Raw genomic sequence first — 115343 nt, 5'->3', positions numbered from 1 at the left:
GCCCCGGTCACCGGTGGCGTGGAGCTGTTCGAATGACCCTGACCGGCAACGCCCCCTGCCGGGTCCTGATCGTCGACGACTCCGCCGTGGTGCGGCAGATGCTCACCGAGATCCTGTCCAGCGATCCGTCCATCGATGTGGTCGGCACTGCCGCCGACCCGTTGCTGGCGCGCGAGAAGATCAAGCGCCTGGCCCCGGACGTGATCACCCTGGATGTGGAAATGCCGCGCATGGATGGCCTGGCCTTCCTGGAAAACCTGATGCGCCTGCATCCGTTGCCGGTGGTGATGATCTCCTCGCTCACCGAGCGCGGCGCCGACACCACCCTGCAGGCGCTGGCGCTGGGTGCGGTGGATTTCGTCTCCAAGCCCAAGCTGGACGTTGCGCGCGGCCTGCAGGGCTATGCCGACGAAATCATCGCCAAGGTCAAGATGGCGGCACGCTCGCGGGTGCGGCCACTGGTACGTGCCACCACGCCGAAGCTGACCCTGGACGCGGTACCGGCCACGCGCCCGGCTTCGCCGCAGTTCCGCACCACCGACCGCCTGATCGCGATCGGCTCATCGGCCGGTGGCACCGAAGCCCTGCGCGTGGTGCTGGAAGGCATGCCCGCCGATGCGCCCGCCGTGGTGATGACCCAGCATCTGCCGGCCAGCTTCAGCAGCGCGTTCGCCGAACGCCTGGACCGCCACTCGGCGATGGCCGTGCGCGAGGCCAGCGACGGTGAAGCCGTGCTGCCCGGCCACGCCTACCTGCCCCCGGGCGGCAAGCACCTGCGCATCATCCGTGATGGTGCGCGCTGGCGCTGCCGGGTCGATGACGGCCCGGCGGTGAACCGCCACAAGCCGGCGGTGGACGTGCTGTTCCGCTCGGTCGCGCAAAGCGCCGGCAGCAACGCCATCGGCGCCATCCTCACCGGCATGGGTGACGACGGTGCGCGGGGCCTGCTGGAAATGCGCCAGGCCGGTGCCCCCACGCTGGTCCAGGACGAAGCATCCAGCGTGGTCTGGGGCATGCCCGGCGCCGCCTTCAAGCTCGGCGCCGCCGAGGAACAAGTGCCCCTGGAGCGGATCGCCGAACGCCTGTTGGCCTTGTCCCGCGGCTGACCGCCCCCCCTCTTCCACCCCTCAACGTGGTTTTCCCCGCAGGCCGCGGCTCCCGAACGGGCGTCGCGGCCTGCACTGTTCCACCCCAACGCACCATCCACCCCAGGAGCTTCACCGTGGCAGTACGCCAGTCCCTTGTTCCCGCCGTCCTTCTTGCCAGCCTGCTGCTGGCCTCCCCTGCCGGCGCCGAAACGCCGCCGGTAGCGCGCCCGTCCAGCGACGCCTCGGCCACCGTTCCGGCACCTGCGGCGGCCGAACCGCCGGCCGAGGCCCCTGCCAGCGCAACGTCGGCAAACACCGCCAGCGACCCCGCTGCCAGCAACGCGACGGTGGCCGAGGCAGCACCCGACGACAGCACCGTGGCCGACCCGGCCACGCAGGTCGCGGCCGAAGACGGCAGCGACACCACGCTGGCCGAAGACGATGAGGACCTGGCACAGGACGTACCGGTCAGCAGCAAACGCATCAAGATCCAGCCGACCTTCGACCAGGACAAGAACGGCCAGCCGCATGGCGACCGCGAACTGCGCCTGGTGACCCGCGAACACACCGGCCAGGCCGCGGCCGGGCGCATCGGCATGGTGGCGGTCTCGCTGCTGGCACGCGGCTCGTTCTCCGGCGACGCCAATGGCTTCAGCAAGCGTGGCCTGGAAGGCGATCGCATCGTCACCCTGCCCAGCCCGTCCTTCAGCATCATGCCGGCGCTGATCCGCAAGGAACTGGACAGCTACTTCGCCGCGCATCCCGAAGCGCTGCCGGAAGGCGTGACCGTGCTGCAGGTCGCTGCCGGCGAATGGTCGCTGATCTACCAGAAGCTCAGCGATTCGCAGACCCAGTACGAGCTGCGCCATGAAGCCAGCATCCGCTTCCCGATCGTGCGCAAGTTCCTGCGCAGCACCGGCGGCGAAGGCGTGCATTGCGTAACCGCACCGGTGGCCGCGCCGCTGGCGAACTGGCAGGAAGACCGCTATGCCCTGGTCAAGGCCACCGCTCGCCAGTACGCACAGCAGTGCGTGGCGCAGTTTGCGGCGCAGCTGCCGAAGCTGTTCCCCGGCACCGCAGCCGACCCCAAGGCCGCGGCCCCGGCCGCACAGCCCTGACGCTGCGGAACTGGAGAGCCGACGGCAACGGCAGGAGCCGTTGCCGTCGGCGCTACGGAAGTACCGATCCCGTGCTCGCCTTGTCGGAATCGGCCCACTTCACATCGGCGGCACTAACGATTACCGCGTCACCATCGATCATCTGAAGTCACGATTTGTCGCCAACAACCCGGACTTGTCGTCGCATCCACGCCAACGGCCATTCCGGCATTGGACATGCCGCAGCGTGAGTCTCCCTTCCACGGAGACTCCCCTTGCCCCTTCTTACCCATCACGATATCGGCAGCGGCTTTCCCGTCGTCCTTGGCGGCAGCTATCTCTGGGGCTGCGACATGTGGGCGCCACAGATCCAGCAACTGTCGCGGCGCTACCGCCTGATCCTTCCCGAACTGCCCGGACACGACAACGATCGTCCGTTGTCACCCACCTGCACCACGCCCGCCGACCTTGCACGCGACGTGGGCCGCCTCCTCGATAGTCTGGAAATCCACCAGTACGCCATCGTCGGCCTGTCGGTCAGCGGCATGTGGGCGGCAGAGCTGGCGTTGCAGCGTCCTGAGCAGGTCAGCTCATTGATCCTGATGGACACCTATCTCGGCGCAGAACCGCAGGCGTCGCAGCGGCGGTACTTCGCCATGCTGGATACGATTGAAGGGCTGGGTCATATCCCCGAAACCCTGGCCGAACAGATCGTTCCCCTGTTCTTCCGCCCCCGAATCCGCGTCGACGATCCGATCCGGCTGCAGTTCCTGCACCGTCTGCTTTCCTGGCCACGCCAGCGGCTGCTGGACGCCGTGGTGCCGCTGGGCCGGCTGATCTTCGGTCGCCCGGACCGCTTGTCTGCACTGAGCAAGCTCGATCCCACCACCACGCTGATCCTCAGCGGCGATCAGGATGTGCCGCGTCCGTTCACCGAGTCGTTGCAGATGGCCGAACAGATTGGCTGCCGCGCGCAATCGATACCGGGCGCGGGCCATATCTCCTCGCTGGAGAATCCGGACGTTGTGAGCGCGCAGCTGGACGCATGGATCCGGTTGTCCCGCAACGCCACGGTCTGATTCCAGCAGGGCTGTAGCCGAGTGCAGGCTCGGCTGCAGCGGCGTATAGACGCGGCCTGTTCTCGTCGTGGCCGGCGGGGCCACCGGCCGGCGTGACCCTGCCGCTTGAGCAGCACCTGTTTCAAGCAAATTCAATGGCACCGGCGCTGCCTTGCGCCCACCCTGTGGACCTCCCCTCCAAGGAATGCCCCGCCATGCCGCTTTCTCCCGTCGCCGCCCCCTGCACTTCGCCCGTGCGCCAGGTTCGCTTCAGCGATCAGCTGGTTGCCCATGAGAGTCCGGTCGCCATGTCCGTGCAGGACATCGCCAATCGCGCCCAACCCGATCTGAAACTGCTGCGCGCGGTGCTTGGCCAGCTCAGGCAGGGTGCCGCCATTGATGCAGGATCCGCGCACAGCGCGCTGCTCGGGGTGTTCAATCGCAACGATGACCATCACTTCCTCGCACCGGAGCAGGCTGCACAGGTCGAGCAGTACATCATTGGCCCGCGGCGCTCGCTGTCGGGCCCATTTGACCGCCGCCACCGCTTTCTGCGCAGCGTGCTCACCCAGGCCAGCGCGACCTTCGACAGGCAGCGGGCCGCCATATCCGTTGCCGAGTTCAACGAGGCATTGATCGAAGGTCGCAACGTGGGGAGTGCCGACGCCGGAGACGTGTTGCTGGCCATTCTGGTCATGAATGAGCACCTCGACTTTCTTTCAGGGCCGGAGCTCGACGAGGTGGAACGCAGCCTGGCACGCGCTTGCGCCCGCCGCCGCGTCGATGAGGACGACAGACTGCTCCTGTTCGAGATGACACAGCGGGCACTGATCGGCCGTCGCGTCGAGCACTGGCCGACGTGAGGCCCCGCGTATACGGCCGAACCGAGGCTCGGCTTGCTCTGTTTCACCCTGAAAAAAAGCAGCCGAGCGTGGGCTCGGCTCTACCGGGAACGCGGGTGTTGGTTGTAGAGCCGAAGGCAACGGCAGGAGCCGTTGCCAACGTCGCGTGCGACGGCCCGAAGGGTGCCGGTCAGGACGACCGGCATAGCCATGCTCGGCTCCACATCAACCCTGGCGTTACCAGCGGTAGCTCAGGCCCACCTGGGCGCTGGTCTGGTGGTAGCCCGAGGCCTTCTGCAGCGACAGGCCGCCCCAGGCGCCAAAGCCATTACCGAAGTTCAACGACGCACCGGCACTGAACTCACCGCGGTTCTGCGGAATGCGCGCATCCACAATCTCGTCGTCCATGCGGATCTGCGAACCGGCACGGGTGTGCAGCCAATGCGCGGCCACATACGGCTGCACTTCCACGCCACCGTTCACTGCACGGGTCACGCCGGACAGGCGCACGCCGGCACGGCCGAACAGACCGTTGGCATCCTCGGTCTGCACCACGGTGCCATTGGCTTCGGTGTGCTGCCCCTGGTCCCAACGGGTGTAGCCGACCTGCAGCTGCGGTTCCAGATAGATGCCACCATTGCTGGCACCACCGACACGGAAGGCGTAACCCGCTTCCACCGCACCCTGCCAGGCGCGGCTCGTGTAGCGTTCGGTCTCCAGACCGACGCCTTCAACGCGGTTGCGGAACTGCGCACGCTGCACGCTGCCATCCACGTAGAAGCCGGCGTACGGGTCCGCCGCATTGCCACCACGCCAGGTGCCGTAAATGCCCAGCGCCTCGCCCTTGACCTTGCCGCGGGCGTAGTAGCCGGTCAGCTCATTGGTGGAGGTGCTGGTGGCGTTGCCACTGGACAGCATCACACCCGCACTGCTGCCGCTCTCGTGCTGCCACACGTTGGCACCGACGCTGAGCGCCTGGCTGTTGCCACGCACGTCCAGCTGGCGGCTGACCGCATCGAAGCCGTTGCGCGAGCCATCGACCTTGGCCCAGGCACGCCCCGTGTTCTGGCCCGGCTGGCGATCACGATAGCCAATGCGGAACATCTGCTGTGCCGACTGCAGGTTGGCCAGGTAAGCGCCGCCTTCCGGGCGCAGGATCGGATCGGGAATGCCGGGGTCGGGGTTGCCCGGGTCAGGGTTGCCCGGCTCTGGATCCGCGGGCTTCTCCACCCCCGGCATCGGATACGGCCGATCCGGGCCCGGCAGTGGCTCCGGCCGGTCCGGACCGGGCAGCGGTTCGGGACGATCCGGGCCGGGCAACGGCTCAGGACGATCGGGGCCCGGCAACAGGCCCGCGGTCGGCAATTCCGAGCGCAGGTACCAGTTGCCGTCGGCACCGCTGCCCTTGTGCAGGAAATAGTCGTACGACCCCGCCACCGCACGCCCTTCCAGCGCGAACACCGCGTTGGACGCACCGCCCACGCGGATCAGTTCGATGCCGTTGACGGTCTGCGCGCCGCCACCGCCCAGATTGTTGACGCGCACGTTGGCGGTGCCGGAGGAATCACCGGTGATCACCAGCTTGTCGCTGGCGGACGCATCGTCGGCCAGCACGCTGTTGAACACCACGGTGCCGCCCGCGCCGTTGAAGTCGCCGACGGTCAGGGTCTTGTAGGCACCCGCCAGCGGTGCGTCGAACGCCACCACACCGCCGGCGCCGAGCTGAAGCGCGTCCACGCTGGAATCACCGCTGACGGTCCAGCGCGCATTCTCGACCGAGACCGAGGTGACATCGGTCATCGTCGATTTCAGCCCTGCATTGCCGCGCAGAACGACGTTGGCCGTGGCACCGTTGAGCTTGTCATTGAGAATGTCGCCACTGATCTGGCTGTTGTCGATGGTCAGGTTGGCGGTCACCGGCTCGGGACCCGTGGCAATACGCTTGGTCTGCAGCAGCACACCGTTGCCGGCCTTGACGGTGCTGCCGTTGTTGAGCTCAATGTTGGCCTCCACCGTGACACCACCCGACAATGCGCCCACATAGAGTGCCGCGCCGCTGGCGCTTTCCAGGTGCGACCCGTCAACCACAAGCGTATGCCTACCGGGTCCAATGAGTTCGTTGCTGAACACCGCCGCATGCTCTGTGCCGGTTGCACGGCTGCCCTTGGCCAGGGTCAGATGGCTCGCTCGGCCGCCTCCCCACATGCCAAACAACAACGCCGTGCTGTTCTGACTGGAGAAACCCCGATCGGTGTTGATGATTGTGCTGCGCTCGATCAGGGCCACGCCGCCGCCGCTGATGTGAATCCCTGCGGCCTGGGCTGTAACCGTTGAATCCATGAGCGACAAGTTTGCGGTCGTCCCGCTTATCGTTGACACAAGCGAGATGCCTGCCCCTGCCGAAGCAATGCTCGCATTGCTTACCGTGGCCTGGCTGCCGTCACCCAGCCACAGTGCCATGTATAGCGGGCCTGCGATCGAAGGACCGCTCAACGATGCACCGTCGATCGTGACCGTTGAACCATTATCCGCCGACACCATCCCCGCGACAGCCCCCGGATTCAGGGTCAGCGTGGCGCCGTCCAGGATCCAGTCCTCGCGCAGGTCACCAGGATTGACGATCGCCGATTCGCCGGGTGCCAGTTCGCCCGCATGGGCGGGGGCGGCGACGCACAGGGCGGCGACCAGGGCGAGGGCCAGGGGTGTGGGAGCAGGATGCTTCATGTTCACATTCCTCGTTGGGGGTAGCGCGGGGCAGTGGTGACCGGGACAGGCTCAACACAGCGCCAACGCCACAATGGAATCAGGCAGCGGCTGATGCGGTGCCAAGGCTTGGAACTTTGCCGGGTAGCCGCTGCGCGCTCCATGCAACTTGTTGCATTACGATGAACCGAGGCTTCAGGTAAAGCACACTTAACCCCAGCAAACACAAGGGTCTGCCGCGCCTGGCAGCCCATTTCGGCCACCGGGCGTGACGTGTTTTGCTCATGGCGGCATGGCAGCGGCGAAAGAACGCACCGCATCTTTGAAACGGATTGGATGGCGCCAGTGCAGCCGGGCGCACACGATGCGGCCATCTCTTCCAAGGATTGTCGATCCCATGCCTGTCTCCCCCGCTGCAGCCCCCAGTACCCCGCCGGCGCGCCGCGTCAGCTTCCACCCCGACCTGATTGCCCATGAGAGCCCCATCGGCATGTCGTTGCAGCACGTCGCCAATCGCGCACGGCCCAACATGAAGTTTGTGCGCCTGGTGCTCGGCCAGGCGCAGCGCAATATTCCCCTGGACACCGCAACCGCACAGAGTGCGCTGCTGGCCGTCTACAACTTCAACCAGGATGCGCCGTTTCTTGCACCGGAGGATGCCGAACGGGTCGAACAGCACATTGCTGAAGCGAGACGCCCGCCGTTGGCTCCTTATGAAACGCGCTATCACTTCCTACGCGAAGTGCTGGCGCAGGCATGGGCTGCCATTGACGCGCCACGGCAGTGCCTGGCCCTGTTCGAGGTCATCAAGGCGGGCGAGCAAGGGCGCAGGATCCCAAACGCCGACGCGGCGGACGCACTGCTGGCGATTCTGCTGATGGATGATCGCCTCGGCCTTCTGACCGACAACGAGGCCTGTCATGTAGAGGAAAGCCTGCAACGCGCGTATTACCGCCAGCGCAGCAGCCCGGAGGAACAGCAGTTCCTGTGTGAGACGGCGAAATTGGCGCTTAACGGACGGCGCGGCGCGTGATCGCAGAGGTGACGCCATGCAGGGAGCATCGCCCCACGCTTTTCTGTGAAGCCGAGCCTGTGCTCGGCTGCGGGTTCCCTGCAAAAAAGCAGCCGAGCGTAGGCTCGGCTCTACCGCAGGCATCGGCGCCATTTCGCCTGCATCACGGATCCATCGCGGTAATGCGTGCGGGCAACAAAAAACCCCCGGCTTGCGCCGGGGGTTCTTTATTTCAACGGGCTGCCGGCCAGCGGCCGGCACTACCCTCAGGCGGCGACCGTCTTGGCCACGTCCTGGTATTCCTCGATCTGGTCGAAGTTCATGTAGCGGTAGATCTCCGCACCATTGGCGTTGATCACGCCGATGTCCGCCATGTACTCCTCCTTGGTCGGGATGCGGCCCAGGCGCGAGCAGATCGCCGCCAGTTCCGCCGAACCCAGGTACACGTTGGTGTTGCGGCCCAGGCGGTTCGGGAAGTTGCGGGTCGAGGTCGACATCGCGGTGGAGCCTTCGCGGATCTGCGCCTGGTTGCCCATGCACAGCGAGCAGCCCGGCATTTCCATGCGCGCGCCGGTGGCGCCGAAGGTGCCGTACACGCCTTCCTTGGTCAGCTCGGAGGCATCCATCTTGGTCGGCGGGGCCACCCACAGGCGGGTCGGCAGGTCACGCTTGCCTTCCAGCAGCTTCGCAGCGGCGCGGAAGTGACCGATGTTGGTCATGCACGAACCGATGAAGACTTCATCGATCTTGGCACCGGCCACTTCGGACAGGGTCTTCACGTCGTCCGGATCGTTCGGGCAGGCCACGATCGGCTCGTGGATGTCGGCCAGGTCGATCTCGATGACGGCGGCGTACTCGGCGTCGGCATCCGGCTCCAGCAGCTCCGGGTTGGCCAGCCACGCTTCCATCTTCTCGATGCGACGCTGCAGCGAACGCGGATCCTGGTAACCCTCGGCGATCATCCACTTCAGCAGCGTGATGTTGCTGTTGAGGTACTCGATGATCGGTTCCTTGTTCAGGCGCACCGAGCAACCGGCCGCCGAACGCTCGGCCGAGGCGTCGGACAGTTCGAACGCCTGCTCGACCTTCAGCTCCGGCAGGCCTTCGATTTCCAGGATGCGGCCGGAGAAGATGTTCTTCTTGCCAGCCTTGGCCACGGTCAGCAGGCCCGACTTGATCGCGTACAGCGGGATCGCGTTGACCAGGTCACGCAGGGTCACGCCCGGCTGCATCTTGCCCTTGAAGCGCACCAGCACCGATTCCGGCATGTCCAGCGGCATCACGCCGGTGGCTGCGGCGAAGGCGACCAGGCCCGAACCGGCCGGGAACGAAATGCCGACCGGGAAACGGGTGTGCGAGTCACCGCCGGTGCCGACGGTGTCCGGCAGCAGCATGCGGTTGAGCCAGCTATGGATCACGCCGTCGCCCGGGCGCAGCGAGACGCCGCCACGGGTGGAGATGAACTCCGGCAGGGTGTGGTGGGTCTTGACGTCCACCGGCTTCGGGTAGGCGGCGGTGTGGCAGAACGACTGCATCACCAGGTCGGCCGAGAAGCCCAGGCAGGCCAGGTCCTTCAGCTCGTCACGGGTCATCGGGCCGGTGGTGTCCTGCGAGCCGACCGAGGTCATCTTCGGTTCGCAGTAGGTGCCCGGGCGCATGCCCTGGCCTTCCGGCAGGCCACAGGCGCGGCCGACCATCTTCTGCGCCAGCGAGAAGCCCTTGCCGGTATCGGCCGGCTGCACCGGCAGGCGGAACAGGTCGGTCGGGGCCAGGCCCAGCGCTTCACGCGCCTTGCCGGTCAGGCCACGGCCGATGATCAGCGGAATGCGGCCACCGGCACGCACTTCGTCGAACAGCACATCGGACTTCACCTGGAACTCGGCGATCACTTCGCCGTTCTTCAGCGCCTTGCCTTCGTACGGGCGCAGCTCGACCACGTCGCCGTGCTCCATCTGCGACACGTCCAGCTCGATCGGCAGTGCGCCGGCATCTTCCATGGTGTTGTAGAAGATCGGGGCGATCTTGCCGCCCAGGCAGACGCCACCGGCGCGCTTGTTCGGGATGAACGGAATGTCATCGCCGGTCCACCACAGCACGCTGTTGGTGGCCGACTTGCGCGACGAACCGGTGCCGACCACGTCGCCGACGTAGGCCACCAGGTGGCCCTTGTCCTTCAGCGAGAGGATCTGCTGGATCGGACCGCGCTTGCCGTCTTCTTCCGGGGTGAACGCGGCATCGTCACGCTTGTTCTTCAGCATCGCCAGGGCGTGCATCGGAATGTCCGGGCGGGTGGTCGCGTCCGGCGCCGGCGACAGGTCGTCGGTGTTGGTTTCGCCCGGCACCTTGAACACGGTGACGGTCAGGCTCTGCGGCACTTCCGGGTTGCTGGTGAACCACTCGGCATCGGCCCAGCTCTGCAGCACGGCCTGGGCGTTGGCATTGCCGGCCTTGGCCTTTTCCTGCACGTCGTGGAAGGCATCGAACACCAGCAGGGTCTTCTTCAGGCCGTTGGCGGCGACGGTGCCGACGCTGGCGTCGTCCAGCAGCTGGATCAGCGGCGCGACGTTGTAGCCGCCGAGCATGGTGCCCAGCAGTTCGGTGGCGCGCTCACGGCTGATCAGCGGGTTCTGCTCGCTGCCCAGGGCGATCGCCGCCAGGTACGAGGCCTTGACCTTGGCCGCGTCATCGACGCCGGCCGGCACGCGGTGGGTCAGCAGGTCGAGCAGGAACTCGGCCTCGCCCTGCGGCGGGTTCTTCAGCAGTTCGATGACATCGGCCGTCTGCTGCGCGCTCAGCGGCAGCGGCGGGATGCCAAGCGCAGCGCGCTCGGCGACGTGGTGGCGGTAGGCTTCCAACATGACAACTCCCGGGTAATGCGTAGGTTAAAGAACAAAGTGGGCTCAGGCGTGCGGCACGATCAGCTTCAGGCCCTTGAAGTAGTCGCGGTAAAACGTGTCGTTCCAGGTGATCAGGCCATCGCACTGCAGCAGTGCGTGGGCACCAACCATGAATTCATCCAGGCTGCGGCGGCTGCCGCTGCGCTGGCGGTGGCGGCGGTGCATCTCGCCGGCGCGCAGCGCCGACTTGGCTTCCATCGGGTTGAAGTGCACGCCCATTTCTTCCAGCGCTTCCAGCACCTCGGCGCCGCCCCGCAGCGATGCGCAGACCTCGGCCAGGGTCGCGCCGCAGACCACCACGCGGCCACCGACCAGGCTCTGCCGGAGGATGGCCTCCACCGCATCGGCCTGCGGCCCATTGCTGAGCAGTTCGACCAGCACCGGCGAATCGACGGCGATCATCACGGTTCAGTCCTCGTCGCGCACCGAGCGCACGGCGGCCTCGGACGATTCGAAGCCGTCCAGCGCGAACTTGCCGCGTGCCCGTGAAATGGCATCGTCAACACTCTTGCGCAGGATGATCCGGCTGCCGTCCAGCTCGACCTTCAGCAGCGTGCCCTTGGTCAGGCCGAGGGCATCACGCACCGCCTTGGGCAGGGTGATCTGTCCGCGTTCTGCAACAGTGGCTTCCATCGGTAGGCCCTCCAGAGTATGCACAAATTATACATACTTCCCCGGGCATACTTCCACCCTGAACAGGACCGGCAACCCGCCAGCCCTTGCCTCGCAAAGGATCGGCCACAAACGTGACATACGCCATACACCTTCCCCTGTAGTCTGGAACCGATGCCGCAGGCCGGTGCCCGGCCCGGATGAATCCATTCAGTATCGGGTTCATACTGGAACCACCGGGGCCGCCAGGCCCGCGGCGACCGCAAGCAGGCCCGTCCACGCACGGGCCACTGCAAGCCATCCGCAAGAAGGAGTTACCCCGCATGAGCGATTCGTTCTCCACCCGCAGCCAGCTGAATGTCGGCGGCAAGACCTACGACTACTTCAGCCTGCCCACGCTGGGCCAGCGCTTCGATATCTCCCACCTGCCCTACTCGATGAAGATCCTGCTGGAGAACCTGCTCCGGCACGAGGATGGCGGCGTCACCGTTGGCAAGGACCACATCGAAGCCGTGGCCCGCTGGAATCCGGCGGCCGAGCCGGACACCGAGATCGCCTTCATGCCGGCGCGCGTGGTCCTGCAGGACTTCACCGGCGTGCCCTGCGTGGTCGACCTGGCCGCGATGCGCGATGCGGTGGTCAAGCTCGGCGGCTCGCCGGAGCAGATCAACCCGCAGATTCCCTCCGAACTGGTCATCGACCACTCGGTGCAGGTGGATGTGTTCGGCAAGCCCGACGCACTGGACCTCAACGGCAAGATCGAATTCCAGCGCAACCAGGAACGCTACGGCTTCCTGCGCTGGGGCCAGAAGGCCTTCGACAACTTCAAGGTGGTGCCGCCGAACACCGGCATCGTCCACCAGGTGAACCTGGAAAACCTGGCCCGCGTGGTGATGACCGCGGACAAGGACGGCAAGGCGGTGGCCTACCCCGATACCGTGTTCGGCACCGACAGCCACACCACCATGATCAATGGCATCGGCGTGCTGGGTTGGGGCGTGGGCGGCATCGAGGCTGAAGCCGCCATGCTCGGCCAGCCGTCGTCGATGCTGATCCCGCAGGTGGTCGGCTTCAAGCTGACCGGCAAGCTGCCCGAGGGCGCCACCGCCACCGACCTGGTGCTGACCGTCACCCAGATGCTGCGCAAGCTGGGCGTGGTCGGCAAGTTCGTCGAGTTCTACGGCGATGGCCTGCAGCACCTGCCGCTGGCCGACCGCGCCACCATCGGCAACATGGCGCCGGAATACGGTGCCACCTGCGGCATCTTCCCGATCGACGCCGAATCGCTGAACTACCTGCGCCTGTCCGGCCGCAGCGAAGAACAGATCGACCTGGTCGAGGCCTACGCCAAGGCACAGGGCCTGTGGCACGAGCCGGGCAGCCCGCATGCGCAGTACAGCACCACGCTGGAACTGGACATGGGCACGGTGAAGCCGTCGCTGGCCGGCCCCAAGCGACCGCAGGACCGGGTACTGCTGGAAGACGTGCAGAAGAACTACCGTGAGGCCCTGGTCGGCCTGACCAGCAACCGCGACAAGCGCAGCGACGATGTGTCCTCGTTCGTCAACGAAGGCGGCGGCGCCGCGGTCGGCAACGAGCAGCTGGCCAAGGGCTTCGCCGACATCGAAGTGGAAGGCCGCAAGGTGCGGCTGAAGGACGGCGCGGTGGTCATCGCCGCCATCACCTCGTGCACCAACACCTCCAACCCGGCGGTGATGATCGGCGCCGGCCTGCTGGCCCGCAACGCCGCCGCCAAGGGCCTGAACCGCCAGCCGTGGGTGAAGACCTCGCTCGGGCCGGGTTCGCGCGTGGTCACCGATTACCTGGAAAAGGCCGGCGTGCTGAAGGAGCTGGAGAAGATCGGCTTCTATGTGGTCGGCTACGGCTGCACCACCTGCATCGGCAACTCCGGCCCGCTGCCGACCGAAGTCAGCGCCGGCATTGCCGCCGGCGATCTGGTGGTCACCTCGGTGCTGTCGGGCAACCGCAACTTCGAGGGCCGCGTGCACCCCGAAGTGAAGATGAACTACCTGGCCAGCCCGCCGTTGGTGGTGGCCTATGCCATTGCCGGCACCACCGACATCGACCTGACCACCCAGCCGCTGGGTACCGGCAGCGATGGCCAGCCGGTGTTCCTGCGTGACATCTGGCCGAGCAACAAGGAAATCGGCGACGTCATCGCCGCCACCATCGGCCCGGAGATGTTCAAGCAGAACTACGCCGACGTGTTCAAGGGCGATACCCGCTGGAACACCATCGCCTCGCCGGACGGCAACCTGTACGAGTGGAGCGACGCCTCCACCTACATCAAGAACCCGCCTTACTTCGATGGCATGACCATGCAGACCGGCAGCATCGATGATGTGCACGGTGCACGCGTGATGGGCCTGTTCGGTGATTCGATCACCACCGACCACATCTCCCCGGCCGGCAACATCAAGAAGGACTCGCCGGCGGGCCGCTTCCTGCAGGAGCGCGGCGTGCAGCCGGCCGACTTCAACAGCTACGGCAGCCGCCGCGGCAACGACGACGTCATGGTTCGCGGCACCTTTGCCAACATCCGCATCAAGAACCTGATGTTCGGTGGCGAAGAAGGTGGCAATACCCTGTACTACCCGGCCGCCGGCGGCCAGCCGGAGAAGCTGGCGATCTACGATGCGGCCATGAAGTACAAGGCCGACAAGGTGCCGCTGGTGGTGCTGGCCGGCAAGGAATACGGCACCGGCTCGTCGCGTGACTGGGCGGCCAAGGGCACCCTGCTGCTGGGGGTGAAGGCAGTCATCGCCGAGAGCTTCGAGCGCATCCACCGCTCCAACCTGGTCGGCATGGGCGTGCTGCCGCTGCAGTTCCGCAACGGCGAGAATGCACAGAGCCTGGGCCTGGATGGTTCCGAGACGATCGACATCACCGGCCTGCAGGATGGTGCCAGCAAGCGCGCCACGGTCACCGCTACCAAGGCCGATGGTACGAAGAAGACCTTCGAGGTCTCGGTGATGCTGCTGACCCCGAAGGAAGTGGAGTACTTCCGCCACGGTGGCCTGTTGCAGTACGTGCTGCGCCAGCTGGCAGGCAAGTAACGCCTGGCCTGCGCCCGATTGAGAAAAAGGCCGGATCCTTGCGGATCCGGCCCTTTTTGCTTGGGATACCCCCTGTAAAGCCGAGCAAGAGCTCGGCGCTACAGAGGCGCTCAGCGGCGCGGGGCGTCCGGGTCGGTGCGCAGGGCCTTCAACAGGCCCCACATGTAGAACGCCAGGGTGAACGAGAACGGCAGGCCGCACAGCACCACTGCGGTCTGCATCGCGCTGAAATTGCCGGCCAGCAGCAGGCCGACGCTGGCAACGGTGATGCCCGCGGCCCAGAACACGCGCAGCCAGATCGGCGCGTCATGGCCGTCCTCCACGCCGTCATCAACACGGCGGGTGCACAGGTTGGCGATCATCAGCGTGCCCGAATCGACGGGAGTCAGGAACAGCACGAAGCCGATCACCACCGCGGCGCCGGCCACGTACGGCGCGGCGGGCAGGTACTCCAGCAGTTTGAACAGGGTCATGGCCGCATCATGCTGGGCCACCTCGCCCAGTACCGCCTGGCCGTGGTTGAGCACCAGGTCGATGGCGGTGTTGCCGAAGATCGACAGCCAGGCCAGGGTGAAGCCAAGCGGGATCAGCAGCACGCCCATGATCACTTCACGGATGGTGCGGCCACGCGAGATGCGCGCCACGAACAGGCCGACGAACGGCGCCCAGGCAATCCACCAGGCCCAGTAGAACAGCGTCCACGAGCCCATCCACTCACGGCCCTTGGGGTCGTTGAGGTACATGTCGAAGCTCTTGCGCACGAACGCGCCCAGGTAATCGCCGGTGTTCTGGATCAGACCGTCGAACAGGTGCAGGGTCGGGCCGGTGACCAGCACGAACAGCAGCAGGCCGCACAGCAGGCGCACGTTGAGGTTGGAGAGCCAGGCAATGCCCTTCTCGACACCGGCCACCACGCCGATGGTGGCCACCACCATCATCACCAGCACGATCGCCACCAGCACCTGCGGCGTATCCGGAATGTGGAACAGGTAGACCAGGCCGGACTGCACCACCAGCGCACCGATGCCAAGATTGGTCACCATCGAGATCAGGGTGGCCAGGATGCCGAAGCCATCGACCATGTCGCCGATGCGGCCGTGGATGCGCTCGCCGAAGATCGGGTACAGCGCCGAACGCAGCGCCAGCGGCAGGTCGCGGCGATAGGCGAAATAGCCCAGTGCCACGCCGACCAGGGCGTACAGCGCCCAGCCGTGCAGGCCCCAGTGCAGGAAGGTCAGCACCATCGCCTCGCGGCCGGCGGCCACGGTACCGCCGGGCTGCCCGGGCGGATTGAGGAAATGGTCCAGCGGCTCGTAGGCACCGTAGTACAGCAGCGCAATGCCGATGCCGGCCGAGAACAGCATCGACACCCAGGCGACGTAGCCGAAGGCCGGTGATTCCTCGTTGTGGCCCAGGCGGATGCGGCCGTACGGCGAGAACGCCAGCCACAGCACGAAGCCCAGGCACAGCACGATCAGCAGCATGTACCACCAGCCGAACGCGGCCGACACCTCGGCCTGCGCCCACTGCAGCCAATGCTCGCTGCCTTCGGGATAGAGAACGGTGAGCAGCCCGAGGATGCCGATCGACACCGAGGAGCTGAAGAAGACAAAGCGGTTCAAGCGCAGGGGCGAACGCTTGGGATGAGCCAGGGAAGACATGGGGTCGTCTCATCAAGTCCGAGGGAGCACATGGGCGGGGCCGGACCGGTAAACCGGGCCCATGGCGTGGGGCGCGAGCGCATCCTAGGGTTTATTGATTGAACGTTCAATCAATAAAAAGCATAATGGCCGGCAGCCCGATCCTTCGGGTCGCAATCCGTGGAGAGACAATGCCGAAGAAAGGCGTGGAACCGGTCCGGCGCGAGCAGCTGATCCGGGCCACTTTCCAGACCATCGACGAGATCGGCATGGCCGATGCGACCGTCGCCACCATCGCGAAGAAGGCAGGGCTGTCCAGCGGCATCGTCGCCCACTACTTCGGCGACAAGGACGGCCTGCTCAATGCTGCAATGCGGCAGATCCTGCGCGAACTGAAGGAGGCGGTCGCCCGCTACCGCGCCGATGTCGGCGACGACCCGCGCGAGCAGCTGCGTGCCATCGTCGATGGCAACTTCGACGACAGCCAGATCAACGGCACTGCGATGCGCGTCTGGCTCACCTTCTGGGCCGCGAGCATGCACCAGCCGGAACTGGCCCGGCTGCAGCGCGCCAACGACCAGCGCCTGTTCTCCAACCTGTGCCACCAGTTCAACCGCCTGCTGCCCCACCCGCAGGCCCGCCTGGCCGCCCGCGGCCTGGCCGCGATGATCGACGGCCTGTGGCTGCGCGGCAGCCTGGTCGGCGGCCAGTTCAACGCCGAGAAATCCCGGCGCATCGCCTACGGCTACATCGACTTCCAGTTGCAGGCTGCCGCGCTATAAGCGTGTCAGCACCCGCCCCCTTCCAAGGAGTACGCCCCATGACCACCCTGCCCGTCCAACAGCTCTACATCCACGGCCAGCGGGTCGATGCCACCAGCGGCAAGACCTTCACGTCCGTCAATCCGGCCACCGGTGAAGTGATCGCTGAAGTGCAGGTCGCCAGCCAGGCCGACGTCGAGCGCGCCGTGCAGAGCGCGGCCGAAGGCCAGAAGGTCTGGGCGGCGATGACCGCGATGGAGCGTTCGCGCATCCTGCGCCGCGCCGTCGAGATCCTGCGCGAGCGCAATGACGAGCTGGCCCACCTGGAAACGCTGGACACCGGCAAGGCGCTGGCTGAAACCACCACCGTGGACATCGTCACCGGTGCCGACGTGGTCGAGTACTACGCCGGCCTGGCCACCGCCATCGAGGGCATCCAGCTGCCGCTGCGCGAGTCCAGCTTCTTCTACACCCGCCGCGAGCCGCTGGGCGTGGTCGCCGGCATCGGCGCCTGGAACTACCCGATCCAGATCGCCATGTGGAAGTCGGCCCCGGCGCTGGCGGCCGGCAACGCGATGGTGTTCAAGCCGTCCGAAGTGACCCCGCTGACCGCGATCCGGCTGGCCGAGATCTACACCGAAGCCGGCGTGCCGGCCGGCGTGTTCAACGTCGTGCAGGGCCCGGGCCGCGAGATCGGCCAGTGGCTGACCGAGCACCCGGTGATCGAGAAGATCTCCTTCACCGGCGGCGTCGCCACCGGCAAGAAGGTGATGGCCAGCGCCGCCTCCTCGTCGCTGAAGGAAGTGACCATGGAACTGGGCGGCAAGTCGCCGCTGGTGATCTGCGATGACGCCGACCTCGACCGCGCGGCCGACATCGCGGTGATGGCCAACTTCTTCAGCTCCGGCCAGGTCTGCACCAACGGCACCCGCGTGTTCGTGCCGCGCAGCATGCTGGCCGCCTTCGAGGCCGCCGTGGTCGAGCGCGTCAAGCGCATCCGCATCGGCGACCCGATGGCCGCCGAGACCAATTTCGGCCCGCTGACCAGCTTCCCGCACATGGAAAACGTGCTGCGCTACATCGAGAGCGGCAAGGCCGAGGGTGCCCGCCTGCTCACCGGTGGTGGCCGCGCCACCGAGGGAGCACTGGCCAACGGCGCCTACGTGCTGCCGACCGTGTTCTCCGACTGCCGCGATGACATGACCATCGTCAAGGAAGAGATCTTCGGGCCGGTGATGAGCATCCTCGCCTACGACGACGAAGAGGAAGTGGTGCGCCGTGCCAACGACACCACCTTCGGCCTCGCCGCCGGCGTGGTCAGCAAGGATGTCAGCCGCGCCCACCGCATCATCCACCGCCTGGAAGCCGGCATCTGCTGGATCAACACCTGGGGTGAATCGCCGGCGGAAATGCCGGTCGGTGGCTACAAGGAATCCGGCGTCGGCCGCGAGAACGGCATCTCGACCCTCGGCCACTACACCCGCATCAAGTCGGTGCAGGTAGAACTGGGCGACTACGCCAGCGTGTTCTGATCGGCGCGCCCTGAGCGCGCCCCTTCGTCCGGCCACCGTGCCGATCCGACATTCCGCCGGGACGCCTGCATGCAGTGCGCCCCGGCCTGCAGGAGACACCCATGAGCACCCATAACGAGTACGACTACATCATCATCGGCGCCGGTTCGGCCGGCAACGTGCTGGCCACCCGCCTCACTGAAGATGCCGATGTCAGCGTGCTGCTGCTGGAAGCCGGTGGCCCGGACTACCGGCTCGACTTCCGTACCCAGATGCCGGCCGCGCTGGCCTTCCCGTTGCAGGGCAAGCGCTACAACTGGGCGTACAAGACCGATCCCGAGCCCTTCATGAACAACCGCCGCATGGATTGCGGCCGCGGCAAGGGCCTGGGTGGCTCGTCGCTGATCAACGGCATGTGCTACATCCGCGGTAACGCGATGGACTACGACAACTGGGCCAGCATGCCGGGCCTGGAAGACTGGACCTACCTGGACTGCCTGCCCTACTTCCGCAAGGCGGAAACCCGCGACATCGGCGCCAATGACTACCACGGTGGCGACGGTCCGCTGCGCGTGACCACGCCCAAGGCCGGCAACAACGAACTGTTCGCCGCGATGGTCGAGGCCGGCGTGCAGGCCGGCTACCCGCGCACCGACGACCTCAACGGTTACCAGCAGGAAGGCTTCGGCCCGATGGACCGCACGGTGACCCCGAAGGGCCGCCGCTCCAGCACCGCCCGCGGCTACCTGGACCTGGCCAAGCCGCGCCCGAACCTGACCATCGTCACCCACGCGCTGACCGACCGCATCCTGTTCTCGGGCAAGCGTGCGGTGGGCGTGCAGTGGCTGCACAACGAGCAGCCGCAGCGTGCCACCGCACGCCGCGAAGTGCTGCTGTGCGGCGGCGCCATCGCCTCGCCGCAGATCCTGCAGCGCTCGGGCGTCGGCCCGGCCGATCTGCTGCGCAGCCTCGACATCGACCTGGTGCACCACCTGCCCGGCGTCGGCGCCAACCTGCAGGACCACCTCGAGATGTACCTGCAGTACGAGTGCAAGAAGCCGGTATCGCTGGCCCCGGCACTGAAGCTGTACAACCAGCCGGCGATCGGCGCCGAGTGGCTGTTCCTGGGTACCGGCATCGGCGCCAGCAACCAGTTCGAGGCCGGCGGCTTCATCCGCAGCGATGCCGAGTTCGACTGGCCGAACCTGCAGTACCACTTCCTGCCGGTGGCGATCAATTACAACGGCTCGAACCCGATCAAGGCGCACAGCTTCCAGATGCACGTCGGCTCGATGCGCTCGCCCAGCCGCGGCCGCATCCACGTGCGCTCGAAGGACCCGCGCGAACACCCGAGCATCCTGTTCAACTACATGTCGCACGACCAGGACTGGCGCGAGTTCCGTGCGGCCATCCGCATCACCCGCGAGATCTTCGCGCAGCCCGCGCTGGCCCCGTACAGCGGCCGCGAAATCTCGCCGGGCAGCGCGCTGCAGACCGATGCGCAGATCGATGCGTTCGTGCGCGAGCATGCCGAGACCGCCTACCACCCGTCGTGCTCGAACAAGATGGGTCACGCCGACGATCCGATGGCGGTGGTCGATGGCCAGGGCCGCGTGCACGGCCTGGAAGGCCTGCGCATCGTCGATGCCTCGATCATGCCGCAGGTGGTGACCGGCAACCTCAACGCGCCGACCATCATGATGGCCGAGAAGCTGGCCGATGTGATCCGCGGCCGCACGCCGCTGGCGCGCAGCACTGCGCCCTACTACAAGGCCAACGGCGCGCCGGTGCGCAAGCAGGGCTGACGCAGGCGGCCCGCCTGGGGCCAGGTCATGCCGGCCAGCGGCCGGCACTACCGGAAAGAGAGCAGATGCCGGCCAGCGGCCGGCATGACCAGAGCAAGAGGCCCTTCGGGGCCTCTTCGCGTTTTCCCTACGCCGGGGTATGCTGCAATGACCGGCCATTCTCGATACGCTCAGGGCCGGAACCTAAAACATCACGATTCCTGGAGGGGGAATATGAGTCTGGATCGTCCCTGGCTGCAGAGCTATCCGAAAGGCGTTCCCGCCGAAATCGACGTCAACGAGTTCCATTCGGTAGCTTCGGTCTTCGACGCTTCCGTCGCGAAATTCCGCGACCGCCCGGCCTACTCCAGCTTCGGCAAGGTCATCACCTATGGTGAGACCAACACCCTGGTCGAGCAGTTCGCCGCCTACCTGCTGGGCGAGCTCAAGCTCAAGAAGGGCGACCGCGTCGCCCTGATGATGCCCAACTGCCTGCAGTACCCGGTGGCCACCTTCGGCGTGCTGCGCGCCGGTCTGACCGTGGTCAACGTCAACCCGCTGTACACCGCACGCGAACTCAAGCACCAGCTGGTCGATGCAGGCGTCAGCGCACTGGTGGTGGTCGACAACTTCGGCGACACCGTCGAGCAGGTCATCGCCGATACGCCGGTCAAGCACGTGATCACCACCGGCCTGGGCGACCTGCTCGGCGCCAAGGGCGCGATCGTCAACTTCGTGCTGAAGTACGTCAAGAAGATGGTGCCCAACTACCACATCAAGGGCGCGGTCCGCTTCAAGCAGGCGCTCAAGCTGGGCAGCCGACACACGCTTCCGCCGGTCGAAATCGACCATGACGACATCGCCTTCCTGCAGTACACCGGTGGCACCACCGGCGTGGCCAAAGGCGCGATGCTGACCAACCGCAACCTGATTGCCAACATGCAGCAGGCATCGGCGTGGCTGTCGACCTCGGGCATCGAGCCGGGCAAGGAAGTGATCATCACCGCCCTGCCGCTGTACCACATCTTCGCGCTGACCGCGAACGGCCTGGTCTTCATGAAGTTCGGTGGCTGCAACCACCTGATCACCAACCCGCGTGACATGAAGGGCTTCGTCAAGGAGCTCAAGGGCACCCGCTTCACCGCCATCACCGGCGTCAACACGCTGTTCAACGGCCTGCTCAACACCCCCGGCTTCGACGAGATCGACTTCTCTTCGGTCAAGTTCACCCTGGGTGGCGGCATGGCGGTGCAGCGCGCGGTGGCCGAGCGCTGGAAGAAGACCACCGGCGTGACCCTGGTCGAGGCCTACGGCCTGACCGAGACCTCACCGGCGGCCTGCATCAATCCGCTCACCCTGCCCGAGTACAACGGCTCGATCGGCCTGCCGATCCCGTCCACCGATGCCTGCATCAAGGACGACAACGGCAACATCCTGGCACTGGGTGAAGTGGGCGAGCTGTGCATCAAGGGCCCGCAGGTGATGAAGGGCTACTGGCAGCGACCGGAGGAGACCGAGAAGGCGATCGACGCCGACGGCTGGCTGCACACCGGCGACATGGCGAAGATGGACGAGCACGGGTTCTTCTACATCGTCGACCGCAAGAAGGACATGATCCTGGTGTCCGGCTTCAACGTGTACCCGAACGAGGTCGAGGACGTCATCGCGATGATGCCGGGCGTGCTGGAAGTGGCCGCGGTCGGCGTACCGGACGAGAAGTCCGGCGAGGTGGTGAAGGTGGTGATCGTGAAGAAGGACCCGAACCTGACCGCCGAGATGGTCAAGGAACACGCGCGGGCAAACCTGACCGGTTACAAGCACCCCCGCATCGTGGAGTTCCGCAAGGAGCTGCCGAAGACCAACGTCGGCAAGATTCTCCGTCGCGAGCTGCGTGATACGCCCGCCCAGTAAGGGTTTCGGGACATCGTGAAGCCTCTGGGGCCCCACCGGCGACGGCGGGGCCCTTTTGTTGCCGGAACATGGCCGGCAGCACGCTTGCGGGCGGTTCACGAGGGGTGCATAGAATCAGTCGCCGCCGCACGTTCAGCTCGCCCCCTCACTCTTCTCCGTCCGCTCTGCGGTTGGCCGGACGGTCACTCGGAGAACTCCCATGTCTGCAGTACGCCCCATCATCACCCGCCCCTCGCAGCACCCCACCCTGCGCATCACCGAAGAGCCGGAGCGGGATGTCTACTGGATCCACATGCATGCCAACCTGGTCAACCAGCCGGGCCGGCCGTGCTTTGCCTCGCGCCTGGTCGATGACATCGTCGATTACCAGCGCGAGCTCGGCGATCGCCTCAGCGCCTCGCACGTGCTGTCGCCCCATGTCGTGCTGGCTTCGGACAGTGACGTGTTCAACCTGGGCGGCGACCTCGAACTGTTCTGCCGCCTGATCCGCGAAGGCGACCGTGCCCGCCTGCTCGACTATGCCCAGCGCTGCGTGCGCGGGGTGCACGCCTTCCACGCCGGTCTCGGCGCGCGTGCACACAGCATCGCCCTGGTGCAGGGCAATGCGCTGGGCGGCGGCTTCGAGGCGGCACTGAGCTGCCACACCATCGTCGCCGAGGAAGGCGTACTGATGGGCCTGCCGGAGGTGCTGTTCGACCTGTTCCCCGGCATGGGCGCCTACTCCTTCCTGTGCCAGCGGATCAGCCCGCGGCTGGCCGAGAAGATCATGCTGGAAGGCAATCTCTACACCGCCTACCAGCTGAAGGAGATGGGCCTGGTCGACATCGTGGTGCCGGTGGGCGAAGGCGTTGCCGCGGTGGAACAGGTGATCAAGGACAGCAAGCGCATTCCGCATGCCTGGGCGGCGATGCGCGAAGTCAACGAGATCGCCAGCATGGTCCCGCTGCACGAAATGATGCGCATCACCGAGATCTGGGTGGACACTGCCATGCAGCTCGGCGAGAAGTCCCTGCGCACGATGGATCGGCTGGTGCGGGCACAGGCCCGGCGCAATGGCGACCCGGCCTGACAGCCCGGCGGTTCAGGACGGGCTGCGCTCACTGTCGTCGCGGTGCGGTGCTCCCGCACTACGGGCGGCCAGCGCATTCCTGCCGTTGCGCAGGGCGGCCACCAGGTTGCCGAGGCGGGTGTTCCACTCGCCCTTCAGCTGCCAGTCCGCCATGCGCATGATCTCGCCACTGGAGGCGGCAACCTGGACAAGACCCAGGTTGCTCGCCACGCCGCGCAGTGCGTGGGCGTGCTCGCGGAAATCCTCCCAGGCCTGGCGCTCGCCGCAGGCCTGCAGCTGACCCATGCTCGCATCCACGTCGACCAGGCACTGGTCGATGAACTTGCGTTCAAAACCATCGCCCATGCCCAGGGAGGCCAGTTCGTCCAGTACCGCCGTATCCAGCACGCCGTCGCCGACCGGCAGCGCGGGCACCGACTGGATGCCGGTGTCGGCACGGGTGTTGGCCGCCACGTCGGCCAGCACTTCCAGCAGGCGGGTGGCCACCACCGGCTTGGCCAGGAAGGCGCGCGCGCCGGCCTGTTCACAGCGCAGGATCGACTCGGGGGTGACATCGGCGCTGAGCACCATCACCGGCACATAGGGCATGCCGCTGGCCTGCATCACCCGCAGCTGCTTGAGCAGGTCCAGGCCGCTCATGCCGGGCATGTGCAGGTCGACGATCGCTGCGTCATAGCTGGCCTGCTCGAGGGCATCAAGCACCTCGGCACCACCATTGACGCAGGTGACCTTGTGCCCGGCCTTCTCCAGCAGCCGTTGCAGCACCATGCGGTTGGCTTCGTGGTCGTCGGCCACCAGCACCCGCAGGCTGCGCACCCGTGCACGATGGCGCAGGAACGGATTGGAGAACGCGATGACATTGCCGGCTTCGGCCACTTCGGCGGGCGCTGCCGGCGCCGCGCTGACCTCGGCCACATCCAGCGTGATCTCGACCCAGAACACGCTGCCGCGCGGACTGTTCGGCGCATAGCCGACCTGGCCGCCCATCGACTCGACCAGGCCCTTGGCGATGGCGGTGCCCAGGCCGGTACCTTCGTGGCGGCGCGCCAGGCCGACATCGCCCTGCTCGAACGCGTTGAACAGGCGGCCACGCAGCGCCACCGGCACACCAATGCCGGTATCGATGATCTCGAAACGCAGGCGCACCCGCTCGCTGCCCAGCGCATCGGGGCTGGACACGCGCAGGTGCACATAGCCGCTGTCGGTGAACTTGACCGCGTTGCCCATCAGGTTCAGCAGGATCTGCTGCAGATGGCCGGCATCGCCGAGCAGGCGCGGCGGCACGTTGTCGTCCACCTGCACGCGGTAATCCAGCGACTTCGAACGGGTCTGCGGGGTCAGGATCAGGTTGATCGCCTGCAGCACGTCGGCCAGCGCGAACTCGTGCCATTCCACGCGCACCTTGCCGGCCTCGATCGCGGAGATGTCCAGCACCTCCTCCACCAGCGCCAGCAGGCTGCGGGTGGACGCCTGGATGGTGTTTAGGCATTCGCGCTGCTCGTCGTCCAGGCGGGTGGTGGCCAGCACCTCGGTCATGCCGGCCAGGCCGTTCAACGGCGTGCGGAACTCATGGCTCATGTTGGCCAGGAAGCGGCTCTTGGCCTCGTTGGCCTGGCGCGCCTCGGCCACCGCACGGGTGAGTGCATGCAGCAGCGAATCGAAGTACAGCGGGATCGCGCCCAGGCCCAGCAGCAGGCCCCAGCCCAGGTAGTCGTGGCTGCGCCAGTACGGCGACAACATCACCGTGCACAGGAAGGCCAGGCAGCCCATGGCCGTGGCCACGCGCAGATAGGTACTGCCGTAGCGCATGCCGTTGCCGATCGTCACCCACAGCATCACCGCATACAGCGGCGCGGCCGGCTCGCCCTGGATGGTCATGATCCAGGCCATGCAGGTGTAGTCGGTGAGCATGCCGATCACCCGGCGCACATGCGATACGCCGGGATGGATCAGGATCGCGGTCAGCAGGCCGGCGGAGATGGTCAGTTCGAACGCCAGGATCAACCAGGTCGTGGTCAGCGCTTCACCGCCACCGCTGAGCGAGCGCCAGCCCAGGTAGCTGATGAACAACGCGGTGATCACGATGCGGATCAGGTTCTGCGCGTGTTCGCTGTCCTCGCGGCCGGCCAGGCGCTGCTTGAAGCGGGCCAGCAGCGAGCGTGACGGGACGGCAGCAGGGGGGGTATCCATGGTCGGATGTCGCATCCTTCGGCGCAGCAGGGAGGAGCAGCACAACGGCACCGCCAGCAGTCCCAGCCACAGGGAAAGGGCCAGGCCGGGGTTGGCCTGCCAGTACGGAGTCAACAGCACGGTGGCGCCGAAACTGGCCATCGCCATCACGATGGCGGCGGCCAGGTAACGTGGCCCGAAGCGCAATCCGTTGCCGACCGTCACCCACATCACCACGGCATACACCCAGGCCAGTGGTTCGCCCATCTGGATCATGCCGACCGCGATCAGGCCATAGTCGGCCAGCATCCCGATCACCCGCCGCGGGTCGGAGCGCCCCGGCTGCCACAACAGCCAGGCAAACAGCAGCAGCGACAGTCCAAGCCCTACCAGGACCGTCGCCAGCACGCCCTGGTACTGCTCCAGCCGGTGCAGGCGGGCGCCCGACAGCAGCACGTAGACCAGGATCAGCGAGATCAGCACCACCCGCACGATCGCCTGGCCATGCTCCGAATCCGGACGCTGCGCCAGCCGGCGCTTCACGCGTGCGAACAGGTCCTGCATGTCACCCACCCGGTCGCGTCGATGCCGTCGAGTGCTGGGCGCAGATGTCCATCAGCTGCGAGTGGCCGCGCATCAGCGCATCCACGCAACGCGGATCGAACAGTCGGCCACGCTGGGCGTACAGATAAGCCAGTGTGGCTTCCATGGTCCATGCTTCCTTGTACGGACGGGGAGAAATCAATGCATCGAAGACGTCGGCCACGGCCACGATCCGCGCCTCCAGCGGGATCGCTTCGCCCACCAGGCCATCCGGGTAACCGCTGCCGTCGTAGCGCTCGTGGTGGCGCAGTGCGATCAGCGCGCCGACCTGGATGAAGCGGTTCTGGCTGCCGCTGAGCAGCTCATGGCCGATGCGCGGGTGCCGGCGCATGATCGCCAGCTCCTCGTCGTTGAGCTTGCCCTGCTTGAGCAGCACGGCATCGGGAATGGCGATCTTGCCCATGTCATGCAGCGGCGCCGCCATCTCGATCAGCTTGACGTCTTCCTCCGGCAGGCCCAGCTGCTCGGCGATCAGCCCGGCCACCCGCGCCATGCGCTCCAGGTAGGCACTGGTGCCGGCATCACGGAACTCGATCGCCCTGGCCAGGCGTGACAGGGTCTCGCGCTCGCGTTCCTCGACCTCGTGCATGCTGGCCAGCAGGCGCTGTTCCAGCGACAACGCGCGTTGCTTCACGTTCTCGGTCTGCTGGCGCAGCTGCAACAGGTTGTAGCAGCGCGCGCGCAGTTCGCGCGGGCGGATCGGCTTGACCAGGAAATCGATGACACCCGCTTCCAGCGCGGCCTGCCGGATCGGCTCGTCGCCCACCACGGTGATCAGGATCACGGGAATGTCGCGGTGCTTGGGCAGGCGACGGAAACGACGGGCGAACTCAAGCCCGTCCATCTCCGGCATGCGGTAATCGAGCAGCAGCAGGTCGACCGGATGCGCCTCGCACCAGGCCAATGCGGTCAGCGGGTCACCGAAGTCATACACGCTCAGTTCCGGCGCGATGTCCTCGATGACGTGACGCAGCATCGTCCGCGCGGACGTCTGGTCGTCAACAATGACGATGTTCAACGCGTACTCTGCCTGGTTTCTCGACCACGCTGGATCATCAGCAGGCGAGGATACTCTGCCGCTGCGAACGCTCGCACCCTGCATCGGCCTGACTCCCGTGTCATACGTCCCGGTTCATGATCGTCATCGCATTGTGAAGCGGACTCTCCACAATGCGTCATCCCCCTGGCGCCGATCAAGCCATAACAGGCGTCAAGGTAGTGCATTAACGATACGCCGAGTGCGGGACGCGTCAATCGCGCCGTCTCGTTTCGCGACGGCGCGCACAATCATGAGTCAGAAACTCGGCTTACTGCTCCGGACGCATGTACGGGAACAGCAGCACATCACGGATCGAGCTGCTGCCGGTCAGCAGCATCACCAGGCGATCGACGCCGATGCCGAGGCCGCCGGTCGGGGCCATGCCATACTCCAGCGCACGGATGTAGTCGGCGTCGTAGTGCATCGCCTCGTCGTCACCGCCTTCCTTCGCCGCCACCTGGGCCTGGAAGCGCTGCGCCTGGTCCTCCGGGTCGTTCAACTCGGAGAAGCCGTTGGCCAGTTCCTTGCCGTTGACGAACAGCTCGAAGCGGTCGGTGTAGCCCGGATCGTTGTCGTTGGCACGGGCCAGCGGCGAGACCTCCACCGGGTGGTCGGTGATGAAGGTCGGCTGGATCAGGGTGTGCTCGACGGTGGCTTCGAAGATCTCCAGCAGCAGCTTGCCCCAGCCGTAGGACGGCTTGACCTTGATCTTCAGGCGCTCGCAATGGCGCAGCAGCGCATCGCGGTCGGTGCAGTCGGCGGCGGAGATTTCCGGGTTGTGGTGACGCACCGCCTCGTCCATGCGCCAGCGGCGGAACGCCGGGCCCAGGTCGATCCTGGCGCCGTCCCACTCCACTTCGGTGGAGCCATCGTTGACGGTCTTGGCCACGTCACGGATCACGCCTTCGGTCAGGTCCATGATCTCGTTGTACGTGGCGTAGGCCTCGTACAGCTCCATCATGGTGAATTCCGGGTTGTGACGGGTGCTGACGCCTTCGTTGCGGAAATTGCGGTTGATCTCGTACACCCGCTCCAGGCCACCCACGGTCAGGCGCTTGAGGTACAGCTCCGGCGCCACGCGCAGGTACAGGTCCAGGTCCAGCGCGTTGTGGTGGGTGGTGAACGGCTTGGCCGCCGCGCCGCCGGGGATGTAGTGCATCATCGGCGTCTCGACTTCCAGGAAGTCGCGGTTGTCCAGCCAGGCACGCATGGCGCGGATGATCTTCGAGCGCTTGATGAACACCGCACGCGACTCCGGGGTCACGATCAGGTCGACATAGCGCTGGCGGTAGCGCTGCTCGACGTCGGCCAGGCCATGCCACTTGTCCGGCAGCGGGCGCAGCGACTTGGTCAGCAGGCGGATCGATTCGGCCTTGACCGACAGCTCGCCGGTCTTGGTGCGGGTCAGGCCGCCTTCGACGGCGATGATGTCGCCCACGTCCCAGCCCTTGAAGGCGGTGTAGGCATCGCCCAGCGCCGCGCCCTGCAGGAACAGCTGGATGCGACCGGACTCGTCCTGGATCTGCGCGAAGCTGGCCTTGCCCATGATGCGCTTGGCCATCAGGCGGCCGGCCATCTTCACCTGGCGGCCATTGCCTTCCAGCGCCTCGGCGGTCCACTGCGCAGCGTCAGCGAATTCTTCCTGCAGACGGCCAGCGAAGTCCTCGCGACGGAAGTCGTTCGGGTACGCGATGCCCTGCCCACGCAGCGCTTTGAGTTTCTCACGGCGCTCGGCGATCAACTTGTTTTCGTCGACGGGGGGGGTATCGGTAGCTTCGCTCATGGATCTGCGGGAATCGTGTAGTGAGGGGGGATCTTGCACCCGGCACAGCCGGTTCCACAGCATACCAAAACCACCCTGCCCCGGCCCTGCGGCTGACCCCCTCCCGGCTACCGGGCCGGACCCCGCCCTAGCGGGTTCCGGGGAACGCCTGGCGCAGCTCGTCCACCAGCACCCGCTCGTTCTCCGAGTAGTCGATCGGCACCGACACCAGGTGCACGCCGCCCTCGTTGAACGCCGCCTCCAGGGTCGGCACGAACTGGTCGATGGCCGTCACGTCGTGGCCCCGGCAGCCGTAGGCCTCGGCGTACTTGACGAAATCCGGGTTGCCGAAGGTCATTCCATAATCGGTGAAGCCGTCCACCGCCTGCTTCCAGCGGATCATCCCGTAGGCACCGTCGTTGAGGATCAGCACCACCAGGTTCAGGCCCAGCCGGCGCGCGGTCTCCAGCTCCTGGCTGTTCATCATGAAACCGCCGTCGCCGCACACCGCCAGCACCCGCCGCTGCGGATACAGGATCGAGGCCATGATCGCCGACGGCAGGCCCGCCCCCATCGTCGCCAGCGCATTGTCCAGCAGCAGCGTATTGGCCACCTGGGTACGGTAGTTGCGGGCAAACCAGATCTTGTACATGCCGTTGTCCAGCGCCACGATGCCGTCCGGCGGCATCACCTGGCGCACATCGTGGACCAGACGCTGCGGGGTGAATCCGTCTTCTTCGGCACGGTCGGCCAGATGCTCCAGGATGGTCGCGCGCAGCGGCAGCAGCGCGGCGGCGTTGGGCACCGCGCCTTCGATGCGCTCGGCCAGCTGGGTCAGCGAGCGGCCGATATCGCCGATCACCTCGACCTGCGGGAAGTACACCTGCTCCACCGCTGCCTGCGAATAGCCGATATGGATCACGGTCGGCCCGCCCGGACGCATCACGAACGGCGGCTTTTCGGTGACCTCATGGCCGATGGTGACGATCACGTCGGCCTGGTCGATCGCCATGTGCACGTAGTCGCGTTCGGTCAGCGCGGCGGTGCCCATGTACAGGCCCGAGCCTCCAGCCACCGCGCCCTTGCCCATCTGCGTGGTGAAGAACGGAATGCCCGCACGCAGCACGAACGCCGACAGCGCCTCACTGGACTGCGGCCGCGATGCCGCCGAGGCGATCATCAGCAGCGGGCGCTTGGCGGCGCGGATGATGTCCGCCGCGCGCTCGAGCGCCTCCGGGCTGGCCACCGGCCGGTCCACCACATGCGGCGGGATCAGCGCCACGCCCTCGACCTGGTCGGCGGCGATGTCCTCGGGCAGTTCCAGCAGCACCGGGCCCGGCCGCTCTTCCTGGGCAACCCGGAATGCTTCGCGGACGATGGTCGGGATGGTGCGCGCCGAGACGATCTGCCGCGCCTGCTTGGTCAGCGGCTTCATCGTGCTGACGATGTCGACGATCTGGAAGCGCGCCTGCTTGCTGGCGACGATCCCCTTCTGGCCGGTGATCAGGATCACCGGCCACGCACCCAGCAGCGCATACGCAGCGCCGGTGGTGAAGTTCAGTGCGCCCGGGCCGAGCGTGGCCAGGCACACGCCCGGCTTGCCGGTCAGGCGGCCATAGGTGGCCGCCATGAACACCGCGGCCTGCTCATGGCGGGTGATGACCAGTTCGATGCTGGAATGGCGGAGCGACTCGACCACGTCGAGGTTTTCCTCGCCGGGGATGCCGAAAATGCGCTCGACGCCTTCGTTTTCAAGCGCGGCGACGAGCAGGTCTGAACCCTTGGACATGGGAATGCGGTCCTTTTCGCTGGACTGGGGATGGATCGTTGCAGGAACGAGGGAAGCTGCGCGTCAACGCCGGTCGAACCACACCGTCTGCGCGTTGACGAACTCGCGGATGCCGAAGTGCGAGAGCTCGCGGCCGAAACCACTCTTCTTCACCCCGCCGATCGGCACCCGCGGGTCCGAGGCGGAGAAGCCATTGACGAATACGCCGCCGGTCTGCAGCCGGCGCGCCAGCTGCATCGCGCGTGCGCGGTCAGCCGTCCACAGGTTGCCGCTGAGGCCGAACTCGCTCTGGTTGGCCAGCTCCACCGCATGATCGGCGTCGCGCGCACGGCTGATCGACGCGACCGGGCCAAAGGTCTCGGTATCGAAGGCCTGCATGCCCGGCTCCACGCCGGCCAGCACGGTGGGTGCGTAGAACGCTCCCGGCCGGTCGAGCTGGTGGCCACCGACCAGCAGCTGCGCGCCGGCATCGACCGAGGCACGCACCTGCGCGTCAAGCTGTTCGAGCAGGTCCTGGCGCGCCATCGGGCCGATCCGGTTGCCGGCGTCGCGGCCATCGCCCACGGTCAGCGCCTGCACCTTCTGGCAGAACTGCGCCACGAACCGCTCGTAGACCGGCTCTTCGACGATGATGCGCTTGCCGGCGATGCAGACCTGCCCGGTGTTCTGGAAGCGAGAGGCCACCGCCGCATCGACCGCGGCATCAAGATCGGCATCGGCCAGCACGATGAACGGGTCCGAGCCACCGAGTTCCAGCACCACCTTCTTCAGTGCCTGCCCGGCCTGCGCGGCGATGCTGCGGCCAGCGGCCACGCTGCCGGTGAGGGTCACGGCCGCGATGCGGTCATCGGCGATCGCGCGGCTGGTACCTTCACGGCTGATGTTGGCGGCGATGAAGGCGCCATCCGGCAATCCGGCATCGCGCCAGGCGGCGTCGAGCAGCTGCGCGGTGCCGACGATGTTCTCGGCCGGCTTCAGCAGGAAGCCATTGCCCCCCATCAGGATCGGAACCGCCGCGCGCATCACCTGCCAGTACGGGAAGTTCCACGGCATGATGCCGAGCACCACGCCCAGCGGCAGGTAGGACACATAGGCCTTGTCGTCGGCAACCTGGGTCGGCTCATCGCGCAGGAACCGCGCGCCGTTGTCGGCGTACCAGTCGCACAGCACGGCGCACTTTTCGATCTCGGCCAGCGACTCGGCCTGGACCTTGCCCATTTCGGCGGTGGCCAGCGCAGCCAGCGCCTCCCGGTCGCGACGCAGCACGGCGGCCATCGCGCGCAGCACCTGTGCCCGCTGTTCGAGGCTGCTGGCACTCCAGGCGCTGAAGCCGGCCTGGCCGCGCTCGAGGATCGCATCCAGCTCGGCGTCGCTGGCAAAGGGATGGCTGGCGATCTGTTGGCCGGTGGCCGGATCGCGGGAAATGGCAGTGCTGGGGGCAGCGGACATGCAGGTCTCCTGGTGTCTCGACAACGGGCGGCGGCCCGTCTCCTGCACAGGAATGTGGACCCGTTCGCGGGATGCAACAAGGCGTCTGCTTATCCTGTGACCTGCACTTACCTGCCTGAATGGGGTTATCGGCAGGGCTGCGCCCTGCACCCGCAGAGGCCAGCGCAACGTCAGGTCAAAGGCCTGCATTCAGTGGGATGGCGGCCCGTAGATCCGCGCCATGCGTGGATGAATCTCCATCGGAATCGACTGTTTCGAAATTGGAACGAAACGTAGCCGAGCATCGGCTCGGCTCTACAACAGGCCGCGCGGGAAAGGGCTGCAAGCCCCGCCGCCGCCGCCCTACTTCCGCGGCAGGTAGGTCACCAGTGACAGGTCGTGCCGGCTCTCCGGCACCAGCGCCACGTACTGCAGGTCCAGCAGCCCGCGCGTGGGGTGGTTCAGCTTCTTCGCGCCTTCGTCGAATCGACGCACATCGTGCTCCGGCCACCACTGGCGGAACACTTCGCTGTGCGCGGCGATGTCCTCGACCAGGGCCAGGAACGGGGTCTTGTCCGGCGCCTGCGCCATGGCCGCGCGGAAGCCTGCCAGCAGGCCGCGGGTCATCTCCTCCCAGTTGAGGATCAGCGAGCGGTACGGCGGGTACAGGAACATCAGCCGCAGCGTGTTGCGCTCGTGCGGCGCCAGCTGGCTGTAGTCGACAAACAGCTCGGCGATGGCCGGGTTCCACGCCAGGATGTCGAAGCGGGTATTGCGCACATAGGCCGGGATCGGCTGCATCGCCTCCACCAGCTGGCGCAGGCCATCGGTCACGCTTTCGTCGGGCGACTCCAGCGGCACGCCGTAACCGGACAGCGCGAACGCATAGGCGCGCTCGTCATCGCTCATGCGCAACACCTGTGCCAGCCGTTCCAGCACCTCGGGCGAGGCACGCACTTCGCGGCCCTGCTCGATCCAGGTGTACCAGCTGACGCTGACCCCGATCGCCAGCGCTACCTCCTCGCGCTTCAGGCCGGGCGTACGCCGGCGCCCGGCCGGCAGGCCGAGCGTGGCGGGATCAACACGTGCACGGCAGGCCTTGAGGAAGCCGCCCAGTTCCTTGCGTTCACTCTCGCTGCGCATCATCGCCCTCCGTTGCGGAAGGCGATGATATCGGCGCAGGCGTGCCGATCAGGCATCGACGCGCTTGGAGCCCACGGCCAGGCCGGCCTTCAGGCTGGCCTCGACGAACTCGTCCAGGTCGCCGTCGAGCACCTTCTGCGTATCCGAGCGTTCAATGCCGGTGCGCAGGTCCTTGATACGGCTCTGGTCGAGCACGTAGTTGCGGATCTGGCTGCCCCAGCCGATGTCGGACTTGGTGGCTTCCACCGCGTCCTTCTCGGCGTTGCGCTTCTGGATCTCCAGCTCGTACAGCTTGGCGGCCAGCATCTTCATCGCGTTGTCGCGGTTCTGGTGCTGGCTGCGGCCGGTCTGGCACGCCACCACGATGTTGGTCGGGATGTGGGTGATACGCACCGCCGACTCGGTCTTGTTGACGTGCTGGCCACCGGCACCGGACGAACGGTACACGTCGGTACGCAGGTCGGCCGGATTGATGGTGATGTCGATGTTGTCGTCGATTTCCGGCGACACGAACACCGAAGTGAAGCTGGTGTGGCGACGGTTGTCCGAGTCGAACGGCGACTTGCGCACCAGGCGGTGCACGCCGGTCTCGGTCTTCAGCCAGCCGTAGGCATAGTCACCCTCCACGCGCAGCGTGGCCGACTTGATACCGGCAACGTCGCCGCCGGAGACTTCCATCAGCTCGGTCTTCCAGCCACGCGATTCGCACCAGCGCAGGTACATGCGCAGCAGGATCTCGGCCCAGTCCTGGGCTTCGGTGCCGCCGGCACCGGCCTGGATGTCGACGAACGCGGCAGCGTTGTCCATCTCGCCGGAGAACATGCGCTGGAATTCCAGCTTCTCGACGTGCGCCTGGTGCTTGTCCAGGTCGGCGACCACGGCCAGTGCGGTGTCCTCGTCCTGTTCGGACTCGGCCAGCTCCAGCAGCTCGGTGGCATCGGCCAGGCCGTCGAGTACCGAGGCGATGCCGCCCACGGTCTTTTCCAGGCTGGAACGCTCGCGGCCCAGGTTCTGGGCATACTCGGCGTTGTTCCAGACGTCGGGGCTTTCCAGCTCCCGCGTTACTTCTTCAAGACGCTCTTTCTTGGCGTCGTAGTCAAAGATACCCCCGAAGCGACAGCACGCGATCGGTCAGATCGGTGATGCGCTGGCGGACAGGATTCAGTTCGATCATGTCGGCGGTTATGCATTCAAAAGATGACTGCCAATGATACCGCAGGCCGGTGCCGCCCGGCATGAGGGGCCATGGCCGGCCTCCAGGCTGCAACCTGACGGCTGGTGGGGTCGACTGCCCGTCGACGGCTTTTCATTCAGGTTGCGCTGAAGCCCGTGCGGCGCGCGAAGGTCGCCCCGCAGTCGACGCTACCCAGCCGCCCCGCCCAGCGCCTGCCGCAGCAGCGGCAGCTGGCGCCGGCTGCACGGTACGCTGGCCCCGTCGGCCATGTGCAGCAGGGCCTCGCCCCCGTCCAGCGGCTGGATCGAGCGCAGCTGATCGCGGTTGATCAGCCAGCTGCGGTGCGGGCGCAGGAACACCGCTGGATCGAGCCGCTGCTCCAGCACCGCCATGGTGATCCGCAGCGGGTAATCGTGACCGCGTACCCGCAGGTTCACGTAATTGCCGGCCGCCTGGGCGTACTCAACGTCCGCGGTAGCAACCAGGAACTCCTTGCCCAGCTTGCGTACCAGGAAGTGCTGTGGGCGTTCCACCGGCTCCACCGGCGGGCCCTCGTCGGGCGGCGCCAGCAGGTGCGCCTCGCCCTGCCGCTGGCGGCCGAACCAGGCCGCGGCGTGCACGGCGATCACCAGCAGGCTGTAGGTCTGCACATCCTTGAAGAACTCGTAGAACCACTGCGTCGGCCAGTCACCATAGGTGTAGTGCTGGCCGGCCAGCGCGAAGGCCAGCTTGCGCAACAGCACCATGCCACTGACGTGCAGCAGCCACCAGGCGACCCCACCCAGCACGTAGATGCCGATCCGGCGCCGCCAGGTATCGGCATGCAACGGCCAGCGCCGCGCCCCCGCGTGCAGCAGCACCAGCAGGCCAAGGCTGGCCAGCGCGCTGCTGAATTCTTCGATGGACGTCGCCGCCGCGGGGAAAGGCTGCGCATCACGTAACGCGCGCATCCACTGTGCCAGCACGTTGCCCGCGGCGGTGCCGAGGAACAGCAGCGACCAGAATGCGGCCGCCAGCCCACGGCGCGGCGATTCTGCAACGGGGACGGGCAGCGCCGCCGGAGTTCCATTTTCCATGCCGGTCATTGTTGCCGATCCAGCCGCGACCGCACCGGCCATTGGTCCCGGCAACGCCACCATTGGCCCCCGCGCGGCCCCCATTGCCCCCCCTGCGCTGGCCGCGCGGAAGGGGGCAGCGGATGGTGAAGCCACCTTCCGATACCCATCGCCATGCACCGTCGCCACGATCTGGACACCCTGCGCATCGCCGCGTTCGCGCTGCTGATCCTCTATCACGCCGGCATGGCCTATGTGGCCGGCTGGGACTTTCACCTCAAGAGCGCCTACACCTTCGAGTGGCTGCAATGGCCGATGATCGCGCTCAACCGTTGGCGGATGCCGCTGCTGTTCGCGATCAGTGGCATCGCCCTGGGCCTGTCGCTGCCCGAACACGGGCGGCTGCGGCACACGCTGCGTCGCTGCTGGCGCCTGCAGTTGCCCCTGCTGTTCGGCATCGTCGCGGTGGTGTCCCTGCAGGCCTACTGCGAGGCCCTCGACAAGGGCGACGTGGCACCCGGCCTGGCCCATTTCCTGTGGCGCTACTGGCAGTTCCGGCCGTGGCCGGACGCCCATTTCACCGGGGCCGCCTACGGCTTCACCTGGAACCACCTGTGGTACCTGGCCTACCTGCTTCCCTACACGGTACTGGCGGTCGTCCTGGCCAGCCTGCTGCGTCCGCTGCGCCCGCTGCTGCCGCCCGGGCTGCTGGGGGACCGCCTGCTGTGCGTGGTGCTGCTGGTGCTGCCGGTCGCCTGGCTGAGCTGGGCCCTGCTGGTGCTGATGCCGCGCTGGCCACCCAGCCACGCGCTGCTGGACGACGTGTACGTGCATGCCGAGTCGTTGCCGCTGTTCCTGGGTGGCTTCCTGGCGGCACGCTGGCAACGCGGCTGGGAACTGCTGGTACGCGGGCGCCGCTTGACCCTGGCCCTGGCCGTGCTGGGGCTGTGCCTGGAGCTGGGCATCCGCGCGCTGTCGCGCCTGCCGCAGGCCGGTGAAGTGGATGCCTGGGTACAGGCCCTGCCCTGGGCCCAGACCGAACGTGTCGGCCGCGCACTCTATACCTGGTGCATGCTGCTGGCCCTGTTCGGCTGGGCGCGCGTGCTGCTGGACCGCCCCTGGCGCGGCCTGGGCTATTGCCGGGAAGCGGTGTTCAGCTGGTACATCCTGCACCAGACCGTGCTGATCGTGCTGCTGTACCTGCTGCGGCCCTGGCAGCTGGGCCCGTGGCTGGAACCGGCACTGCTGGTGGCCGGCACCCTCGCCGGTTGCCTGCTGATCCACGAACTGCTGATCCGGCGAACGCGCTGGCTGCGCCCCCTGTTCGGCCTGCGTGCGGATCCGCTATCGTCCGGAGCCCAATGAGAACCCCAGCGTTGCGACGCCGGACCGCTGCCCGGCGGCTTCTGCCATGAGCCCGGCGCGGGCTCGCCCCTACCGATTGAGGACAACGGATGTTCCAGACGCACTGGCACCTGTGGTTGCAGCAGACCTTCGACGCCGGCTGGGTGCTGACGCTGATGCAGTTCATCAGCCTGCTCGGCTACGAAATGGCCTACACCGCACTGATCCTGCTGTGCGCGTTCGGTGCACGGCTGCGTGCCGGCCTGTGCGTGATGCTGGCCGTGCTGCTGATGGCCTGTGCCACCCACGCGATCAAGCAGAGTGCCGCCCTGCCCCGCCCTTCGGACGTGGACGCGCGCGTGCTGGATAAAGGCGTGCCGTCGCACCCGTTCGTGGTCGACGGTGGCGGGCGCACGTTCTGGTCACTGCCCGACGCACAGGCCATTGCAATGCTGCGCGCCCAGCCCGATGCCGACTACGGTTTCAACAGTGGCCATGTCGGCGTAGCCACCGCGGCCTGCGTCGGCCTGCTGCTGGCGTTCGGCATCCGCCGCCGCTGGCTGCGCTGGGCCTTGGCATTCGGCTGGCCGCTGCTGATGGCGCTGTCACGGATGTACCTGGGCCGGCATTTCCTGGCCGACGTGCTGGCCGGATGGCTGGTCGGCATCGGCGTGGCAGTACTGGCGTGGCAGCTGATGCCCGGGCTGCATGCGAACCGGCGCTGGCAGACACCGCTGCTGCTGGGGATGGGCCTGGCGCTGGCGTGGACCTCGCTGCTGACGCACCTCGTGCCAACCGGCGAGGCCGCGCGCCTGCTGGCACTCAGCCTGCTGGTGACGTGGCTGCAGTGGCGCGGCTGGCCGGCCAATCCCCAGGGTATCGCGCAGCGGGTGCTGGGTGTGCTCGGCGTGGTGGCGGTCTACCTGCTGGCACGACCGATCATCGATGCGCTGGCGCACCGCGTTCCGCTGCCTGACGGCGCCGCCAGCGTCCTGCTGTGGCAAACCCTCGGCACCCTGCTGATCCTCGGCGGCGGTGTGGTGCTCGCGCGCTGGATTCCCTGTGCAGTGCCGGGCCCTGCCCGGCCGTCCCGGACCTGAGCCGAGCATTGGCTCGGCGCTACATCCAAGCCACCCTGCACGAATGCCCCTGTAGAGCCGAGCCATGCTCGGCTGATTCGGCCCTGAGCCGAGCATTGGCTCGGCGCTACACCCGGACCACCCAGCATCGCTCGGCTGGCCCGGCTCCACCGCGGTCATTTCACCTCGAACTCGCCCACCAGCACGGTCTCGGCGCGGTCCTTCAAGCGCATCGTGACGCTCTGGTCCTTCTGCTTCGGCGTGCCCCACTGGGTGGTCAGGCGCAGCATCAGCGTGGTGGCGCCGGTCACCAGCTGCTGGCGGCTGCCGAAGTAGTTCGCCTCCACCTTGTACTTCCCGGGCTTGGCGTTGCGCAGTGAGAACTGCTCGGGACCATAGCCCCCCGTGAAGTCCTGCGACATCTGCCCGCCCTGGTAGGTCAACCGGTTGCCGTAGTAGGCGCGCTCGCCGTTCGGATCGGTCACCCACAGATCCATGTCGCTGTTGTCGGCATCCCACGACAGCACCACGCGCAGGTCCAGCGGCATCGCCTGCAGCAGCCGCGGATCGATCGCGCGGGTGTCCAGGCGTGGCGTGCTGCGCGCGACCAGGTTGGTCAGCTCATCCAGCGCGATCAACGCGATGCCATCGAAGCGGTTGTCCCACGGCCGCACCACCACCTGGTACAGCGGCAGCAGCGCCTGCTGCGGCTTGCCGGCTGCCGCCAGCGCCAGGCCAAGATCGCGGAAGCTCTGCGGCTCTTCCTGGCCCATCGCCAGCACCTGCTCGAACACCGGCACCGCCAACGCCGGTGCGTCGGCCTGCATCAGCCGGTAACCCAGCACCCGCAGCAGGTGGCGGTTGTCCAGCTCCATCTCGGCCAGGTTCGACAGTACCCGTAGCGCCAACTCGCGCTGCCCCTGCGCCAGCAGCAGATCGGCCACATCCAGGAAGAACGCGCTGCTGTCCGCATGCGCCTCGCGCTCGGCCAGATAGCGGTCGTACAACTGCGCGGGCGGGCCTTCGCGCAGGCGCCGGGCAATCGCCGAGTCCGGCTGCCACGCGGCCAGCTGGATACCGATCTGGCCCTCATTGGCAGCGGCCGGCGACGCGGCAACGCTGCCGGTCACCACCACCGAATCCAGCGCGTTGCCGGATGCAGTGGCCGATCGGCGCGCGCGCGCGCTGGCGGCCTGCATGCGCTGCTCGGCTGCCGCAGCCACCGGCGCCGGGGCAGGCGGTGCCGCTGGTGCAGGCGCAGCGAGCATCGCCACCGGCGCCGATTCCATCGCGTAATCCGCGGCGGCCACTTCCAGCGCCCTGCCCTTCAGCTGCGGCGGCGCGCCCTTCGGCCAGCTTCGGCTCCACCACTGCTGGCGTTCCTTCCAGCGCACAGCGACCTCATCCAGGCGCTGGCGATCGGCGGCGGCGCGGTCGCTCACCTGTCGTGCGAACCGCGCGTCGTAGTCGGCGCGCAATGTGCCGGCCGGGCGGATCGCATAGCGCAGATAGTCCTCCAGGGTCTCCAGCACGATCAGTGAAGTGTCCGGACCGACCAGGCCGAACTGCTGCGACAGCCGCTGCATGGCTTCGCGGTTGCCGCGGCGGTCGGCCGCGAGCTGCTGCAACCGGGCCTGCGCCCACAGCCCCGCCAGCAGCTCGCCGTCATCACTGTTCTGCGTCGCCGGCAGCGCCTCCCACTCACCTCCGTCCAGGCGAACCCGCATCGGCACGCCCTCAGCGGCGAGGCGGGCATGCAGCCACAGCCATCCCTGGGCTTCGCTGCGGCGATCGATCACCACGTCCTGCACGCCCCGGCCTGCATCGATCTGTACGTCCCGCGGCGATGACAGAAGCGCTCGCGCGGCCGCATCGGGATCCTTGCCCAACGCGACGAAACGGCCGCCATGCGCCTCGCTCCAGCCGCGCAGGCGCACCGTGTCGGTATGCGCGCCGGCGCTGCTGATTGCGAACAGGCGCTGACCCGCTGCCAGCGCCGGCAAGGCTTCCGTCCCGTAGGTAAGCAGGCCATCGCTGACCAGCAGGTACTCCTTCACGCTCGGCTGCGGCTGCCACTGCGCCAGCGCGCTGGCGCCATCCGGACGCAGCGCCTGCAGCACCGCACGCAGCTCGCTCCAGTTGCCGGCACGGATGCGGAAGCGCCGTACCGACTCGGCGCGGTCGCGCAGTACGCTGAGCGCGACGGTGCCCTCGCCCATTGCGGCGAAGTAGCGATCAAGCAGGGCGAACTCCTGCGTGCGGTCACGCTGGCCGGCCGAGCCGGAGGCATCCCACAGCAGCCCCACCTCCGAGGGCACGCTGCGCTGCCGGATCCGGGTTGGCACCGGCAGCTGCGCCAGCAGGTAGTGACCGTCCTGCCAGCGGGCCACCTGCACCTGCGCCTGGCGCGCGACCGGCAGCGTCCATTGCAGCTGCGCCGGCAACTGCGCACCCCGGCCCTGCCACTGCAGCTGGCCTGCATCGATGCGGAACGGCGCCGTTCCAGCGGTGACCGCGCCCGGCGCCTGCAGCTTCAGTTCGACCGCGCTGGCAGCGGCGGCAAACTGCAGCGGCAGCGTCCATTGCCACCCTTTGCCGGCGAACGCGAGCGGCTCGCGCAGCACCAGCTGCACGCGACGGCTGCCAGCGGCAGGCAACGGATAGATGCGCAGGCGGAATTGATTGCCGGCCGTCTGTTCCAGCAGGCCGGGGTCGACGCCACGGCGGGCGATCTCCTCGAAGACCTGGCGGCCACGATCCTTCGGCACCGGTACCGCTTCGCGCAGCTCACCGTTGATGTCCAGCGCGAAGCCGGTGATCTGCTGGCCATCGGCCAGCGGGAACTGCAGCTCGCCCTCCAGCACGCGCCGGTTCGGGTTGTGGAATTCCAGGGTGATCCGGGTCTGGGCGATGCCCGCCTGCACCTCGCCCTCGATGCGCGCCTGCTGCAACTGCACCGGTCGCTCGGCGGCAGGCGCGATCAGCAGCGGCAGGGCGGCGGGCGGCCGGGCGATGCGGGGGACCTGGGCGCTGGCGGGCCAGGCCGCGAGGATCAGCAACACCACAGTGCAGCAACGGGCGAAGAGCATGACGGGGCTCCAGTGGGATCGTGGACCATTGAACGCGCGAACGACCGCAACGGGGTTGCAGGCTGCGCGGCTTTTCATCGCCCCCGACGGCAGGCACCATGCCCCACTCTCCCACACGTGCAAGGATGCCGATGCGATTGCCTCTGTTGACCACCGTACTGGCCTTGGCCGGCGCCCTGAACGCTAACGCCGCCACACCGGCCAGGAGCCTGTATTTCGAGCACCACGACTGGGTCGTGGCCTGTGACAACACCCTCACCTGCCGCGCGGCCGGCTACGCGACCGACGACACCAGCACCCTGAGCGTCCTGCTCACCCGCAAGGGCGGCCCCGACCAGGCCATCGAGGGACGTCTCTTGCTGCGCCCCGAGGAGGGACTGACCCAGCCCAGGGGCACGCTGCACCTGCGCATCCATCAGCAGGATCTGGGCCTGCTGGCGGCGGCCAGGGGTGAAGGCATGCACACCTTGAACGCTGCCCAGACCTGCGCGCTGCTGTCGGCCCTGGTGCGCGACGGTGGGATCAGCGTGACCGACGCTGCCGGCCATCGCTGGCCACTGTCGGACAAGGGGGCCGCGGCGGCGCTGTTGAAGATCGACGAATACCAGGGCCGCCTGGACACGCCCGGCGCGGTGATGCGCAAGGGCAACCGTCCCGAAGCCCGCGTGCCGGCAGCGTTGCCGATGCCGGTGGTGCACAGCGCGCCGAGCCTGGATGCGAGCCACGACGACCCGGCACTCGCCCGCCTGGCCGCCTCGCCGGCGCTGCGTGCAGCGCTGCGGCACACGCTACCGGACCCCAGTTGCGAGGGCCTGCTGGAGGCCGATGCCGATATTCCGCTGAGCAATTCAGCGCTGGAGGTCCGGCCGCTCGACGCACAGCACGTTCTGGTCAACGTGCCCTGCTGGCGGGGGGCCTACAACAGCGGTGACGGCTACTGGGTCGCCCGCCGGCAGGCCCCATTCCAGGCACAGTGGGTGACCAGCGATGCGATCGACTACGACAACGGCCAGATCATCGCCGCGCAGAAGGGCCGTGGCCTGGCCGACTGCATGTCGCATGGCAGCTGGACCTGGAATGGCCGCACGTTCGTCGCCACCTCGGAAGCGGCGGCCGGCCTGTGCCGCGGCGTCCCCGGCGGCACCTGGGAACTCCCCCTGCTGGTCACCGAAGTAAAAAAAGGGGACGGAGGGGATTAAGTCGCAATCGGCAAACAAGGCACAAACGACTTAATTCCCTCCGTCCCCTTTTTAGGTGTCAGGCGGGGAGGCAGTGTTCGACGATCAGCTGGATGGCGGTGCCGCCGCGATAGTCGTCGCAGGCCAGTCGGTAGGCGAGGTGGACATGGCGATCCGGTGCGTTGCCGTGCCAGCCGCCAAAGTGGATCGCGTTGAAGGTGCCGGGCACGCCCGGCAGGCGCAGCTCCAGCTTCAGGTGGCGCTCCTTCAGCACGCGCCAGTTGGCGACTTCGAAATGGCCGTCGAACAGTGGCTCCGGGAAGCCCTGGCCCCACGGGCCGGCCAGGCGCAGCGCGTCGGCATGGCGATGGTCGAGTTCGTCAGCCGCCAGTTCGCCGTCGCTCAGCACCTGCTGCTGCAGCGCAGCCGGGTCCAGCATCTCCAGCACCACCGCCACGAAGGCCGCCTTGAAGTCCTCGACATGATCCAGCCGCAGGCTGAGGCCAGCGGCCATGGCATGCCCACCGAAGCGTTCGATCAAGCCAGGGTGGCGCGCATCGACCAGCGCCAGCGCATCACGGATATGCAGGCCGGGAATCGAGCGCGCCGAGCCACGCAGCATGTCGGCGCCGGGCTCCGCCGGGGCAAAGGCGATCACCGGGCGATGCAGGCGATCCTTCATCTTCGAGGCGACCAGGCCGACCACGCCCGGATGCCAATCGGCGTCGAACAGGCAGGCGGCCACCGGCCGCTGCCCCGCCATGTCCAGCACCACGCGGGTCAACGCCTGCTCGGCATCGTCGGTCATCGACTGCTGCACCGCGCGCCGCTCGGCATTGATCTGCTCCAGCGTCTGCGCGATCTCGCGCGCCTGGCGCGGGTCTTCCGTCAGCAGCAGCGCAATGCCCAGCGCCATGTCTTCCAGACGGCCGGCAGCGTTCAGCCGCGGCCCCAGCGCGAACCCGATGTCGGTGGCGGTCAGCCGCGCGGCATCGCGGCCGCTCGCTTCGATCAGCGCACGCAGGCCGACGCACCCCTGGCCTGCACGCAGCCGACGCAGGCCGGCACTCACCAACGCCCGGTTGTTCGGGTCCAGCGCCACCAGGTCGGCCACCGTGCCAACGGCCACCAGGTCCAGCAGCGTGGTCAGGTCCGGCCCCTTGCCATCGGCGAAGACACCGGCCTCGCGCATCTGCCGGCGCAACGCCATCAGCACGTAGAAGATCACCCCCACACCGGCCAGTGACTTGCTGGGGAACGCGTCGCCGTCGAGGTTCGGATCGACGATCACATCCGCCGGCGGCAGTTGCGGGCCCGGCAGATGGTGGTCGGTGACCAGCACCTGCCAGCCGCGCGCCTTGGCCGCGGTGACACCGGCGTGGCAGGCGATGCCATGGTCCACGGTGACCAGCAGGTCCGGCTGCAGGGCCGCCAGCTCGTCAACCAGCGAGGGCGACAGGCCATAACCGTGCACCATGCGGTTCGGCACCGCGTGGAAGACGTGCTGCGCGCCGAGCATGCGCAGGCCGCGCACGCCGACCGCACAGGCGGTAGCGCCGTCGCAATCGAAATCGCCAACCACCAGGATCCGCTTGTCGTTGGCGATGGCCTGCAGCAGCAGGCCGACGGCATCGTCGATGCCGGTCATCAGCTCGGGCGCATGCAGGCTGCCCAGCTTCGGCAACGCCAGCTCCGGCGTGGCGGCGCTCCGGCTGGCGTAGAGACGGGCCAGCAGTGGCAGCGTACCGTCCGGCCATGCACCCGGCGCAACCGCATCGCGGCGGCGGATCATCGGCGTATCGGAGGACGACTGCACGGCATCGGCGGCAAGGGACATCGGCATCGCCGGGTTGCGGAAGACCCGGGCATGATACCGCGCGCAGCCCGGTTGGCTCGGCCCAGGCTTGGCGCAGGCGTGACGATCGCCCATGCTTGCGCGCTTCTGAAAGGGAATTCGCCATGTATCACCCGCTGTCCGCGCTGCTTGCCAGCCTGCTTCTCGCGCCCGCTGCCCACGCCGCAGGCGCAGGCACACCGCCAACGCCCGGCATCGAATTCGTGCACCACGATTGGATGCTTGCCTGCGACAACACCGGCACCTGCCGTGCCGCCGGCTACGCGCCGGAGAACGCAGACAGCCTGATGGCGCTGATGCTGGAGCGTGACGGCGGCCCCGGCACCGCGGTGAAGGCACGCCTGCGGGTGGGTGAAGATGGCGAAAGCGCAGCGCCGGAAGGTTCACTGCGCCTGCTGCTGAACGACCGTGACCTGGGCCGTGCAGAGGACACCGGTGCCGACCAGCAGGTGACGCTGCGGCCGGCGCAGGTTGCTGCCCTGCTGGCCGCCCTGCCCGGCCAGGCGCGCATCGAGGTGATCGATCATCGCGGCACGCGCTGGCCGATTTCCGACCGGGGCGCGGCCGCCGTGCTGCTGAAGATGGACGAGGCACAGGGCCGGGTGGGCACGCCCGGCGCATTGGTACGGCGTGGCAAGCGCGCCGAAGCGAGCGTGCCGCCGGCACGGGCGATGCCGGTGATCGTACGCGGCGCCGTGGCGGCTCCCCGTGCCAGCGATGCCGCGCTCGGCAGCAGCGAAGCGCTGCGCGCCGCGCTGATCGCCACGCTCGGCAACAGTGACGACTGCCCGCGCCTGGTCGAGTACACCGGAACCCCGGAGATGGTGATCGAACGGCTCGATGACCAGCATGTACTGGTGCAGGCGCTATGTCAGATGGGGGCGTACAACTACAGCAATGGCTTCTGGATCGCGCGCGATCGAGCGCCGTTCGCAGCGCAGACGGTCACCCTGGAAGCAGAAGGCTTCAGCCGTGACGAGCGCACCCTGTTCGCACGCTACAAGGGCCGTGGCATCGGCGACTGCGTGTCCGGCGCGGACTGGACCTGGGATGGACACCGCTTCGTGGCCAGCAGCGCCTTCAGCACCGGCCTGTGCCGCGGCATGCCGGGTGGGCACTGGATGCTGCCGACCCTGATCAGCGAGGTGCGTTGAATGCGCACGCTTCCCCGGCTGCCTGCGCATCCGTTGCTGAAGGCATTGCTGCTGGCATCGCTGCTTGTGCTCCCCTTCGCGTCGATCGCCGCAGCCACCGGCGCCGCCTTCTTCGAACGCGACGCCTTCATGGCCTGCGACAACACCGGCACCTGCCGGCTGGCCGCTTTCGGCCCGTCGGCACCGCTGATGCTGAGCATCCTGTTCGAACGCGCCGGCGGACCGCAGACCGCCGTCACCGGCCGCCTGTCGATGGCCGAGGACCTTGATGCCTCAGCCCACAGCCCGGCGACCGCAGCGCTGGAAGGCAGCGTGCGGCTACGGGTCGACGGCAAGGACCTGGGTGCCATCGGCCACATGGAGGCCCCCGACCTCGGCCTGGAGCTGCCCGCGCGCCACGTGATGGCGCTGATCGAGGCGCTGGCACATGGCAGGCAGATCGAGATGCACGACGCTGCGGGCCATGCCTGGCCGCTGTCGGGTCTGGGCGCTCGCACGTTGTTGTTGAAGATGGACCAGGTGCAGGGCCGCGCACAGACCCCCGGCGCATTGATGAGCAAGGGCTCGCGGTCGGAATCGAGTGTGCCTGCCGCCGCCGCTGCGCCGCCGCTGGACGCCCCGCCGTTGCGGCTCGAGACCCGTGAGGAAGATGCCAGGCTTGGCGAGCGCGCGGACCTGCTGCAGCTGCTGCAGCCTGTCGCCGCCGCCCGCCAGGACTGTGCCGGGGAATCCTCGCGCCGGCTGGGCATCGAGCGGGTGGACGCCCGCCATGTACTTGCGCAGCTGAGCTGTACACGCGATCGCTACAACATTCCAGCGGGCACGTGGTTGATCCGCGACCGGCCACCGTACTCGCCCACGTTGATCACCCGCGCCCTGCTGTCTCCGCTCGACCTGCACGCGGTGTTTGTTGAAGAAGGCGTGGCCACCGGCAAGGAGGCGTGCGGCACGACCCGGCACTGGGTGTGGGACGGCACCCGGTTGAACCTGGGCGCGGAATACATCGGCCCGGATTGCCTCACCCCGGGCCAGCGGCACTGGCAATTGCCGACCTACGTCACCGAGATTCGATAGCGAAGCAGCCGAGCGTGGGCTCGGCGCTACAGGCGGAACGCCGGGATCAGTCGTGCAGCTGCCGCGGCTTCTTCCAGAACTGCCAGCGCTGGCCACGGTCCAGCTGGAACTGCAGGCCGTCCTCGAAGTCCAGCACCAGCCGTTGCAGCTCACCGCGCTTCAGCGCCGCCAACAACGGACGGATCGCGTCATGGCCCAGCTGCTGCAGCGAACGCAGCTGGCGCAGATCGACCAGTGCATCCACCGCCTGCTCGCCGTCTACGGCAACGCCTGCGGCCAGGGCCAGGCCCTGCAACAGGGCATCGCGGCTGCGCACCTGTGCATGCGGCGTACTGACCGATACCGGCATCACACCACCGCCCCAGAACCACAGCGAATTGATCGGCTGCTGTCCCTGCGCGGCGCGTTGCTGGTTCCAGGAATGGTTGTGCAACAGCACCTGCGCCTCGGTCATCAGCGCCCGCCAGCGGCGGCCGCCCTCGCCTTCCGGCAGGTGCGAGAACAGGTCATCACCCAGCACCTCGTCCGGACTGTCGAACTCCGGCAAGGCCAGGTCGATCGGCAGCCGCACATACCAGCGCGACGGATCAGGTGCGTCGAGGGCGAATCCCGCATCGGCGAACAGCGGCTGCAGCACCGGCAGCAGGGCCAGGCTGTCAGCCAGCGTCGGCCGCAGGGTCTCGCCGTAGGCCATCATCCGCGCGCCATGCATGTCGGGCACCATGCAGGCCGGATCGGCGCGCAGCCAGCTGGCGCCGGCGGCATCGCCGACGTCACGCTGGCGGGTCAACGCGGCCACCGGCCAGTGCGGCGCGGCGACCGTGAAATGGCGCGTCAGCTGCGCGCGCTCGCCCGGCGCGACCTGCACCGCCGTGGCACGGCCGAGCGCACGCGCCACATCGTCCGGCAGCGCAGCCGCGGCGAAGCGGCTGCGTGCCGGCAACAGCAGGGTCGCCGTCGCCACAGGGTCAGTCCAGGTAGCTGACGCTGACGATCTCGTACTCGCGCTGGCCGGCCGGGGCGTCGATCACGATCGAATCGCCTTCCAGCTTGCCGATCATCGCGCGTGCCACCGGCGAGGAAATCGCGATCAGACCCAGCTTGATGTCCGCTTCCAGGTCACCGACGATCTGGTACTTCTTTTCTTCGTCGGTTTCCACATCGGCCAGGGTCACGCTGGCGCCGAACACCACCTTGGAGCCGGCATTGAGCTTGCTCACGTCGATGATCTCGGCGTGCGACAGCTCGCCTTCCAGCTGCTTGATGCGGCCTTCGATGAAGCCCTGTTCCTCGCGCGCGGCGTGGTACTCGGCATTCTCCTTCAGGTCGCCATGCTCACGCGCTTCGGCGATCGCGGCGATCACTTTCGGGCGCTTGACCGACTTCAGGTGATCCAGCTCATCGCGCAGCTTCTGCGCGCCCTTCATGGTGATGGGGGCTCTCATGCATTCAACTCCTTGTGCAGCTCCTGCAGCGACCAGACGGGGCCGGTGCCGCGGAATTCCAGTGAATCCACCAGCGCCTTGGCGCCGGCAATGGTGGTCGAGTAGGTAACGCGGTGCTGCAGCGCCTCGCGACGGATCGAGAACGAGTCGTTGATCGCCGAACGACCTTCGGTGGTGTTGACGATGTAGACGATCTCGCCGTTCTTGATCGAGTCGACGATATGCGGACGGCCTTCGACCACCTTGTTGATGATCTCGCAGTCCATGCCGTGCTGCTGCAGCCATGCGGCGGTGCCGCGCGTCGCAACCAGGCTGTAGCCGCGCGCCAGCAGCGCCTTGGCCACCGGCAGCACGCGCTTCTTGTCCGGATCACGCACCGAGACGAAGGCCTTGCCGATCGGCGGAGCCTTGATGCCGCCGGCTTCCTGCGCACGCGCGAAGGCGGCGTTGAAGGTGCGGCCCACGCCCATCACTTCACCGGTCGAGCGCATTTCCGGCCCGAGGATCGGATCGACGCCCTGGAACTTGGCGAACGGGAAGATCGCTTCCTTCACCGAGTAGTAATCCGGCACGATTTCCTTGGTCGCGCCCTGCTCGGCCAGAGTCTTGCCGGCCATGCAGCGTGCAGCGATCTTGGCCAGCGGCATGCCGGTAGCCTTGGACACGAACGGCACGGTGCGCGAGGCACGCGGGTTCACTTCCAGCAGGTAGATGGTGTCGGCACCGTCGTCGCTGCTCTGGATGGCGAACTGGGTGTTCATCAGGCCAACCACGTTCAGGGCCTTGGCCAGCTCCACCACCTGGCGGCGCAGTTCGGCCTGGGTTTCAGCCGAGAGCGAGTACGGCGGCAGCGAGCACGAGGAATCGCCCGAGTGCACGCCGGCCTCCTCGATGTGCTCCATCACGCCACCGATCAGCACGTTGCCATCCTTGTCGGCAATGATGTCGACGTCGCACTCGACCGCATTGTCGAGGAAGCGGTCCAGCAGCACCGGCGAATCGTTGGACACCTTCACCGCATCGCGCACGTAGCGGGCCAGGTCGGATTCGCCATAGACGATTTCCATCGCGCGGCCGCCCAGCACGTAGCTCGGGCGCACCACCAGCGGGTAGCCGATCTCGCGGGCCAGCAGCAGGGCTTCCTGGTCATTGCGGGCGATGCGGTTCGGCGGCTGCTTCAGGCCCAGCGTGTCGACCAGCTGCTGGAAGCGCTCGCGGTCTTCGGCCAGGTCGATCGAGTCCGGGCTGGTGCCGATCACCGGCACGCCGTTGGCTTCCAGCGCGCGCGCCAGCTTCAGCGGGGTCTGGCCGCCGTACTGCACGATCACGCCCTTCGGCTGTTCCAGCTCGACGATTTCCAGCACGTCTTCCAGGGTCAGCGGCTCGAAGTACAGTCGGTCGGAGGTGTCGTAGTCGGTCGACACGGTTTCCGGGTTGCAGTTGACCATGATGGTTTCATAGCCATCCTCGCGCAGCACCAGTGCCGCGTGCACGCAGCAGTAGTCGAACTCGATGCCCTGGCCGATGCGGTTCGGGCCACCGCCCAGGATCATGATCTTGTCGCGGTTGCTCGGCGCGGCCTCGCACTCGTCCTCGTAGGTCGAGTACAGGTAGGCGGTACCGGTGGCGAACTCGGCGGCGCAGGAGTCCACGCGCTTGTAGACCGGGCGCACCTTGTGCGCACGACGCAGCGCGCGGATGGCCGCTTCGTTGGTGCCGGTCAGCTGTGCCAGGCGGGCGTCGGAGAAGCCGGCACGCTTCAGCTTGCGCAGGCGTGCCGCATCCAGTGCGTCGATGCCATCGGCGGCCACGGCCACTTCGGCCGCGATGATTTCCTCGATCTGGTCCAGGAACCAATGGTCGATGAACGACAGCGCGTAGATCTCTTCCACGCTCATGCCGGCACGGAACGCGTCAGCGACGAAGAACAGGCGCTCCGGACCCGGTGCCTTCAGCTCACGACGCAGGGTCTGCAGGTCTTCTTCGTTGGCCAGGTCCAGGCCGGTCGGGTCGAAGCCGACCTTGCCGGTTTCCAGGCCACGCAGGGCCTTCTGCACCGACTCCTGGAAGGTGCGACCCATCGCCATCACCTCACCCACCGACTTCATCTGGGTGGTCAGGCGCGCATCGGCGGCCGGGAACTTCTCGAAGGCGAAGCGCGGGATCTTGGTGACGACGTAGTCGATCGACGGCTCGAACGAGGCCGGGGTCAGGCCACCGGTGATCTCGTTCTTCAGTTCGTCCAGGGTGTAGCCCACGGCCAGCTTGGCAGCGACCTTGGCGATCGGGAAGCCGGTGGCCTTGGAGGCCAGCGCCGAGGAGCGCGACACGCGCGGGTTCATCTCGATCACGACCACGCGGCCGGTGGTCGGGTTGATGCCGAACTGCACGTTCGAGCCGCCGGTATCGACGCCGATCTTGCGCAGCACCGCGATGGAGGCATCGCGCAGGCGCTGGTATTCCTTGTCGGTCAGGGTCTGCGCCGGGGCCACGGTGATCGAGTCACCGGTATGCACGCCCATCGGGTCCAGGTTCTCGATCGAGCAGACGATGATGCAGTTGTCCGCGGTATCGCGGACCACTTCCATCTCGAATTCCTTCCAGCCCAGCACCGATTCTTCCACCAGCACTTCGGTGGTCGGCGACAGTTCCAGGCCGCGGTTGACGATCTCGACCAGCTCTTCGCGGTTGTAGGCGATGCCGCCACCGCTGCCGCCCAGGGTGAAGCTCGGGCGGATGATGGTCGGGTAGCCAACGCGGGTCTGGATCTCCAGCGCTTCGTCCAGGGTATGGGCGACGGCGGCGCTCGGGCACTCCAGGCCGATCTCGCTCATGGCTACGCGGAACAGCTCGCGGTCTTCGGCCATGCGGATCGCTTCGCGCTTGGCACCGATCAGCTCGACGTTGTACTTCTCCAGCACGCCGTGATCGGCCAGGTCCAGCGCGCAGTTCAGCGCGGTCTGGCCGCCCATGGTCGGCAGCAGCGCGTCGGGGCGCTCCTTGTCGATGATCTTCTCGACGGTCTGCCAGTTGATCGGCTCGATGTAGACGGCGTCGGCCATCTCCGGATCGGTCATGATCGTGGCCGGGTTGCTGTTGACCAGCACCACGCGGTAACCCTCGTCGCGCAGGGCCTTGCAGGCCTGGGCGCCAGAGTAGTCGAACTCGCAGGCCTGGCCGATGACGATCGGGCCAGCACCGATGATGAGGATGGTCTTGAGGTCAGTGCGCTTGGGCATTTTCTTCTCTAAGTCAGTACAGCGTGACAAGGGGGAGTGATCGCACGCTGTCGATCAGGAAATCTCTTTGGGGTTCAGCGCAATCCGGCACTGGTCCTGCAATCCTTTCGCCAGCTGCTCCGGCAGGTCGCCGGGCATCGCCAGGCGGCTGAAACTGGCCGTCAGGCGCGTGTGCGCCGGGCTGGCCAGGAACGCCGCGAACACGGACTGGTACTGCTCGCTCTGCACATCGATGGCCTCGGCCTCGGCAGCGCTGACGGCGCCTTCGAGGGCCAGGTAGCCCTTGCCTGACGGGGTGTCCAGGAAGCGCGCCCATTCGGCGATGACGGTGTCGCCGTCGTCGCCAAGATCGTTGATCACCGATTGCCTGGCCTGGCCAATCAGCACCGCATGGAGGGCGCTGCGGGCACACTGGCGGTCGCCCTCGGGCAGCACCTTCAGCGACGGCACTTCGGCCACCATCATTTCGGCCGACGAGGCTCCCATCGTGTCCTTGTGCAACGTCCGCATCACGTCCGCCAAAGCGGCTTCGCTCGCCGGCGCCGCCGAGGCGAGACCGGCAACGCAAAGCAGCGGCAGCAGCAGCGCGAGGTTGCGCATCAGGCCTTGGCCTCTTCCATCAGCACCACGAAGCGATCGAACAGCGGGCCGACATCGTGCGGGCCCGGCGAGGCTTCCGGATGGCCCTGGAACGAGAACGCCGGCACGTCGGTGCGCGCGATGCCCTGGTTGGTGCCATCGAACAGCGAACGATGGGTCACGCGCAGGGTCGGCGGCAGGGTCGATTCATCGACCGCGAAGCCGTGGTTCTGCGAGGTGATCATCACGCGGCCGCTGTCCAGATCCTGCACCGGGTGGTTGGCGCCGTGGTGGCCGTGGCCCATCTTGACGGTCTGCGCGCCCGAGGCCAGGCCCAGCAGCTGGTGGCCCAGGCAGATGCCGAAGGTCGGGATCTTCACGTCGATGAAGGTCTTGATCGCGGCGATCGCGTAGTCGCACGGTTCCGGGTCACCCGGGCCGTTGGACAGGAACACGCCGTCCGGCTTCAGCGCCAGCACCTCGGCGGCCGGGGTCTGTGCCGGCACCACGGTGACCTCGCAGCCGCGCTCGGCCAGCATGCGCAGGATGTTGGTCTTCACGCCGAAATCGTAGGCCACGACCTTGTACTTGGCCGGCACGCTGACGAAGGCGTTGGCATCCAGGTCCAGCTGGCCCTCGGTCCAGACGTAGGTCTTCTCGGTAGTGACGACCTTGGCCAGATCCATGCCCTTGAGCCCCGGGAACTTGCGGGCGGCTTCCAGTGCCTTTTCCACGTCGATGTCACCGGCCATCAGCGCACCGTTCTGCGCGCCCTTCTCGCGCAGGATGCGGGTCAGCTTGCGGGTATCGATGCCGGCGATGGCGACGACGCCACGCTGGATCAGCCAGTCCTGCAGCGACACCTGGCTGCGCCAGTTGCTGGGACGGCGCGGAACGTCGCGCACGATCAGGCCGGCCGACCACACCTTGGACGCTTCATCGTCCTGGTCGGTCATGCCGGTGTTACCGATATGCGGATAGGTCAGCGTGACCATCTGCCGGGCGTAGGACGGGTCGGTCAGCACTTCCTGGTAGCCGGTCATGGCGGTGTTGAACACCACCTCACCGACGGACAGGCCGGGCGCGCCTACGGATTCGCCCTCGAATACGGTGCCGTCTTCGAGGACGAGGATTGCGGCTTGGGTCACGGAATTCTCACTTTGGCTACCGAGGGGGTGCCGAAGTCACGCCTGCGCTTCACGGAAATCCGGTTGCAAAAAAGCGCGGACGTACGGTCTGGGACCGGTCCGGCTTTCGTGATTCGGCGAGTGCGAATTGTAGCGCTGCCGGGGCGCTCGCGCCAGCGGTTCTGTTGCTTTATGAACAGGCGATTGCGTATTCATTTCAATCCGGCGGCGCGGAAGGCGCGCTGCGGGCCGGAGGCGGGGTCGGATCCTTTCCCGAATGGCAAGGGCTCTGACCCCAGGCGCCCTCAGATGGGGTCGGAGCCCTTTCCGCTGGAAAGGGATCCGACCCGAGGAATCACGAGGTTGCCGGCCAGCGGCCGGCACTACCGTTCTACTGCAGGAGGTCGCGGACCCGGTAGCTGGCGGCCGCGCGGCCGTGCAGCTGGCGCGCGGCGAACAACGCGCCACGGGCGAAGATGTCGCGATTGGTGGCCCGGTGCACCAGCTCGATGCGCTCACCCAGCCCGGTGAACTGCACCAGATGCTCGCCAACGATGTCACCGGCACGCAGGCTGGCGTAATGCGGCTCCGCCCCACCCCGCTGCGCGGCGGCGCCCAGGGTCAGGGCGGTCCCCGACGGCGCATCCTTCTTCTGCGTATGGTGCGATTCGACCACGTCGCAGTCCCAGCCAGCCAGCGCCTGCGCGGCGCGCTCGACCAGTTCGTCCAGGACCGCCACGCCCAGGCTGAAGTTCGAGGCCCACACCAGCGGAATCTTCGCGGCCGCCGCGTCCAGTGCCTGGCGCTGCGTGGTGGAAATGCCGGTGGTACCGGAGACCAGCCCCGCGCCACGCTCCACGCACAGCGCCAGCATCGGGTCGAAGCCCTCCGGCAGGCTGAAATCGATCGCCACGTCGAACTCCGGCGCGCCGGGCAGCTCGCTGGCAGCAAAGAACGGCACGCCATCGACCACGCGCTGGGTCGGCGCGCGGCCGGTCACCGCGGCAACGACCTGCAGGGTTTCAGGGGATTCGGCGGCCAGCCGCAGCAGGGCCTGGCCCATGCGCCCGGAAGCGCCGTGGATGAGCAATCGCAGGGGAGTCTGGTTCATGCCCGCAGGCTAGCGGCAGCACGCCCGCTCCGGCAAGCCTCTTCGCTGCTACGCTGCATGCCCTTTCACGCAATGGATGGCCGTTCCCTCATGCAGATCAGCGAACAGCTGGTACTGGTCTCCGGCGCCGGGCGCGGCCTTGGCCAGCATCTTGCCCGCGCGTTCGCCGCGCAGGGTGCGCGGGTCATCATCAACTACCACCGCAGCGAAGCCGCCGCGCGCGCACTCGCCGCAGAGCTGGGCGGCCAGGCGATCGCGCTGCCTGCTGATGTCACCGACCGCGGCCAGGTCGATACCATGCTGCAGCAGGCGCTGGCCCACTTCGGCCAGGGTGTCACCACCGTGGTCAACAATGCGCTTGCGGCATTCTCGTTCAATGGCGATGCCCGCGATGGCGCCGCCGACATCGGCTGGCCCGCGTTCCAGGCACAGTTCGAGGGCAGCGTGCGCGGCGCGCTGAATACCGTGCAGGCCGTCCTGCCCGGCATGCAGGCCCGTCGTTTCGGCCGCGTCATCAACATCGGCACCAACCTGTTCCAGAACCCGGTGGTGCCCTATCACGACTACACCGCGGCCAAGGCTGCACTGCTGGCGCTGACCCGCACCCTGGCCGGCGACCTCGGCCCGCATGGCATCACCGTGAACATGCTGTCCGGCGGCCTGCTGCGCACCACCGATGCCAGCGCCGCCACGCCGGAAGCGGTGTTCGACTACATCGCCGCCAACACGCCGCTGCGCAGCGTCACCACCCCGGCCGAGTTCGCGGACGCTGCATTGTTCTTTGCCAGCCCGTGGTCGCGTGCGGTGACCGGGCAGAACCTGGTGGTGGATGGCGGCCTGGTGCGGGACTGAACCCATGCGCATCTCCGAAGTCAGCCGCCTGACCGGTGCCAGCGCCAAGGCCATCCGCCTGTACGAGGCGCGCGGACTGCTGCCGCCGGTGCCGCGCCTGAACCGCTACCGCGATTACAGCGCGCAGGACGTGGCCTGGGTGCAGCTGATCCGCCAGGCGCTGGGCCTGGGCATCACGCTGACGGCGATCTCGCGCCTGCAGGGACAGGACGGACGGCTCGACTGGACCGCGGTACTGGCCCTGCTGGAGCAGCAGCGCACCCGCATCGCCAGCGAGCGCGTGCGACTGGAACGCGTCGACCAGGCCCTGCAGCAGGTCAGCGATGAACTGCAGCACTGGCTGCGCAGCGGCCAGGGTGACTGCGTGCTGGAGCCGAGCGGCTGCACCACCGGCGTTTGACTCTGCCCCAGGGGCATAGCCCAACCTCGCGCGCTTTCCATTGCCCGAGGTTGCCGTGTCCCGTTCCATCCTGATCCTGCTGGGCCATCCCGACCGCGACAGCCTGTGTGGCGCCCTCGCCCAGCGCTATGCCACCGCCGCCGAGAATGCGGGCCACCGGGTGCGCCTGATCGCCCTGGGTGAGCTTGGCTTCGATCCGGTGCTGCGCCACGGCTACCGCCAGGCCCAGCCGCTGGAGCCCGACCTGCAGGACGCCGCCGACGCCCTGCTGGCCTGCGATCACCTGGTGCTGGTCTTCCCGACCTGGTGGGGTGCGATGCCGGCCCTGCTGAAGGGCTTCTTCGACCGCGTGCTGCTGCCGGGCTTCGCCTTCCGCTACCGCCGCGATTCGGTGTGGTGGGACCGGCTGCTGGCCGGTCGCAGCGCGCGGGTGATCACCACCCTCGATACGCCGCCCTGGTACTACCGCTGGATCTACCGCGACCCGGGCATTGCCCAGCTGCGCGCGCCCCTCCTGGAGTTCTGCGGCATCCGCCCGGTACGGGTCAGCCGCCTGGGTGCGGTACGCAGCAGCACACTCGCCCGCCGCGCCCAGTGGCTGGCCCTGGCCGGGGAACTGGGCGCTCACGCGCAGTAGATCCACGCCAAGCGTGGATGAGGGTGAACGGCAGGAGCGTGCGAACCAAGGTTCACACCCACCAGGATTGGCCGGTTGGCACCCAGCAGGGCTGGCCGGTTTGCACCCGGCAGGACGGGCCCGGCGGACGCCGGCCCTAATGCTGCTTCGGCGGCGTCGGCCCGCAGCTGTCACAGCCACCACAGGCACCGCCGCCGCCACTGGCCGGCGGCGCGATCCTGCGGCCCAGCGCCTGCAGCCAGGCGGCACGACCCGGCTTCAGCAGGGCCAGCGCCAGGGCGCCGCGCAGCCGGCGCACGGTACCCGGGAACTGCTTCTTCAACACCACCCAGGCACTGACCAGCACGGCCAGCGCGATGATCAGGTATTGCAGCAGCAGTCCACGGTCCATCAGCCGCCTCCCAGCGCCTTGGTCACCTGGTAGGTGATCAGCGCAGCCACGTAGGCCGCCGCGAACAGATAGAACGCGGCAAAGCCCATCTGCTTCCACGAGTTGGTCTCGCGCTTGATGGTCGCCAGCGTCGAGATGCACATCGGCGCATAGATGTACCAGACCAGCAGCGACAGCGCGGTGGCCAGCGACCAACCGTCGCTGATCAGCGGGGTCAGCGCCTGGCTGGCGGCATCATCATCGGCCGCCGACAGTGCATAGACCGTGGCCAGCGAGGCCACCGCCACTTCGCGCGCGGCCAGGCCGGGGATCAGCGCGATGCAGATCTGCCAGTTGAAGCCCAGCGGCGCGAAGAACACCGCCATCGCGTGGCCGATCTGGCCGGCATAGCTGTAGTCGATCGCAGGCAGGGTCGCGCCCGCAGGGGCAGCCGGGAAGGACAGCAGCACCCACAGCAGGATGGTCAGCGCCAGGATGATGCCGCCGACGCGCTTGAGGAAGATCATGCCGCGTTCGTACAGGCCCACCGCCAGGTCGCGCACATGCGGCAGGCGATACGACGGCAGCTCCAGCATCAACGGATGCTCGCTCTTGTCACGCCGCCACTTCTTCATGATCCACGACATCGCCAGCGCACTGAGGATGCCCGCCGCGTACAGGCCGAACAGGACCAGGCCCTGCTGGTTGAACACGCCCCACACCGTCTTCTGCGGAATGAAGGCACCGATCAGCAATGCATACACCGGCAGTCGCGCCGAGCAGGTCATCAGCGGCGCGACCAGGATTGTGGCCAGGCGGTCACGCGGGTCCTGGATGCTGCGGGTGGACATGATGCCGGGCACCGCACAGGCGAAGCTGGACAGCAGCGGGATGAACGAACGGCCGGACAGGCCGGCGGCCGCCATCATGCGGTCAAGCAGGAACGCCGCGCGCGGCAGGTAACCGGATTCCTCCAGCACCAGGATGAAGAAGAACAGGATCAGGATCTGCGGCAGGAACACCACCACGCCACCGACGCCGGCGATGATGCCGTCGGTCAGCAGGCTGGCCAGCGGCCCTTCCGGCAGCACGCTGCCGACGAAGGTGCCGAGCCAGGCGAAACCGGCCTCGATCGCGTCCATCAGCGGCGTTGCCCAGGCATACACCGCCTGGAAGATCAGGAACATCACCACGGCCAGGCTGACCAGTCCGAACACCGGGTGCAGCAGCCAGCGGTCCAGTGCATCGTCGATCTTCGCGGTCCGCGCCGGCATCCGCACCGCCACCGACAGGATGTCGCGCACCCTGGCGTGGTAGTCGATACCACCTTCCGGGCCGGGCACCGGCGCATCCAGGTGCGGCACCATCGCGTCCAGCCGCTCGACCAGCGCCCGCGCGCCCTGCTTGCGCACCGCCACGGTCTCCACCACCGGCACGCCCAGCTCGCGCTCCAGCGCGGCCACGTCCACCTGGATGCCACGGCGCTGGGCCGCATCGACCATGTTCAGGGCCACCACCATCGGCTTGCCCAGCTCGCGCAGCTCCAGCGCGAAGCGCAGGTGCAGGCGCAGGTTGGTGGCATCGATCACGCACAGCAGCACGTCCGGCGCGGCCTCGCCCGGGTAGAAGCCCCGGCACAGGTCGCGGGTGATCGCCTCGTCCAGGCTGGCCGGCTGCAGGCTGTAGGCGCCCGGCAGGTCGAGCACGGCGAATTCACGGCCGGACGGCGCGCGCAGGCGGCCTTCCTTGCGCTCGACAGTAACGCCGGTGTAGTTGGCGACCTTCTGCCGGCTGCCGGTCAACTGGTTGAACAGGGCGGTCTTGCCACTGTTCGGGTTACCGACCAGCGCGATGCGCACAGGGGCGGTGGAGGCAGTAGCGGTCATGCACGTCGTTCCTGGCTGGCGGCGTCGACCACGACGCGCTTGGCTTCACTGATCCGCAGCGCGAACCGGGTGAACCCGACCTGCACCAGCAGCGGCTCGCCCCCGACCGGCCCCTTGGCCACCAGGCGCACTTCCTCGCCCTTTACGAACCCCAGCTCGCGCAGGCGACGGGCAATGGCATCGTTGGCATGCAGGTCCTGCACGGACTCGACCACGGCCGAGGTGTGCAGCGGCAGTTCGGACAGCGTCATCTAGCGTAATCTCTGCTGGATGTAAATGGTTCTCGATTCTAACATTCCCGCGTCGCGTCATGGCCCATGACCAATGGCCCGCTATGATCCATACAGGTATGGAGTGACTCTGGAATCCCATGAACGATGCTTTGCAGATCGAGCGCCGCGGCGCCGTCCTCACCCTCTGGCTGAACCGGCCGGAGCTGCACAACGCCTTCGACGCCGGCCTGATTGCCCGCCTGACCGCGGCGCTGGAAGCGGCCGGCCGCGATGAAGCGGTGCGCGCGGTGGTGGTGGCCGGCCACGGCGCCTCCTTCTCGGCCGGTGCCGACATGCAGTGGATGCGTGGCATGGCCGCCGCCAGCGAGGCCGACAACCGCGAGGACTCGCTGGCCCTGGCGCGGCTGATGCGCACCCTGGACGAGCTGCCCAAGCCGACCCTGGCCCGGGTCCATGGCGCCGCCTTCGGCGGGGGCGTTGGCCTGGTCGCCTGCTGCGACATCGCCATCGCCAGCAGCTCGGCCCGCTTCGGCCTGACCGAAAGCCGCCTCGGCCTGCTGCCGGCGGTGATCTCGCCGTACGTGATCGAGGCCATCGGCCCGCGCCAGGCCCGCCGCTGGTTCGCCACCGGCGAGCATTTCGACGCCGACACCGCACTGCGCATCGGCCTGGTCCACCAGCTGGTCGAGCCGGAGCGCCTGGATGAAGCGCTGGAGCGCCAGCTGGCCCTGCTCGACAAGGCCGGCCCGATCGCCTCGTCGTCGGCCAAGCAGCTGGTGCGCCAGGTCCGCGACAGTCATGACCGCGACGCCCTGGATCGCGATAATGCGGCGCTGATCGCGCGCCTGCGGGTCTCCGCCGAGGGCCAGGAGGGCCTGGGCGCCTTCCTCGACAAGCGCGCTCCCCATTGGGTCACGGAAGCCTGAACATGCTCGATCATCTTGGTTTGACCAGCGCCGACCTGGCGCGCAGCAAGGCCTTCTTCCTGCAGGCGCTGGCGCCGTTGCAGATCGGCGTGGTGATGGAAGTCAGCGCCGAACAGACCGGCGCCCACGACCACGTCGGCTTCGGCAGCGAAGGCAAGCCGTTCTTCTGGCTCGGCAATGCCGGCACCGCCAGCCAGGGCGTGCACGTGGCCTTCGCCTGCGCCAGCCGTGCGCAGGTGGATGCGTTCCATGCCGCCGCCCTCGCCGCGGGCGGCCGCGACAACGGCGCTCCGGGCCTGCGCCCGTGGTACCACCCGGATTACTACGGCGCTTTCGTGCTCGACCCGGATGGCAACAACATCGAGGCGGTCTGCCACCGCCCCGGCGGCGGGGAGCCGGCATGAGCGATTACGTCCGCATCGTCGAGGTCGGCCCGCGTGATGGCCTGCAGAACGAAAAGCAGTCCGTCTCCACCGCCGACAAGATCGAACTGATCAACCGCCTGTCGGCCACCGGCCTGCGCAGCATCGAGGCGACCAGCTTCGTCAGCCCGAAGTGGATCCCGCAGCTGGCCGATGCCGCCGAGGTCTATGCCGGCATCCAGCGCCGGCCCGGCATCCACTACCCGGTACTGGTGCCGAACGAGCAGGGTTACGACCGCGCACGCGCCGTGGGCGTGGAGGAAGTGGCGGTGTTCACCGCCGCCTCCGAAGCGTTCAACCGCACCAACACCAACGCCGGCATCGACGAGTCGCTGGCCCGTTTCGAGCCGATCCTGCGTCGTGCCGCCGCCGACGGCGTGCGCGTGCGCGGCTACGTCTCCACCGTGCTGGGCTGCCCCTACCAGGGCGAGGTCGCGCTGGCCGACGTGGTGCGCGTGGCGCGCGCCCTGCACCAGATGGGCTGCTACGAGATCTCGCTGGGCGACACCATCGGCGTCGGTACCCCGCGCAAGGCCCGGGCCATGCTGCAAGCGGTCGCCGCCGAGATTCCGATGGGCGCACTGGCCGTGCACTTCCACGACACCTATGGCCAGGCCATCGCCAACATCGCCACCTGCCTGGAAGAAGGCGTGCGCGTGGTCGACAGCGCGGTGTCGGGCGCCGGCGGCTGCCCGTATGCGAAGGGCGCCAGCGGCAATGTGGCCAGCGAAGACGTGGTCTACCTGCTGCAGGGCCTGGGCCTGGACAGCGGCGTGGACCTGCCGGCGCTGGCCGAAACAGGGCGCTGGCTGGCCGGCCTGCTTGGCCGCGCCACCGCCAGCCGTACCGGCCAGGCACTGGCGGCCGGTTGACCGGCCCGCTGCGCCGCCTGCAACGGCGGCGCAGTGCACAACGGCGACGCTCGCCGCTTCCGTTAGAATCGGCGGTTCTCGAACCTGCAGGACCGTGCAATGCAGCTGTCTTCCGTACGTGCCGTGATCACTGGCGGCGTTTCCGGCCTCGGCCTGGCCGTGGCCCAGCACCTCGTCGCCCAGGGCGGCAAGGTGGCCCTGTTCGACCTCAATGACGACAAGGGCGCTGCCGCTGTCGCCGGGCTGGGTGCCGACAAGGCCCGCTACTTCAACGTCAACGTCAGCGACGAGGCGGCCGTGGCCGCCGCCATCGACCAGGCCCACGATTTCCTCGGCGGCCTGAACGTGGCAATGAACTGCGCCGGCATCCTCGGTGCCGGTCGCGTGCTCGGCAAGGAAGGCCCAATGCCGCTGGCCGGGTTCCAGGGCACGGTGATGGTCAACCTGGTCGGCAGCTTCAACGTCGCCAAGGCCGCCGCCAACCGCATGCAGCACAATGACGCCGGCACCGATGGCGAGCGCGGCGTGATCATCAATACCGCCAGCATCGCCGCCTACGAAGGCCAGATCGGCCAGGCCGCGTATGCCGCCAGCAAGGGCGGCGTGGTATCAATGACGCTGCCGATGGCACGCGAACTGTCGCGCTTCGGCATCCGCGTCAACACCATCGCGCCCGGCGTGTTCTGGACGCCGATGGTCGATGGCATGCCCGAAGCCGTGCAGCAGTCGCTGGCCGCCTCGATCCCGTTCCCGTCGCGCCTGGGCAAGCCGGACGACTTCGCCAGCCTGGTCGGCTTCATCATCGGCAATACCTACCTCAACGGCGAGACCATCCGCCTGGACGGCGCTACCCGCCTCGCTCCGAAGTGATTCCCCCGGGCGCCGGGACGGCGCCCTCCCCCAACGACCTAGATCACCATGAAAGCCAACGACATCAAGAAGGGCAACGTCGTCGAGTACAACAACGGCGTGTACCAGATCCGCGACATCGAGCGCAGCTCGCCGCAGGGTCGCGGCGGCAACGTCCGCTTCCGCTTCATCATGTACAGCGTGCCGGGCGGCAACAAGCTCGATGCCAGCTTCGATGCCGACGACAACCTGGTCGAAGTCGAACTGCTGCGCCGCCAGTCCACCTATTCGTACAAGGATGGCGACGCCTTCGTGTTCCTCGATGACGAGGACTACACCCCCTACACCCTCGACGCCGACGTGATCGGTGACGACGCCGGCTACATCACCGACGGCCTGACCGGCATCTACGTGCAGGTCATCGACGAGCAGCCGGTGGCGATCCAGCTGCCGGCCTCGGTGGTGCTGGAAGTGATCGAGACCCCGCCGGAACTGAAGGGCGGCACCGCCACCAAGCGTCCGAAGCCGGCCAAGCTCAACACCGGTATCGAAATCATGGTGCCGGAGTACATCGTCAACGGCGAACGCGTGCTGGTGAACACCGCCACCGGCGAATTCGCTGGCCGTGCCGACTAAGCGGCTCGCGCTGGTCGCCTGCCTGTCCATGCTTGCGGCGTGTTCGCCGCAGGCAGCGGACAGCACGGCCGATGCCGCATCGAAGATCGCAGCCACCGAACCGGCTGCAGCTCCCGCTCCGGTAGTGGATCCGCCAGCGGCCGTGGAGGCCAGCGCCGGGGCCGAGCCCTCCACCGACCTGGCTTCGGGTGATGAGGCGCTGGACAAGGCACGCGCGGCCGCCGGCTGCCCGGTCCCAGTCGATGTGTATGACATCGACGATGTGCGCATCTACTGTGCGATGCCGGCCGACGTGCAGGCCTTCCTCGCACGAGAGAACACCTGCCAGCACTTCGCCGGCGAAGAGCCCTACGACGACGAGCGTCGCCGCGAACTGGAAGAGGCGGGCGCGAAGTACTGCGAGGGCCGCGAGAAGATCTTCACCGATCTGGTCGCGCGTCATCGTGGTGACTGTGCGATCCGCGACGCGCTGATCGGGATCAACGGCCGCTATGACCTGGTGTTCGAGCTGGACCTGAAGCCCTGCCAGGGCTGATGCCACGATGATGTAGAGCCGAGCCCATGCTCGGCGGCTACCTGTACAGCCGGGCATGAGCCCGCCTGTACAGGCGGCAGGCGGCTTACGGCTGCTTGCCGCCGAAATTGCCGCAGCCGTGGTACTGGCGGGTGCCTACGGTCAACATCGCCTTGGCCTCGAAGGCTTCGCCACTCATGTCATCCTGGCAGGTGGTGCGCTGGAAGCTGAGCTTGACGTCGGTACCATCGGACGCCTTGCCACTCCAGCCATCCGCACCCTCGGTAGGCTTGGCCACGTCGAAGCGACGCTCGCCATAGTCGACTTCCACCTGCAGGCCAGGCGCATCGCCATCCACCACCGCCAGCCAGCCCGGTTCGTTGCCGGTGGCCCGGAACGCGGCCGCGCCGGCACGGCCGTCACCTTCGGTGGCGTCCACTGCATGGCATTCACGATCCGCCTCGCCCTTCAGGCTCAGCAGGCCGTCATCGCTGCCCTTGGTCCAGAAGCTGTTGCCCTTGCCATCGCCGTACTTGGCGCCCGAGGCAGCACGCTCGGAGCTCATCGCGAAGGTACGTTCGCCGATCACCACGGTGGCCGCATCTTCGCCATTGAAGGTGGCGCGCACGCGCAGGTCACCACACTGGTAGGTGGTCTCGCTGCCGGTACCGGCGCCGGTGCTGGCCGCCGCTTCGGGCGTGGCCGGCGGCGCGGCATCATTGCCGCTCGCGGCGGGCGGTTGTGCCGGCTGGCACGCGGCCAGGACCAACCCGAGGGAGGCAGCCAACAGACTGGGAACTACACGCATGGCTCGACTCCTTGTCGACACTGCAGAGATGTTCGACCCTACCACCTGGCGGTGAGCGGGGCCTGAAAGCGGCCTGACCGCGTTCATGCAGCCAGCACTGCCATCGACAGCAGCTGCGCACCGTTGTCACCGGAACTGCAGGTCCAGACCCGCAGCAGGCGCAATGTCAGTTCGCTTTCCCGGCCGTGCCGGTGCACCGCCAGCCGCACATCGCTGGACAACAATGCCAGCCGTCCGCACAGCAGTGTCTCCACCGGACACAGCTGCAGGCTCCTGACCTGCAGGCCGCCGGCCAGCCAGTCGCCCAGCCACGGCAGGTCAAGCAAGCGCCCACCCTGCCCGTCCATCATGAACAAGGCCGGTGATACCAGCGCGGTCAGCGCATCGCGGTCGTCATCCAGCAATGCCTGCCGCAGACGCTGTTCCAGTGCTGCCAGCTGCCGCTCCTGCAGGTCTTCAACGATGTCCCGTTCCATCCACGGATCCTTCCGGCATCGGCCGGCGCTTGCGCAGGCGCTGCGCGATCCACTGCCGCGCGCCCTGCACCACTACATAGAAGACCGGCACGAAGAACACCGCCAGCACGGTCGCACTGACCATGCCGCCGAACACACCGGTTCCGATTGCCTGCTGGGTTTCCTTCGACGCCCCCTGCGCCAGCATCAGCGGCAGCACGCCCAGCGCGAACGCCAGCGAGGTCATCACGATTGGGCGCAGGCGCAGGCGCGCCGCCTCCAGAGCCGCTTCGGCCAGGCCACGGCCCTGCTGCTGCAGCTGGCGTGCGAACTCGACGATCAGGATCGCGTTCTTCGCCGACAGGCCGATCACGGTGATCATGCCGACCTTGAAGAACACGTCATTGGGCATGCCGCGCAACAGCACCGCGGCGACGGCCCCGAGCAGGCCCAACGGCACCACCAGCATCACCGCCAGCGGAATCGACCAGCTCTCGTACAGCGCCGCCAGCACCAGGAAGACCACCAGCATCGACAGCAACAGCAGCCACGGCGCCTGCGCACCCGATTCACGCTCCTGCAGCGACTGGCTGGTCCACTGCAGGGCGAATCCGGCTGGCAGCTGCTGGGCCAGCCGCTCCATCTCGGCCATCGCCTGGCCGGTGGACACGCCGGAGGCGGGCGCGCCGGACAGGTTCAATGCCGGGAAGCCGAGATAGCGCTGCAGCTGCACCGGCGCCTCGGTCCAATGCGGGGCGACCAGTTCGGACAACGCCACCATGCCGCCTTCGCTGTTGCGCACATACAGCTTCAGCACGTCCTCCAGCTCCATCCGGTGCGGCGCATCGGCCTGCAGGATCACCTGCTGCAGGCGGCCCTTGTTCGGGAAGTCGTTGACGTACTGCGAACCCATCGCCGCCGACAGCGTGCTGCTGATGTCGGCAAAGCCCACGCCCATCGCCTCGGCCTTGGCGCGGTCGATGTCGAGGCGCACGCTGGTGCCGGCCGGCAGGCCGTCGGCATGCACTTCCGACAGCCGCGGGCTGGCTTCAGCCAGTTTCAACAGCTGTTGCAGGGCGGCGCGCAACTCGGCCTGGCTCTGCCCGGTACGCGCCTGCAGGGCCAGCGAGAAGCCCGAAGACCGCCCCAGGCTGTCGATCGCCGGTGGCATCACGCTCATCACCTCGCCTTCGGCAACCGCCGCCATCGCCTTCTGCGCCGCCGCAACTTCCGCCGCCGCAGTGGCGCCGGCACGCTCGCCCCAGTCCTTCAGCATGGTGTAGGTCAGCGCCGCGCTCGGGCCGGAACCGGAGAAGCTGTAACCCAGGATCGACTGGTTGGAGCCGATGCCGGGGCGCGATGCCACATGCCGCTCGTAGGCTTCGACCACGGCCAGGGTCCGCTCCGCCGTGGCTTCGGCCGGCAGCTGGATCGAGGTCATGAAATAGCCCTGGTCCTCCTCCGGCAGGAAGGCGCCCGGCAGCCAGTACAGGCCCAGCAGCAAGGCCGCCACCAGCGCGGCGAAGACGCCCATCACCCGCCCGCTCCGCTGCAGCACCGAAGCCACACCCCTCTGGTAGCGCCCGGTCATGTTCTCGAAGCCGCGGTTGAAGGCACCGAACAGGCCGCCACGACCGTGGTGGCCGGCGCTGTTCGGGCGCAGCAGGGTCGCGCACAACGCCGGTGTCAGACTCAACGCCAGCAGCGCCGAGAACAGGATCGACACCGCCATCGCCACGGTGAACTGGCGGTAGATCGCGCCCACCGAGCCACTGGCCAGCGCCATCGGGATGAACACCGCGGTCAGCACCAGGGTGATGCCGATCACCGCGCCGGTCAGCTCGCGCATCGCCTTGAGGGTCGCCTCGCGCGGTGGCAGGCCTTCCTCGGCCATGATCCGCTCCACGCCTTCGACCACCACGATCGCATCGTCGACGATGATGCCGATCGCCAGCACCATGCCGAACATGGTCAGCACGTTGATCGAGAAGCCCAGCGCCAGCATCACCGCGAAGGTGCCCAGCAGCGCGATCGGCGCCACCAGCGCCGGGATCAGCGTATAGCGCCAGTTCTGCAGGAACAGGTACATCACCGCGAACACCAGCAGCATCGCCTCCAGCAGCGTCTGCACCACCTTCTGGATCGAGATCTTCACGAATGGCGCGGTATCGAACGGAATGCTCGACTCCACCCCGCGCGGCAACAGCGGCGCCAGCTCGGCCATGCGCTCGCGCACCGCTGCCGCGGTACGTACCGCATTGGCACCGGGTCGCAGCTGCACGCCGGCGGCAGTCGCCGGATGCCCGTCCTCACGGGTTCCCCAGGCATAGCTCTGCGCGCCCAGTTCAACGCGGGCAACATCCCCCAGCAGCACCCGCGAACCATCGGCGCCGGCCCGCAGCACGATGGCCGCGAACTGTTCCGGCGTGGACAGCTGGCCGTCGGCACTCAACGGCACGGTGATGCGCTGGCCCGGCACGCCCGGCGAATCGCCGATGCGGCCCGGAGAAATCTCCAGGTTCTGCTGCTCGATGGCGGCGGCCACATCGCCGATGGTCAGGCCATAGCCGGTCAACCGGGTCGGGTCCAGCCACACCCGCATCGCCTGCTCGGCGCCGAACAGCTGTACGCGGCCGACGCCATCGATGCGGCGCAGCTCCTCGATGATGTTGCGCCCCATGAAGTCACCCAGCGCCGCCTCGCTGACGCTGGCATCCGGCGAACGCAGGCCGACCAGCATCAGGAAGCCGGAGTCGGCCGCCTCTACGAACAGGCCGTTCTGGCGCACGCTGCGCGGCAGGCGCGGCTCGATCGCCTTGATCCGGTTCTGCACGTCCACCTGCGCCAGTTCCGGATTGGTGCCCGGCTTGAAGGTGGCGGTGATCGAGGCCTCACCGGAGGTGTCCACCGACGATTCGAAATACAGCAGGTGCTTGACGCTGGACAGCTCGCGCTCGATCAGACCGACCACGGCATCATTCAGCGTCTGCGGGCTGGCACCCGGGTAGCTGGCGTAGATGCTGACGCTGGGCGGCGCCACGGCCGGATAGCGCTCGACGGCCAGGCGTGGAATCGCCAGTACGCCGGCCAGGATGATGAAGATCGCCAGCACCCAGGCGAACACCGGGCGATCGATGAAGAAACGTGCCATGTTGGATTTTCCTGGAGGGGCTGGCCGCGGAACGGCTCAGCCCTTGCTGCCGGCCGGCACCGCACCGGCGCCGGCGACCGGCGTCTGCCAGTCGCGCGCATCGACCACCACGCCTTCCTGCAGGCGCTCCTGGCCCTCGACCACCACCTTCTCGCCCGCCTTCAGGCCGTGCCGGACCAGCCACTGCCGGTCGACACTGCCATCCACCTCCAGCGTGCGGATCACCGCCTTGCCATCGCCGCCCACCACCCACGCATAGGCCTGGCCGCCGGCGCTGCGCAGCACCGCCTGCTGGGGCACGGTCAGCGCGCTGGCCGGGGCGCCGCGCGGTACCCGCGCACGCACGTACATGCCGGGCAGCAGCTGGCGGTGCGGATTGTCGACCAGGATGCGGAGGATCACGTCACCGGTACGTGCATCCACGTTGATGCCGGAGAACAGCAGCTGGCCACGCTCGGACAGCGGCTTGCCGGCGGCCCCGATGATGGTCACCGATCGTTCGTCGCCACCGGCCGCGCTGCGCTGCAGGGATTCCAGCTGGGCGGCCGGCTGCCGCACATCGACATAGACCTGGTCGATCTGCTGCACCACCGCCATCGGCTCGGCATCGGCAACACCGACCAGTGCGCCCTCGGTCACCAGGGCCTGATCGATGCGGCCGGCAATCGGCGCACTGACCGTGGCATAGCGCAGGTCGAGCTGGCGCCGGGCCAGGATCGCACGCGCTTCGTTGACTGCGGCACGTGCCTGTTCGTACTCGGCACTGGCATCGTCGCGGTGCTGCTGGCTGACCGCCTGTGCCGCGGCCAGTGCATGCAGCCGCTGCGACTGCACGCGACTGCGGCCCAGCGCCGCTTCACTGCGTTGCAGCGCCGCCAGCGCCGAATCGACGTCGGCACGGAACGCAGCCGGATCGATCTGGAACAGGGCCTGGCCGGCGCTCACTTCCGCGCCCTGGTCGAACAGGCGGCGCTGCACGATGCCACCCACCTGGGCGCGGATCTGCGCGGTACGCACGGCCGCTACGCGACCGGGCAGTTCGTCATCGCGCTGCACCACCTGCGGGCCGACACTGACCACGCTGACGCGCGGTGCGGCTTCGGGCGTGGCTTCGGGGGTGGAGCAGGCCGTCATGGCCAGGGCGAGGGCCGCGATCAACGCGACCGGAGTCCTGAAGGTTCTCATTGCTGTGCACAATGCCGCTCAAGCGGCTGAAAGGTTCTGAAGAACGCAGTGTGCGTGGCGATGATGGGGTTTCGATGGAGGAAGTGTGGAGATACGATGGAGGCAAGCACCTTAAGGCCCCGCCCCTGCATGCATGCCTCCCCTGCCCTCGCCGCCCTCGTCCTGATCGTCGAGGATGAGGCCGAGATCGCCGACATTCTGACCGCCTACCTGGAACGCGAAGGACTGCGCACCCTGCGTGCCGCGGATGGCCACAGTGCCCTGGACCTGCACCGCAGCGCGCGCCCCGACCTGGTCCTGCTCGATGTGCAGCTGCCGCGCCTGGATGGCTGGAGCGTGCTGACCCAGCTGCGCCAGCGTGGCGAAACCCCGGTGATCATGCTGACCGCGCTGGACCAGGATCTGGACAAGCTGACCGCACTGCGGATGGGTGCCGACGACTACGTGGTCAAGCCGTTCAACCCGGCCGAGGTGGCTGCACGCGTGCGCGCGGTGCTGCGACGCACGCTGCGCGCGGCGCGCGTGGATGCCCCCAGTGCGCTGCGCGTGGGCCCGCTGCTGATCGATTCGGCCACCCATGCGGTGCATGTCGAGGGCGACGGCTACAGCCACGAGGTGCTGCTTACCCTCACCGAGTTCAAGCTGTTGCACTGCATGGCACTGGCGCCGACCCGCATCTTCAGCCGCAGCGAACTGATGCACGAGTGCCTGCCGGAAAGCGAGGCGCTGGAGCGCACTGTCGACAGCCATGTGAGCAAGCTGCGCCGCAAGCTGGATGAAGTCGGCATGCTCAACGTTCCAGCCAGCGTGCGCGGCGTCGGCTACCGGTTGATGGCTGACCGCTGATGGCTCCCCTGCGCCGTTCCGGGCTCAGTCGCCACATCATCGTCTCGATGTCGCTGATGGTGATTGGTGTCATCGTGATGATGATCCTGTCGTCGTGGCTGCTGTATGCCGTGCTGGTCGAGTTCTTCCCCGGCAGCGCCGAGGAACCGGAAAGCTGGCTGCCGACCGGGCCGGAGCTGGCATGGATGGTCGGGGTGATCCTGACCGGACTGGCACTGGCCATCGCCGCCTCGTTCCGGCTCGCCCATCGCATCCTGTCGCCCTTGAACTCGCTGGTGGACAGCGTGCGCGCGCTCGCCAGCGGTGACCTGGGCGCACGCGCCAACGTCGGGGAAAACTCGCCGGGCGAAGTGGCCACGCTGGTCGAGGATTTCAATGCGATGGCGCGCCGCCTGCAGCACATGGAGAGCGAGCGTGCGATGTGGCACGCGGCCATCGCCCACGAGTTGCGGACACCGGTCACGATCCTGCGTGGCCGCCTGCAGGGCCTGGCCGAGGGCGTGTTCCAGCCCGACGAATCGCAGTTCCGCAGCCTGCTTGCCCAGGTCGAGGGCCTGTCACGCCTGATCGAGGACCTGCGCGTGCTGAGCCTGTCCGACAATGCGCGGCTGGATGTGCGCCGCGCGCGTACCGATGTGGTCGCCGAAGTGCACTCGGTGATGACCCTGGTCGATCCGCAGTTCCGCGCCGCCGGCTTCGTGCTGGAACTGGAAACCAGCCGCGAGGAGCACAACGCGCACTGTGATCCGACCCGGCTGCGCCAGGCCCTGCTTGCACTGCTGGAGAACGCGCGCCGCTACGCCAGCCCGGGCAAGGTGCGGATTGCCGTGCATGACACGCCAGGCCACGTGCAGGTGGCGATTGAAGACGAAGGTCCGGGCATCGACCCGGCCCTGCACGCGGACATCTTCACTCCATTCATGCGTGCCGACGGCTCGCGCTCACGCCAGGGCGGTGGCAGCGGGCTGGGGCTTGCAGTGGTCAAGGCCATCGCCGATGCGCACGGCGGCCGCGTCTACTGCACGCCGGGCAGCGCCGGCGGCAGCCGTTTCGTCATCGAGCTGCCGCGCCAGTAGCCGCTGCCGCGGCCTGCTCGCGCAGATGCGCGCCGAGCATGGCCAGGTTGGCATCGATCGCCTCCATCTCGTTCCGCTGCTTCAGCGGCAGCTGCTGGCGCAGCTGCACACGCAGTGCCTGCCACGCCGGGACCGCCTGCGCACTGGCGCTCTGCACGGCATCCGCGAGAAGCGCCTGTTCATCGGCCAACGGCAACCCATAGCCGGCATCCTGCAGCAGCGCGCCAGGGCGCAGCCATTGCCCGCCCTGCTCCAGCAACGCGCGCAACTGGCGGGTTTCGGCGGCGTCCGGCGCCGCCAGCAGGCGACGCTTGAGCGCGTCGCGCGCGCGCAGTTCGGCGCGCCGTTGTGCGGCCTGCTCAAGCAGCAGCAGCCCGGCGCTGGCGCGCAGGTCGCCGCGCAGCAACCATGGCGCACGCTGCTGCGCAGGCAGCTTCAGCCAGTTCCGCACATCGCCCACCGGCAGGTCCAGCTGCGCGGCGGCGACGTCGAACAGCTGCTGGTAGTGGTCACGCGCGGAAGCGAAGTAATAGCCCTGCGCCTGCGCCGTGCTGCGATCGGCCAGCACCTGCGGGTCCAGCACGTGCAGCCGTGCCAGGCGCCGCTTCAGCCCACGCGGACTCAGCTGGGCCAGGCCGGCCTGCCCCAGCCGCGGCACGCCGGCCTGCAGCAGCTTGGCGGTTTCCACTGCACAGTTGTTGCTGACGAAGTAGTAGCGCCCGTCATAGCCCCAGTGCACCTGGGCGGTGCGCTCGAGCAGGCCGGCGATTTCGTCGCGCTGCAACTGCAGCGGCAGCGACTGCAACCCGCGCAGTTCCACCTTGGTGTACTCGTCCACCACCTGCTGCAGTGGCAGCACGAACAGGCGCGACGGATAGCCGCCGGTCAGCCCGCGCCAGTTGGAAATCTGCACATCGCCGACGAACGCGCGGAACGACAGTACACGGTGGTATTCCAGGTCCAACCGGCAGTCCGGCCCCGGCACCCGCCCCGGCCGGCACACCACCAGCCGCAGCATGCTGTGGCCCCAGCGGCTCATCGGCTGCGCGCTGCCCTCGGCGAACAGGTAGTCCACGGCGTAGACGCGCGCCGGATCGAGTTGCAGCAGCGACGCGGCGCCTTCGTCGGCTCCGGCCTGCAACAAGAGCAGCGACGCCGCGCAGTGCGCCTGCGGCAGCGACGGTGGCGCGCCGAAATGGGCCAGGTACCACTGCGCCAGGGCCGGGCGCCGGCAGGCGAATTCGCCATCGAGCACGAAATGCTCGGCGTTCACCGCCAGGTACTCGGCGGGGTTCTTCAGCTCGTAGCTGTCCGGGCTGCGATCACGGAACGCGTTGTCGCCACGACCGAGATGCCAGGGCTTGCGTTGCCAGCCGGCCAGGTCACGCCAGCGGGCGCTGCGCGACCAGTTCGCGCCGCCGCGGTCGGCAACATGGGTGAGTTCGTGCACCAGTGCAGCGCGCCGCGCACGGCGCGCGCCGGGCACCCCCTCTTCGAGCAGGTCACGGCGCAGCGTGATGCGGCCAGCGAAGGCGCGGCCATGCACCTCAGCAGGCAGTTCACTGCTCCAGCGTACCTGCACCTGCGCCGGCAACGCCCGCAGCAGTCCGTCCGGCAGCAGTGCCTGCACATCGGCCAGGGTCTGGCTGGCGAGCTGCTGCTGCGCCGGATCCAGGCCAGCCGGATCCAGCTGCAGGCGCTCGGCCGCATAGGTAGAGGGGATCAGCAGCCACGCCAATGCCGCGATCCACCCGCGCCGCCCCTGTAGAGCCGAGCCATGCTCGGCTGTTGTTGCGGTCCGCGCGCGCCGGGCATTGCGCCGAGCATGGCTCGGCTCTACAGAAGGCGATTCCGCGGGTGTCACGCGGCGAGGATCAGCGCGCCAGCAGCGTGCGCGCCAGTTCCAGGTCACTCTGCTGCTGCGCGGCGGCACTCTGCTGGCGCAGGTGCACCAGCGCGGCCTGCAGGCGTGCGCCGCGGATCTGGCCGTCGCTGGCAACGAAGGCGGCGGCATCATCGCGCGCGGCCTGCACCACCTTGTCGTCGCCCGAGCTGCTGGCCGAAGAGCCCGACGAAGCACCGGTCGCCGAACCGGCCGAGGTGCCGGCGAAGCTGGAAGCAAAGCCGGCCAGCGGCAGGGACAGCAGGGCGAGCAGCAGGAGCGGACGGGTCATCGGGTCGAGGCCAGTTGAGAAGAAGCGTGGAGCGTAACGGGTGCCCACGGTGTTTTTACCGCTCAAACGTCGAACAGCTTTCCGGGATTCAGCCGCGCTTGGGGATCGAACGCGCGTTTGACCGCCTTCATCAGGGCGATCTCGGCGGCACCGCGGGTGCTGTCCAGGTAGCCCTTCTTGACCAGGCCGATGCCATGCTCGGCCGAGATGCTGCCGTCGAACCGGGACAGCACCTGGGCCAGCAGCTTGGTCACCTGCTCGCATTGCGCCACGAAATCGGCGTCAGCGGTGTCGTCCGGCTTGAGCACGTTGATATGCAGGTTGCCGTCGCCGATATGGCCGAACCAGACCACGTCGAAGTGCGGATAGGCCTCGCCGATCAGCGCCTGGGTCTCGGCCAGGAACGCCGGCATCGCCGAGATCCGCACCGAGACATCGTTCTTGTAGGGCTTGTAGCGGGCAAGCGCTTCGGTGATGCCTTCGCGCAGGCGCCACAGCTGCGCCGCCTGGGCATCGCTGGCGCTGATCACGCCGTCGCTGACCCAGCCATTGCCCATGCAGTCCTCGAAGGCGGCCATCGCTGCGGCCTCCTGCGCCTCGTCATTGGCAGCGAACTCGGTGACCACGTAGTACGGGTGCACCTGGTCGAACGGCGCCTGCGCACCGTGGGCCAGCACGTGTTGCAGCGCCCGCTCGGTGAAGAACTCGAAGGCCTGCAGCTGCAGGCGCGCGCGGAACGCCGCGAACACCTGCATCAACACCTCGAAACTGGGCAGTGCCAGCAGCATCACGTTGCTGGCCGGCGGCGGATCGGTCAGCTTCAGCGTCGCCTCGACGATCACCCCCAGCGTCCCTTCCGAACCGATCATCAACTGGCGGAAGTCGTAGCCGCTGGAGTTCTTGATCAGGCCCTTGTTGAGTTCCAGCAGCTCGCCACCGGCGGTGACCACTTTCAGTCCAGCGATCCACTCGCGGGTGTTGCCATAGCGGATCACGCGGATGCCGCCGGCGTTGGTGGCGATGTTGCCGCCGATCGAACATGACCCGCGGGCGGCGAAATCGACCGGATAGATCAGGCCATGATCCAGCGCCGCGTTGTGCACTGCCTCCAGCGGCATGCCGGCCTGCACCACCAGGGTGCGATCGACCGCATCGTAGGCCAGCGCCTTGTTCATCCTTTCCAGGCTGAGCACCAGCTCGCCGTGGGCCGCCACCGCACCTCCGGACAAGCCGGTGCGGCCGCCCGAGGGCACCACCGCCACGCCCTCGGCCGCACTCCAGCGCATCACCGCCTGCACCTCATCGACCGTGGCCGGCAGCGCGATCGCCAGCGGCGCCGGCGTCCAGCGACGGGTCCAGTCGCGCCCGTAATGCTCCAGGTCGGCCGGGTCGGTCTTCAGCTTCAGGCCGGGACAGGCCTGCTGCAGCGAGGCAATGCGGGAATCGGTCATGACGGTCCAGCGCGGTGCGTGAAGAGCAGGCAAGCGTGCCAGTGGCACGTCCCAGCGTCCAGCCCCGCCCCATTGCAGATGGCTACGGATGCAACCAATTGCGCACTGCACCATGGGCGCGGCGATCTGGCATAGTGGTCAGCCCCTGTCCCACTGGCCGTGCTGCCCCATGTCGCCGAAGAAGACCTCGTTCCCGAAGCAGGATATCCGCGTGCTGTTGCTGGAGGGGGTCAGCCAGACCGCCGTGGAGGTGTTCAGCGCCGCCGGCTACAGCCAGATCGAAGCGCACACCAAAGCGCTGCCCGAGGACGAACTGAAGGCGCGCATTGCCGAGGCGCACATCGTCGGCATCCGTTCGCGCACCCAGCTCAGCGCCGAGGTGCTGGCCGAAGCCAAGCGCCTGATCGCGGTGGGCTGCTTCTGCATCGGCACCAACCAGGTGGACCTGGACGCGGCTGAGCTGGCCGGCATCCCGGTCTTCAACGCCCCCTATTCCAACACCCGCAGCGTGGCCGAGCTGGTGATCGCCGAAGCGATCATGCTGACCCGCGGCATCCCACAGAAGAACGCCGAATGCCATCGTGGTGGCTGGTCGAAATCGGCCAACGGCAGCCATGAAGTGCGCGGCAAGACCCTGGGCATCATCGGTTACGGCCACATCGGCACCCAGGTCGGCGTGCTGGCCGAGGCGCTGGGCATGCAGGTGATCTTCCACGACGTGGAAACCAAGCTGGCGCTGGGCAACGCGCGCGCGGCGGCGAGCCTGGACGACCTGCTGGCGCGTGCCGACATCGTCACCCTGCATGTGCCGGAGACCCCGTCCACGCAGTGGATGATCGGCAGCACCGAGCTGGCCAGGATGCGCAAGGGCGCGCACCTGATCAACGCCGCCCGCGGCACCGTAGTCGACATCGCCGCGCTGGATGCGGCACTGGCCAGCGAGCACCTGGGCGGCGCCGCGCTGGACGTGTTCCCGGTCGAGCCGAAGGGCAACGGCGATATCTTCGAATCGCCGCTGACCCGCCACGACAACGTGATCCTGACCCCGCACGTGGGCGGCAGCACGCTGGAAGCGCAGGACAACATCGGCGTGGAAGTGGCGGCCAAGCTGGTGCGCTACAGCGACAACGGCAGCACCCTGTCGGCGGTCAACTTCCCGGAAGTGACGCTGCCCGAGCACGCCGACAGCCTGCGCCTGCTGCACATCCACCAGAACGTGCCGGGCGTGCTGTCGCGGGTCAACGAGATCTTCTCGCGCCACAACGTCAACATCGACGGCCAGTTCCTGCGCACCGACCCGAAGGTGGGCTACGTGGTGATCGACATCACCGCCAGCGAAGAGCAGGCCGCCGCCGTACGCGACGAGCTGGCCGCCATCCCCGGCACCCTGCGCACCCGCATCCTCTACTGACCCAAAAAGGGGACGGAGGGGATTAAGTCGTTTGTGGCACAAACGACTTAATCCCCTCCGTCCCCTTTTTTCAGTTCAGCGGGCCAGCCAGCGGCGCGCCATGCGCTGCAGGGATTCGTCGGCGTGCGGGTCATCGGCAATCGCGCTGACCGGCCGCCAGGCCAGGTCCAGCGATTCCTCGCTGAGCACCACCTCCTCGCCACCCAGCGCCCGGATCACGAACCGCACGTCGTAATGCCAGTGCCCCGGCACCTCCTTGCGCTCCGGAATCCAGTGCTTGTCGAGGTCGTAGATGGCCGGGTCTTCCAGCACCAGGCCCGCCAGGCCCGATTCCTCTTCGGCTTCCTTCAACGCCACCCGGGCCAGATCGCGGTCGCCGTCGGCGTGGCCGCCCAGCTGCAGCCAGCGCTGCAGCTTGCGGTGGTGGGTCAGCAGCAGGCGCTGGCCGTCGGCACTGACCAGCCAGCAGCTGGCGGTGAAGTGGCCGGCCAGGCGCTCGCGGCGGAACGGATCTTCCGGATCGTCCAGCAATGTGCCGAATTCGGCAGCCAGCGCGTCGTGGGCCGGCTCACGGCGGGCATAGTCCCGCAACAGGCCACGCAGGCGATCGTCAAGCACGGCAAGGGTTTCGGCGGTCTGGCTCATGAATGGGCGGGGTCTGGAAAAATACTGCTCATTATCGCCGTTCATTGTTGCGATTGCGCTTGTGCGTTGGCTTCAGCTTTGGCTAAGGTACAGCGGGCCGTTCGCGCGGCCTTCACCATTCAAGGCGACCGGCAACGTATCGGCCGCCCACTCCATCCGATCACTAGGAAGTACTGCATGCTGAAAGCTCTGTTGAGGGTCAAGCCGGTCCAACCGGCCGGGCACGTCGATGCCGGCGAACCCATCGAAGGCAGCCTGGACGGCGAAGCCACGTTGAAACGGACCCTCACGGCTAAACACCTCATCCTGCTTGGCGTGGGTGCGGTGATCGGCGCTGGTATCTTCGTGCTGACCGGCCAGGCCGCGGCCAACCACGCCGGCCCGGCAGTGATGCTGTCGTTCGTGCTGGCCGGCTTCGCCTGCGCCCTGGCGGGCCTGTGCTACGCCGAGTTCGCGGCGATGATGCCGGTCTCCGGCAGCGCCTACTCCTACTCCTACGCCACCCTCGGCGAAGGCATGGCCTGGTTCATCGGCTGGTGCCTGGTGCTGGAATACCTGTTCGCCTCGGCCTCCGTCGCGGTGGGCTGGTCGGCGTACCTGATCAGCTTCATCACCACCACGCTGCACATGCCGTTCCCGGACCTGCTCAGTGCAGCGCCCATCGCCTGGACCGGCAGCGAGTTCGAATCGTCCGGCAAGCTGTTCAACCTGCCGGCGGTGCTGATCGTGGCGGCGGTGTCCGGCCTGCTGTACGTGGGCGTGACCCAGTCGGCCTTCGTCAACGCGATCATCGTGGCGATCAAGGTCACCGTCATCTGCCTGTTCATCGGCATCGGCGCGGCCCACATCGACCCGGCCAACTGGCACCCGTTCATTCCGGAAAACACCGGCGTGCCGGGTGAGTTCGGCTGGAGCGGCATCTTCCGCGCGGCCACCATCGTGTTCTTCGCCTACATCGGCTTCGACGCGGTCTCCACCGCGGCCGGCGAGACCAAGGACCCGCAGCGCAACATGCCGATCGGCCTGCTCGGCTCGCTGGCCGTGTGCACCATCGTCTACATCATCGTCTGCGCGGTGCTGACCGGCATGATGCCGTACCACCTGCTGGGCACCGACAAGCCGGTGGCCACCGCCCTCGAGCCCTACCCGACCCTGGCCTGGCTGAAGACCCTGGTCGAGATCGGCGCCATCGCCGGCCTGTCCTCGGTGGTGCTGGTGATGATGATGGGCCAGACCCGCATCGCCTACACCATCTCGCGCGACGGCCTGCTGCCGAAGTTCTTCGGCAAGGTCCACGCCCGCTTCCGCACCCCGTACTGGGCCACGATCGTGGTCGGCGTAATCGCCGCCGCGCTGGCCGGCCTGGTGCCGTTGAACGTGCTCGGCGAGCTGGTCTCGATGGGGACCCTGCTGGCCTTCGCCACGGTCTGCATCGGCGTGCTGGTGCTGCGCTATACCCGGCCGGAACTGCATCGCCCGTTCCGCGTGCCGGCGGTGTGGATCATCTGCCCGCTCGGCGCGGCCACCTGCCTGTTCCTGTTCTGGCAGGCGTTCGTGGTGCACTGGCACCTGTTCGTCGGCTGGACGCTGCTCGGCCTGCTGATCTACCTGGGCTACGGCATCCGCAACAGCAAGCTGGCCAAGTCCCCCTGATCCGCCTACGGGCCGGCCTTGCGCCGGCCCGTCCGTTTTCCCCGCGCGCCGGATGCGGCGCGCTTCGACAAGACCACCACACATGTTCAAGCAACTGTGGGCCACCAAGCACCCGCATGCCGCCCATGAAGACGCCAACGGCCTGAGCCTGCGCCGCCACCTCGGCCCCTGGGGGCTGACCGCCCTCGGCATCGGCGCGGTGATCGGCGGCGGCATCTTCGTCATCACCGGCCAGGCTGCCGCCAACCACGCCGGCCCGGCGATCATGCTGTCCTTCGTGCTGGCCGCCATCTGCTGCGCCTTCTGCGCACTGGCCTACGCCGAGTTCGCCTCGATGGTGCCGGTCTCCGGCAGCGCCTACACCTACACCTACGCCACCTTCGGCGAGCTCTCGGCCTGGTTCATCGGCTGGATGCTGGTGCTCGAGTACGGGGTCTCGGCGTCGGCGGTCGCGGTCAGCTGGACCGGCTACTTCCTCAGCCTGCTCAGCCAGTTCGACATCCATCTCCCCGCCGCGCTGGTCAGTGCCCCGCTGGACGCACAGCTGCGCCCGACCGGCGCGATCGCCAACCTGCCGGCCGCTGCGCTGGTGCTGCTGCTCACCTGGCTGTGCTACGTCGGCATCAGCAAGTCCTCGGCCATGAACATGGCGATGGTCGTGCTGAAGACCGGCCTGATCGTGCTGGTCATCGTGGTCGGCTGGAAATACGTGGACACCAGCAACTGGACCCCGTTCATCCCGGCCAACGAAGGCCCGGGCAAGTACGGCATGGAAGGCGTACTGCGTGGCGCGGCCATGGTGTTCTTCGCCTACATCGGCTTCGAGGCGGTGTCGGTGGCGGCGCAGGAATCGAAGAACCCGCAGCGCGACATGCCGATCGGCATGATGCTGTCGCTGGTGGTCTGCACCGTGCTGTACATCGCGATGGCGGCGGTGATGACCGGCCTGGTGCCGTTCCAGCTGCTGGGTACCGACGAGCCGGTGGTGACCGCGGTGGCCGCGCATCCGCAGCTGGGCTGGCTGCGCTGGGTGGTCGAGGTCGGTGCACTGGTCGGCCTGTCCTCGGTGGTGCTGGTGATGATCATCGGCCAGCCGCGCATCTTCATGATCATGGGCCGCGACGGCCTGCTGCCGCCGGTGTTCACCAAGATCCATCCGAAGTACCGCACCCCGCACATCAACACGGTGATCACCGGTATCGGCATCGCGCTGCTGGCGGCGCTGTTCCCGCTGGACATCCTCGGCGAACTGACTTCGATGGGCACACTGATCGCGTTCGCCGCGGTCTGCGCCGGCGTGCTGATCCTGCGCCGCACCCAGCCGGACCTGCCGCGTCCGTTCCGCATGCCGATGGCGTGGCTGATCTGCAGCCTGGGCGTACTCAGCTGCCTGGCCCTGCTGTCGGCGATGACGATGCACAACTGGATGCTGATGGGCGTGTGGACCTTCGTCGGCTTCGTGATCTATTTCTGCTACGGCTTCAGGCACAGTCGCCTGCGGGTGAAGTAGGGTTTTTTGCATTGCATGGCCTGCGGCCCTGCACCCGCTGGAGCAACGTCAACAGCAACAGCTGGACTGAGAGCCTGACGGGACGGGTTGGGTTCGCGGGGGGACGCCGTGAATCCGTCCCAGGGGATTGGCCGCGGCATGCATGCCGCGGACACCCCCGCGAACCCAACCCGCCCCACCTCCGACGTCCGCTGGCGCGTGCAGTAAATCCACGTTGGTGGGTGTCGACCTTGCAGTAGATCCACGTTGGTGGGTGTCGACCTTGGTCGACACGGTAGATCCGCGCCATGCGTGGATGAGGGTCATTGCCAGCGACCAAGGCGCCCGACGATGATCATCTGCGGCCAAACCAGAGGGTTTTCTGTATCCAGCCTGCGCCCCCCATGCAGCCCATGAAGTGCTCGTAGTTCTGCTTGGCGTTGACGTCCACGGTGTGGCGTTTGGTCCTGGGCATCATCATCTTTCGGTCGCACAACCGCCGGTCAACAGCGCAAGCGCCGCCGCAACGGCCATTCGCATGCACATCCCCATCGCCATCGTTCTTTCCCTGCCATGTCGCGGCATCACTGCGCCGCGTCCGGTTTCGTCGTAATCGGTCGAGCCGCTGCCGTCCGCTGTACCGCTCTCGGCTAGCGGCGGTTGAACCAGATGAGCTGCTGCTGCCAGCCGGCACCGGCCATGCAGTCACCGAACTCGCTGCTGCGGTCGGAGGCATTGACGTCGACGATGTAGCTCTCCAGTTTCGGCATCGGCACCAGGTTGTACTTGCCGTCAATGGCGCAGACTTCATCGATCCTGCAAGGCACCCGCTGGTCCTCGTAGACCGTGCGCGTGGCCACTTCGTTCCGTACCGGCCAGTGCTCGCCGGCCTGGGCCCGGCACCCCGCGTGGGTGGCACCGAACGGCGGTGCCGCTGCATCCATCCTCACCCATTCCATCGCGCAGCCACTGCTGGCCAGCACGACACTGATCACCCCCATCACCACCATCGCGCGCGTGATCATCGTAGTTCTCCTGTCCTTGATGCTTGTCGGAACTCCTGCGGCACTTCGATGGTGTTTGGCGACAGCAAGACTGTCCACGACCGGAATCGCTTCCAGCGCGAGCGCTGGCCTCCCCATTCAGCCAGCGCTTGGCTTGCCCCGATCCAAACCCTGGCCGCTGTCTTCCAGCGCCGGTCAACAGCGCAAGCCCCGCAGCAACGGCCATCCGCAGGCACATTCCCATCCACACTCCCCTTTCCCTGTGATGCTGCGGCATCAATGCGATGTCTCCGCTTTCGGCTGCCACAGCCAGCGTTCCTGTTCCGACCAGCCCCAGTACCACATGCAACTTGTGTACGCGCCACGGCGACTGCTCTGGTTGACATCCATCACGTAGCTCTCGATTTCCGGCTGCTGCACCCGGTTGTACTTTCCATCCACGTCGCACTTGCTCTTGTCATCTTCCCTGCACTTCTCCAGCTTCTCCACATACACAGTTCGCGTGGCCACTTCATTCTTCACCGGCCACTGCCCGTTCGACTCCGTAGCGCAGTAATCGGTCGAGTAGCTGTAATCCGCCGCGTTCGCGCGCGGCACCCACTCGGTCACGCAACCGCTGGTGGACACCACCACCAGGCCCATCGCCGCACACGCAAGCAGCCTGTACCGCACCGTCTTCCTTTCCATGGCAGCCCCCTTTCATCAGTGCCGCTTCGATCGTGGCGGTGATGCTTCAGCCTTGTCCACGCCCGGAATCGCTTTCATCAAAGAAGGCCAAACGCCTGTTCATCTACCGGCAGGTCTGCCTCGATCCAAGTGCCAGCGACATCCCGATCACGGAGCGAGCGCAACGCCCCGCGCCAGTCAGTCGCAGATTCTGATTCTCCCCCGCCAGGAGGGGCTCAGCCGCTGGTCGAATCCAGTAAAATCGCCAGCATGAACGCCCCCACCTTCCCGTACGACACCGCGCGCCTGAGCGAACTGGCCCAGCTGCTGATCGACAACGTCCGCGAGCTGGCCCACGCCGGCTGGACCCCGGCCACCAGCAGCAACTTCTCCCACCGCCTGGACGACCGCCACGCCGCGATCACCGTCTCCGGCAAGGACAAGGGCCGCCTGATCGAGGACGACATCATGGTGGTGGACTTCGACGGCCTGGCCGTCGGCCGGCCGCTGCGCCCGTCCGCCGAGACTCTGCTGCACACCCAGCTGTACCGGCGCTTCCCGGACATCGGCTGTGTGCTGCACACCCATTCGCCGGTGCAGACCGTTGCCTCGCGCCTGTACGCGGCGCAGGGCCACATCCGCCTGGAAGGCTACGAGCTGCTGAAGGCCTTCGCCGGCAACAGCACCCACGAGATGGCCATCGACGTGCCGGTGTTCGCCAACACCCAGGACATGAACGTGCTCTCGGCGCAGGTCGATGACCTGCTCGACCGGCAGACCCTGTGGGGCTATCTGATCGACGGTCACGGCCTGTATGCCTGGGGCCGCGACATGGCCGAGGCGCGCCGCCACCTGGAAGCCTTCGAGTTCCTGTTCCACTGCGAGCTGGAACTGCGCAAGCTGCGCCGCTGAACCCACGCGCCGGTGCAGATGCCGATACGGAATCTGCGCCGGGTCGCCACCCTGCTACCCTGTCTTTCCCCCGAGACGTTCAAGCTGCCGCCATGAGCCGACTGCGCATCTACGACGACACCCGCCCCGAATCCCCGCTGCTGGACACCCAGGACGGCGCGGTCATCGCTGCCGAGCTGCACAAGATCGGCGTCACCTTCGAGCGCTGGCAGGCCACTGCACCGGTCGCACCGGGTGCCAGCCAGGATGAAGTGTTCGCCGCTTACCGCGCCGACATCGACCGCCTGGTTGCCGAGCGCGGCTTCAAGAGCGTGGACGTGGCCTCGATCGCCCCGGACAACCCGAACCGCGCCGAGCTGCGCAGGAAGTTCCTCGACGAGCACTTCCACAAGGAAGACGAGGTGCGCTTCTTCGTCGCAGGTTCCGGCCTGTTCACCCTGCACGTGGGCGACAAGGTCTATGAGATCGAGTGCGTGAAGGACGACCTGATCGCCGTACCCGATGGCACCACCCACTGGTTCGACATGGGCGATGAGCCGAGCTTCGTGGCGATCCGCTTCTTCACCGAGCCGGATGGCTGGGTCGGTCACTTCACCGGCACCGACATCGCGCAGAAATTCCCCCGCTACATTCCGACCCAGGCGTCCTGATCCATGCAGCCCCGCGTCATCCTGACCGATATCGAAGGCACCACCAGCAGCATTTCGTTCGTCAAGAACGTGCTGTTCCCCTATGCCCGCCAGGCATTGCCGGCGTTCGTCGCCGAGCACGGCCAGCAGCCGGAGGTCCGCCGCTGGCTGGATGCGGTGGCCACCGAGATCGGTGGCGCCTGCCAGGACAGCCTGGTGGCCGAAACGTTGCAGGGCTGGATCGACCAGGACCGCAAGCACACCGCGCTGAAGGCGCTGCAGGGGCTGATCTGGGACGCCGGCTACCGCCGCGGCGACTACACCGCGCACTTCTATCCGGAAGTGGCGCCGGTGCTGAAGGGCTGGCACGCCGCCGGCCTGCCGCTGTACGTGTACTCCTCCGGTTCGGTGCCGGCGCAGAAGCTGTTCTTCGGTTTCAGCGATGCCGGTGACCTCAGCCCGCTGGTGTCGGGCTGGTTCGATACCGAGATCGGTGGCAAGCGTGACGCCGACAGCTACCGCCGCATCGTGCAGGCGATCGGCGTGCCGGCCGGCGAGATCCTGTTCCTGTCCGACGTGGTCGAGGAACTGGACGCCGCCCGCGAAGCCGGCCTGCAGACCCGTCTGATCGACCGCCTCGACGACTACCCGCTGCCGCGCACCGGCCAGGCCGCCAACGGCCACGACCGCGTCGAGAACTTCCAGCAGATCCAGCTGTAGGCAAACAAAAAGGGGACGGAGGGGATTAAGTCGTTTGTGCCACAAACGACTTAATCCCCTCCGTCCCCTTTTTTGCTCAGCGGTCGTTGAGGGTCTTCAGCTTCAGGGCTTCGCGCAGGGTGGCGAGGTCGACCGGGCCGCGTACGGCGATATCGCGGGTTTCACCCGGCAGCAGGTCCAGCAGGTTGTCTTCGACCTGTACGTCCAGCGCGCCGAAGTCGATCCACGCGGCGCGCACGAAACCGCTACTCTGCAGTCGCAGGCGGTAGTGGTCGCCGTCGAGGGTCAGCGCCGCCTTCAGCTTCTGCCGCGGCAGCACCTGCTCCCTGGCTTCGACGAAACCGACCACCTGGCGACCACTCACCCGGCCATCCTGTAGCAGTTCGAACACGGCCAGCGTACGCGTCGGGTCGGCACCGGCCAGCAGCGCCGCGTCACTGAAGTCGCCGATCGAGGTCACTCCCGCTGCCGCCAACGTCACCGCTTCCTCGCGGCGGCGCAGCACCTTGCCATCCACATCGATCACCTGCAGCCGCCAGCGCGCATCCTGCGCGGCACCATCGTTGAGCAGGTGCACCCGCGTGCTGCCTTCGTCGCGCAGCGCCGCCACCGCAACCGGCGCGAAGAAACGCCGCGCGGCAAAGTGCAACGCCTTCCAGCGACCGAAGTAGTCCACGCTGGACCATGAAGCACCCGGCCAGACATCGTTGAGCTGCCAGTACAGCGAGCCCATCGTGTACGGCCGCGAGGCACGGTGGTGCAGCGCGGCCAGCGCGATGCCGTCGGCCTGCATCACCTGGCTCAGGTACACGAAGTCCTCGAAGTCCTTCGGCGTGCCGTAGCCCAGCTCGATGTAGTGCAGCAGGCGGCTGTTGCCCTCGCCCGCCATGAATTTCTGGTGCGCGCGGATCACCGGGCTGTCGATGCGCTGCTCGGCACGGGTGGCGATCTGGTCCACCGTGGCCACCGACGGCCAGGCCTGCAGCCCGTACTCGGACATGAAGCGCGGCGTCTCGCGCAGATACGCCTGCACCGGCAGCGCCGGATTGCCCCACACCTGCCAATAGTGCTTGTCACCGCGGGTCGAATCATTGGCCTTGTCGTCCAGGTCGTTGCCCGGCGAACTGGACCAGTACGGAACACCCAAGCCCTCTTCAGCCACTACCTGGCGCAGGTCATGACCGAACAGATCGACGTAGCCCTGCCAAACCCGGGCCGCGAATGCCGGATCGGCCGCCTTCAGGTCGCGGCCGTGGCCCCAGTCCTTCCAGGCGGTTTCCTCTTCGTTGTTGCCACACCACAGCACGATGCTGGGGTGGTGGCGCAGGCGGCGCACGTTGTCGCGGGCCTCGGCCACCACGTTTGCGCGGAACGCCGGCTCATAGCCGGGCTGCATGCCACCACCGAACATGAAGTCCTGCCAGACCAGCAACCCCAGCTCATCGGCGATATCGAAGAAGGCATCGTCCTCGTAGTAGCCACCGCCCCAGTTGCGCAGCATGTTCATGTTGGCATCGCGCGCGGCGGTCAGGACCTGCCGCAACCGCGCCGGATCCACACGCGCGGGGAAGGCGTCGAACGGAATGACGTTGGCGCCCTTGGCGAAGACCGGTACGCCATTGATGACGAAGGCAAAGCCCTGGCCGCCCTTGTCGTCCTTCTCGCGGCGCAGCTCGACCGTACGCAGGCCGATCCGCTGTTCGCGGACCTGGGTGGCGTCGGCGCCACCGTCCAGCCGTGCCTGGACCGTGTAGCGGTCCTGTGCGCCGTGGCCGACCGGCCACCAGCGCCGCGGCGTGACCAGTTGCACCGGCAGTTCAAGGCTGTTGTGGCCGGGTTTGAGCAGCACGCTGCGCTGCAGCCGGGCGACGCTGCGCCCCTCCGGATCGCGTACGTCCAGGTCAACCCGGGCCGAACCTGCGGCAGCACCCTGCTCCACCTGCAGCAGGACCGCCAGCGTTGCCTGCTGCGCGTCCAGTGCATCGGTGCGCACCGCCAGGTCGGTCACCCGATGCGCATCCCATGCCTGCAGATCCACGTTGCGCCAGACCCCGGCGGTGACATAGCGCGGGCCCCAGTCCCAACCGAAATGGTAGGCCGGCTTGCGCGCGAAGTTGCCGACCATCGCATCCTTCGGCTCGTCGCCATACGGCGACGGGTAGTTGCCGGCGATCTTGTGCGGCATCGCCTGCACGCCCGGCAACAGGGTACGGATCGGTGAGCGGAACACGATCCGCAGCTCATTGCCGGTGGCGCGCAGGCGGCCTTCCACGCGTGCATGCCAGCTGCGGTGTGCGTTGTCGGCGCGCAGCAACGGCTTGCCGTTGAGGCTGACCTCGGCATAGGTATCCAGCCCATCGAAGCGCAGTTCTGCATTCGGCCGGGCCAGCGTCGCGGCGTCCACATCGAAGCGCGCGCGGTACTCCCAGGCGGCCAGGCCGATCCATTGCAGCTCGCCCTCCGCCGCGCCGACGTAGGGATCACGGATCAGCGCGTGGGCCAGCAGGTCGGTATGCACGCTGCCTGGAACCTTCGCCGTGCGCCACTGCTGCAGGCCCGGATGCGCGGCGCCTTCGGCGTCGCCGGGCAGCATGCGGAATTCCCATTGCGCCTGCAGCGGCGCCGCAGCCACGGGCAGGGAAAGGGCTGCGACCAGCAGCAGGAGCAGACGGACAACGAGGGAAAGGCGATGCACGTGATGCTCCTGTTCTATCCGCCGGGCTGGGCCCGGCGCTACCGGTGTCGGCCTGCCAGGCATGGCCCGGCGCTACTGCATTGGCCGGGCATGCTTCAACGCACGACGTTCAGCACTTCGTAGCAGGCGCCCATCGTGTGGTAGTCGACCTTGCCGGCCGGGCTCTTCTCGTCGCTGTACTTGCGGTTGTCGGCATCGAGGATGCGGAACCACGCACCGTACCGGTGATCGACGAAGTGCTCCCACGAATATGCCCACAGGCGGTCGTACCACTGCCAGTAACGCTCATCGCCGGTACGCGCGGCCATCAGCGCGGCGGTGGCGAGGGTTTCTGCCTGTACCCAGAAGTACTTGTCGTCATCGCAGACGAAACTGTCGCCGCCGATCGCCGCCCCCTGCATGCCCGGCTGGCGGCGCGCTTCCGGTGCGAAACCGTAGTACAGACCACCACGGGCCTCGTCCCAGCTGCGCGCCACGGCCACGTCGAACAAGTGTTGCGCGGTCGGCAGCAGCCAGTCGGCCTGCACGTGGCGATCGAGGATCAGCAGCAGCTTGGCCCATTCGGTCTGATGCCCCGGCTGGAAGCCCCACGGACGGAACAGGTGCTTGGGATCATCCAGGTTGTAGTCCCAGTCGATCTCCCAGTTCACATCGTAATGTTCCCAGACCAGGCCACCAGCCTTGGCCGCCTGGCGACGGGTCATGTTGTCGGCCAGCTGCAGCGCGCGCTCAAGGTAGCGCTGCTCGCCGCTGGCCTCGAACGCAGCCAGCATCGCCTCGCACATGTGCATGTTGGCGTTCTGGCCACGGTAGCCGGTGAAGTTCCACTGGCCGTCGGCCTCGTCCTTGTACAGGCCGTGCTGCGGCTCCCAGAAGCGCGCCTCCAGCAGCTGCCAGGTCTCGTCCATCCATGCGCGCGCCTGCTCGACGCCGGCCTTCAGCGCGCAGCTGTAGGCCAGCAGCACGAACGCAACGCCGTAGCAGTGGTTCATGTCGTCCTCGACCTTGCCATCGCGCAGGGTCCAGGCATAGCCACCGGTTGCCGGGTTGCGGTGCACCTCACGCAGGTAGCGCACGCCGTGCTCGACCGCCTCGCGATACTCGGCATTGCCGAATTCGCGGTAGGCCATCGCATAGTCGAAGACGAAACGGGTGCTGCTCACCAGATGGCGATGGCTGGCATCGTAGATGCTGCCGTCATCACGGAAATAGTGGAAGAAGCCACCGTTCGGGTCGATGCAGCGCGGGTGGTAGAACGCCATCGTGTCGGCGATGTGCGCACGCAGGAAGGCGGGCGAACGGAAATCGGGCGAGGTGCTCATGCGGGAATGTCCTGTGCCTGCAGCAGTTGCTGCACTTCATCGAGCGAGGGCATCGCGGCGAACGCGCCCTTGCGGGTAACAGCCAGCGCACCGACGGCGGCTGCGAAGCGCAGCGTCGCGGTAATCGCTTCGGGGTCCTGGCAGAACGCAGCGAAGCCCGCACCGGCGCCGCCCCGCTCGAGCAGGCCGACCAGCACGCCACCGACGAACGCATCGCCGGCCGCGGTGGTGTCCACCGCGGCCACGCGGAAGCTGGAGACCGTGCCGTGGTTGTCGCGGGTATACCAGTGCAGCGTCGCCGCACCGTCGGTGACAATCACCCAGCGCGCCTGCGCAGCCAGCAGGCGCCGCAGCACCGCCGCCTCGCCATCGGCGCCGAGCGGGGCCGCCAGGTAGTCCAGCTCCTCGCGCGACAGCTTGACCAGGTCGGCCCGCTCCAGTGCCTGCCACAGGCGCGGCGCCGGATCGATGTCAATCGGCCACAGGGCCGGGCGCAGGTTGAGGTCGAGGCTGACCACCGCACCGGCGGCCCGCGCGCGGTCCATGCCGGCGAAGGTGGCTTCGGCGATGGCCGGCTCGGTCAGGCTGTTGGAGCAGACGTGGAAGCACTGCGCGCTGTCGAAGCACGCCGCCTGGAAATCGCTGTCACGGAACAGCAGGTCGGCCGCCGGCGGGCGGTAGAAACTGAAGCTGCGCTCGCCACCGGCATCGAGGGCGACAAAGGCCAGCGCGGTCTTGGCCGCGTCGGTGCGCGCGATGTAGTCGGTACCGACGCCGTGCTCGACCAGGCTGTCGGCCAGGAAGTCACCGAACATGTCACGGCCCAGCATGCCGACGAACTGGGTCTTCGCACCCAGCCGCGCGGCCGCCACGGCGACGTTGGCCGGCGCACCGCCGGCGTACTGCAGGAACGCGCGCGGGGTGTCGGCCGAGGCCGGCGGCTGCGCTAGTAGATCGATCAAAATTTCGCCGAAGCAGACAATGGCACCCATTCCGGACTCAGCCTCCCTGCGTTGCGGAGGCCGGCGTACGCGCGCCGACCAGTCCGTAGAAAATGATGTAGCCGTAGCACAGCAACGGCAGGATGAAGCTGGCCTGCACGCCGATATGGTCGGCCAGCACGCCCTGCAGGTACGGCACCACCGCGCCGCCGACGATGGCCATGATCAGCAGGCTGGAACCCTTGTTGGTCAGCGGGCCGAGGCGCTCGATGCTCAGCGCGAAGATGGTCGGGAACATGATCGAGTTGAACAGGCCGATGGCCACCACCGAGTACAGCGCGACGTTGCCCGCGCTCATCATGGTCAGCGTCAGCAGCCCGACATTGACCAGCGCGAAGATCGCCAGCAGCCGGCTGGGCGAGAAGCGTGCCAGCAGTGCCGAACCGGCAAAGCGGCCGATCATCGCCATCGTCCAGTAGGCCGACACGTAGTGCGTGGCTTCCTGTTCGCTGAAGCCGCCGATGTTCGGCATCGACAGGTAGTTGACCAGGAAGCTGCCAATCGATACTTCGGCGCCCACGTAGAAGAAGATGCCCAGCACGCCCAGCAGCAGATGGCGCTTGCGCAGTGCATCCAGGTAGCTGTGGTGATGGCCCTGGTCGGCCTGTTCGGTGGCATCGCTCAGCGCCGGCAGGCGGAACAGGAACACGAACAGCGCCAGCAGTACCAGCGCCACCGCCAGGCCCACGTACGGGCCCTGCACGGCCTGTGCTTCGGCGGCACGGTAGGCCAGCTGCTCGGCCGCCGGCAGTGCCGCGATGTCGTCAGCGCTCTTGACCGTATTGGACAGGATCAGCATGCCGCCGAAGATCGGCGCAATGGCCGTACCGAGCGAGTTCAGCGCCTGCGCCAGGGTCAGGCGGCTGGAACTGGTCTGCTCCGGACCCAGCAGCGCGACATAGGGGTTGGCCGCGACCTGCAGCACGGTGATGCCGGTGGCCAGCACGAACAGTGCGCCGAGGAAGGCGCCGTACACGCGCAACTCGGCCGCCGGCCAGAAGCCCAGCGCGCCGATGCCGGCGATCACCAGGCCGGCCACGATGCCCTTCTTGTAACCCAGTGCGGCGACCAGGCGCCCCGCCGGCAACGACATCAGGAAATAGGTGCCGAAGAAGGTGAACTGCACCAGCATCGCCTTGGCGTAGTTCAGTTCGAACACTGCCTTCAGGTGCGGGATGAGGATGTCATTGAGGCAGGTCAGGAAGCCCCACATGAAGAAGATCGTGGTGACGACAGCCAGCGCCTTGCCGTTGGTGACGGCGGGTGCGTTGCCCGAAGAACCCGATGGACGGGGCGTTGCGGAGATCGGCATGCGGTACGCGCCTCGATGCGCGGAAGGTCGTTGTTGCGTGGAAGGGGTATCGGCAGGGAATCAGTTCGGCCGTGCGGCACTGCTTTCGCGGATGCGCAGCTGCACCGGCGCGACCGTGCGCCGTGGCGGCGCATCCGGATCGTCCAGCCGCTGCAGCAGCAGCGCCGCCGCCTGGCGACCGCGCTCGCGTGGGTCTGCGGTAAGCGTGGTCAACGGCGGCACCGCCACCGCCGCCTCGGAGATGTCGTCGAAGCCGGTGACCGCGAAGTCACCGCCGGGACGGATCCCGCGCGAGTTCAGGCCGAGCATCAGGCCCAGCGCGACGGTGTCGTTGTAGCAGACCGCCGCGCTCGGCCGCTGGCCGTCGGCAAACAGCTCATCGGTGCGCGCGGCCGCCTCCAGGCGGTTCGGCGCCGACTCGATCATCCCACCCGCCGGCAGCGCCAGCCCGGCCTCGGCCAGCGCCTGCTGGAAACCGGCACGGCGCTGATGGCACGAACTGGATGCGGCGTGGCCGCCGAAGAAGGCGATCTGGCGATGGCCGCGCTCGATCAGGTGACGCGTGGCCAGGTAGGCGCCGTGCTGGTTGTCCAGGGTCAGGAAGTCCCAGTCGGCCCCGTCCAGTTCCCGGTTGAACAGCAGCACGTTGGCATTGGCACCCAGCGCCTGCCGCAGCTGTGCGGTGTCGCTGCCTTCGGCCGGCGACAGGATCAACCCGGCCGGGGTGTGCTCCATCAGCGTGGACAACACGGCCTGCTGGCGCTCGGGCGATTCGCCGGTGCTGCCCAGCAGGGTCACGTAGCCGCGCCCGCCCAGCGCCTCGTCCACGCCCGAGGCAAACTCGGCGAAGAACGGGTTGGACAGGTCGTTGATCACCAGCGCGATGCTGGACGAGGTGCGGCGGCGCAGGTTGGCCGCCGCACGGTTGTAGACGTAGCGCTGCCGGCGCAGCTCGGCCTCGACCTTGGCGCGGGTATCGACATTGACCAGCGGGCTGCCACGCAGCACCAGCGACACGGTTGCCCGTGACACGCCGATGGCACGTGCGATGTCGGTCACCGTCACCGCCTTGCCGGCGCGCTTGCTGGGACTGCTGCCGTTGTCGTTCATCGTCTTCCCGGACTCCGCTGGAAGCTCAAGCCTAATGGATCAGGGCCTTGTCGTGCCGTGCCGTTCGCTGGGTCACCGCGAACGGCACAGTCCGGCTCAGCGCAGCTGGCTACCCGGTGCCGCGCACCAGGACACCGGCAGGTCCTTCACCGCCGTGCCCCAGCCCTGCTCCGGCGCCTTGGCATCGAGCGCGAAGTGCAGGCGCGGGCCCTGCTGCAGGCGGTTCCAGTCCAACCACACCGGCGCGTGCGCCTGGCCGTCGACCTGCACCCCCTGCACGTACTGCAGGCGGCGGCCATCGGCCCCCGGCGCGTCGATGCGCAGGGTGCGGCCATTGCCCATGTCCACTTCCACCTTGCTGAAGCGCGGGGTGTGCAGCAGGAACTGGCCGCTGCCCGGCACCGCCGGGTACACGCCGATCGCACTGAACAGGTACCAGGCCGACATCGTGCCGAGGTCATCGTTGCCGGTCACCCCGTTCGGCGCATTGGTGAACAGCTGCTGCGCGGCACGCACCACCGCTGCGGTCTTCCACGGCTGGCCGATCAGCGTGTACAGCCACGGCGAGTGCAGGTCCGGCTCGTTGTTCGGGTTGTAGCGGAACTGGTTGTAGTAGCTGTACGGCCCAACCACCCACTCCTTGCGGGCGGCATTGAGCGGATCGGCCTGCAGCGCGTCCATCGCGAAGAACGCATCGAGGCGACGGCCGGCCTGTTCGCGGCCATCCATCGCTTCGACCAGGCCCGGCACGTCCTGCTGCGCCAGCCACTGGTACTGCCACGCCGTACCTTCATGGAAACCATGGTGCGAGCGCGGGCTGTAATGGCCATCGGCCGGCGTGTACCACTGGCCGTCCTCGGTACGCGGGCGCGGGAAACCGGTGAAGCCGGTCTCGGCGTCGCGCACCTGTGGGTCCCACACCTTGCGCCAGTTGCGGCCGCGCTCGCGCAGCGTCGCCGCGTCCTGCGCGTGACCCAGGCCATCGGCCATCTGCGAAAGCGCACAGTCGGCCAGCGCATATTCCAGCGTTGCCGAACCGCCGTGATGCGGGTCGACATCCATGCCCTTGGACGGGAATGCGCGGTCGTAGACCACATAGCCCTTTTCCAGGTAGGTCGGGTTGCCGGAACGGCCGGCCATCCGCGAGTTCAGCGGCGGCGTACCGAACGCATTGCGGCGCAGCGCATCCCACGCCTGCGATTCACGCCCCTTGAGCGCACCGAAGCGCCACAGGTCGACCATGAACGGCGTGACCGGATCGCCGGTCATGATGTTGGTCTCGAAATTGGCGTAGCCCCAGCGCGGCAGCCAACCGCCCTGCTCGTCGATGGCCAGCAGGGTGCGGCCGATGTCACGCGCCACGTCCGGGCGGGTCAACGCCAGCCACTGGTTCTGCGCGCGGTAGGTATCCCACAGCGAGAAGTACTCGTAATAGGTCCAGCCATCGGCACGGTGGATGCCATCGTCGTAGCCGCGGTAGCGGCCATCGGCATCGCTGCCGGTCATCGGCTGCAGCAGGGCGTGATAGACCGCGCTGTAGAACACGGTGCGATCGTCGGCGTTGCCGCCCTGCACGCGCACCCGGCCCAGCTGCTCGCGCCACGCCTGCTGGGACAGCGCGCGCATGCGATCAAAGCCGAGCAGCGCCCCACCCTGCATGCCTTCCGCGCGCAGGTTGCTGCGCGCACCTTCGGCATCGACATGCGAGATCGCGCTGACCGCGGTCACCGACTGGCCCTTGGCCAGGTCGAAACTGAGCCAGGCGCCATTCGGCTTCTGCTCGCCTTCCATGCTGTGGCGTGCGCCCGGAAGCCCGCCGCCCTCGCCCCAGGTGCCATGCGCCTTGAACGGGCGGTCGAACTCGATGCGGAACCAGGTGGTGTATTGGTGGCCGCCGCAGAAGCTCTTGGTCACCAGCTTGCCTTCCACGACACGGTCGCCGACCACATCGACCACGCTGCCGATGACCGAATGGCGCTCGTTGGCCTGGCCGACGTTGACCAGCACGTGGCCCTCACCCTGGCGCTGGCTGAAGGTGTAGCGCTCGGCCGCGGCGCGGGTACGCGCGGTGGCCTCGGCATCAATGCCACCGTAGCTGGTCAGCCGCACCTTGTAATAGCCGGCCTGGCCGATCTCGCCGTCATGGCTGTACGCGGCGGCATAGGCCTTGTGGTTGAAGTGCTTGGCGTCAGCGGTATCGAAATCGCCGCCGGGGCCGATCGAACCGGTCACCGGCAGCACCAACACCTGGCCGCCCTGCTCCCAGCATCCGGCACCGGACAGGAACGAGTGGCCGAACCCGCGGATCTTTTCATCGTCATAGCGCCAGCCCGAATAGTGGCTGCCGATCGGGCTGACCTGGATCAGGCCGAACGGCGCCGACGCACCCGGGAAGGTGTTGCCGTCGTCCTTGCTGCCGATGAAGGTGTTGACCTCGCGTTCCAGCGCTGCCGGTGCCGCCTGCAGCAGCATCGGCAGCGCCGACAGCGCAAGCAGGCAGGCCAGGCGCGCCAGCCGGCGCGGAGATGATGGGACGGCGGGAGCGGACGGCACTGGACGCATGTCGGGTTCCTGTAGTCGATGACGCGGAGGCAGGCGCTGGGGCCGTCCGGCGGCGTTCCACCGAGCCCCGCCTTCGACCGGCAGACAGCTCCCCCTGGAATGACAACCGACCCCTGCACCGCTTATTTAGATCGATTCAAGTAGAGCATGCAGCTTTGGCTGAATGCATTCTGCGGCGCAGCATGAGAGGGGTGTTCGGCAGGGCTGCGCCCTGCACCCGCCGAAGCCGAAGCCGAAGCAACAGCTGACTATCCGTGGGCAGGCGGGGTGGGTCCGGTTGCGGGAGACGCCGTAAACCCGTCCATGGGGGCTTGGCCGCGGCATCCATGCCGCGGACACTCCCGCAACCGGACCCACCCCGCCTTCGACAGTTTCTCGCGATCTGCGGTAGATCCACGCCATGCGTGGATGAATCTCTGACGGATAACGAAATCAATCGGGGTCAGATCCGTTTTCCAACGGAAAGCGGATTCGACCACATACCGTCCGCCACGCCTTCCCCAGGACAATCCAACCGTCACCGGGAAACTGTCGAAGGCGGAGCGGTGTCGGATTGCGGTGTGTCCTGCCAGCCCACACCGCCCCGCCCAACCCACAGAAAACCAGAGCCGCTTTGGCTTTGGCTTCGGCAGGTGCAGGGCGCAGCCCTGCCCGCCCCCCCCTCCTGCGCACGAAAACGTTTTCACTGATTTCAGCAAAACGTCATCCCTTCGCCACGCCAGTACCATATTGCGAAGCAACATGCGCCCACGGGCGCCCCGTGCTAAAAAACGCCCGCCCATCGCTTAGATCGATCCAAGACGACATTGCGATGGCCGGGAGTTGGGGAAGCAGAGACAGGACGTACCAGGCCACGCGCACGGTGCTGCTGCCAATGCATGGCGATAGCGACAATGTCACTTCAAATTAGATCGATTCAAGTTGTCCGTGCCACGTCACCGGATCAATCCAGGAGAGAGGGAGAGATGGGAATGAAGCATTCAACACGTACGCGCGGCCACGACGCATTGTCGCTGGCCATCGCGCTGGCTCTGGCCGCCGCCGTTGTTCCGGCCGGCGCCGCCGCGCAGCAGGCCACCCCCACCGGCTCGCAGGAGGCCACCAACCTGGACAGCGTCCAGGTCACCGGCTACCGCTACGCGATCGAAAAGAGCCTGTCACAGAAGCGCGACGCCAACGCCGTGGTCGAAGTGATCACCGCCGAAGACGTCGGCAAGTTCCCCGACAAGAACGTGGCCGACGCGTTGCAGCGTGTGCCCGGCGTGGTCATCACCCGCAGCGGTGGTGAAGGCAAGAGCGTCAGCGTGCGTGGCCTTGCCCCGGACCTGACCCTGACCCAGTTGAACGGCAATTACGTCGCCACCTCGGAAACCAACGACGAAGCGACCCGTTCGTTCAACTACACCCTGCTGCCGTCGAACATGCTGTCCAGCGCCGAGCTGTTCAAGTCGCCGGAAGCACGCATCGACGAAGGCGGCATCGGCGGTACGGTCATTCTGCACACCCGTCGCCCGCTGGACATGGAATCCAATTCGGGCTTCGTCACCCTCGAGGGTACGTCCTCCGACACCCACCACGATATCGACCCGCAGGCGTCGGCGCTGTACTCGTGGCACAGCAAGGACGAGCGTTTCGGCGTGCTGGTCGGCGTGACCCAGCAGAAGCGCACCACCCGCACCATGGAAGCCAGCACCGAGGACTACCAGTGGTATGGCGCCGGCAAGGCGCGCGACGCCTATGGCAACGTGCAGGCACAGGATGGCATCCACTACTGGTGGGGCAAGTCTGGCTTCAACAACCAGACCGGCGGCAACTACAGCGACTTCTTCATGCCGACCTCGGTCAACTTCGCGGTGAAGGAAGAAAAGCGCGAGCGCAAGGGCGGCCAGCTGACGTTCCAGTTCAAGCCGGTCGACAACGTCACCATGACGGCCAACTACTTCCGCTTCGAGCTGCAGGGTGATTACACCCAGAACATGCTGAAGATTCCGGAATGGAGCATGGCCCGCTTCAACGGCGATGGAAACTGGGCCGGCGGCCGCCTGCTCAACGGCCTGGATTTCGATCCCAGCGGCAACACCGTCACCGGTGCCCAGTTCGAAAAGCTGGCCGGAAAGACCTACTACTGCAGCGAAGACCAGGCCAAGGCCGCCGGTCTCCAGCCCGGTGGCTGGGGCCCGGACGACTGCACGGTTCCGACGCCGCAGCTGACCGGTGGCTACAGCAAGGAAAAGGCGCTGTCGCAGACGGCCGACCTGACCATCGACTGGGACATCAGCCCGCTGTGGAAGGCCTCGTTCACCGGTGGCCGTACCTGGTCTGAAGGCGGACCGTCGATGAACTTCCGCATGTCGGCCAAGCCGCGCCGCAAGGTCGGCAACGACTATCTGGCGGGGAATCTGTACAGCGCCTGGGACCTGACCGGCACGCCCTCGGCCACCTTCTCGCCCGACCTGCAGCAGCAGCTGATGAACGGCATCGCCGAAGTGGACACCGGCTCGACCGATTCGTCCTGGAAGCGCACCGAGGTCAAGCAGAACTATTTCCAGGCCGACGTCACCAAGCTGTTCGAATCAGGCTGGCTGGACTCGATCCAGTTCGGTGCCAAGTACCGTGACGGCAAGGTCCACCGCAACACCGGCAACACCTACTGGGTGTGCCCGGGCCGCGATCCGGCCGACTATGACAACAGCCGTTACCAGAGTGGCTGCGACCCGACCGCGGGCAACGCGCAACCCGGCTTCTTCCTGTCCAATCCGATCAGCAACATCGCCGGCGGTTTCAACGCGAACGTGTTCCCGGGCATCAACTACCCGGCCTACATCGACTACCTGAACAAGACCTACGGCGGTTCGCACAACCGTACCGAGGAAGACTTCGTCTACAACGTCAACGAGAAGATCTACTCGGGCTACTTCCAGGCCAATTTCCGTACCGAACGCCTGCGCGGCAATGTCGGCGTGCGCGTGGTGCGCACCAAGCAGTTCGCACAGTCCTCCGACTCGATCGAGAAGTTCAACGACTACTTCCTGGACAATGCGTCCGGCGCACCGATGGCGTGCACCGACCCTGCAGCCGCGGCCTACCCGACCTACAGCTGCGAGAGCGGCTTCGTGCGCCTGCCCCACGACCTGGCGCAGAGCAAGACCTACGACCTGATCGGCGTCGACCGCACCTATACCGACGTGCTTCCGAGCTTCAACATCGCCTGGGACATCACCGATACCCTGGTGCTGCGCGGCGCCGCGTCGAAGGTGATCGCCCGTCCCGGCTACACCGACATCGCTGCACCGGGCGCGCTGACCTACTACAGCGAGGAGTACGTGAATGATCGCCGGGTTGCCGGCGGCGCATCGACCGCAGGTTGGGTCGGCCAGGGCAGCAACAAGCAGCTGGAGCCGTTCAAGGCCACCCAGTTCGACCTCGGCCTGGAATGGTACTTCCAGCCGGGCGCGGTCGCCGGTGTCGGCCTGTTCCGCAAGAACGTGGACAACTTCACCCTGCCGGTCGTGCGTGACACGCCGATGGTCATCGGTGGCGAAGCGGTGAACGTACAGCGCTACGAAACCCAGGCCAACGGCCGTGATGGCGTGTCGCAGGGTGTGGAGCTGTATGGCCAGTACACCTTCGATTTCGGTGTTGGCGTGCAGGCCAACTACACCTACAACGACACCAACCTGGCTTCGATCGTGCTGGACGGCCAGGAAATCGGTTCGTCGCCGCTGGTCGGCAGCGCCAAGAACCAGGCCAACGTGACGGTCTTCTACGAGAACGAGAAGTTCCTCGCGCGCGCTTCGTTCAACCGCCGCGGGCAGGTGGTCGGCGGGCTCAACAACGGCCTCACCATCTATACCGAGCCGTATGACCAGTTGGACCTGAACGTGGCCTACAACCTGACCCCGGACTGGACCCTGACCGCCTCGGTGATCAATGCCACCAAGTCCGAGCAGCGCGTGCACCTGGGCAGCGACACCAAGGCCCGCCTGATCTCCAATACCTACGCAGGCCGCCAGCTGTACTTCGGCGCCACCTGGAAGTTCTAAGGCAGCACGGATTGCCCCGCTCCGGCGGGGACGTTCCTCCACGGCAGCCACGCTGGTACAGGTGGCTGCCGTTTTCATCGATGCCGGCTGATCGGCGCTTGCCGGTCGTTCAGCCCGGTGCTTGACCCTGCCATCGTTGCAAGGTGCACACTGGCACTACCCCAAGAGCATCGAAGGAGCTACAGATGGAATTCCATGTCGACGGCATGACCTGCGGTGGCTGTGCGCGCAGCGTGACGCGTGCGATCCAGCAGGTCGACCCGAACGCCAGCGTGGTCGCCGATCCGCCGAGCGGGCTGGTCAAGGTGCAGACCACCGCGTCGCAGGAGCAGGTCTTCGCCGCGGTCAATGATGCCGGCTTCCCGCCGCGTACCGCCTGACCCCTGCCCGGCCCGCACAACACACGACCCGCCCGGCGCTGCCACGCCCGGCGGGTTTTTTCATGCCGGCCTCAGCCGCTCACGGGACATGGCTGCGCCGCCGCACCGCGCCGGTCTTCGGCGCCGGGTCCAGCTCCAGCAGTCCGTCATCCTCGCCCAGCCGCTGCAGGATCGGACATTCCGGACGCTCATCGCCCGCACAGCAGCTGATCAATGACTTCAGCGTGTCGGCCATCTGCCGCATGCTTTCGATGCGCTGTTCCAGGTCGACGATGTGCTGCTCGGCCAGGCGCTTGACGTCGGCACTGTGCCGCGACGTATCGTTCCACAGGCCCAGCAGGTCGGTGATTTCGGCCACCTGGAAGCCGAGGTCGCGCGCGCGGCGGATGAAGCGCAGGCGGTGGATGTCGGCCTGCGAGTACGCCCGGTAGCCCGACTCGGTGCGATCCGCCGCAGGGATCAGGCCGATCTGCTCGTAGTAGCGGATCATCTTCGCCGAAACGCTGGACGCCTTGGCGGCTTGACCGATGTTCATGTGATGCTCTCCTTCAACGGGTTGCTGCCGGGGCATCCACCATTGGCGGCTGGAAGCGGCGCAGGCGCAGCGCGTTGCCCAGCACGAACACGCTGGACAGCGCCATCGCACCGGCGGCGAACACCGGCGACAGCAGCACGCCCCAGACCGGGTACAGCACGCCGGCGGCCACCGGGATCAACGCCGTGTTGTAGGCGAAGGCCCAGAACAGGTTCTGCCGGATGTTGCCCAGCGTTGCCTTCGACAGCGCGATCGCGTTCGGCACGCCCTGCAGGCTGCCCGACATCAGCACCACGTCGGCCGACTCCACCGCGATATCGGTACCGGTACCGATCGCCAGGCCGACATCCGCCTCCGCCAGCGCCGGGGCATCATTGATGCCGTCGCCGACAAAGGCGACGTGGCCGTACGTGGCCTTCAGCCGACGCACCGCCTCGACCTTGCCTTCGGGCAGCACTTCGGCCACCACGTCATCGATACCCAGCTGGCGCGCGATCGCCTGCGCGGTTCCGGCGTTGTCACCGGTGATCATCGCCACTTTCAGGCCAAGCTGGTGCAGTGCTGCGATCGCTGCAGGGGTGCTCGGCTCGATGGGATCGGACACCGCGATGATCGCGGCCAGGCGGCCATCAATCGCGGCATACAGTGGCGACTTGCCCTGCGTGCCCAGTTGCGCCGCCCCTGCAGCGAATGCGGTGATGTCCACGCCCAGCTCGCGCATGAAACGATCGGCACCGACCTCCACCCGCATGCCCGCCACGCTGGCACGCACGCCCATGCCGGTGACCGATTCGAAATCGGCCAACGCCGGCAAGGCGAGGCCCTGCTCCGTGGCCGCATCGACAATCGCGCGCGCGATCGGATGCTCGGAGCGCGCCTCCACCGCGGCCACCGCGGCCAGCACCGTGCTGCGATCGAAGCCGTCGGCAATCTGCAGATCGGTCAGGCGCGGGCGGCCCTCGGTCAGCGTGCCGGTCTTGTCCACCGCCACCACCTGCGCATCCTTCAGCAGCTGCAGCGCTTCGCCCTTGCGGAACAGCACGCCCATCTCAGCGCCACGCCCGGTACCGACCATGATCGACGTAGGCGTCGCCAGCCCCATCGCGCACGGGCAGGCGATGATCAGTACCGCCACGGCATTGACCAGCGCGAAACCCAGCGCCGGCGACGGACCGAAGATCAGCCAGACCACGAAGGTCGCCAGCGCCGCCAGCATCACCGCCGGCACGAACCACAGCGTGACCTTGTCGACCACTGCCTGGATCGGCAGCTTCGAGCCCTGCGCCTGCTCGACCATGCGGATGATCTGCGCCAGCAGGGTCTGTGCCCCCACCGCGGTGGCACGCACGGTCAGCGCGCCCTTCTGGTTCACGGTGCCGCCGACCACGCTGCTGCCCGGCTGCTTCTCGACCGGGATCGGTTCGCCGCTGATCATCGACTCGTCGATGTAGCTGCGGCCTTCAACCACTTCGCCATCGACCGGCACGCGCTCGCCTGGGCGTATCTCCAGCACCTCGCCGCCCAGCACCTCGTTGACCGGAACATCGATGCTGCGGCCGTCACGGATCACGTGCGCGACCTTGGCCTGCAGGTTGACCAGGCGCTTGATCGCTTCGGAGGTGCGGCCCTTGGCGCGTGCCTCGAGGAAGCGACCGAGCAGGATCAGCGCGACGATCACTGCGGCCGCTTCGTAGTAGACATTCACCGTACCGGCCGGCAGCAGCCGCGGCAGGAAGGTCGCCACCACCGAATAGCCGAATGCCGCCGCGGTGCCCACCGCTACCAGCGAGTTCATGTCCGGCGCACGCCGCAGCAACGCCGGGATGCCCTTCTGGTAGAAGCGGCGGCCCGGGATTGCCAGCACCAGTGCGGTCAGCACGAACTGCAGGTACCAGCTGGCCTGCATGCCGATCGTCGACATCACCCAGTGGTGCATGCCGGGAACCAGGTGCGAGCCCATTTCCAGCACGAACACCGGTAGCGCCAGCGCAGCCGCCAGGATCAGATCGCGCTTCAGTTCCGCACGCTCGGCATCCTTCCTGTCCGCCGCCTCGTCGGTGGACGGCACGCCGGCCTCGATCACGCGTGCGTCATAGCCGGCCTTGTCGATCGCCGCGACCAGCGCCGCCACGTCCGCCACGCCGCGCACGGTGGCGCGCTCGGTGGCCAGGTTCACGCTGGCCTGGCTGACGCCGGCAACCGCCAACAGCGCGCGTTCGACGCGACCGACACAGGAGGCGCAGGTCATGCCCTGCACCGCCAGTTCGATGGTCGCGGCCGGCACGTCGTAGCCCACCCGTTCCACCGCCTGGACCAGTGCCGCACGGTCAACCGGACCGGAGGTACGGATCTCGGCACGTTCAGTGGCCAGGTTCACCGCAACACTGTCCACGCCTTCGACCTTGGACAGGGCCGCTTCGACCCGGCCGACGCAGCTGGCGCAGGTCATGCCCTCGATGGGCAGGCTGAGGGTGGCGGGGACGGCAATGGCGCGGGGCGTATTCATGATCGGATTCCCGGGGATTCCTTCTGGATGCGGACAGGCTAAACCTTGCCATCGTGGGAAGGTCAAATCCAGCCTGTCCGCATTGCCTGAAGGGGGCAGCGCTCCCCGGTGTCCCGGTTCCGTATCCACGCCTGGCGTGGATCTACTGACCGATCCTAGAAGGTGAACACGTATTCCATCGCGATCTCGCGGCCCACCGCGCCGAGCAGGCGGGTCGGTGCGAAGTCGTAGTCCAGCTTGTACGGGTCCTTGTGGTTCCAGCTGGTCGAGTTGAACACGTTGTTGACGTAGACGTTGACCTTGGCCCGCCCGGTCACCTGGTAGCCCACGTTGAAGTTCCAGGTGATGAACGGGCCGACCCGGCCGAAGTAGCGCGCGGTCTGCTGCCCCGCGTTCGGATTCGGGTTGGGCGATCCATCCGGACGCGTCGCCGGTTCCAGGCAGTTCAGCGACGGACTGTCGCTGGGCACGTAGCCATCGGCGAACGGCAGGCAGCCCCCCGGGTTGTCCAGGCGGTCGGTGCCCCAGTGGTAGCGGACGCCCGGCACCGAACCGATGCGGTCGGCATAGACATTGGCATTCCAGTTGCCGCGCTGCCAGGCCAGGCTTGCGCGCAACTTGCTGCGCAGGTCACGGTCGCGACGCTCCGGATTCGGATCGTTGGCGTAGCGCTGCTCCTTGGTCGAGATCTGGTTGGTGTAGTTGACGCCCAGCTGGAAGCTGCCCCACTGCGCGGTCTCCAGGCGGTAGCGCGCGGTCAGGTCGATGCCGCGTACCTCACGGCTGGCCAGGTTGAACGGGCCACGCTCGATCGACACCAGGCGCCCGTTGCTGTCCCGGTTCACGCGGGCCAGGATGCCGGCACAGTACTCGCCACCGGCCGGATTGGCCCACGGCGTGCCATCCATGTTCTTGCCCGTCAGGCAGCCCGCCTCGCTGGCCAGCACCTCGTCGGCACCGACGTCGACGATCATGTCTTCCAGCTTGATCGCCCAGTAGTCGGCGCTGACCGACAGGTTCGGCATCACGTCCCAGACCAGGCCCAGCGTCCACGAGTCGCCGGTTTCCGAGCGCAGCAGCGGCGTGCCGCGGCGGTTCACGTCGAACGCATACCAGACATCGGTATTGCCAACGCCACAGTTGTTGACCAGGTAGGCGCCGCTCTGGATGCAGCGCAGGCGGTCATAGGTGAGCACTTCGGAGCTGCTCGGCTGGCCCAGCAGGTAGTGCATGTCCGGCGCATGGAAGCTGGTGGCGTACGAGCCACGTACCAGCAACGACTCCATCGGGCGCCATTCCAGGCCGACGTTCCAGGTGGTTTCCTTCTGGCTGCCAATGTTCAGCGCTTCCCCACTGTCGTCGGCCTTGTAGTTGCCGTAGCGGTCGTAGCGCGCTGCCGCGGTGGCGGTCACGCTGTCCAGCAGCGGAATCTTGAACTCGACGCCGGCCGAATAACGGGTGCGTTCGCCACCGCCACGATCGACATTCTGCAGGTCGAAGTCGATGCCGGCGCGCGGATCGGGGCTGAGGTGGTAGCCCTGCTGCGCGACCTCGGCCACCGCCGCGAACGAGATCGGACCGGCCCAGCCCTGGAACAGTTCACCAGTGATATCCGCCGATGCCTGGTTGACCCACGAGGCGGCGCGGTTCCTGGCCACGGTGCCCATCTGCCAGTACTGGTCCGGGGTCAGCGGGTTCCACCAGCGCGATTCGTCCAGCGCATAGATCGCCTCGCCATCCGCAGTGGTACCCAGGCGTGGGCCAAGGAAGTAGTCATACGACTTCTGCTTGTCGACCACGTTCTGTCGCTCGTCCACCCGGTAATAGGAGCGGCCAACGCTCGCGCTCCAGTCGAAGCGGCCGGCCAGGCGCCCGCGCACTCCGGCGCTCCAGTCCCAGGACAGTTCGCGGTTGGTGTTGCGCAGCGTATCCAGGCCACCAACTTCATTCGGGGTGAACTGGCGCACGCCCAGGATCGGACGCTTGCGGTTGGCATCCCAGAAGTAGCCGTTGTCATCGTCGATCAGCGACACGCCCGGCGGGTTGGTTCCCCAGATCGCCTCGGAGCGGTACACCGCCAGGTTGGTCCAGGCCTGCAGGTCGTTGCTGAAGTCGAAGGTGGCATACAGGTTGCCAGACACGTTCTCGGCACCGCCGGTCAGCAGCCAGTTGGCGTAGTCGGCACTCATGCCGCACAGGCGGCCGGTGTTGCTGACGGTGTTGGCCGCATAGTTGTAGACCAGCCGATCGGCGGTGTAGTACTCGCCGCCAAATTTCTCGCAGGTGCCGGCAGGCGGTGCCAGGCGCTGGCCAGTGCTGGGATCGATCAGCGCCAGGCCTGCGCTGGGGCGGAAGCCGACCTTGCGCTGTTCCATGTTCCAGGACGGGTACGGCGCATCATCGGCATCGTCCATCTGCGGCCGGTCACGGCCGAACAGCGGATCACGCTTGGTGTACTGCAGCGCATAGGTCACGCTCCAGTTGTCGCCGGTCTTGCCGCCGGCCCAGGACAGGTCCCAGGTATCGCGGCCACCCTCGGTCGAGGTACCGCCGCGGACGCGCACTTCGTCGCCGTCATAGTGGGTCTTCAGGATGACGTTGACCACGCCGGCGATCGCATCCGAACCGTAGATGGCGGACGCGCCGCCGGTCAGCACTTCGATGCGCTCCACCGCAGCGGCCGGAATATTGCCGTAGTTGGAGAAGTTGGTTTCGCCGCCGTAGGGCAGCGGGTAGTCGGCCACGCGACGGCCATTGACCAGCAGCAACGAGCGGTTCGGGCCCATCCCGCGCAGGTTCAGGCCGCTGGCATTGGGCGTATGCGAGCCCCACTGCGAAGCGGCTTCGACGGTGCCGGTGGCTTCGGTGAGGGTCTTCAGCGCGTCATACACGCTGACGAAGCCCTCCTTCTGGATCTGCGCGGCGGTGATCACATTGACCGGTGCCGGGCCTTCGACACTGGCGCGCTTGATGCGCGAGCCGGTGACGGTGACCGCATCGAGATCCTTGGTGGACGAACCGGCGGCGTCCTGTGCACTGGCCGCCAGCGGCAACAGGGCCAGGACCAGGGCCTGGGACAGCAGGTGACGACGCTTGCGGACGAACTGAGCCATGGCTGGTTGCTCTTCGAAAGTGTGGACGCACGGACGGGTGGTGGCGCGGCACTACGGCTGATCCGGGCGCTTGGATCGGTTCAAGACCGAGCCAGCACCCTCCCCTGTGGATCGATCCAAACTAAATCACAACTGAACCACGCCCGGCATGCGGCGGCGCAGCAAGCGCGCTCACCCCGCCGCAACCGGACAGCTTGAACTATAGGAATCAATCGGTTGCAGAACATTCCTGAGAGGGGAGCGCACACCTCGATGACACGCTGACGACCATTGCGCGCGGAACGTTTCTGTCCGGTTTGACTCTCGAACGGGCGACTCAAGGGGTCAGATCCCTTTGAAAACGGGATCTGACCCCGCGCGAGGCCGCCTCTGCGGGTCAGGCGTCCAGCGCCTGCCGCAACGCGGCCACGGTGGCGGTGGCGGTCTGGCTCCAGTCCGGGTCCAGCCCGCGCAGCTGCGGGTTCTGGAACTGCATGGCCGAGCGCCGCAGGCCCTTGGCCGACGCATGCAGCTCGGTACAGCCGCTGCGCCGCGCGACGGCGGCGATATTGGCCGGCCCCAGCCCCGCGCCGGCCATCACGCTGATGCGGCTTGCCGCTTGTGTGACCAGACCCGCCAGCACATCCACACCGGCCTCGGCACTGACCTGGCCTCCGGAGGTCAGTACGCGCTGGCAGCCCAACCCGATCACCTGCTCCAGTGCGTCGGGCAGATCGCGGGCGGCATCGAAGGCGCGATGGAAGGTCACCTGGAGTGGCCCGGCGGCCTGCACCAGTTCGCGGCACAGCGGCAGGTCGATGCCACCCTCCACATCCAGTGCGCCGATCACCACACCGTCGCAGCCCAGCGCGCGGCACTGGGCGATGTCACGCAGCATCAGTTCGGTCTCCAGCGCGTCGTAGTGGAAGTCACCCGGGCGCGGGCGCACCAGCACGAACAGCGGGATCGACAGGCGTTCGCGGGCAATGGCGATGCTGGCGAACGACGGCGTGGTGCCGCCCTCGGCCAGGTTGTCGAACAGTTCGATACGATCCGCGCCACCGGCCTGCGCGGCCAGCGCCGAGGCCGGCGAATTGCTGGCGATCTCCAGCGTGCGCCGCGGGCTCACGCCTGCGTGCTCGTGTAGATCGATGGCGAATCACGCAGGTCGTCCTGGCGCTGCGCGTCGCACACCGCGTAGACAAAACCACGATGCAGCGCGTAGGCACCCACCTCACCCTGCTTGTTCATGGCCAGGAAACACACCTGCAGCGTTCTGCTCGCTTCCGGGCGCTTGCGCACCACGCGGTCGATCGCCTCGCGGCAGGCCTGTGCCGGCGAACGCCCCTGGCGCATCAGCTCGACCACCAGGAACGAGGCGGCGTTGCGGATCATTTCCTCGCCCACGCCGGATGCGGTGGCGGCACCCACCTCGTTGTCGACATACAGGCCGGCACCGATGATCGGGCTGTCACCCACACGTCCGTGCAGCTTCCAGGCCATGCCACTGGTGGTGCAGGCACCGGCCAGGTTGCCGCGGGCATCCAGCGCCAGCATGCCGATGGTGTCGTGGTTGTCACTGTTGCCGGGCAGGCCGCGCCGTTCTGCGTTGATCTGTGGCTGGTACTTCTCGGTTTTCAGCCATTCGCGCCAGGCCGCCTCGGCCTGCGGGGTCAGCAGGCGCCTGCGCTCGAAGCCCTGCTGCACCGCGAACTGCTGGGCGCCCTCGCCCACCAGCAGCACATGCGGGCTGTTCTCCATCACTTTGCGTGCCACCGACACCGGATGCAGGATGTCGACCAGTGCCGCCACTGCGCCACAGCGCCCATCGCCATCCATGATGCTGGCGTCCAGGCTCAGCACGCCGTCACGATCCGGGTTGCCGCAGTGGCCGACGGTGGGATTGCACAGTTCGCTCTCGGCCCAGCGCGCACCGGCTTCCACCGCATCCAGGGCGCTGCCGCCCTGCGCCAGCACCGTCCATGCGGCCTGGTTGGCCGGTACGCCGAAGTCCCAGGTTGACACCACCCTGGCCCCGCCCTGCGAGCGCGCCTGCACGCCCGGCAGGGCCGCCATGCCTGCGGCCAACGCTCCGGCCTGCAGGAACTGCCTGCGATCCACCATGTTCCCCTCCCTCCCAGCAATGCGCGGCCGGCCCGATGCCAGCCGTACCGATCAGTCGTGCGCGGGCTGCCGTGCGGCGTGCCAGACGGCCGCGCCAAGCACACCCAGCTGGCCGTGCTCCACCCGCCATACCGGCACCTGGCGCAGCACCTCGGTCAGCACGCCCTTGTTGAGGAAGCGCTGACGGAAGCGGCCATCGGCCAGGAAATCCTGCACATGCGCGGAAATACCGCCGGCCAGGTACACCGAGCGCGCGCCGACGGCGATCGCCGCGTCGCCCGCCAGGCTACCCAGCCAGGCGCAGAACACCTGCAGCGTTTCCACTGCCAGCGCGTCCTCACCGCTGCGGGCGGCGCCGATCAGTGCTTCGGTAGTGGTCCACACCGGGGGGGTGCCGCGCAGCTCGCACAGGCAGGGGTACAGGTTCATCAGGCCACTACCGGACAGCACGCGCTCGTTGTCCACGTGCGGCCAGCGCTGCAGCAGCTGGCCCAGCACCTGCAGTTCCAGCGCATTGCCGGCGGCGAGCGCGGCATGGCCGATCTCGCTGGCCAGCACCGGGCGTTCGCCATCGGCAAAGCGCAGTGCCGCGCCCAGGCCGGTGCCCGCGCCCAGTACCAGCGCCGGGAACGCCTGCGCCGGATCGGCATCACCGTTCAGCGGCACCAGCGTGTCCGCCTGCAGGTAGGGAATGGCCAGCGCGACCGCCTCGAAATCATTGATCAACTGCAGTTCGTGCAGGCCGGAGCCGCGCCGCGTGGCCGACAGCGATACCGTCCACGGCAGGTTGGAATTGATCAGCACGTCGCCATCGAGCAGGCCGGCGATGGCCACCACCGCGGTCTGTACCGGCTGGCCGAGGCCTGCGGTGAAATCGGCCAGGATCGCCGCCAGGCTGGGATGCTCGGCACAGGCGTAGGTGCGATGGTTGCCCAGCCGGGGCGGCTGCCCGGGCTGCGTTTCAGCCAGCGCCAGGCGGGCGAAGGTGCCACCGACATCGGCGACGACCAGGCTGCGCGGAAGACCGCCGCGGGCGGAGTCGGAGGAAACCGGGGACGCTGCTGCGATGGTCACGCTGGCCTGCTTGGATCGATTGAATCGCCCCGATTCTCAGGCATCGGGGCGGCTTTGCCTAGCACGCCGGTGGTTCAGGTTGGCCTACATGCCTTCCTGTTCGGCCACCTGCACGCCGTCCACCAGCACGCGCAGGCGCTGCGGGCGGAAGCCGGCGAACAGCAGTGGCCGGGTGCGCTCCACCAGCACTTCGTGGCCGGCGATGTGGCGCAGCCATGACTGTACCAGCGAGAACGAGAAGTGGGTGCCCGGATGCAGCGGATGCTGCACCCAGACCTTCTCGGTAGCACTCTGCAGCAGCATCGCGCCGGTGAACCAGTGGCGGCTGAGGGTCACCGGCGTGCTGCCGGCCATGAAGCGGATATCCATGCGGGGTCCTTTCGCTGGAGCGGCAATGCCGCGGGTCAGGGCTGGGCAGTCTGCAGGCTGTAGCTGGTGGTGGCGGTGAACACTGCGCCGTCCGGCTGGGTCGAACGCACCTCGACCTTGTGGCTGCCCACCGCCAGATCGGTCGGCAGCGCGCCACGCCACAGGTGCGGCGATGCGGTGGCTTCCGGCGAGCGGTCGTAGCCACGCAGCGTCGCGGCCAGATCATCGGCCACGTTCTCCACCATCAGGCGCGGGTCGGGCTGGCTGACCTGCTTCATCGGCTGCCAGGCACCGCCATCGACGCGGTACTCGACCACGCTGGCGTCCTCGCCCATGTATACGTTGGCGTAGATGCCCCATGCCGGGTAGGCGCCCTGGCGCAGCACCCTGGGCGCATGCAGCCCGATCTGCTCGCTGGCCGGCTTGCCGGCCACCCGGTACTGCAGGCGGTAGCTGCCGTTGCCGGCCACGTCGAGCAACGCATAGCCCTTGGGCGTGCCATCGCTCATGGTGCTGTCCGGCACGCCCGCGGCATTCTTCACACCCGACCAGAACGCACCGCAGTTGGCGCCCACGTTGTATTCGTGCAGCGGCTTCTCGCCGTTCCAGCCTTCGGCCTTGCCGTGGTAGACGTGCTGCTGGGTATGGCTGTGGCCACTCAGCACCAGCACGTTGCGGAAGTCCTTGAGCAGGTCGAACAGGCGCTGGCGGTCTGCATGGCGGAAGGTCTCCCGCCCCGGCGCGGCGTCGAACAACGGGATGTGCATGCCCAGCACCAGCAGGCGATCCTTGTGCAGGCCCTTCAGGTAGCTGGCAAGGAAGGCGAACTGGTCCTCGCGCAGGCCGCCGACGTACTTCGGCCTGGCCTTGGGGTCGTACACCACGTCATCGAGGAACACGAAGCTGGCGCCGCCCTCCTCCACCGCGTAGGTATCGGGGCCGTAGATGTTGCGCCAGCTGTCCAGCGAATGCTCATCACTGGCCGCATCGAAATCGAGATCATGGTTGCCCGGCACATGGAACCACGGCACGCCGAGCTCGGTGGTGACCTTGTTGATCGCCGGGTACAGGGTCAGGTCGTCGTTGACGATATCGCCCAGGGTGGTGCCCATGCGCGCCCGGGTCTGGCCCACCAGCGGAGCGACGATCGACTGCTGGTAGTAGCCGATGTCCTTCAGGCTGGCGGTCTGCGAATCGGTGAACACCAGCATCTGGAAGCCGCGGCGGCTGTCATGGCGGTCCGCCTGCAGGGCGAAATCCCAGTTGCGGGTGACATCGCTGGTCGCGGCAATGCCGCCGTACTTCAGCGCCGGTGAACCCTTCGGGCGATAGTGGCGCCAGAACGACGGCAGCCCGTCCGCCGCCTTCGGGAAGGTGTAGGCATCGGGCTTGATCACGAACACGGTCTGCCCGTCCCGCAGCGGCAGGCTGTAGCTGCCATCGGCGGCGGTCTTGACGATGGTCTCGCCGTTGGAAACCTGTACGCCGGCCAGCCCCGGATCGGTGGCGCCGCGGCCCGGCCGGCCGTCGCGCTCCAGATAGACCTTGCCGCTGACCACGGTATCCGCGGCCCAGGCCGGCGAGGTCAGCAACAGGCAGCACAGCCAGGCGGCAGGCAGTTTCATGGGGAGATCCGGAAAAAAGAGACCGCACATTGTAGAGCCGAGCGATGCCCGGCTGCATTGCCGGGGTGGGTGCGGACCCTGGGTCCACACACCTTCATCAACGATGGCGCTTCTCCAGCACCCGGCGCGCATCCTGCAGCGACAACCCACGCGCGCGCAGCAGCACCAGCAGGTGGTACAGCAGATCCGAAGCCTCGCCCAGCAGCGCCTCGTCGTCCTGCGCCACCGCCGCCAACGCGGTCTCCACCCCTTCCTCGCCCACCTTCTGCGCGATGCGGCGAATGCCTGCCTCGAACAGGCCGGTGGTGTAGCTGCCCGCGGGGCGCTGTGCCTCGCGCATCGCCACCAGCTGGTCCAGCCCGCCGAGGAAATCGCGGGGCGCCTGGTCGAAGCAGCTTTCGGCGCCGGTATGGCAGGTCGGCCCGGCCGGACGGGCCACCACCAGCAGCGTATCGGCATCGCAGTCGACGCTGATCGACTGCACCACCAGCACGTTGCCGGACTGCTCGCCCTTGGTCCACAGCCGTTGCCTGCTGCGGCTGAAGAAGGTCATGTGGCCGATGTCCAGCGTGGCTGCCAGCGATTCGGCGCTCGCATAGCCCAGCATCAGCACCTGCAGCGTATCGGCGTCCTGCACCACGACCGGCAGCAGGCCGTCGCCCTTGCCCCAGTCCAGCGCCTGCAGCGCGTCCAATGACGGCCGTACTTCAATAGACATCCCGCACCTCGATCTGTTGCCCGCGCAGATAGCGCTTCAATTCCGGAATGGCGATGGCGCCGCTGTGGAACACGCTGGCGGCCAATGCGCCATCGACATCGGCCTGGTCGAACGCCGCGGCGAAGTGCTCCATGGCACCGGCGCCGCCGGACGCGATCAGCGGCACCTGGCACAGTGCCCGCGCCTGCTGCAGCTGGGCCACGTCATAGCCACGCCGGACACCATCGCTGTCCATGCAGTTCAGCACGATCTCTCCGGCACCCCGCTGCTGCGCCTCGACGATCCAGTCCAGGGTACGCAGCGGTACCGCCTGGGTCTTGTCCGGGTCGCCGCTGAACCGGCGCACCCGCCACTGGCCATCGCCCTCGCGCACCGAATCAACGCCGACCACCACGCACTGCACGCCGAATTCCTCGGCCAACTCGGTGATCAGTGCTGGACGGCCCAGCGCCGGCGAATTGATCGACACCTTGTCGGCACCGGCAAACAGCACGCGGCGCGCGGTTTCGACACTGTCGATGCCGCCCGCCACGCAGAACGGGATGTCGATCAGGCGCGCGATACGCTCGATCCACGCAACATCCACCGAGCGTGCCTCGGGGCTGGCGCCGATGTCATAGAACACCAGCTCGTCGGCCCCCTGGTCGCGATAGCGCTGCGCCAGTTCGGCGATGTCGCCCATGTCGACGTGGTCGCGGAAACGCACGCCCTTGACCACGCGGCCATCGCGCACGTCCAGGCAGGGAATGATGCGGCGGCTCAGCATGCCAGCGCCTCCGCCAGGTCCATGCGCTGCTCCAGCAATGCCTTGCCGAGGATGGCGCCGCCACAGCCGGCAGCGCGCGCCTCGCCGACATCGGCAACGTCGCGGATGCCCCCCGAAGCCTGTACCGCCACGCCCGGCAGCAGTGCCGAGAGGTGTGCATACAGGCTGATGTTCGGCCCGGCGAGCATGCCGTCGCGGGCGATATCGGTGCACAGCAGATGGCGCATGCCGGCACGCGCATAGCGCTGCGCCAGGTCATCCAGGGTCACGCCCGCATTCTCGGTCCAGCCATGCACCGGCAGCTGCCATTGGCCCTGCGCATCCTGGCGGGCATCAAGCGCGATCGTGAGGCGTTCGGCACCGAATTCGTCCAGCCAACCCACAACTTCATCGGGGCGGCGCACCGCCAGCGAGCCCACCACCACCCGCCCGGCGCCCGCATCCAGGATGCGCGCCACATCGTCGCGGCCACGCACGCCGCCGCCGGTCTGCACCTGCAGCGGGGTCTGCGCGCGGATCGCCGCCAGCAGCGGCGCCAGCGTGTAGCCACCGGCGCGTGCGGCGTCCAGGTCGACCAGATGCATCCACTGCGCACCCTGCGCGGCGAACGCCTGTGCACGTGGCAGCGGATCGTCGCCATAGGAGGTTTCCTGGGCGTAGTCCCCCTGGCGCAGCCGCACCACGCGGCCATCGCGGATATCCAGCGCGGGGTAGACGATGAAACTCATGCAGCAGTGCCCTCGAGGAAGTTGCGCAGCATCAGCGAACCGGTCTCGCCGGAACGCTCCGGGTGGAACTGCGCGCCGAAATAGCGGCCCTGCTCCACCACGGCGGTGAACAGGCCACCGTGGTCGCACGCGGCGACGGTATGGCTGTTGAGTGGTGCCGCATAGCTGTGCACGAAGTAGGCGCTGGCGCGCTCGGCAACGCCCTGCAGCAGCAGCGACGGCCGCAGCGGCAGCAGACGGTTCCAACCCATGTGCGGCACCCGGATACCGCAGGCCGGCACCAGCTTGCGCACCACGCCCGGGATCAGCCCCAGCGTCTCCACGCCCGCTTCCTCGGAACGCTCGAACAACAGCTGCATACCCAGGCAGATGCCCATCAGCGGGACTTCAAGCCGCTGCAGCGGCTCCACCAGGCCCTGCGCATGCAGGCGCTGCATGCCGGGCCCGGCGGCGCCGACGCCGGGCAGGATCACCCGCTGCGCGCCGGCCAGGCCGTCGGCATCGTGCACCAGCCGTACGCGGGCGCCCAGGCGTTCCAGTGCGTAGCGCACCGAACCCAGGTTGGCCCCCCCGGCATCGATCAGCGCGACATCGCTCACAATGCCCCCTTGGTGCTGGGCAGCGCCGTGCCCTGGCGGGCCAGTGCCGGGCGCAACGCGCGCGCCAGTGCCTTGAAGCAGGCCTCCACCTTGTGGTGGTCATTGTCACCGCGTACCTGCAGGTTGAGGTTCAGCCCGCTGGCATCACACAGCGAACGGAAGAAGTGCGGCACCAGCTCGGTCGGCATGTCGCCCACCCGTTCGCGCTTGAAGGCACCTTCGAAAACGAAGTACGGGCGGCCGCTGAAGTCCAGCGCGGCGCTGGCCAGGGTCTCGTCCATCGGCAGGGTGAAGCCGTAGCGGCCGATGCCGCGCTTGTCGCCCAGCGCCTCGCGCAACGCCTGCCCCAGCGCCAGGCCGGTGTCTTCGATGGTGTGGTGTTCGTCGATGTGCAGGTCGCCCTCGGCCTGGATGTCCAGGGCGAAGCCACCGTGCTTGCCGATCTGCTCCAGCATGTGGTCGAAGAACGGCAGTCCGGTCGAGATGCGCGCATCGCCGGCGCGGTCCAGGTCCAGTTCGACGCGGATGCGGGTCTCGCGCGTGTTGCGCTGGACCACCGCGGTGCGCGGCGCATCGGCCAGCACGTGGGCGATGCGCGGCCAGTCCCAGTCGCCGCCGAACTGCTCGGTGCGCAGCTGGAAGCCGCGGATGTTGAGGTTGTCGGCGAACTGCAGGTCGGTGATGCGGTCGCCGACCATCGCCGAGCGTGCCCAGTCGATGCTGCGGTCCTGCAGGTAGGCGGTCATCAGGCCGATGCCCGGCTTGCGGGTGGGCGCGTTGTCCTGCGGCCAGCTGCAATCGATCAGCACGTCGCGGAAGCAGATGCCCTGGCTCTCGAAGATCTGCAGCATCAGGTCGTTCGGGCCGTCGAAGCTGGCCCGCGGGTAGCGGTCGCTGCCCAAGCCATCCTGGTTGGTGACGATAACGAACTGGTAGCCCGCGTCCCGCAGCTTCAGCAGCGCCGGGATCACCTGCGGCACGAAGCGCAGCTTTTCGTAGGCATCGATCTGGAAGTCCGACGGCTCCTCGATGAGGGTTCCGTCGCGGTCAATGAACAGGATCGGGGTCATGCTGCGGCCCTCCGCGCCGACAGGACCGCAAGCACGCGGTCGTTCTGTTCGGGACTGCCGATGCTGATCCGCAGCGCGTCACCCAACTGCGGTGCGGCGCGCTGGTCACGCACCACCACGCCAGCGGCCAGCAACGTGTCGAACGCAGCCTGCGCATCGTCGAAGCGCACCAGCAGGTAGTTGCCGGCCGAGGCGTACACCCGGCGTACGCCGGGCAGCCCGGCCAGCGCCGAGCGCAGGCGTTCGCGCTCGGCCACCACCGTGGCTACGTGCCCGGCCGTGCGTGCCAGTGCCGCCGGCTGCAATGCCTGTACGGCCAGTTCGGCGCACGGCGTCGGCACCGGGTAAGGCGCCTGGCAGCGGCGCAGCACCGCGATCAGTTCCGGCGCCGCGATCAGGCAGCCGATGCGCGCGGCCGCCAGCGCATGCGCCTTCGACAACGTGCGCAGCACCGCCAGGTTGGCGTGGGTCGACAGCAGGGTGGTCGCCGAGGGACGCTGCGCGTACTCGACATAGGCTTCGTCCACGACCACCAGCGCCTGCCCACGCAGCGCGACGGCCACCCGCTCAACCTCGGCCAGCGCGATATCGCTGCCGGCCGGATTGGACGGTGCGCACAGGAACACCAGCTTGGCGTTGCGCTGCCTTGCGGCCTCGATCACCGCCTGCAGATCGGCGCACAGCCCGTGTTCGGTATCGACCAGCGGCACCTCGATCAGGGCGGCACCCTGCAGGCGCGCGCAGACCGCGTACATGCCGAACACCGGCGGCGTGACCAGCACGCCATCGCGGCCCGGCACGCACAACGCGCGCACCAGCAGATCGATGGCTTCATCGCTGCCACGGCCCACCAGCAGCTGCTGCGGGGCGACGCCGTACAGCGCCGCCAGGCCCTCGCGCAGCGCCAGCGGCTGCGGCTCCGGATAGCGCCGGCTGCTGCCGCCCGCATCGGCCGGACTGGCCCAGGCCGATTCGTTGGCATTCAGCCAGATCTCGCCCTGCAGTGCCGTGCTGCGTGCCGAGCTGTAGCCGGCGAAGTCCTGCAGATCGGGGCGCAGCAGGGCCAGGACCTGATCGATCTGCGCGCTCATGCCGCCACCTCCATGCGCAGTGCGACCGCCCGCTCGTGCGCATCCAGGCCTTCGGCGCGGGCGATCACGCGCGCGCAGCCACCGATCGCGGCCAGTCCGGCGGCACTGGCACTCTGCACGCTGATCAGATTCTGGAAGCTGGCGACACTCACCCCGCTGTAGGCACGCGCCGCGCCTGCGGTGGGCAGCACGTGGTTGGTGCCACTGCAGTAGTCGCCCAGCGCTTCGGGGGTGTAATCGCCGAGGAACACCGAGCCGGCCGCCTGCACCTGGTCCAGCCAGCGGCGCGGTTCGCGCAGGGCCAGGATCAGGTGTTCCGGCGCATAGCGGTTGCTGATCGCAAAGGCCTCATCCAGCCGATCGACCTGGATCAGCCGCGAGGCCGACAGCGCCTGCCGCGCGATCTGCTGGCGCGGCAACTGGGCCAGCTGGCGTTCCACTTCGGCTTCGACCGCCGCCAGCGTCGGCGCATCATCGGTCAGCAGCAGCACCTGCGAATCCGGGCCATGCTCGGCCTGCGACAGCAGATCCGCGGCCACGAACGCCGGATTGGCGCCGGCATCGGCAATCACCAGCACCTCCGACGGGCCAGCCGGCATGTCGATGGCGGCGGCGCCCTGCTGTGCGATCTGCTGCTTGGCCTCGGTCACGAAACTGTTGCCCGGCCCGAACAGCTTGTCGCAGGCCGGAACACTGGCGGTGCCATAGGCCATCGCGGCGATCGCCTGCGCGCCACCAAGCTTGAACACGCGCTGCACGCCGGTCAGGCGTGCGGCCACCAGCACCGCCGGATCGGCACTGCCATCGGCGCGCGGTGGCGTGCACAGCACGACCTGCGGGCAGCCCGCCAGCTGCGCCGGCACACCCAGCATCAGCGCGGTCGACGGCAGTGGCGCGCTGCCCGCCGGCACGTACAGGCCAACCCGGCCGATCGGCCGCAGCATGCGTTCGCAGACCACGCCCGGCGCAGTCTCCACCGCATACCCGCTACCCATGCCGGCAGCGTGGAAGCGGGCGATACGCTCGGCGGCATCCACCATGGCCAGGCGCAGGTCGGCCGGCACGGCCGCTTCCGCGGCGGCGAATTCGCGCTCGGTTACCTCGAAGGACGCCAGTTCAACACCATCGAAGCGTGCGGTGATCGCACGCAGCGCGTCATCGCCCTGCACGCGGACCTGCGCGATCAGCGCGGCCACGGCATCGCGGGTCTGCTGCGCCACCGCCTGCACCGGGCGGGTCAATGCCGCGCTGCGCGCGGCCTCATCAAGCCGGGACCAGATCAATCGGTTCATGCCAGCGACCGCTCCACGCTCAATACCATCAGGCCCTGCGCGCCAGCGCGCTCGAGTTCTTCCATGCGCTGCCAGCTCAACGGGCCGGGGCACATGGTCTGCAGCCGCAGCGCACCGCCATCGGCCGGCAGCCGCACCAGCGGCTCGGCATCGGCCAGCAACTGCGCCAGCGCATCCACGCGATCCTCGCTGGCACGGAACATCAACAGCTTGCGGTCCTGGCGCTGCACCACGCCATCCAGGCGGCGCAGCAGCATCGCGCGCAGCGACGCGCGCGCATCATCCGGCACGCGCACCGCGCCGGCCAGCACCGCCTCGCTGTCGAGCAGGTTGTGTACCGGAGTCAACTGGTTGGCGCGCAGCGTGGCGCCACTGGAAACCAGGTCGCAGATCAGGTCGGCGGTTCCCAGGCGCGGGGCGATTTCCACCGAGCCGGACAGTTCGACCACCTGCGCGTCCACGCCCTGCGCGACCAGCCACTGCTTGAGGATGGCCGGGTAACTGGTGGCAATGCGGGTACCGGACAGCTGCGCTGGGCCCTGCCACTGCCATTCCTCGGGGACCGCCAGCATCAGCCGGCACTGGCCGAAGCCCAGCCCTCGCAGTGCCTGGTAGGCATCGGCCAGGCCGGCCTGACGGCGCGCGGCGGCCTGTTCGTCCAGTTCGTTGCGGCCGACGATGCCAAGGTCGCAGACGCCGTCGGCAATCAGGCCCGGGATGTCATCGTCGCGCACCAGCAACAGGTCCACCGGCAGCGACTCGCCGTAGCAGAACAGCTTGTCGCGGCTCTCGCGCCAGCTCAGTCCGCAGGCGCTGAGCAGGTTGCGGGCAGGTTCGGCCAGCCGGCCACTCTTCTGGATGGCAATGCGCAGCCGGTCGCGTGCCGGTGCTGCCTGGGTTGCACTCATGGGGGAGGTCTCGAAGTTCGGAACGGGGCGCGGGTCAGCGCGAGGCAAGGC

The 115343-nt window shown here is 67.5% G+C and carries 93 protein-coding genes (2 of these 93 cut by a window edge); 36 read left to right on the top strand and 57 right to left on the bottom strand.

Translation table 11 applies throughout. The features are described from left to right. The 5 genes from cheD to Q0P60_RS11610 form a co-directional block, all read left to right on the top strand. A protein-coding gene (cheD, locus tag Q0P60_RS11630) for a chemoreceptor glutamine deamidase CheD (protein WP_014037083.1) crosses the window boundary here: on the top strand, window positions 1–36 show its final stretch. Its footprint begins 561 nt before the window's first position; the window shows 36 of its 597 coding nt (coding positions 562–597); the start codon falls outside the window, past its left edge; its stop codon occupies window positions 34–36. Continuing rightward, the gene (locus Q0P60_RS11625) at window positions 33–1106 is read left to right on the top strand and encodes a chemotaxis response regulator protein-glutamate methylesterase (protein WP_294993142.1); all 1074 of its coding nucleotides are present in this window, start codon (window positions 33–35) and stop codon (window positions 1104–1106) included. Before cheD ends, Q0P60_RS11625 begins: the two co-directional genes overlap by 4 nt. 116 nt (window positions 1107–1222) lie before the next feature. Further along, window positions 1223–2206, top strand: a complete 984-nt coding sequence (locus Q0P60_RS11620; protein ID WP_294993139.1) for a hypothetical protein — start codon at window positions 1223–1225, stop codon at window positions 2204–2206. 254 nt (window positions 2207–2460) lie between these two features. Next, the gene (locus tag Q0P60_RS11615; protein ID WP_294993136.1) at window positions 2461–3264 is read left to right on the top strand and encodes an alpha/beta fold hydrolase; all 804 of its coding nucleotides are present in this window, start codon (window positions 2461–2463) and stop codon (window positions 3262–3264) included. Between the two features lie 194 nt (window positions 3265–3458). After that, the gene (locus Q0P60_RS11610; RefSeq protein ID WP_294993133.1) at window positions 3459–4106 is read left to right on the top strand and encodes a hypothetical protein; all 648 of its coding nucleotides are present in this window, start codon (window positions 3459–3461) and stop codon (window positions 4104–4106) included. Window positions 4107–4322: 216 nt separating this feature from the next. Here the strand turns inward: Q0P60_RS11610 and Q0P60_RS11605 are convergent, their stop codons facing one another. Next, window positions 4323–6173, bottom strand: a complete 1851-nt coding sequence (locus tag Q0P60_RS11605) for an autotransporter outer membrane beta-barrel domain-containing protein (RefSeq protein WP_294993130.1) — start codon at window positions 6171–6173, stop codon at window positions 4323–4325. 1012 nt (window positions 6174–7185) lie between these two features. On the opposite strand from Q0P60_RS11605, the gene Q0P60_RS11600 reads away from it, so the two are divergent. Then, the gene (locus Q0P60_RS11600) at window positions 7186–7821 is read left to right on the top strand and encodes a hypothetical protein (RefSeq protein ID WP_294993126.1); all 636 of its coding nucleotides are present in this window, start codon (window positions 7186–7188) and stop codon (window positions 7819–7821) included. Between the two features lie 245 nt (window positions 7822–8066). Here the strand turns inward: Q0P60_RS11600 and acnB are convergent, their stop codons facing one another. Genes acnB through Q0P60_RS11585 form a run of 3 tightly spaced genes read right to left on the bottom strand, consistent with a single transcriptional unit; the run spans window position 8067 to window position 11330 of the window. Beyond that, on the bottom strand, window positions 8067–10658 hold the full coding sequence (gene acnB / locus Q0P60_RS11595) for a bifunctional aconitate hydratase 2/2-methylisocitrate dehydratase (RefSeq protein ID WP_294993123.1): 2592 nt from the start codon (window positions 10656–10658) through the stop codon (window positions 8067–8069). Window positions 10659–10700: 42 nt separating this feature from the next. Beyond that, the gene (locus Q0P60_RS11590) at window positions 10701–11099 is read right to left on the bottom strand and encodes a type II toxin-antitoxin system VapC family toxin (RefSeq protein WP_010482492.1); all 399 of its coding nucleotides are present in this window, start codon (window positions 11097–11099) and stop codon (window positions 10701–10703) included. 6 nt (window positions 11100–11105) lie between these two features. Then, window positions 11106–11330, bottom strand: coding sequence for an AbrB/MazE/SpoVT family DNA-binding domain-containing protein (locus tag Q0P60_RS11585; RefSeq protein ID WP_249844099.1), 225 nt, complete (start codon window positions 11328–11330; stop codon window positions 11106–11108). Between the two features lie 302 nt (window positions 11331–11632). On the opposite strand from Q0P60_RS11585, the gene acnA reads away from it, so the two are divergent. Further along, window positions 11633–14386 carry an aconitate hydratase AcnA gene (gene acnA / locus Q0P60_RS11580; RefSeq protein WP_294993114.1) on the top strand — a complete coding sequence of 918 codons (2754 nt, stop codon included), beginning with the start codon at window positions 11633–11635 and terminating at the stop codon, window positions 14384–14386. A 110-nt stretch (window positions 14387–14496) separates the two neighbouring features. On the opposite strand, the gene Q0P60_RS11575 is transcribed toward acnA, so the two are convergent. Beyond that, window positions 14497–16047, bottom strand: coding sequence for a BCCT family transporter (locus Q0P60_RS11575; protein WP_294993111.1), 1551 nt, complete (start codon window positions 16045–16047; stop codon window positions 14497–14499). Between the two features lie 170 nt (window positions 16048–16217). On the opposite strand from Q0P60_RS11575, the gene betI reads away from it, so the two are divergent. From betI to Q0P60_RS11550, 5 genes are all read left to right on the top strand, one after another. Further along, window positions 16218–16808: a transcriptional regulator BetI gene (gene betI / locus Q0P60_RS11570; protein WP_294993108.1), complete on the top strand. Its 591-nt coding sequence runs from the start codon at window positions 16218–16220 to the stop codon at window positions 16806–16808. Window positions 16809–16846: 38 nt separating this feature from the next. Further along, on the top strand, window positions 16847–18319 hold the full coding sequence (gene betB / locus Q0P60_RS11565; protein ID WP_294993105.1) for a betaine-aldehyde dehydrogenase: 1473 nt from the start codon (window positions 16847–16849) through the stop codon (window positions 18317–18319). A gap of 101 nt (window positions 18320–18420) precedes the next feature. Next, window positions 18421–20103: a choline dehydrogenase gene (gene betA / locus Q0P60_RS11560; protein WP_294993102.1), complete on the top strand. Its 1683-nt coding sequence runs from the start codon at window positions 18421–18423 to the stop codon at window positions 20101–20103. 213 nt (window positions 20104–20316) lie between these two features. After that, the gene (locus Q0P60_RS11555) at window positions 20317–21993 is read left to right on the top strand and encodes a long-chain fatty acid--CoA ligase (protein WP_294993099.1); all 1677 of its coding nucleotides are present in this window, start codon (window positions 20317–20319) and stop codon (window positions 21991–21993) included. 199 nt (window positions 21994–22192) lie between these two features. Further along, on the top strand, window positions 22193–23062 hold the full coding sequence (locus Q0P60_RS11550) for a crotonase/enoyl-CoA hydratase family protein (RefSeq protein WP_294993096.1): 870 nt from the start codon (window positions 22193–22195) through the stop codon (window positions 23060–23062). 12 nt (window positions 23063–23074) lie between these two features. Here Q0P60_RS11550 and Q0P60_RS11545 read toward each other — a convergent pair whose 3' ends face one another. The 8 genes from Q0P60_RS11545 to Q0P60_RS11510 all read right to left on the bottom strand — a co-directional run bounded on the left by Q0P60_RS11545 (window position 23075) and on the right by Q0P60_RS11510 (window position 35254). Beyond that, window positions 23075–25795, bottom strand: a complete 2721-nt coding sequence (locus Q0P60_RS11545; protein ID WP_294993093.1) for a response regulator — start codon at window positions 25793–25795, stop codon at window positions 23075–23077. Between the two features lies 1 nt (window position 25796). Next, entirely contained in the window at window positions 25797–26936 is a 1140-nt protein-coding gene (locus Q0P60_RS11540; RefSeq protein WP_294993090.1) for a two-component system response regulator, read from the bottom strand. 205 nt (window positions 26937–27141) lie between these two features. Further along, on the bottom strand, window positions 27142–28656 hold the full coding sequence (gene lysS / locus Q0P60_RS11535; RefSeq protein WP_294993087.1) for a lysine--tRNA ligase: 1515 nt from the start codon (window positions 28654–28656) through the stop codon (window positions 27142–27144). Between the two features lie 127 nt (window positions 28657–28783). Next, on the bottom strand, window positions 28784–30424 hold the full coding sequence (locus Q0P60_RS11530) for an acetolactate synthase large subunit (protein WP_294993084.1): 1641 nt from the start codon (window positions 30422–30424) through the stop codon (window positions 28784–28786). 63 nt (window positions 30425–30487) lie between these two features. Continuing rightward, window positions 30488–31873: an NAD-dependent succinate-semialdehyde dehydrogenase gene (locus Q0P60_RS11525; protein ID WP_294993081.1), complete on the bottom strand. Its 1386-nt coding sequence runs from the start codon at window positions 31871–31873 to the stop codon at window positions 30488–30490. A 342-nt stretch (window positions 31874–32215) separates the two neighbouring features. Beyond that, window positions 32216–32998: a helix-turn-helix transcriptional regulator gene (locus Q0P60_RS11520; RefSeq protein ID WP_345780330.1), complete on the bottom strand. Its 783-nt coding sequence runs from the start codon at window positions 32996–32998 to the stop codon at window positions 32216–32218. Between the two features lie 45 nt (window positions 32999–33043). Further along, a protein-coding gene (prfB, locus tag Q0P60_RS11515) for a peptide chain release factor 2 (RefSeq protein WP_012510936.1) occupies window positions 33044–34169 on the bottom strand; the annotation gives its coding sequence in 2 pieces (ribosomal slippage) (window positions 33044–34093 and window positions 34095–34169; 1125 coding nt in all). 188 nt (window positions 34170–34357) lie between these two features. Continuing rightward, window positions 34358–35254: a LytTR family DNA-binding domain-containing protein gene (locus Q0P60_RS11510; RefSeq protein WP_294993073.1), complete on the bottom strand. Its 897-nt coding sequence runs from the start codon at window positions 35252–35254 to the stop codon at window positions 34358–34360. Window positions 35255–35398: 144 nt separating this feature from the next. Here Q0P60_RS11510 and Q0P60_RS11505 point away from each other — a divergent pair, with 144 nt between their 5' ends. Next, a complete protein-coding gene (locus tag Q0P60_RS11505) occupies window positions 35399–36589 on the top strand; it encodes an acyltransferase family protein (protein WP_294993070.1) in 1191 nt (396 codons plus the stop codon). Window positions 36590–36678: 89 nt separating this feature from the next. After that, window positions 36679–37668 carry a phosphatase PAP2 family protein gene (locus Q0P60_RS11500; RefSeq protein ID WP_294993068.1) on the top strand — a complete coding sequence of 330 codons (990 nt, stop codon included), beginning with the start codon at window positions 36679–36681 and terminating at the stop codon, window positions 37666–37668. Between the two features lie 155 nt (window positions 37669–37823). On the opposite strand, the gene Q0P60_RS11495 is transcribed toward Q0P60_RS11500, so the two are convergent. Next, window positions 37824–40736 carry a VIT domain-containing protein gene (locus Q0P60_RS11495; protein WP_294993065.1) on the bottom strand — a complete coding sequence of 971 codons (2913 nt, stop codon included), beginning with the start codon at window positions 40734–40736 and terminating at the stop codon, window positions 37824–37826. Between the two features lie 131 nt (window positions 40737–40867). Between Q0P60_RS11495 and Q0P60_RS11490 the strand changes: the two genes are divergently transcribed. Beyond that, the gene (locus Q0P60_RS11490) at window positions 40868–41935 is read left to right on the top strand and encodes a DUF1176 domain-containing protein (protein WP_294993062.1); all 1068 of its coding nucleotides are present in this window, start codon (window positions 40868–40870) and stop codon (window positions 41933–41935) included. A 58-nt stretch (window positions 41936–41993) separates the two neighbouring features. On the opposite strand, the gene recJ is transcribed toward Q0P60_RS11490, so the two are convergent. Beyond that, window positions 41994–43751 carry a single-stranded-DNA-specific exonuclease RecJ gene (gene recJ / locus Q0P60_RS11485; RefSeq protein ID WP_294993175.1) on the bottom strand — a complete coding sequence of 586 codons (1758 nt, stop codon included), beginning with the start codon at window positions 43749–43751 and terminating at the stop codon, window positions 41994–41996. 122 nt (window positions 43752–43873) lie between these two features. Between recJ and Q0P60_RS11480 the strand changes: the two genes are divergently transcribed. Then, window positions 43874–44923, top strand: coding sequence for a DUF1176 domain-containing protein (locus Q0P60_RS11480; RefSeq protein ID WP_294993060.1), 1050 nt, complete (start codon window positions 43874–43876; stop codon window positions 44921–44923). After that, window positions 44924–45997 (top strand): DUF1176 domain-containing protein, encoded by a 1074-nt coding sequence (locus Q0P60_RS11475; protein ID WP_294993057.1) that lies wholly within the window; start codon window positions 44924–44926, stop codon window positions 45995–45997. Between the two features lie 46 nt (window positions 45998–46043). Here the strand turns inward: Q0P60_RS11475 and Q0P60_RS11470 are convergent, their stop codons facing one another. The 6 genes from Q0P60_RS11470 to dapB all read right to left on the bottom strand — a co-directional run bounded on the left by Q0P60_RS11470 (window position 46044) and on the right by dapB (window position 53498). After that, window positions 46044–46961 (bottom strand): phosphoglycerate mutase, encoded by a 918-nt coding sequence (locus Q0P60_RS11470; protein WP_294993054.1) that lies wholly within the window; start codon window positions 46959–46961, stop codon window positions 46044–46046. 4 nt (window positions 46962–46965) lie between these two features. Then, window positions 46966–47430 (bottom strand): transcription elongation factor GreA, encoded by a 465-nt coding sequence (greA, locus tag Q0P60_RS11465; protein ID WP_188489793.1) that lies wholly within the window; start codon window positions 47428–47430, stop codon window positions 46966–46968. 8 nt (window positions 47431–47438) lie between these two features. Next, the gene (carB, locus tag Q0P60_RS11460; RefSeq protein WP_294993051.1) at window positions 47439–50681 is read right to left on the bottom strand and encodes a carbamoyl-phosphate synthase large subunit; all 3243 of its coding nucleotides are present in this window, start codon (window positions 50679–50681) and stop codon (window positions 47439–47441) included. A gap of 54 nt (window positions 50682–50735) precedes the next feature. Next, window positions 50736–51281, bottom strand: coding sequence for a hypothetical protein (locus Q0P60_RS11455; protein ID WP_294993048.1), 546 nt, complete (start codon window positions 51279–51281; stop codon window positions 50736–50738). Next, complete coding sequence (carA, locus tag Q0P60_RS11450; protein WP_294993045.1) at window positions 51281–52408, bottom strand: glutamine-hydrolyzing carbamoyl-phosphate synthase small subunit; 1128 nt, start codon at window positions 52406–52408, stop codon at window positions 51281–51283. Before carA ends, Q0P60_RS11455 begins: the two co-directional genes overlap by 1 nt. A gap of 370 nt (window positions 52409–52778) precedes the next feature. Beyond that, on the bottom strand, window positions 52779–53498 hold the full coding sequence (dapB, locus tag Q0P60_RS11445) for a 4-hydroxy-tetrahydrodipicolinate reductase (protein ID WP_294993042.1): 720 nt from the start codon (window positions 53496–53498) through the stop codon (window positions 52779–52781). A gap of 72 nt (window positions 53499–53570) precedes the next feature. Between dapB and Q0P60_RS11440 the strand changes: the two genes are divergently transcribed. From Q0P60_RS11440 to Q0P60_RS11430, 3 genes are read left to right on the top strand one after another with little or no spacing between them, the layout of a single operon-like run. Beyond that, the gene (locus tag Q0P60_RS11440) at window positions 53571–54350 is read left to right on the top strand and encodes a 3-oxoacyl-ACP reductase (RefSeq protein ID WP_294993170.1); all 780 of its coding nucleotides are present in this window, start codon (window positions 53571–53573) and stop codon (window positions 54348–54350) included. Window positions 54351–54354: 4 nt separating this feature from the next. Further along, entirely contained in the window at window positions 54355–54750 is a 396-nt protein-coding gene (locus Q0P60_RS11435) for a MerR family transcriptional regulator (protein ID WP_294993039.1), read from the top strand. A 55-nt stretch (window positions 54751–54805) separates the two neighbouring features. Beyond that, window positions 54806–55387 carry an NAD(P)H-dependent oxidoreductase gene (locus tag Q0P60_RS11430; RefSeq protein ID WP_294993036.1) on the top strand — a complete coding sequence of 194 codons (582 nt, stop codon included), beginning with the start codon at window positions 54806–54808 and terminating at the stop codon, window positions 55385–55387. 136 nt (window positions 55388–55523) lie between these two features. On the opposite strand, the gene Q0P60_RS11425 is transcribed toward Q0P60_RS11430, so the two are convergent. From Q0P60_RS11425 to Q0P60_RS11415, 3 genes are read right to left on the bottom strand one after another with little or no spacing between them, the layout of a single operon-like run. Beyond that, window positions 55524–55778 (bottom strand): DUF6587 family protein, encoded by a 255-nt coding sequence (locus Q0P60_RS11425; RefSeq protein WP_294993033.1) that lies wholly within the window; start codon window positions 55776–55778, stop codon window positions 55524–55526. Beyond that, window positions 55778–57643 carry a ferrous iron transport protein B gene (feoB, locus tag Q0P60_RS11420; protein WP_294993030.1) on the bottom strand — a complete coding sequence of 622 codons (1866 nt, stop codon included), beginning with the start codon at window positions 57641–57643 and terminating at the stop codon, window positions 55778–55780. Before feoB ends, Q0P60_RS11425 begins: the two co-directional genes overlap by 1 nt. Next, complete coding sequence (locus Q0P60_RS11415) at window positions 57640–57894, bottom strand: FeoA family protein (RefSeq protein WP_005409473.1); 255 nt, start codon at window positions 57892–57894, stop codon at window positions 57640–57642. Before Q0P60_RS11415 ends, feoB begins: the two co-directional genes overlap by 4 nt. A gap of 119 nt (window positions 57895–58013) precedes the next feature. Between Q0P60_RS11415 and Q0P60_RS11410 the strand changes: the two genes are divergently transcribed. From Q0P60_RS11410 to Q0P60_RS11385, 6 genes are all read left to right on the top strand, one after another. Continuing rightward, window positions 58014–58802 carry an enoyl-CoA hydratase/isomerase family protein gene (locus Q0P60_RS11410; RefSeq protein WP_294993026.1) on the top strand — a complete coding sequence of 263 codons (789 nt, stop codon included), beginning with the start codon at window positions 58014–58016 and terminating at the stop codon, window positions 58800–58802. Between the two features lie 2 nt (window positions 58803–58804). Then, on the top strand, window positions 58805–59206 hold the full coding sequence (locus tag Q0P60_RS11405) for a VOC family protein (protein ID WP_294993023.1): 402 nt from the start codon (window positions 58805–58807) through the stop codon (window positions 59204–59206). Then, on the top strand, window positions 59203–60096 hold the full coding sequence (locus tag Q0P60_RS11400; protein WP_294993020.1) for a hydroxymethylglutaryl-CoA lyase: 894 nt from the start codon (window positions 59203–59205) through the stop codon (window positions 60094–60096). The genes Q0P60_RS11405 and Q0P60_RS11400 overlap by 4 nt, the downstream gene beginning before the upstream one ends. Window positions 60097–60195: 99 nt before the next feature. After that, entirely contained in the window at window positions 60196–60966 is a 771-nt protein-coding gene (locus tag Q0P60_RS11395; RefSeq protein ID WP_294993017.1) for an SDR family NAD(P)-dependent oxidoreductase, read from the top strand. Window positions 60967–61014: 48 nt separating this feature from the next. Then, complete coding sequence (gene yeiP / locus Q0P60_RS11390) at window positions 61015–61581, top strand: elongation factor P-like protein YeiP (RefSeq protein ID WP_005409468.1); 567 nt, start codon at window positions 61015–61017, stop codon at window positions 61579–61581. After that, complete coding sequence (locus Q0P60_RS11385) at window positions 61571–62116, top strand: hypothetical protein (RefSeq protein ID WP_294993012.1); 546 nt, start codon at window positions 61571–61573, stop codon at window positions 62114–62116. Before yeiP ends, Q0P60_RS11385 begins: the two co-directional genes overlap by 11 nt. Before the next feature lie 85 nt (window positions 62117–62201). On the opposite strand, the gene Q0P60_RS11380 is transcribed toward Q0P60_RS11385, so the two are convergent. The 4 genes from Q0P60_RS11380 to Q0P60_RS11365 all read right to left on the bottom strand — a co-directional run bounded on the left by Q0P60_RS11380 (window position 62202) and on the right by Q0P60_RS11365 (window position 67694). After that, a complete protein-coding gene (locus tag Q0P60_RS11380; RefSeq protein WP_294993009.1) occupies window positions 62202–62903 on the bottom strand; it encodes an MliC family protein in 702 nt (233 codons plus the stop codon). Window positions 62904–62986: 83 nt separating this feature from the next. Further along, complete coding sequence (locus tag Q0P60_RS11375) at window positions 62987–63379, bottom strand: nuclear transport factor 2 family protein (protein ID WP_294993006.1); 393 nt, start codon at window positions 63377–63379, stop codon at window positions 62987–62989. Beyond that, window positions 63360–66509: a multidrug efflux RND transporter permease subunit gene (locus tag Q0P60_RS11370; RefSeq protein ID WP_294993003.1), complete on the bottom strand. Its 3150-nt coding sequence runs from the start codon at window positions 66507–66509 to the stop codon at window positions 63360–63362. Before Q0P60_RS11370 ends, Q0P60_RS11375 begins: the two co-directional genes overlap by 20 nt. Window positions 66510–66545: 36 nt before the next feature. Beyond that, a complete protein-coding gene (locus tag Q0P60_RS11365; protein ID WP_294993000.1) occupies window positions 66546–67694 on the bottom strand; it encodes an efflux RND transporter periplasmic adaptor subunit in 1149 nt (382 codons plus the stop codon). Between the two features lie 129 nt (window positions 67695–67823). Between Q0P60_RS11365 and Q0P60_RS11360 the strand changes: the two genes are divergently transcribed. Then, window positions 67824–68540 (top strand): response regulator, encoded by a 717-nt coding sequence (locus Q0P60_RS11360; protein ID WP_294992997.1) that lies wholly within the window; start codon window positions 67824–67826, stop codon window positions 68538–68540. Beyond that, window positions 68540–69616, top strand: a complete 1077-nt coding sequence (locus Q0P60_RS11355; RefSeq protein ID WP_294992994.1) for an ATP-binding protein — start codon at window positions 68540–68542, stop codon at window positions 69614–69616. Before Q0P60_RS11360 ends, Q0P60_RS11355 begins: the two co-directional genes overlap by 1 nt. Here Q0P60_RS11355 and Q0P60_RS11350 read toward each other — a convergent pair. From Q0P60_RS11350 to Q0P60_RS11340, 3 genes are all read right to left on the bottom strand, one after another. Next, a complete protein-coding gene (locus Q0P60_RS11350) occupies window positions 69594–71354 on the bottom strand; it encodes a DUF4105 domain-containing protein (protein ID WP_294992991.1) in 1761 nt (586 codons plus the stop codon). The two genes, Q0P60_RS11355 and Q0P60_RS11350, sit on opposite strands and share 23 nt — an antisense overlap. A 136-nt stretch (window positions 71355–71490) precedes the next feature. Beyond that, a complete protein-coding gene (locus Q0P60_RS11345) occupies window positions 71491–71790 on the bottom strand; it encodes a DUF2388 domain-containing protein (RefSeq protein ID WP_294992988.1) in 300 nt (99 codons plus the stop codon). 62 nt (window positions 71791–71852) lie between these two features. Beyond that, the gene (locus Q0P60_RS11340; protein WP_294992985.1) at window positions 71853–73241 is read right to left on the bottom strand and encodes an FAD-binding oxidoreductase; all 1389 of its coding nucleotides are present in this window, start codon (window positions 73239–73241) and stop codon (window positions 71853–71855) included. 169 nt (window positions 73242–73410) lie between these two features. Between Q0P60_RS11340 and serA the strand changes: the two genes are divergently transcribed. Next, complete coding sequence (serA, locus tag Q0P60_RS11335; RefSeq protein WP_294992982.1) at window positions 73411–74652, top strand: phosphoglycerate dehydrogenase; 1242 nt, start codon at window positions 73411–73413, stop codon at window positions 74650–74652. Between the two features lie 75 nt (window positions 74653–74727). On the opposite strand, the gene Q0P60_RS11330 is transcribed toward serA, so the two are convergent. Continuing rightward, window positions 74728–75342, bottom strand: coding sequence for an NUDIX hydrolase (locus Q0P60_RS11330; RefSeq protein ID WP_294992979.1), 615 nt, complete (start codon window positions 75340–75342; stop codon window positions 74728–74730). Window positions 75343–75474: 132 nt separating this feature from the next. Between Q0P60_RS11330 and Q0P60_RS11325 the strand changes: the two genes are divergently transcribed. Further along, window positions 75475–76950, top strand: a complete 1476-nt coding sequence (locus Q0P60_RS11325) for an amino acid permease (protein ID WP_294992975.1) — start codon at window positions 75475–75477, stop codon at window positions 76948–76950. Window positions 76951–77032: 82 nt separating this feature from the next. Further along, a complete protein-coding gene (locus Q0P60_RS11320) occupies window positions 77033–78460 on the top strand; it encodes an amino acid permease (RefSeq protein WP_294992970.1) in 1428 nt (475 codons plus the stop codon). Window positions 78461–79089: 629 nt separating this feature from the next. On the opposite strand, the gene Q0P60_RS11315 is transcribed toward Q0P60_RS11320, so the two are convergent. Together Q0P60_RS11315 and Q0P60_RS11310 are read right to left on the bottom strand one after the other, a co-directional pair. Further along, window positions 79090–79464 carry a hypothetical protein gene (locus tag Q0P60_RS11315; RefSeq protein WP_294992966.1) on the bottom strand — a complete coding sequence of 125 codons (375 nt, stop codon included), beginning with the start codon at window positions 79462–79464 and terminating at the stop codon, window positions 79090–79092. Window positions 79465–79719: 255 nt separating this feature from the next. Continuing rightward, entirely contained in the window at window positions 79720–80130 is a 411-nt protein-coding gene (locus Q0P60_RS11310; protein ID WP_294992961.1) for a hypothetical protein, read from the bottom strand. Window positions 80131–80379: 249 nt separating this feature from the next. On the opposite strand from Q0P60_RS11310, the gene Q0P60_RS11305 reads away from it, so the two are divergent. The 3 genes from Q0P60_RS11305 (at window position 80380) to mtnC (ending at window position 82370) form a co-directional block, all read left to right on the top strand. Beyond that, entirely contained in the window at window positions 80380–81021 is a 642-nt protein-coding gene (locus tag Q0P60_RS11305) for a methylthioribulose 1-phosphate dehydratase (protein ID WP_294992958.1), read from the top strand. 92 nt (window positions 81022–81113) lie between these two features. Further along, complete coding sequence (locus Q0P60_RS11300; RefSeq protein WP_294992956.1) at window positions 81114–81671, top strand: acireductone dioxygenase; 558 nt, start codon at window positions 81114–81116, stop codon at window positions 81669–81671. Window positions 81672–81674: 3 nt separating this feature from the next. Continuing rightward, the gene (gene mtnC, locus Q0P60_RS11295; protein ID WP_294992952.1) at window positions 81675–82370 is read left to right on the top strand and encodes an acireductone synthase; all 696 of its coding nucleotides are present in this window, start codon (window positions 81675–81677) and stop codon (window positions 82368–82370) included. A gap of 76 nt (window positions 82371–82446) precedes the next feature. Here mtnC and Q0P60_RS11290 read toward each other — a convergent pair whose 3' ends face one another. The 6 genes from Q0P60_RS11290 to Q0P60_RS11265 form a co-directional block, all read right to left on the bottom strand. Next, the gene (locus tag Q0P60_RS11290) at window positions 82447–85065 is read right to left on the bottom strand and encodes a glycoside hydrolase family 2 protein (protein WP_294992947.1); all 2619 of its coding nucleotides are present in this window, start codon (window positions 85063–85065) and stop codon (window positions 82447–82449) included. Window positions 85066–85160: 95 nt separating this feature from the next. Beyond that, window positions 85161–86387, bottom strand: a complete 1227-nt coding sequence (locus Q0P60_RS11285; RefSeq protein ID WP_294992943.1) for an AGE family epimerase/isomerase — start codon at window positions 86385–86387, stop codon at window positions 85161–85163. Beyond that, a complete protein-coding gene (locus Q0P60_RS11280) occupies window positions 86384–87379 on the bottom strand; it encodes a carbohydrate kinase (protein ID WP_294992940.1) in 996 nt (331 codons plus the stop codon). The genes Q0P60_RS11285 and Q0P60_RS11280 overlap by 4 nt, the downstream gene beginning before the upstream one ends. A 7-nt stretch (window positions 87380–87386) precedes the next feature. Continuing rightward, a complete protein-coding gene (gene fucP / locus Q0P60_RS11275; protein WP_294992935.1) occupies window positions 87387–88700 on the bottom strand; it encodes an L-fucose:H+ symporter permease in 1314 nt (437 codons plus the stop codon). A gap of 60 nt (window positions 88701–88760) precedes the next feature. Further along, on the bottom strand, window positions 88761–89810 hold the full coding sequence (locus Q0P60_RS11270; protein WP_294992931.1) for a LacI family DNA-binding transcriptional regulator: 1050 nt from the start codon (window positions 89808–89810) through the stop codon (window positions 88761–88763). A 96-nt stretch (window positions 89811–89906) separates the two neighbouring features. Continuing rightward, entirely contained in the window at window positions 89907–92372 is a 2466-nt protein-coding gene (locus Q0P60_RS11265; RefSeq protein ID WP_294992927.1) for a GH92 family glycosyl hydrolase, read from the bottom strand. A 965-nt stretch (window positions 92373–93337) separates the two neighbouring features. On the opposite strand from Q0P60_RS11265, the gene Q0P60_RS11260 reads away from it, so the two are divergent. Then, window positions 93338–96415, top strand: a complete 3078-nt coding sequence (locus Q0P60_RS11260) for a TonB-dependent receptor (protein ID WP_294992924.1) — start codon at window positions 93338–93340, stop codon at window positions 96413–96415. A gap of 185 nt (window positions 96416–96600) precedes the next feature. Beyond that, window positions 96601–96795: a heavy-metal-associated domain-containing protein gene (locus tag Q0P60_RS11255; protein ID WP_294992920.1), complete on the top strand. Its 195-nt coding sequence runs from the start codon at window positions 96601–96603 to the stop codon at window positions 96793–96795. A 79-nt stretch (window positions 96796–96874) separates the two neighbouring features. Here Q0P60_RS11255 and cueR read toward each other — a convergent pair whose 3' ends face one another. The 17 genes from cueR to Q0P60_RS11170 form a co-directional block, all read right to left on the bottom strand. Continuing rightward, window positions 96875–97330: a Cu(I)-responsive transcriptional regulator gene (gene cueR, locus Q0P60_RS11250; protein ID WP_294992916.1), complete on the bottom strand. Its 456-nt coding sequence runs from the start codon at window positions 97328–97330 to the stop codon at window positions 96875–96877. A gap of 13 nt (window positions 97331–97343) precedes the next feature. Continuing rightward, complete coding sequence (locus tag Q0P60_RS11245) at window positions 97344–99836, bottom strand: heavy metal translocating P-type ATPase (RefSeq protein WP_294992912.1); 2493 nt, start codon at window positions 99834–99836, stop codon at window positions 97344–97346. A 155-nt stretch (window positions 99837–99991) separates the two neighbouring features. Continuing rightward, window positions 99992–102949, bottom strand: a complete 2958-nt coding sequence (locus Q0P60_RS11240; protein ID WP_294992909.1) for a TonB-dependent receptor — start codon at window positions 102947–102949, stop codon at window positions 99992–99994. Window positions 102950–103325: 376 nt separating this feature from the next. Beyond that, window positions 103326–104057, bottom strand: coding sequence for a copper homeostasis protein CutC (locus Q0P60_RS11235; RefSeq protein ID WP_294992906.1), 732 nt, complete (start codon window positions 104055–104057; stop codon window positions 103326–103328). Then, complete coding sequence (locus Q0P60_RS11230) at window positions 104054–105052, bottom strand: N(4)-(beta-N-acetylglucosaminyl)-L-asparaginase (RefSeq protein WP_294992903.1); 999 nt, start codon at window positions 105050–105052, stop codon at window positions 104054–104056. Before Q0P60_RS11230 ends, Q0P60_RS11235 begins: the two co-directional genes overlap by 4 nt. Window positions 105053–105103: 51 nt before the next feature. Next, a complete protein-coding gene (locus Q0P60_RS11225) occupies window positions 105104–106126 on the bottom strand; it encodes a glucokinase (RefSeq protein WP_294992900.1) in 1023 nt (340 codons plus the stop codon). 84 nt (window positions 106127–106210) lie between these two features. Next, window positions 106211–106495, bottom strand: coding sequence for a hypothetical protein (locus Q0P60_RS11220; RefSeq protein ID WP_094001916.1), 285 nt, complete (start codon window positions 106493–106495; stop codon window positions 106211–106213). A gap of 35 nt (window positions 106496–106530) precedes the next feature. Then, window positions 106531–108120 (bottom strand): calcineurin-like phosphoesterase family protein, encoded by a 1590-nt coding sequence (locus Q0P60_RS11215; RefSeq protein WP_294992893.1) that lies wholly within the window; start codon window positions 108118–108120, stop codon window positions 106531–106533. A 97-nt stretch (window positions 108121–108217) separates the two neighbouring features. After that, window positions 108218–108838, bottom strand: coding sequence for a bifunctional phosphoribosyl-AMP cyclohydrolase/phosphoribosyl-ATP diphosphatase HisIE (gene hisIE, locus Q0P60_RS11210; protein ID WP_294992890.1), 621 nt, complete (start codon window positions 108836–108838; stop codon window positions 108218–108220). Beyond that, window positions 108828–109604 (bottom strand): imidazole glycerol phosphate synthase subunit HisF, encoded by a 777-nt coding sequence (gene hisF / locus Q0P60_RS11205; RefSeq protein WP_294992887.1) that lies wholly within the window; start codon window positions 109602–109604, stop codon window positions 108828–108830. Before hisF ends, hisIE begins: the two co-directional genes overlap by 11 nt. Beyond that, window positions 109598–110332: a 1-(5-phosphoribosyl)-5-[(5-phosphoribosylamino)methylideneamino]imidazole-4-carboxamide isomerase gene (gene hisA / locus Q0P60_RS11200; protein WP_294992884.1), complete on the bottom strand. Its 735-nt coding sequence runs from the start codon at window positions 110330–110332 to the stop codon at window positions 109598–109600. Before hisA ends, hisF begins: the two co-directional genes overlap by 7 nt. Further along, entirely contained in the window at window positions 110329–110931 is a 603-nt protein-coding gene (hisH, locus tag Q0P60_RS11195) for an imidazole glycerol phosphate synthase subunit HisH (protein ID WP_294992881.1), read from the bottom strand. Before hisH ends, hisA begins: the two co-directional genes overlap by 4 nt. Further along, the gene (gene hisB / locus Q0P60_RS11190) at window positions 110928–112001 is read right to left on the bottom strand and encodes a bifunctional histidinol-phosphatase/imidazoleglycerol-phosphate dehydratase HisB (protein WP_294992878.1); all 1074 of its coding nucleotides are present in this window, start codon (window positions 111999–112001) and stop codon (window positions 110928–110930) included. The genes hisH and hisB overlap by 4 nt, the downstream gene beginning before the upstream one ends. Then, window positions 111998–113092, bottom strand: coding sequence for a histidinol-phosphate transaminase (gene hisC, locus Q0P60_RS11185; protein WP_294992875.1), 1095 nt, complete (start codon window positions 113090–113092; stop codon window positions 111998–112000). The genes hisB and hisC overlap by 4 nt, the downstream gene beginning before the upstream one ends. After that, window positions 113089–114384, bottom strand: a complete 1296-nt coding sequence (gene hisD / locus Q0P60_RS11180) for a histidinol dehydrogenase (protein ID WP_294992871.1) — start codon at window positions 114382–114384, stop codon at window positions 113089–113091. The genes hisC and hisD overlap by 4 nt, the downstream gene beginning before the upstream one ends. Next, complete coding sequence (hisG, locus tag Q0P60_RS11175; protein ID WP_294992867.1) at window positions 114381–115292, bottom strand: ATP phosphoribosyltransferase; 912 nt, start codon at window positions 115290–115292, stop codon at window positions 114381–114383. The genes hisD and hisG overlap by 4 nt, the downstream gene beginning before the upstream one ends. 34 nt (window positions 115293–115326) lie before the next feature. After that, window positions 115327–115343, bottom strand: partial view of a YerC/YecD family TrpR-related protein gene (locus Q0P60_RS11170; protein WP_345780329.1) — the final stretch only. It continues 292 nt past the right edge of the window; only the last 17 of its 309 coding nucleotides appear in the window; its start codon lies beyond the right edge, outside the window; it ends in the stop codon at window positions 115327–115329.

The organism is uncultured Stenotrophomonas sp., from assembly GCF_945952405.1.
Classification (GTDB): domain Bacteria; phylum Pseudomonadota; class Gammaproteobacteria; order Xanthomonadales; family Xanthomonadaceae; genus Stenotrophomonas.
This window is presented reverse-complemented; position numbering and strand designations above follow the sequence as displayed.

Excerpts from the sequence above, each read along its gene's own strand:
- Q0P60_RS11625 (WP_294993142.1), top strand. The coding sequence starts at position 33 with ATGACCCTGACCGGCAACGCCCCCTGCCGGGTCCTGATCGTCGACGAC.
- Q0P60_RS11610 (WP_294993133.1), top strand. The coding sequence starts at position 3,459 with ATGCCGCTTTCTCCCGTCGCCGCCCCCTGCACTTCGCCCGTGCGCCAG.
- Q0P60_RS11600 (WP_294993126.1), top strand. The coding sequence starts at position 7,186 with ATGCCTGTCTCCCCCGCTGCAGCCCCCAGTACCCCGCCGGCGCGCCGC.
- acnB (WP_294993123.1), bottom strand. The coding sequence starts at position 10,658 with ATGTTGGAAGCCTACCGCCACCACGTCGCCGAGCGCGCTGCGCTTGGC.
- Q0P60_RS11590 (WP_010482492.1), bottom strand. The coding sequence starts at position 11,099 with ATGATCGCCGTCGATTCGCCGGTGCTGGTCGAACTGCTCAGCAATGGG.
- Q0P60_RS11585 (WP_249844099.1), bottom strand. The coding sequence starts at position 11,330 with ATGGAAGCCACTGTTGCAGAACGCGGACAGATCACCCTGCCCAAGGCG.
- acnA (WP_294993114.1), top strand. The coding sequence starts at position 11,633 with ATGAGCGATTCGTTCTCCACCCGCAGCCAGCTGAATGTCGGCGGCAAG.
- Q0P60_RS11575 (WP_294993111.1), bottom strand. The coding sequence starts at position 16,047 with ATGTCTTCCCTGGCTCATCCCAAGCGTTCGCCCCTGCGCTTGAACCGC.
- betI (WP_294993108.1), top strand. The coding sequence starts at position 16,218 with ATGCCGAAGAAAGGCGTGGAACCGGTCCGGCGCGAGCAGCTGATCCGG.
- betB (WP_294993105.1), top strand. The coding sequence starts at position 16,847 with ATGACCACCCTGCCCGTCCAACAGCTCTACATCCACGGCCAGCGGGTC.
- betA (WP_294993102.1), top strand. The coding sequence starts at position 18,421 with ATGAGCACCCATAACGAGTACGACTACATCATCATCGGCGCCGGTTCG.
- Q0P60_RS11555 (WP_294993099.1), top strand. The coding sequence starts at position 20,317 with ATGAGTCTGGATCGTCCCTGGCTGCAGAGCTATCCGAAAGGCGTTCCC.
- Q0P60_RS11550 (WP_294993096.1), top strand. The coding sequence starts at position 22,193 with ATGTCTGCAGTACGCCCCATCATCACCCGCCCCTCGCAGCACCCCACC.
- Q0P60_RS11545 (WP_294993093.1), bottom strand. The coding sequence starts at position 25,795 with ATGCAGGACCTGTTCGCACGCGTGAAGCGCCGGCTGGCGCAGCGTCCG.
- Q0P60_RS11540 (WP_294993090.1), bottom strand. The coding sequence starts at position 26,936 with ATGCAGGGTGCGAGCGTTCGCAGCGGCAGAGTATCCTCGCCTGCTGAT.
- lysS (WP_294993087.1), bottom strand. The coding sequence starts at position 28,656 with ATGAGCGAAGCTACCGATACCCCCCCCGTCGACGAAAACAAGTTGATC.
- Q0P60_RS11530 (WP_294993084.1), bottom strand. The coding sequence starts at position 30,424 with ATGTCCAAGGGTTCAGACCTGCTCGTCGCCGCGCTTGAAAACGAAGGC.
- Q0P60_RS11525 (WP_294993081.1), bottom strand. The coding sequence starts at position 31,873 with ATGTCCGCTGCCCCCAGCACTGCCATTTCCCGCGATCCGGCCACCGGC.
- Q0P60_RS11520 (WP_345780330.1), bottom strand. The coding sequence starts at position 32,998 with ATGATGCGCAGCGAGAGTGAACGCAAGGAACTGGGCGGCTTCCTCAAG.
- Q0P60_RS11510 (WP_294993073.1), bottom strand. The coding sequence starts at position 35,254 with ATGACCGGCATGGAAAATGGAACTCCGGCGGCGCTGCCCGTCCCCGTT.
- Q0P60_RS11505 (WP_294993070.1), top strand. The coding sequence starts at position 35,399 with ATGCACCGTCGCCACGATCTGGACACCCTGCGCATCGCCGCGTTCGCG.
- Q0P60_RS11500 (WP_294993068.1), top strand. The coding sequence starts at position 36,679 with ATGTTCCAGACGCACTGGCACCTGTGGTTGCAGCAGACCTTCGACGCC.
- Q0P60_RS11495 (WP_294993065.1), bottom strand. The coding sequence starts at position 40,736 with ATGCTCTTCGCCCGTTGCTGCACTGTGGTGTTGCTGATCCTCGCGGCC.
- Q0P60_RS11490 (WP_294993062.1), top strand. The coding sequence starts at position 40,868 with ATGCGATTGCCTCTGTTGACCACCGTACTGGCCTTGGCCGGCGCCCTG.
- recJ (WP_294993175.1), bottom strand. The coding sequence starts at position 43,751 with ATGTCCCTTGCCGCCGATGCCGTGCAGTCGTCCTCCGATACGCCGATG.
- Q0P60_RS11480 (WP_294993060.1), top strand. The coding sequence starts at position 43,874 with ATGTATCACCCGCTGTCCGCGCTGCTTGCCAGCCTGCTTCTCGCGCCC.
- Q0P60_RS11475 (WP_294993057.1), top strand. The coding sequence starts at position 44,924 with ATGCGCACGCTTCCCCGGCTGCCTGCGCATCCGTTGCTGAAGGCATTG.
- carB (WP_294993051.1), bottom strand. The coding sequence starts at position 50,681 with ATGCCCAAGCGCACTGACCTCAAGACCATCCTCATCATCGGTGCTGGC.
- Q0P60_RS11455 (WP_294993048.1), bottom strand. The coding sequence starts at position 51,281 with ATGCGCAACCTCGCGCTGCTGCTGCCGCTGCTTTGCGTTGCCGGTCTC.
- dapB (WP_294993042.1), bottom strand. The coding sequence starts at position 53,498 with ATGAACCAGACTCCCCTGCGATTGCTCATCCACGGCGCTTCCGGGCGC.
- Q0P60_RS11440 (WP_294993170.1), top strand. The coding sequence starts at position 53,571 with ATGGATGGCCGTTCCCTCATGCAGATCAGCGAACAGCTGGTACTGGTC.
- Q0P60_RS11435 (WP_294993039.1), top strand. The coding sequence starts at position 54,355 with ATGCGCATCTCCGAAGTCAGCCGCCTGACCGGTGCCAGCGCCAAGGCC.
- Q0P60_RS11425 (WP_294993033.1), bottom strand. The coding sequence starts at position 55,778 with ATGGACCGTGGACTGCTGCTGCAATACCTGATCATCGCGCTGGCCGTG.
- feoB (WP_294993030.1), bottom strand. The coding sequence starts at position 57,643 with ATGACCGCTACTGCCTCCACCGCCCCTGTGCGCATCGCGCTGGTCGGT.
- Q0P60_RS11415 (WP_005409473.1), bottom strand. The coding sequence starts at position 57,894 with ATGACGCTGTCCGAACTGCCGCTGCACACCTCGGCCGTGGTCGAGTCC.
- Q0P60_RS11410 (WP_294993026.1), top strand. The coding sequence starts at position 58,014 with ATGAACGATGCTTTGCAGATCGAGCGCCGCGGCGCCGTCCTCACCCTC.
- Q0P60_RS11405 (WP_294993023.1), top strand. The coding sequence starts at position 58,805 with ATGCTCGATCATCTTGGTTTGACCAGCGCCGACCTGGCGCGCAGCAAG.
- Q0P60_RS11400 (WP_294993020.1), top strand. The coding sequence starts at position 59,203 with ATGAGCGATTACGTCCGCATCGTCGAGGTCGGCCCGCGTGATGGCCTG.
- Q0P60_RS11395 (WP_294993017.1), top strand. The coding sequence starts at position 60,196 with ATGCAGCTGTCTTCCGTACGTGCCGTGATCACTGGCGGCGTTTCCGGC.
- yeiP (WP_005409468.1), top strand. The coding sequence starts at position 61,015 with ATGAAAGCCAACGACATCAAGAAGGGCAACGTCGTCGAGTACAACAAC.
- Q0P60_RS11380 (WP_294993009.1), bottom strand. The coding sequence starts at position 62,903 with ATGCGTGTAGTTCCCAGTCTGTTGGCTGCCTCCCTCGGGTTGGTCCTG.
- Q0P60_RS11375 (WP_294993006.1), bottom strand. The coding sequence starts at position 63,379 with ATGGAACGGGACATCGTTGAAGACCTGCAGGAGCGGCAGCTGGCAGCA.
- Q0P60_RS11370 (WP_294993003.1), bottom strand. The coding sequence starts at position 66,509 with ATGGCACGTTTCTTCATCGATCGCCCGGTGTTCGCCTGGGTGCTGGCG.
- Q0P60_RS11365 (WP_294993000.1), bottom strand. The coding sequence starts at position 67,694 with ATGAGAACCTTCAGGACTCCGGTCGCGTTGATCGCGGCCCTCGCCCTG.
- Q0P60_RS11360 (WP_294992997.1), top strand. The coding sequence starts at position 67,824 with ATGCATGCCTCCCCTGCCCTCGCCGCCCTCGTCCTGATCGTCGAGGAT.
- Q0P60_RS11355 (WP_294992994.1), top strand. The coding sequence starts at position 68,540 with ATGGCTCCCCTGCGCCGTTCCGGGCTCAGTCGCCACATCATCGTCTCG.
- Q0P60_RS11345 (WP_294992988.1), bottom strand. The coding sequence starts at position 71,790 with ATGACCCGTCCGCTCCTGCTGCTCGCCCTGCTGTCCCTGCCGCTGGCC.
- Q0P60_RS11340 (WP_294992985.1), bottom strand. The coding sequence starts at position 73,241 with ATGACCGATTCCCGCATTGCCTCGCTGCAGCAGGCCTGTCCCGGCCTG.
- serA (WP_294992982.1), top strand. The coding sequence starts at position 73,411 with ATGTCGCCGAAGAAGACCTCGTTCCCGAAGCAGGATATCCGCGTGCTG.
- Q0P60_RS11330 (WP_294992979.1), bottom strand. The coding sequence starts at position 75,342 with ATGAACGGCGATAATGAGCAGTATTTTTCCAGACCCCGCCCATTCATG.
- Q0P60_RS11325 (WP_294992975.1), top strand. The coding sequence starts at position 75,475 with ATGCTGAAAGCTCTGTTGAGGGTCAAGCCGGTCCAACCGGCCGGGCAC.
- Q0P60_RS11320 (WP_294992970.1), top strand. The coding sequence starts at position 77,033 with ATGTTCAAGCAACTGTGGGCCACCAAGCACCCGCATGCCGCCCATGAA.
- Q0P60_RS11315 (WP_294992966.1), bottom strand. The coding sequence starts at position 79,464 with ATGATCACGCGCGCGATGGTGGTGATGGGGGTGATCAGTGTCGTGCTG.
- Q0P60_RS11310 (WP_294992961.1), bottom strand. The coding sequence starts at position 80,130 with ATGGAAAGGAAGACGGTGCGGTACAGGCTGCTTGCGTGTGCGGCGATG.
- Q0P60_RS11305 (WP_294992958.1), top strand. The coding sequence starts at position 80,380 with ATGAACGCCCCCACCTTCCCGTACGACACCGCGCGCCTGAGCGAACTG.
- Q0P60_RS11300 (WP_294992956.1), top strand. The coding sequence starts at position 81,114 with ATGAGCCGACTGCGCATCTACGACGACACCCGCCCCGAATCCCCGCTG.
- mtnC (WP_294992952.1), top strand. The coding sequence starts at position 81,675 with ATGCAGCCCCGCGTCATCCTGACCGATATCGAAGGCACCACCAGCAGC.
- Q0P60_RS11285 (WP_294992943.1), bottom strand. The coding sequence starts at position 86,387 with ATGAGCACCTCGCCCGATTTCCGTTCGCCCGCCTTCCTGCGTGCGCAC.
- Q0P60_RS11280 (WP_294992940.1), bottom strand. The coding sequence starts at position 87,379 with ATGGGTGCCATTGTCTGCTTCGGCGAAATTTTGATCGATCTACTAGCG.
- fucP (WP_294992935.1), bottom strand. The coding sequence starts at position 88,700 with ATGCCGATCTCCGCAACGCCCCGTCCATCGGGTTCTTCGGGCAACGCA.
- Q0P60_RS11270 (WP_294992931.1), bottom strand. The coding sequence starts at position 89,810 with ATGAACGACAACGGCAGCAGTCCCAGCAAGCGCGCCGGCAAGGCGGTG.
- Q0P60_RS11265 (WP_294992927.1), bottom strand. The coding sequence starts at position 92,372 with ATGCGTCCAGTGCCGTCCGCTCCCGCCGTCCCATCATCTCCGCGCCGG.
- Q0P60_RS11260 (WP_294992924.1), top strand. The coding sequence starts at position 93,338 with ATGGGAATGAAGCATTCAACACGTACGCGCGGCCACGACGCATTGTCG.
- Q0P60_RS11255 (WP_294992920.1), top strand. The coding sequence starts at position 96,601 with ATGGAATTCCATGTCGACGGCATGACCTGCGGTGGCTGTGCGCGCAGC.
- cueR (WP_294992916.1), bottom strand. The coding sequence starts at position 97,330 with ATGAACATCGGTCAAGCCGCCAAGGCGTCCAGCGTTTCGGCGAAGATG.
- Q0P60_RS11245 (WP_294992912.1), bottom strand. The coding sequence starts at position 99,836 with ATGAATACGCCCCGCGCCATTGCCGTCCCCGCCACCCTCAGCCTGCCC.
- Q0P60_RS11240 (WP_294992909.1), bottom strand. The coding sequence starts at position 102,949 with ATGGCTCAGTTCGTCCGCAAGCGTCGTCACCTGCTGTCCCAGGCCCTG.
- Q0P60_RS11230 (WP_294992903.1), bottom strand. The coding sequence starts at position 105,052 with ATGGTGGATCGCAGGCAGTTCCTGCAGGCCGGAGCGTTGGCCGCAGGC.
- Q0P60_RS11220 (WP_094001916.1), bottom strand. The coding sequence starts at position 106,495 with ATGGATATCCGCTTCATGGCCGGCAGCACGCCGGTGACCCTCAGCCGC.
- Q0P60_RS11215 (WP_294992893.1), bottom strand. The coding sequence starts at position 108,120 with ATGAAACTGCCTGCCGCCTGGCTGTGCTGCCTGTTGCTGACCTCGCCG.
- hisIE (WP_294992890.1), bottom strand. The coding sequence starts at position 108,838 with ATGTCTATTGAAGTACGGCCGTCATTGGACGCGCTGCAGGCGCTGGAC.
- hisF (WP_294992887.1), bottom strand. The coding sequence starts at position 109,604 with ATGCTGAGCCGCCGCATCATTCCCTGCCTGGACGTGCGCGATGGCCGC.
- hisA (WP_294992884.1), bottom strand. The coding sequence starts at position 110,332 with ATGAGTTTCATCGTCTACCCCGCGCTGGATATCCGCGATGGCCGCGTG.
- hisB (WP_294992878.1), bottom strand. The coding sequence starts at position 112,001 with ATGACCCCGATCCTGTTCATTGACCGCGACGGAACCCTCATCGAGGAG.
- hisC (WP_294992875.1), bottom strand. The coding sequence starts at position 113,092 with ATGAGCGCGCAGATCGATCAGGTCCTGGCCCTGCTGCGCCCCGATCTG.
- hisD (WP_294992871.1), bottom strand. The coding sequence starts at position 114,384 with ATGAACCGATTGATCTGGTCCCGGCTTGATGAGGCCGCGCGCAGCGCG.
- hisG (WP_294992867.1), bottom strand. The coding sequence starts at position 115,292 with ATGAGTGCAACCCAGGCAGCACCGGCACGCGACCGGCTGCGCATTGCC.